At 58.6% G+C, this 115,343-nt stretch carries 95 protein-coding genes, 1 tRNA gene and 2 pseudogenes (1 of these 98 running past the window's edge); 54 read left to right on the top strand and 44 right to left on the bottom strand.

All coding sequences use genetic code 11. The annotated features are described in order from the left end of the window. Both H8F22_RS19300 and H8F22_RS19295 read left to right on the top strand, forming a co-directional pair. Nucleotides 1-318, top strand: the 3' portion of a protein-coding gene (locus H8F22_RS19300) for an antibiotic biosynthesis monooxygenase family protein (RefSeq protein WP_027922894.1). 36 nt of this gene lie to the left of the window's left edge; 318 of the gene's 354 nt are visible here — the last part of the coding sequence; its start codon lies beyond the left edge, outside the window; its stop codon occupies nt 316-318. 41 nt (nt 319-359) lie between these two features. Then, nucleotides 360-590 carry a hypothetical protein gene (locus H8F22_RS19295; RefSeq protein ID WP_194940562.1) on the top strand — a complete coding sequence of 77 codons (231 nt, stop codon included), beginning with the start codon at nt 360-362 and terminating at the stop codon, nt 588-590. Nucleotide 591: 1 nt separating this feature from the next. On the opposite strand, the gene H8F22_RS19290 is transcribed toward H8F22_RS19295, so the two are convergent. Further along, the gene (locus H8F22_RS19290) at nt 592-1,221 is read right to left on the bottom strand and encodes a flavin reductase family protein (protein ID WP_194940561.1); all 630 of its coding nucleotides are present in this window, start codon (nt 1,219-1,221) and stop codon (nt 592-594) included. 182 nt (nt 1,222-1,403) lie between these two features. Beyond that, nucleotides 1,404-1,571, bottom strand: coding sequence for a hypothetical protein (locus tag H8F22_RS19285; RefSeq protein ID WP_032833476.1), 168 nt, complete (start codon nt 1,569-1,571; stop codon nt 1,404-1,406). On the opposite strand from H8F22_RS19285, the pseudogene H8F22_RS19280 reads away from it, so the two are divergent. Further along, nucleotides 1,528-1,797, top strand: a pseudogene (locus H8F22_RS19280) (hypothetical protein); the annotation flags it as partial. The gene H8F22_RS19285 and the pseudogene H8F22_RS19280 sit on opposite strands and share 44 nt — an antisense overlap. Before the next feature lie 207 nt (nt 1,798-2,004). Here the strand turns inward: H8F22_RS19280 and H8F22_RS19275 are convergent. The 6 genes from H8F22_RS19275 to H8F22_RS19250 all read right to left on the bottom strand — a co-directional run bounded on the left by H8F22_RS19275 (nt 2,005) and on the right by H8F22_RS19250 (nt 15,725). Beyond that, nucleotides 2,005-3,324 carry an MFS transporter gene (locus H8F22_RS19275; RefSeq protein WP_194940560.1) on the bottom strand — a complete coding sequence of 440 codons (1,320 nt, stop codon included), beginning with the start codon at nt 3,322-3,324 and terminating at the stop codon, nt 2,005-2,007. A 215-nt stretch (nt 3,325-3,539) separates the two neighbouring features. After that, on the bottom strand, nt 3,540-4,874 hold the full coding sequence (locus H8F22_RS19270; protein WP_059182251.1) for a sigma-54-dependent transcriptional regulator: 1,335 nt from the start codon (nt 4,872-4,874) through the stop codon (nt 3,540-3,542). Next, the gene (locus H8F22_RS19265; protein ID WP_194940559.1) at nt 4,868-6,634 is read right to left on the bottom strand and encodes a sensor histidine kinase; all 1,767 of its coding nucleotides are present in this window, start codon (nt 6,632-6,634) and stop codon (nt 4,868-4,870) included. Before H8F22_RS19265 ends, H8F22_RS19270 begins: the two co-directional genes overlap by 7 nt. Before the next feature lie 113 nt (nt 6,635-6,747). Continuing rightward, nucleotides 6,748-9,471 carry an RHS repeat-associated core domain-containing protein gene (locus H8F22_RS19260; protein WP_194940558.1) on the bottom strand — a complete coding sequence of 908 codons (2,724 nt, stop codon included), beginning with the start codon at nt 9,469-9,471 and terminating at the stop codon, nt 6,748-6,750. Beyond that, nucleotides 9,468-13,961, bottom strand: coding sequence for a SpvB/TcaC N-terminal domain-containing protein (locus H8F22_RS19255; RefSeq protein WP_194940557.1), 4,494 nt, complete (start codon nt 13,959-13,961; stop codon nt 9,468-9,470). The genes H8F22_RS19260 and H8F22_RS19255 overlap by 4 nt, the downstream gene beginning before the upstream one ends. A 240-nt stretch (nt 13,962-14,201) precedes the next feature. Further along, the gene (locus tag H8F22_RS19250; protein WP_019581511.1) at nt 14,202-15,725 is read right to left on the bottom strand and encodes a fumarate hydratase; all 1,524 of its coding nucleotides are present in this window, start codon (nt 15,723-15,725) and stop codon (nt 14,202-14,204) included. Nucleotides 15,726-16,177: 452 nt separating this feature from the next. Here H8F22_RS19250 and H8F22_RS19245 point away from each other — a divergent pair, with 452 nt between their 5' ends. The 3 genes from H8F22_RS19245 to H8F22_RS19235 are packed head-to-tail and all read left to right on the top strand — an operon-like array spanning nt 16,178 to nt 18,992. Beyond that, on the top strand, nt 16,178-17,284 hold the full coding sequence (locus tag H8F22_RS19245; protein WP_194940556.1) for a GGDEF domain-containing protein: 1,107 nt from the start codon (nt 16,178-16,180) through the stop codon (nt 17,282-17,284). Continuing rightward, nucleotides 17,277-18,212 (top strand): iron-sulfur-binding ferredoxin reductase, encoded by a 936-nt coding sequence (locus tag H8F22_RS19240; protein WP_027922902.1) that lies wholly within the window; start codon nt 17,277-17,279, stop codon nt 18,210-18,212. The genes H8F22_RS19245 and H8F22_RS19240 overlap by 8 nt, the downstream gene beginning before the upstream one ends. 30 nt (nt 18,213-18,242) lie before the next feature. Further along, nucleotides 18,243-18,992, top strand: coding sequence for an enoyl-CoA hydratase-related protein (locus tag H8F22_RS19235; RefSeq protein ID WP_194940555.1), 750 nt, complete (start codon nt 18,243-18,245; stop codon nt 18,990-18,992). A 207-nt stretch (nt 18,993-19,199) separates the two neighbouring features. Here the strand turns inward: H8F22_RS19235 and pyk are convergent, their stop codons facing one another. Then, nucleotides 19,200-20,651: a pyruvate kinase gene (gene pyk, locus H8F22_RS19230; protein WP_027922904.1), complete on the bottom strand. Its 1,452-nt coding sequence runs from the start codon at nt 20,649-20,651 to the stop codon at nt 19,200-19,202. Nucleotides 20,652-20,809: 158 nt separating this feature from the next. Between pyk and H8F22_RS19225 the strand changes: the two genes are divergently transcribed. The 6 genes from H8F22_RS19225 (at nt 20,810) to H8F22_RS19200 (ending at nt 33,327) form a co-directional block, all read left to right on the top strand. Further along, entirely contained in the window at nt 20,810-21,184 is a 375-nt protein-coding gene (locus tag H8F22_RS19225; protein ID WP_027922905.1) for a tetratricopeptide repeat protein, read from the top strand. Nucleotides 21,185-21,420: 236 nt separating this feature from the next. Next, nucleotides 21,421-21,780, top strand: coding sequence for a PilZ domain-containing protein (locus H8F22_RS19220; protein WP_027922906.1), 360 nt, complete (start codon nt 21,421-21,423; stop codon nt 21,778-21,780). Nucleotides 21,781-22,270: 490 nt separating this feature from the next. Then, a complete protein-coding gene (locus tag H8F22_RS19215) occupies nt 22,271-22,621 on the top strand; it encodes a hypothetical protein (RefSeq protein WP_194940554.1) in 351 nt (116 codons plus the stop codon). Nucleotides 22,622-22,861: 240 nt separating this feature from the next. Next, nucleotides 22,862-28,021, top strand: coding sequence for a Tc toxin subunit A (locus H8F22_RS19210; protein WP_194940553.1), 5,160 nt, complete (start codon nt 22,862-22,864; stop codon nt 28,019-28,021). A 121-nt stretch (nt 28,022-28,142) separates the two neighbouring features. Further along, nucleotides 28,143-32,720, top strand: a complete 4,578-nt coding sequence (locus H8F22_RS19205) for a Tc toxin subunit A-related protein (protein ID WP_194940552.1) — start codon at nt 28,143-28,145, stop codon at nt 32,718-32,720. A 67-nt stretch (nt 32,721-32,787) separates the two neighbouring features. After that, nucleotides 32,788-33,327 carry a hypothetical protein gene (locus H8F22_RS19200; RefSeq protein WP_194940551.1) on the top strand — a complete coding sequence of 180 codons (540 nt, stop codon included), beginning with the start codon at nt 32,788-32,790 and terminating at the stop codon, nt 33,325-33,327. A 66-nt stretch (nt 33,328-33,393) separates the two neighbouring features. Here the strand turns inward: H8F22_RS19200 and H8F22_RS19195 are convergent, their stop codons facing one another. The 6 genes from H8F22_RS19195 to H8F22_RS19170 are packed head-to-tail and all read right to left on the bottom strand — an operon-like array spanning nt 33,394 to nt 40,110. Further along, nucleotides 33,394-34,725 (bottom strand): DUF58 domain-containing protein, encoded by a 1,332-nt coding sequence (locus tag H8F22_RS19195; protein WP_194940550.1) that lies wholly within the window; start codon nt 34,723-34,725, stop codon nt 33,394-33,396. Next, nucleotides 34,722-35,723, bottom strand: a complete 1,002-nt coding sequence (locus tag H8F22_RS19190; protein ID WP_027922910.1) for an AAA family ATPase — start codon at nt 35,721-35,723, stop codon at nt 34,722-34,724. The genes H8F22_RS19195 and H8F22_RS19190 overlap by 4 nt, the downstream gene beginning before the upstream one ends. Next, nucleotides 35,720-36,883: a DUF4350 domain-containing protein gene (locus H8F22_RS19185; protein WP_194940549.1), complete on the bottom strand. Its 1,164-nt coding sequence runs from the start codon at nt 36,881-36,883 to the stop codon at nt 35,720-35,722. The genes H8F22_RS19190 and H8F22_RS19185 overlap by 4 nt, the downstream gene beginning before the upstream one ends. Further along, nucleotides 36,880-38,424, bottom strand: a complete 1,545-nt coding sequence (locus H8F22_RS19180) for a DUF4129 domain-containing protein (RefSeq protein ID WP_027922912.1) — start codon at nt 38,422-38,424, stop codon at nt 36,880-36,882. The genes H8F22_RS19185 and H8F22_RS19180 overlap by 4 nt, the downstream gene beginning before the upstream one ends. Continuing rightward, nucleotides 38,411-39,388, bottom strand: a complete 978-nt coding sequence (locus tag H8F22_RS19175; protein WP_059182256.1) for a stage II sporulation protein M — start codon at nt 39,386-39,388, stop codon at nt 38,411-38,413. The genes H8F22_RS19180 and H8F22_RS19175 overlap by 14 nt, the downstream gene beginning before the upstream one ends. After that, nucleotides 39,385-40,110: an RDD family protein gene (locus H8F22_RS19170; protein ID WP_027922914.1), complete on the bottom strand. Its 726-nt coding sequence runs from the start codon at nt 40,108-40,110 to the stop codon at nt 39,385-39,387. The genes H8F22_RS19175 and H8F22_RS19170 overlap by 4 nt, the downstream gene beginning before the upstream one ends. A gap of 181 nt (nt 40,111-40,291) precedes the next feature. Between H8F22_RS19170 and sbcB the strand changes: the two genes are divergently transcribed. Continuing rightward, nucleotides 40,292-41,722: an exodeoxyribonuclease I gene (gene sbcB, locus H8F22_RS19165; RefSeq protein ID WP_194940548.1), complete on the top strand. Its 1,431-nt coding sequence runs from the start codon at nt 40,292-40,294 to the stop codon at nt 41,720-41,722. A gap of 99 nt (nt 41,723-41,821) precedes the next feature. On the opposite strand, the gene mvaT is transcribed toward sbcB, so the two are convergent. Next, complete coding sequence (mvaT, locus tag H8F22_RS19160; RefSeq protein WP_007945872.1) at nt 41,822-42,199, bottom strand: histone-like nucleoid-structuring protein MvaT; 378 nt, start codon at nt 42,197-42,199, stop codon at nt 41,822-41,824. Nucleotides 42,200-42,538: 339 nt separating this feature from the next. Between mvaT and purU the strand changes: the two genes are divergently transcribed. Together purU and H8F22_RS19150 are read left to right on the top strand one after the other, a co-directional pair. Next, nucleotides 42,539-43,387, top strand: a complete 849-nt coding sequence (gene purU, locus H8F22_RS19155) for a formyltetrahydrofolate deformylase (protein ID WP_027922916.1) — start codon at nt 42,539-42,541, stop codon at nt 43,385-43,387. 87 nt (nt 43,388-43,474) lie between these two features. After that, nucleotides 43,475-43,651, top strand: coding sequence for a hypothetical protein (locus H8F22_RS19150; RefSeq protein ID WP_172825932.1), 177 nt, complete (start codon nt 43,475-43,477; stop codon nt 43,649-43,651). Here the strand turns inward: H8F22_RS19150 and H8F22_RS19145 are convergent. The 5 genes and pseudogenes from H8F22_RS19145 to H8F22_RS33300 all read right to left on the bottom strand — a co-directional run. Continuing rightward, the gene (locus H8F22_RS19145; RefSeq protein ID WP_027922917.1) at nt 43,638-44,633 is read right to left on the bottom strand and encodes a lysylphosphatidylglycerol synthase transmembrane domain-containing protein; all 996 of its coding nucleotides are present in this window, start codon (nt 44,631-44,633) and stop codon (nt 43,638-43,640) included. The two genes, H8F22_RS19150 and H8F22_RS19145, sit on opposite strands and share 14 nt — an antisense overlap. Beyond that, nucleotides 44,630-45,406 carry a DUF2334 domain-containing protein gene (locus tag H8F22_RS19140; protein ID WP_027922918.1) on the bottom strand — a complete coding sequence of 259 codons (777 nt, stop codon included), beginning with the start codon at nt 45,404-45,406 and terminating at the stop codon, nt 44,630-44,632. Before H8F22_RS19140 ends, H8F22_RS19145 begins: the two co-directional genes overlap by 4 nt. Continuing rightward, nucleotides 45,399-46,511 carry a glycosyltransferase family 4 protein gene (locus H8F22_RS19135; protein ID WP_059182260.1) on the bottom strand — a complete coding sequence of 371 codons (1,113 nt, stop codon included), beginning with the start codon at nt 46,509-46,511 and terminating at the stop codon, nt 45,399-45,401. Before H8F22_RS19135 ends, H8F22_RS19140 begins: the two co-directional genes overlap by 8 nt. Nucleotides 46,512-46,710: 199 nt before the next feature. Continuing rightward, entirely contained in the window at nt 46,711-47,475 is a 765-nt protein-coding gene (locus H8F22_RS33305) for a methyl-accepting chemotaxis protein (RefSeq protein ID WP_430539927.1), read from the bottom strand. A gap of 93 nt (nt 47,476-47,568) precedes the next feature. Next, nucleotides 47,569-48,600 (bottom strand): annotated as a pseudogene (locus H8F22_RS33300) (HAMP domain-containing protein); the annotation flags it as partial. A 184-nt stretch (nt 48,601-48,784) separates the two neighbouring features. On the opposite strand from H8F22_RS33300, the gene H8F22_RS19125 reads away from it, so the two are divergent. Continuing rightward, entirely contained in the window at nt 48,785-50,272 is a 1,488-nt protein-coding gene (locus H8F22_RS19125) for a helicase HerA-like domain-containing protein (protein ID WP_194940547.1), read from the top strand. Nucleotides 50,273-50,378: 106 nt separating this feature from the next. Here H8F22_RS19125 and H8F22_RS19120 read toward each other — a convergent pair whose 3' ends face one another. After that, nucleotides 50,379-50,834 carry a DUF721 domain-containing protein gene (locus H8F22_RS19120; protein ID WP_027922922.1) on the bottom strand — a complete coding sequence of 152 codons (456 nt, stop codon included), beginning with the start codon at nt 50,832-50,834 and terminating at the stop codon, nt 50,379-50,381. 307 nt (nt 50,835-51,141) lie between these two features. Between H8F22_RS19120 and secA the strand changes: the two genes are divergently transcribed. Next, nucleotides 51,142-53,877, top strand: a complete 2,736-nt coding sequence (secA, locus tag H8F22_RS19115; RefSeq protein ID WP_027922923.1) for a preprotein translocase subunit SecA — start codon at nt 51,142-51,144, stop codon at nt 53,875-53,877. Here the strand turns inward: secA and H8F22_RS19110 are convergent. Further along, nucleotides 53,849-54,001, bottom strand: coding sequence for a hypothetical protein (locus tag H8F22_RS19110; RefSeq protein WP_155953712.1), 153 nt, complete (start codon nt 53,999-54,001; stop codon nt 53,849-53,851). The two genes, secA and H8F22_RS19110, sit on opposite strands and share 29 nt — an antisense overlap. Between H8F22_RS19110 and argJ the strand changes: the two genes are divergently transcribed. From argJ to H8F22_RS19095, 3 genes are all read left to right on the top strand, one after another. Next, the gene (argJ, locus tag H8F22_RS19105; protein WP_027922924.1) at nt 54,000-55,217 is read left to right on the top strand and encodes a bifunctional glutamate N-acetyltransferase/amino-acid acetyltransferase ArgJ; all 1,218 of its coding nucleotides are present in this window, start codon (nt 54,000-54,002) and stop codon (nt 55,215-55,217) included. The two genes, H8F22_RS19110 and argJ, sit on opposite strands and share 2 nt — an antisense overlap. Nucleotides 55,218-55,381: 164 nt before the next feature. Next, nucleotides 55,382-56,014, top strand: coding sequence for a glutathione S-transferase family protein (locus H8F22_RS19100; protein WP_027922925.1), 633 nt, complete (start codon nt 55,382-55,384; stop codon nt 56,012-56,014). Beyond that, entirely contained in the window at nt 56,011-56,961 is a 951-nt protein-coding gene (locus H8F22_RS19095) for a Nudix family hydrolase (RefSeq protein WP_027922926.1), read from the top strand. The genes H8F22_RS19100 and H8F22_RS19095 overlap by 4 nt, the downstream gene beginning before the upstream one ends. A 29-nt stretch (nt 56,962-56,990) precedes the next feature. On the opposite strand, the gene H8F22_RS19090 is transcribed toward H8F22_RS19095, so the two are convergent. From H8F22_RS19090 to H8F22_RS19080, 3 genes are read right to left on the bottom strand one after another with little or no spacing between them, the layout of a single operon-like run. Further along, the gene (locus H8F22_RS19090) at nt 56,991-57,572 is read right to left on the bottom strand and encodes a cob(I)yrinic acid a,c-diamide adenosyltransferase (RefSeq protein WP_027922927.1); all 582 of its coding nucleotides are present in this window, start codon (nt 57,570-57,572) and stop codon (nt 56,991-56,993) included. Between the two features lie 3 nt (nt 57,573-57,575). After that, nucleotides 57,576-59,612, bottom strand: a complete 2,037-nt coding sequence (locus H8F22_RS19085; protein ID WP_027922928.1) for an ATP-binding protein — start codon at nt 59,610-59,612, stop codon at nt 57,576-57,578. Between the two features lie 45 nt (nt 59,613-59,657). Continuing rightward, complete coding sequence (locus H8F22_RS19080) at nt 59,658-60,575, bottom strand: putative 2-dehydropantoate 2-reductase (RefSeq protein ID WP_027922929.1); 918 nt, start codon at nt 60,573-60,575, stop codon at nt 59,658-59,660. Nucleotides 60,576-60,715: 140 nt separating this feature from the next. On the opposite strand from H8F22_RS19080, the gene H8F22_RS19075 reads away from it, so the two are divergent. After that, nucleotides 60,716-61,201, top strand: a complete 486-nt coding sequence (locus H8F22_RS19075; protein ID WP_007906601.1) for a YajQ family cyclic di-GMP-binding protein — start codon at nt 60,716-60,718, stop codon at nt 61,199-61,201. 138 nt (nt 61,202-61,339) lie between these two features. Continuing rightward, nucleotides 61,340-62,182, top strand: a complete 843-nt coding sequence (locus H8F22_RS19070) for a mechanosensitive ion channel family protein (protein ID WP_027922930.1) — start codon at nt 61,340-61,342, stop codon at nt 62,180-62,182. Nucleotides 62,183-62,323: 141 nt separating this feature from the next. Here the strand turns inward: H8F22_RS19070 and H8F22_RS19065 are convergent, their stop codons facing one another. After that, a complete protein-coding gene (locus H8F22_RS19065; RefSeq protein ID WP_027922931.1) occupies nt 62,324-63,652 on the bottom strand; it encodes an OprD family porin in 1,329 nt (442 codons plus the stop codon). A gap of 875 nt (nt 63,653-64,527) precedes the next feature. Here H8F22_RS19065 and H8F22_RS19060 point away from each other — a divergent pair. Continuing rightward, a complete protein-coding gene (locus tag H8F22_RS19060; RefSeq protein ID WP_027922932.1) occupies nt 64,528-64,953 on the top strand; it encodes an HIT family protein in 426 nt (141 codons plus the stop codon). 3 nt (nt 64,954-64,956) lie between these two features. Continuing rightward, entirely contained in the window at nt 64,957-65,163 is a 207-nt protein-coding gene (locus tag H8F22_RS19055; RefSeq protein WP_010457497.1) for a SlyX family protein, read from the top strand. A 74-nt stretch (nt 65,164-65,237) separates the two neighbouring features. On the opposite strand, the gene H8F22_RS32975 is transcribed toward H8F22_RS19055, so the two are convergent. Next, nucleotides 65,238-65,840 (bottom strand): cold-shock protein, encoded by a 603-nt coding sequence (locus tag H8F22_RS32975; RefSeq protein WP_027922933.1) that lies wholly within the window; start codon nt 65,838-65,840, stop codon nt 65,238-65,240. A 541-nt stretch (nt 65,841-66,381) separates the two neighbouring features. Here H8F22_RS32975 and H8F22_RS19045 point away from each other — a divergent pair. The 18 genes from H8F22_RS19045 to nadA all read left to right on the top strand — a co-directional run bounded on the left by H8F22_RS19045 (nt 66,382) and on the right by nadA (nt 80,739). Then, the gene (locus H8F22_RS19045; RefSeq protein WP_027922934.1) at nt 66,382-66,705 is read left to right on the top strand and encodes a ribbon-helix-helix domain-containing protein; all 324 of its coding nucleotides are present in this window, start codon (nt 66,382-66,384) and stop codon (nt 66,703-66,705) included. Between the two features lie 138 nt (nt 66,706-66,843). Then, nucleotides 66,844-67,065, top strand: a complete 222-nt coding sequence (locus H8F22_RS19040) for an FmdB family zinc ribbon protein (RefSeq protein WP_194940631.1) — start codon at nt 66,844-66,846, stop codon at nt 67,063-67,065. Between the two features lie 119 nt (nt 67,066-67,184). Continuing rightward, nucleotides 67,185-68,960, top strand: a complete 1,776-nt coding sequence (gene aspS, locus H8F22_RS19035; protein ID WP_027922935.1) for an aspartate--tRNA ligase — start codon at nt 67,185-67,187, stop codon at nt 68,958-68,960. Between the two features lie 117 nt (nt 68,961-69,077). Next, nucleotides 69,078-69,824, top strand: a complete 747-nt coding sequence (locus H8F22_RS19030) for a YebC/PmpR family DNA-binding transcriptional regulator (protein ID WP_027922936.1) — start codon at nt 69,078-69,080, stop codon at nt 69,822-69,824. Nucleotides 69,825-69,908: 84 nt separating this feature from the next. After that, a complete protein-coding gene (ruvC, locus tag H8F22_RS19025; protein WP_007945844.1) occupies nt 69,909-70,433 on the top strand; it encodes a crossover junction endodeoxyribonuclease RuvC in 525 nt (174 codons plus the stop codon). 116 nt (nt 70,434-70,549) lie between these two features. Beyond that, nucleotides 70,550-71,167 (top strand): Holliday junction branch migration protein RuvA, encoded by a 618-nt coding sequence (ruvA, locus tag H8F22_RS19020; protein WP_027922937.1) that lies wholly within the window; start codon nt 70,550-70,552, stop codon nt 71,165-71,167. Further along, on the top strand, nt 71,168-72,229 hold the full coding sequence (gene ruvB, locus H8F22_RS19015) for a Holliday junction branch migration DNA helicase RuvB (RefSeq protein ID WP_027922938.1): 1,062 nt from the start codon (nt 71,168-71,170) through the stop codon (nt 72,227-72,229). 128 nt (nt 72,230-72,357) lie between these two features. Then, nucleotides 72,358-72,825: a tol-pal system-associated acyl-CoA thioesterase gene (ybgC, locus tag H8F22_RS19010; protein WP_027922939.1), complete on the top strand. Its 468-nt coding sequence runs from the start codon at nt 72,358-72,360 to the stop codon at nt 72,823-72,825. After that, nucleotides 72,815-73,510 carry a protein TolQ gene (gene tolQ / locus H8F22_RS19005; RefSeq protein WP_027922940.1) on the top strand — a complete coding sequence of 232 codons (696 nt, stop codon included), beginning with the start codon at nt 72,815-72,817 and terminating at the stop codon, nt 73,508-73,510. Before ybgC ends, tolQ begins: the two co-directional genes overlap by 11 nt. 23 nt (nt 73,511-73,533) lie before the next feature. Continuing rightward, entirely contained in the window at nt 73,534-73,986 is a 453-nt protein-coding gene (tolR, locus tag H8F22_RS19000) for a protein TolR (protein ID WP_161807482.1), read from the top strand. Next, nucleotides 73,986-75,065 (top strand): cell envelope integrity protein TolA, encoded by a 1,080-nt coding sequence (tolA, locus tag H8F22_RS18995; protein ID WP_027922941.1) that lies wholly within the window; start codon nt 73,986-73,988, stop codon nt 75,063-75,065. The genes tolR and tolA overlap by 1 nt, the downstream gene beginning before the upstream one ends. A 29-nt stretch (nt 75,066-75,094) precedes the next feature. Then, nucleotides 75,095-76,363: a Tol-Pal system beta propeller repeat protein TolB gene (gene tolB, locus H8F22_RS18990; RefSeq protein WP_218186576.1), complete on the top strand. Its 1,269-nt coding sequence runs from the start codon at nt 75,095-75,097 to the stop codon at nt 76,361-76,363. A gap of 52 nt (nt 76,364-76,415) precedes the next feature. Continuing rightward, nucleotides 76,416-76,913: a peptidoglycan-associated lipoprotein Pal gene (pal, locus tag H8F22_RS18985; RefSeq protein ID WP_003178634.1), complete on the top strand. Its 498-nt coding sequence runs from the start codon at nt 76,416-76,418 to the stop codon at nt 76,911-76,913. A 6-nt stretch (nt 76,914-76,919) separates the two neighbouring features. Beyond that, entirely contained in the window at nt 76,920-77,759 is an 840-nt protein-coding gene (gene ybgF, locus H8F22_RS18980; protein ID WP_027922943.1) for a tol-pal system protein YbgF, read from the top strand. A 167-nt stretch (nt 77,760-77,926) separates the two neighbouring features. Then, entirely contained in the window at nt 77,927-78,574 is a 648-nt protein-coding gene (queE, locus tag H8F22_RS18975; RefSeq protein ID WP_194940546.1) for a 7-carboxy-7-deazaguanine synthase QueE, read from the top strand. A gap of 1 nt (nt 78,575) precedes the next feature. After that, nucleotides 78,576-79,268: a 7-cyano-7-deazaguanine synthase QueC gene (queC, locus tag H8F22_RS18970; RefSeq protein WP_027922945.1), complete on the top strand. Its 693-nt coding sequence runs from the start codon at nt 78,576-78,578 to the stop codon at nt 79,266-79,268. Between the two features lie 63 nt (nt 79,269-79,331). Next, nucleotides 79,332-79,407 (top strand) — tRNA-Lys (locus tag H8F22_RS18965). A gap of 273 nt (nt 79,408-79,680) precedes the next feature. Continuing rightward, nucleotides 79,681-80,739 carry a quinolinate synthase NadA gene (gene nadA, locus H8F22_RS18960; protein ID WP_077748706.1) on the top strand — a complete coding sequence of 353 codons (1,059 nt, stop codon included), beginning with the start codon at nt 79,681-79,683 and terminating at the stop codon, nt 80,737-80,739. 70 nt (nt 80,740-80,809) lie between these two features. On the opposite strand, the gene H8F22_RS18955 is transcribed toward nadA, so the two are convergent. The 12 genes from H8F22_RS18955 to arcD (H8F22_RS18900) all read right to left on the bottom strand — a co-directional run bounded on the left by H8F22_RS18955 (nt 80,810) and on the right by arcD (H8F22_RS18900) (nt 95,319). Then, on the bottom strand, nt 80,810-81,298 hold the full coding sequence (locus H8F22_RS18955) for an RDD family protein (RefSeq protein WP_027922947.1): 489 nt from the start codon (nt 81,296-81,298) through the stop codon (nt 80,810-80,812). A gap of 94 nt (nt 81,299-81,392) precedes the next feature. Beyond that, nucleotides 81,393-81,605: a cold-shock protein gene (locus tag H8F22_RS18950; RefSeq protein ID WP_003175786.1), complete on the bottom strand. Its 213-nt coding sequence runs from the start codon at nt 81,603-81,605 to the stop codon at nt 81,393-81,395. A gap of 404 nt (nt 81,606-82,009) precedes the next feature. Continuing rightward, complete coding sequence (gene gcvT, locus H8F22_RS18945) at nt 82,010-83,134, bottom strand: glycine cleavage system aminomethyltransferase GcvT (RefSeq protein ID WP_059182265.1); 1,125 nt, start codon at nt 83,132-83,134, stop codon at nt 82,010-82,012. 37 nt (nt 83,135-83,171) lie between these two features. Continuing rightward, on the bottom strand, nt 83,172-84,548 hold the full coding sequence (locus H8F22_RS18940; RefSeq protein WP_027922949.1) for an L-serine ammonia-lyase: 1,377 nt from the start codon (nt 84,546-84,548) through the stop codon (nt 83,172-83,174). 128 nt (nt 84,549-84,676) lie between these two features. Beyond that, nucleotides 84,677-87,526, bottom strand: a complete 2,850-nt coding sequence (gene gcvP / locus H8F22_RS18935; RefSeq protein ID WP_194940545.1) for an aminomethyl-transferring glycine dehydrogenase — start codon at nt 87,524-87,526, stop codon at nt 84,677-84,679. Between the two features lie 11 nt (nt 87,527-87,537). Then, nucleotides 87,538-87,921 carry a glycine cleavage system protein GcvH gene (gcvH, locus tag H8F22_RS18930; protein WP_027922951.1) on the bottom strand — a complete coding sequence of 128 codons (384 nt, stop codon included), beginning with the start codon at nt 87,919-87,921 and terminating at the stop codon, nt 87,538-87,540. A gap of 363 nt (nt 87,922-88,284) precedes the next feature. After that, nucleotides 88,285-89,793: a sigma-54-dependent transcriptional regulator gene (locus tag H8F22_RS18925; protein WP_027922952.1), complete on the bottom strand. Its 1,509-nt coding sequence runs from the start codon at nt 89,791-89,793 to the stop codon at nt 88,285-88,287. Nucleotides 89,794-89,996: 203 nt separating this feature from the next. Then, nucleotides 89,997-90,359, bottom strand: coding sequence for a DUF5064 family protein (locus H8F22_RS18920; protein ID WP_027922953.1), 363 nt, complete (start codon nt 90,357-90,359; stop codon nt 89,997-89,999). Between the two features lie 12 nt (nt 90,360-90,371). Then, a complete protein-coding gene (arcC, locus tag H8F22_RS18915) occupies nt 90,372-91,301 on the bottom strand; it encodes a carbamate kinase (protein ID WP_027922954.1) in 930 nt (309 codons plus the stop codon). A gap of 206 nt (nt 91,302-91,507) precedes the next feature. Then, nucleotides 91,508-92,518 (bottom strand): ornithine carbamoyltransferase, encoded by a 1,011-nt coding sequence (locus H8F22_RS18910; RefSeq protein ID WP_027922955.1) that lies wholly within the window; start codon nt 92,516-92,518, stop codon nt 91,508-91,510. An 81-nt stretch (nt 92,519-92,599) separates the two neighbouring features. Then, a complete protein-coding gene (gene arcA / locus H8F22_RS18905) occupies nt 92,600-93,856 on the bottom strand; it encodes an arginine deiminase (RefSeq protein ID WP_027922956.1) in 1,257 nt (418 codons plus the stop codon). Between the two features lie 35 nt (nt 93,857-93,891). Continuing rightward, nucleotides 93,892-95,319, bottom strand: a complete 1,428-nt coding sequence (arcD, locus tag H8F22_RS18900) for an arginine-ornithine antiporter (protein WP_027922957.1) — start codon at nt 95,317-95,319, stop codon at nt 93,892-93,894. A 462-nt stretch (nt 95,320-95,781) separates the two neighbouring features. Between arcD (H8F22_RS18900) and arcD (H8F22_RS18895) the strand changes: the two genes are divergently transcribed. After that, entirely contained in the window at nt 95,782-97,209 is a 1,428-nt protein-coding gene (gene arcD, locus H8F22_RS18895; RefSeq protein WP_059182267.1) for an arginine-ornithine antiporter, read from the top strand. After that, nucleotides 97,206-98,069 carry a DNA-3-methyladenine glycosylase family protein gene (locus H8F22_RS18890; protein WP_194940544.1) on the top strand — a complete coding sequence of 288 codons (864 nt, stop codon included), beginning with the start codon at nt 97,206-97,208 and terminating at the stop codon, nt 98,067-98,069. The genes arcD (H8F22_RS18895) and H8F22_RS18890 overlap by 4 nt, the downstream gene beginning before the upstream one ends. Before the next feature lie 121 nt (nt 98,070-98,190). Here H8F22_RS18890 and H8F22_RS18885 read toward each other — a convergent pair whose 3' ends face one another. From H8F22_RS18885 to gap, 4 genes are all read right to left on the bottom strand, one after another. Continuing rightward, nucleotides 98,191-99,522: a CoA transferase gene (locus H8F22_RS18885; protein ID WP_027922960.1), complete on the bottom strand. Its 1,332-nt coding sequence runs from the start codon at nt 99,520-99,522 to the stop codon at nt 98,191-98,193. A gap of 111 nt (nt 99,523-99,633) precedes the next feature. Beyond that, the gene (locus tag H8F22_RS33295; protein WP_027922961.1) at nt 99,634-101,778 is read right to left on the bottom strand and encodes a methyl-accepting chemotaxis protein; all 2,145 of its coding nucleotides are present in this window, start codon (nt 101,776-101,778) and stop codon (nt 99,634-99,636) included. Between the two features lie 324 nt (nt 101,779-102,102). Next, on the bottom strand, nt 102,103-102,567 hold the full coding sequence (locus H8F22_RS18875; protein ID WP_027922962.1) for a methylglyoxal synthase: 465 nt from the start codon (nt 102,565-102,567) through the stop codon (nt 102,103-102,105). 17 nt (nt 102,568-102,584) lie between these two features. After that, nucleotides 102,585-103,586, bottom strand: a complete 1,002-nt coding sequence (gene gap / locus H8F22_RS18870; protein ID WP_027922963.1) for a type I glyceraldehyde-3-phosphate dehydrogenase — start codon at nt 103,584-103,586, stop codon at nt 102,585-102,587. A 219-nt stretch (nt 103,587-103,805) separates the two neighbouring features. On the opposite strand from gap, the gene edd reads away from it, so the two are divergent. The 10 genes from edd to H8F22_RS18820 all read left to right on the top strand — a co-directional run. Beyond that, complete coding sequence (gene edd / locus H8F22_RS18865) at nt 103,806-105,632, top strand: phosphogluconate dehydratase (RefSeq protein ID WP_027922964.1); 1,827 nt, start codon at nt 103,806-103,808, stop codon at nt 105,630-105,632. Further along, the gene (locus H8F22_RS18860; protein WP_027922965.1) at nt 105,629-106,579 is read left to right on the top strand and encodes a glucokinase; all 951 of its coding nucleotides are present in this window, start codon (nt 105,629-105,631) and stop codon (nt 106,577-106,579) included. Before edd ends, H8F22_RS18860 begins: the two co-directional genes overlap by 4 nt. A 175-nt stretch (nt 106,580-106,754) precedes the next feature. After that, entirely contained in the window at nt 106,755-107,486 is a 732-nt protein-coding gene (locus H8F22_RS18855) for a response regulator (RefSeq protein WP_027922966.1), read from the top strand. After that, nucleotides 107,476-108,945 (top strand): ATP-binding protein, encoded by a 1,470-nt coding sequence (locus tag H8F22_RS18850; RefSeq protein ID WP_027922967.1) that lies wholly within the window; start codon nt 107,476-107,478, stop codon nt 108,943-108,945. Before H8F22_RS18855 ends, H8F22_RS18850 begins: the two co-directional genes overlap by 11 nt. 152 nt (nt 108,946-109,097) lie before the next feature. After that, entirely contained in the window at nt 109,098-110,357 is a 1,260-nt protein-coding gene (locus tag H8F22_RS18845; protein WP_027922968.1) for a D-mannose isomerase, read from the top strand. Nucleotides 110,358-110,474: 117 nt separating this feature from the next. Further along, entirely contained in the window at nt 110,475-111,767 is a 1,293-nt protein-coding gene (locus H8F22_RS18840) for an ABC transporter substrate-binding protein (RefSeq protein ID WP_027922969.1), read from the top strand. A 149-nt stretch (nt 111,768-111,916) separates the two neighbouring features. Continuing rightward, nucleotides 111,917-112,825 carry a carbohydrate ABC transporter permease gene (locus tag H8F22_RS18835; RefSeq protein ID WP_027922970.1) on the top strand — a complete coding sequence of 303 codons (909 nt, stop codon included), beginning with the start codon at nt 111,917-111,919 and terminating at the stop codon, nt 112,823-112,825. Beyond that, a complete protein-coding gene (locus tag H8F22_RS18830) occupies nt 112,818-113,663 on the top strand; it encodes a carbohydrate ABC transporter permease (protein WP_027922971.1) in 846 nt (281 codons plus the stop codon). Before H8F22_RS18835 ends, H8F22_RS18830 begins: the two co-directional genes overlap by 8 nt. Before the next feature lie 2 nt (nt 113,664-113,665). Then, a complete protein-coding gene (locus H8F22_RS18825) occupies nt 113,666-114,826 on the top strand; it encodes an ABC transporter ATP-binding protein (protein WP_027922972.1) in 1,161 nt (386 codons plus the stop codon). Nucleotides 114,827-114,949: 123 nt separating this feature from the next. Then, nucleotides 114,950-115,343, top strand: a 394-nt coding sequence (locus tag H8F22_RS18820) for a carbohydrate porin (protein ID WP_194940543.1), incomplete at its 3' end; no start/stop codon positions are given.

Here is a 115,343-nt window from a genome sequence, read left to right as displayed (position 1 = left end):
GTCCGTGCCCACGCCGGGCGTTCGGTGGAACTCGGTGCGCGCCTGAGCGCCCTGATCGAGCCGACGCGCACTGCACCGGGTTGCCTGAGCTTTACCCTGCAACAGTCGCAATGCGATACCGAGTTGTGGCTGGTGTCCGGTTTCTGGATCAACCAGCAGGCCATGACCGCGTACTTCAGCACCCCGGCGATGGAAGTGTTTGCCGCACTGGTGCAGGACCTGGTGGTCAACAGCCTGGATTTCCACACCTTCAAGGAAGTGTCGGCGGCCCAGGCGTTGGGTCAGACCCAGTCGTGGGTACACAAAATGGCGGGTTGAGGGTTTAATGACCGCATTATCAACCAGCCAGGATCCGCGACATGGCACGTAAAGCCTTTGAACACTTCGAAGCCGTTTCCGCAGTAGTACCGGGTGAGGGTGGATACCACGCCGCCATCGCCGTCAAAGCCCTGGGTGGCGCAGGCGCACCGCGCTTTCACAAAGTCCTCGAAGACCAGACCTTCAAGACCGCCCATGAAGCCGATGAAGCCGCCGCCAAAGAGCTGACCCGCCTCAAGGACGTCAAGGAAAACACCGACCTGCTGTGGTGAGTTACCTGTTCGCCCCCGGGCGATACATCTTGAATAACGCCTCTGGCCCCAGCTGAAAATAATCCGCCGGCCCGCCGCCGCGCAGAATCGGTTCTGCCGCGGCGGTGTCGTAGACCCCCTCCTTCAACAGCCATTTGGCGATATGCACGGCGACCACTTCGCCGAGAATCAGCCAGCTCGGCACCACATTCCCGTCCGCGCGCTGCAACTGGATGATCTGCGTGACCTTGCACTCAAAGGACACCGGGCTTTCGGCGACCCGTGGCACCTGAATGATTGTCGAGGCGGCGGGCGTCAATCCGGACAACTCGAATTCATTCACTTCTGGCCCGACCATCGCACAGCTCTGGTTCATCTGCTCGGCCAATGGGCGAGTGGCGAGGTTCCAGGCGAATTCGCCGGTCTGTTCGATGTTATTCAGGCTGTCTTTGCGCCCGACACTGGAAAAACCAATGATCGGCGGAATGTAGTTGAACGCGTTGAAGAAACTGTACGGCGCCAGGTTCAAGCGGCCATTGGCATCCTGCGAGGAAATCCAGCCGATAGGGCGCGGGCCGACGATGGCGTTGAACGGATCGTGGGGCAGGCCGTGGCCGTTGGCGGGTTCGTAATAGTGGATGTCGTCGGGCATGGGGTTCATTCCAGGAGCTCTCGGGAGACCACCATGGTGCAAGGCCGAGCCGATAATTTCCAGCAATGAGATTCCAATGTAGGAGTGAGCCTGCTCGCGATGGCGGTGTGTCATTCAGCATTTATGTGACTGACACACCGCCATCGCGAGCAGGCTCTCTCCTACAGGGGGGGCTCTTGTGATCAGCCGATCGCTTCGGCGGTGCCGGTTTTGTCGAAGCTGTCAGAATGCGTACGTTCGATGGGGGCACTGGCGCCGTGCTCGTAGGACGCCGAGCCGGTTTTGACATAGCCATCGGCGGCGAACGTGTTGGCGACCAGTACGGCCGGCACCACGATGTCGGACTTCATGGACCGCACCCTCGGCCTGGGCTACGCCACCGGTTCGATGATCCTGATTGCGATCCTGATCGGGATTTTTGCGGCGTGGCGCTTGAGCGGTGATTCGCTGAACGTCACCAAGGTCCAGACCTTTCGCGGCGAGATGTTCTATTGGATGGCGATTCTGTTTTCCAACACCTTGGGCACGGCGCTGGGTGATTACCTGGCCGACGATTCGGGCCTGGGTGTTGGCGGGGATTCTGGTGGTGATGATTGCGGGGGCTTCGTTTGCTCAGAATAAATATGGGAAGCGGACGGCTGCTGAGTTGACTTGAGACCAAGGCGTCCCCATCGCGAGCAGGCTCACTCCTACATTTGACCGCATTCTCATGAAAAGAACCCGGTCAGTGTAGGAGTGAGCCTGCTCGCGAAGAGGCCAGTACAGCCACCCTCAATCCAGCGGTCAGTCAGTCTCGATCCGCGAATGCTTGCGGGTATCTTTCATGGTCACATACACCAGCAACGACACCGCAATACACGCCGTGACATACCAGTAATACCCGGTTTCCATGCCGATGCTCTTGAACCACAGCGCGATGTATTCAGCCGTACCGCCGAAGATCGACACGGTTAGGGCGTAAGGCAAGCCAACCCCCAGTGCACGGATTTCAGTCGGGAACAGTTCGGCCTTCACCACTGCGTTGATCGAGGTGTAGCCGCTGACGATGATCAGCGCCGCCATGATCAGGAAGAACGCGCCCCACCAGGTCTGAACGGTGTGCAGGGTGGTCAGGATCGGCACGGTGAACAGCGTCCCCAGAATGCCGAAGGCAATCAGGATCGGCCGACGACCGACTTTATCCGACAGCCCGCCGATGATCGGTTGCAGGCACATGAACAGGAACAGCGTCGCCGCCGAAATCGTGGTCGAGTCGGAGATGCTCATGCCGACCGTGTTCACCAGGTATTTCTGCATGTAGGTGGTGTAGGTGTAGAACGCCAGGGTACCGCCCATGGTCAGGCCGACCACGGTCATCAGTTCCTTGGGATGGCGCATCAAGGTGCGCATCGCGCTTTCCTTGGCCTTTTCTTTCTTGGTGAACGACTCGGTTTCTTCCATGCCACGACGCAGGTACAGCGCGACCACGGCACACAGTGCGCCGATGGCGAACGGGATGCGCCAGCCCCAGTCGTACAGTTGCTCGGTGGTCAAGGTCTGTTGCAGCACGATCAGCACCGCCAGGGCGATGAGCTGGCCGGAGATCAGGGTCACGTACTGGAAGCTGGAGTAGAAACCGCGACGATCCTTGGTCGCCATTTCGCTGAGGTACGTCGCCGAGGTGCCGTACTCGCCACCGACCGACAGGCCTTGCAGCAGACGGGCGAAAATCAGCAGGATCGGTGCGCCGATGCCAATGGTTTCATAACCCGGGCTCAGGGCGATCAGCAGCGAGCCGAAACACATCAGGTACACCGAAGCCATCAGCGCTTTCTTGCGCCCGGCCTTGTCGGCGTAGAGGCCCATCAGCCAGCCACCGATCGGGCGCATCAGGAACCCCACAGCGAAGATCGCGGCGGTGTTCAGCAGTTGGGCGGTGGTGTCGCCTTTCGGGAAAAAGGCCTTGGCGAAGTACAGGGAGAAGGCGGCGTAGACGTACCAGTCGTACCACTCGACCATGTTGCCGACGGAGCCGCTGAAAATCGATTTGATGCGACTGGCAGTGGTTCTTTCTTTAGCCGGCAGGGCAGCCGACCCAAGGGGCAGGGCGTTGGAGTTATCCATTGAAGGATCCTTCGTTTAATTGTTTTTGTGGAGCGCGTTGAAACGCAGCCTGTGGGGGCTATAGCAGGAGGTGTGCCAAGGGGGAGAGGGGCGGTTTAGAGGGGTTTTGCGGATTGGGTGAGCGGAAATCCGCTTATGTTGGATGGGGTATGAGCGGATTTTTGCTTAGCGGATATGGAATTGCTTTGCATGGGCCAGTCCAGGCCCCACAAATATCAGCTGTCAGTCAGGAACATCTCGCGCGTCAGTCCATGCCGCTGCATCTTTTCATTAAAGGTCCGGCGCGGCAGTTGCAGCTCTTCAAGCACTGCTTTCACATCGCCCTTATGCCGGGTCAATGCCGCGCGCAGGCAATGCGCTTCGAACGCTTCCTGCTGCGCCGCCAGCGACTGCCCCGGATCAATCCCCGCCGGTTCCGGCTCGCCCAGCCCCAGCACTTGCCGTTCGGCAACGTTCGCCAGTTCGCGCACATTGCCCGGCCAGTCGTGGCTCAGCAGATGACTCAACTGCGGCCCGGTCAACGGTGGAAAGGTCCGGCCCAAACGCTCGGCAGCCTGCTGTGCAAACGACTCGAACAACAACGGAATGTCTTCGCGCCGATCACGCAACGGCGGCAGCCGCAACTCGGCGACATTCAATCGATACGCCAAATCCTCACGAAAACGCCCGGCCCGTGCCTCATCCAGCAGGTCCGGTTTGGTCGCGGCAATGATCCGCAAATCCACGCGAATACTCTGATTCGACCCCAAGCGCTCAAGCTTCTGCTCCTGCAACACCCGCAGCAACTTCACCTGCTGGGCCAGCGGCATGCTTTCGATTTCGTCGAGAAACAGCGTGCCGCCATCGGCGTATTCAAGCTTGCCAATACGTTTACCCGTAGCACCAGTGAACGCGCCACTCTCGTGGCCAAACAATTCAGCTTCGAACAACTGCTCCGGAATCGCCGCGCAGTTGAGCGCCACAAACGGCTTGTCGGCTCGCGGCCCGAAGTCATGCAGGCAACGCGCGACCAGCTCTTTGCCGCTGCCGGTTTCACCGCGGATCAACACATTGACGGGTAACGCCGCCAGGTCCAGCACTTGCCGACGCAGCGTCTGCAAACCACGGGACACGCCGAGCAGGGTGGCGTCGAGTTTGGCGCGGTTGTCGGCCTGTTCGTGCAGGGCACGGTTCTCCAGAACCAGCCGACGCTTGTCCAACGCCCTGCGCAAACTGCTCAGTAGGGTTTCCGGGCTGAAGGGCTTCTCGAGAAAGTCATACGCGCCATCGCGCATCGCTTCGACCGCCATCGGCACATCGCCGTGGCCGGTCAACAGAATCACCGGCAAGTCCGCATCACGACGCTGGACTTCGGCCAACAACTCCAACCCGGTCATGCCGGGCATGCGCACATCGCTGAGGATCACCCCGGGAAAATGCGCGGGCAATTGCGCCAGGCATTCATCGGCGCGACTGAACAACTGCACCTCGAAACCCGACAGGCTCAGCCATTGTTCGACGGCGCTGCGAATGCTGCTTTCGTCGTCGACCACCATCACTGAATTCAGCATGCGGCAGGCGCCTCCAGATCGATGGGCAAGGTCAGGGTGAACACCGCGCCGTTGCCGTGATTATCGGCACTCAGGCGTCCGCCCGCTTCGTGAACGATGGCAAACGATACCGCCAGCCCAAGCCCCAGGCCATCGCCCACCGGTTTGGTGGTGAAGAATGGATCGAACACGTTCGGCAGGTGTTCTTCGGCGATGCCGCCACCATTGTCGCTGACCGTCAGGCGCCACAATTGTTCGTCGGCTTCGAGGCGGATTTCCAGGCGTTTGCAGGGCTTGTCGTGCATGGCGTCGAGGGCATTGCGCAGCAGGTTGATCAGCACCTGTTCCAGACGAATCGCATCACCCCGCACCCACGCCGGGCGCGTCAGGTGCAGCACCGTGCTGACTTGTTCATCGCGCAGTCGCGCATCGAGTAACTGCAACGATTGGTCGACCACCGCCGCCAGGTCCAGTCGTTCGCGCAGGCCGCTGGGGCTTTTGCGAGCGAAGGTTTTCAGGTGGCCGGTGAGGGCGGCCATGCGTGTGAGCATGTCGTCCACCGGTTTCAGCGCCTTGTAAGCGTCGTCGACCCGGCCGTGATCGAGCAGCAACCTCAGAGTAGCAAGCTGCATGCGTTGGGCGGTCAGTGGCTGATTGATTTCATGGGCGAGGGCGGCAGACATCTGGCCGAGCGCCGCCAGTTTGGCCGATTGCACCAGCCCGTCCTGAGCGGTGCGCAGGTCGCGGGTGCGTTCTTCCACCAGTTGCTCAAGCTCTTCGCGGCTGCGCTGGCGCATTTTCGCCAGGCGCCAGCGTTGATTGAGGAACAGCAACAGAAACACCAACGCCAGCCATAACCCGGCAGCGGCCAGCGCGGCATTGCGACTGTCTTCGAACGCGACTTGCGGGCGACGCAACAGGTGCAGCGTCCAGCCTTCGGTGGCCAGTGGCAGCGATTCCCACAGGTAATCCGCCGTCCCGTCAGGGCCGACCACCCGTGCCAGATCGCTGTTGTCGTCGAAGCGGCGCAGGGATTGAAACTCAAGCGGTGTCAGCGGTTGCTTGTCGTACTGGCGGGTCGCCTTGAGCGCGGCGTGATCGTTGTCGTCCAGCGGTTTCAACAAGCGATAACGCCAGCCCGGCTGGTTGGCGATGAAGATGATCCCGCGTGCGTCACTGACCAGCAGCGTGTCGCTGCCCTGGCGCCATTCGCGTTCCAGTTCCGGAAACTCGAGCTTCACCACCATGGCACCGAGAAACTCGCCGTTGTCGCCGGTGACTGCGCTGGACAGGAAATACCCCGGAATGCCACTGGTCACGCCCACCGCGTAAAAGCGCCCGGTGCCTTGGGTGCGGGTCTCGCTGAAGTAGGGGCGAAAGCCATAATTGTGGCCGACGTAACTGCTGGGCAAACGCCAATTGCTGGCGGCCACGGCGAGGCCGGTGCGGTCGAGCAGTTCGAGGGTCGAGGACTGGGCGGCGCCGTTGATTTTTTCCAGCTTGCGATTCAGTGCATCCTGTTGCTCTGGCGATACCGTGCCGTTGAGGGCGGCGCGCAACTCCGGGTCCAGCGCGAGCACGGCAGGCAGGGCGCGGTAGCGGTCGATCAGGGTGTGCAGGGAATTGGCGTACAGCGCCAATTGCTGATTGGCGCGCGCGGCGTCTTCAACTAAGGCCTGGCGTTCGGTGTGGCGCATGGCGAAACCGGCGGCCAACACGGCACCTGCAAGGATCAACAAAATATACAACGTCAAACGCAAGATACGGGAGTTCGGCAGCATGCAGGGGGCAAACAGGTAGAAAGTCGGGCGGGCACCATAGCATGGCGTACCCGCCTTAAGAAAAAAGGGACTCCAGAGGTTATGGAGCTCCGAATGACCTATTTCTTAAATATTTACATTCTGCGCGTATGCTTTACTGGATGCACTGGTTTCCGGCTTGTAGCCCCCCTATGGATGACGCCTGCGGAACTTTGCGATGAGATAGAGCTTCGGCGCGAGGAGTCGATGCTCTCGCTGAGGTTGGAAGGCCTGAGTTGGGTAATTTTTTCGAGCATTTCCATTGTGTTCCACGTAATGCCTGTCAAGCTTTCGACCTCCAGTACCTGATCGCGGAGTGAGGTTTGCGCTTTAGGGGTCACTTCGTCCAGCAAACTTTGCTCGGCAATCAGCCTTTTAATAGTGCTACTCATCTCACCGGCCTTTGCTTTTTTTTCAGCTTTTTCCTTGGCCCCTCTGAGCTCGTCAACATAGCCGCCGACTACCGGCCCAAGCACTGCTCCGACCGTCGCGCCGGCAACGGTCATTCCGGTGCTTATCAAGCCAAATTGACGGTTGGCTTCCTGTGTCACGTCTTTAGAAGGTAATGAGCCATCCCCCGTTGGGTCCCACGTGCCAGGAGGGGACCAACCCGGATTGAACACGGTCGCTTGTAAAATGAACTGGGTGGCAGCAGTGAAAATGGTTGCAACAATCGCTGCGTTTGCAGGACTCGAAGTCCCGACCGGAAGCAAGGCCAACCCGACTCTAGAGTTAACGGCCGCTAAAGCAAAGCGTTTGCCCTTTTCGCTCCATGACTCCTCAGGTTCAGGCGGCATTTGGCCGGGGGGATTGTTGGCGGGATCGTTTACTAATGGAGTAAGTCCAGAGAGTGTTGTCGTACTACCTGCAATCGACTGCGTGGGTGATGATGACAGGGGGGTCATCGGTATTGAAACTTGTTGAGATGCTGTTCTAACCCCACCTTGGTTATCAACAAAATTAATCGGGTTATTTCCCACCATCTGGTACAGATTCAATCCATCCACGGTCCCCAATGGATCCGGATTGATCCACCTCTGCAGCCATGGCGCGTAATACCGCACCCCGTAGTAATAAAATCCGCTGACATCCATCTCCTTACCCGAATACCGGAGGGTCTTGTAGCTGACCTCAAGTGCTGAATCCGCCATCAACCACGCCGTACCGCCGAAGGGGTAGTAACCTTCGTAGCTGACCAGTCGGGCGGTTTGATCAAGCTCCATGAGGCTAGAGCCCAAGTGATCGTCGAGGCTGTAGCGCAACTGATCTTGATCGATACCATCGGGTTTTTTGCTGACCCAATGCAGGCAACGAACACTGCTTCGCCCACCGGGTACTGCAATGACGTGTAGTTCTTCGCCGTTGTCGCGGGTGCGGATTTCCAGCCCCGGCAAGTAGATCACCTGGTGGAAGTGCGTGGTCGATGACGTATGGGTTTCGTGGCGTTTGAAAACGCGCGCGCCCTGGCTGTAGCGATACGTTTCCTCATCGTTGAGGTCGTTGTCACGGTGAACCAGCGTCGCCGATGCCAACTGATTGCGGTTGTTCCAGTACAGGGGCCGTCCCGGGCCAGAAGCCTGGAGGTTGCCATGGCGGTCAAACAAGCTGTCGAAATCAGGGGCGGGATTCCCTTCTTGAAGGGGCACGCCACGGTTGCTGTTCGGGTCGATGGACATCTGGTGGGTATAGCCGCCCACCGCACGCTCATGGATCAACTTGATCAGGTTACCACCGGGGTCGTAGGCGTAGGTTTGTTTGTAATTGAGATGATTTTTGGGATCACTCGGCAACAGTCGGCCAGGCAAGTCTGAGCCAGGGGTGGCGTCATGACCGGTGGCACTGGTCAGTAGGTACAGCGAGTTGTAGGTGAATTCGCGGCGGCCATCGATGCGCTGATTGGCGAAGTGCACCGGTTTGAAGGTCAGGTCGTCGATGCGCAGGACGTTACCGACCCGGTCGTAAACGTACTCAAAGTGCTGGAGCAGATCCTGCCCGGGCACGCCGGCGGTGGAGGTCGTAAGACGAGCATCGGCCTCGTCGTATAGCCAGCGGCTGAGTACGTTGTTGCCGGCACGTTGCTCAATGATCTGACCGGCCGCGTTATACCGGGCCGCTTCAAGTACAGCCTGCCAGGTGCCCGTGGGTTCAAGCAGCAGGTGAACCTGTTGCAGTTGACCGGCGATGTCGTATCGCATCCGTTGCTGATGCTGAAAGGCATCGGTCTGGGTCAGCAACGCGCCGTGCGGGTTGTAGGTCCGGCTGCTGGCGAAAGTACCGGCCTCGGTGACGGTTCGGCTGTCGCGCAACGGCTGGCCCTTGAGGCTGAAGCTGCTGAATTCGAGTGTGCCGCTGGGGTCGGTTTGTCGGATCATCTGGCCGCGAAGATTGTGGTTCGGGTCAGCCAGTGCAGAGGCGTAGGTGGCAGTATCAACGACGTCGTGTCCGCTCTCTTCAAGTGTGAGCATGCGCAATTGGTTGTCGTAAGTACTGCGCCAATGATTGCCGCGTCCATCCCAGCTCTGGAGGGTTTCACCGGCCAGCCCTTTCAGATTTGTGCGCCTGCCGGCGTCGACGCTGTCAACGTTTACCGGGTGCCCGGCAAGGTCGTAAATCGTCGACAGGTTGGGCCTGGGGGCGTTGGCCAGCCGCGCGTCCCGTTGTTCCACCGGCCGCCCGAGCGTATCAAAGCGTTGCCGGGTGATGTGGGTTTCCACGGGGCCGCCCGGTACAGAGCGCAAGTAGGCCATCTGGCGCACGGTCAGGCGCCGCCCATCAATGGCCTTCACCCACGGTGTTTTCCAGTCGACCGTGCTTCTCATCGCTTGCCTGCCTTGGACTCTTGCGAGTCCGGCGGGACAAAGGTGTCATTGTAATCCAGCTTGGCGGTGTACCAGGGGGTGATGATTTCCAGCGCAGTATCCGCCTTGGCGTTGATGATTTTGATCAGGCGACCCAGGACGTCGTAGTAACTTTTATCGTGATAGCCGAAATTCCTGAAAGAGTGGTCATGGATGTAGCCATAAGCATTAGCGAAATAGGGGCGATAGGTGCGTACCGCCAACCCCTTGTTGTTGTATTCCACGCGTTCGCTGATGCGCCAGCGTTGCTCGGCGTGCGCCTCCTTCGGCTGGCCGTTTTCGATCACCAATTCGCCGTTTTCCACCACATAGGCCTCGCCTGGCTCGACGCGTTGCTGGGTTTGCAAGGACCGTCCGAAACCGTCGACGTAGTTCAGGTTGACGTGGATTTGCGACGCCTGTTCGTCGTAGTAATCGCGATCGGCACTCAGCACCACGCTGTGCACCGGTACCCGAACGATGGATTGCAGCAAGTCCCACAATGCCTGTTCTGCCGGCGTCCGTGACGTGCGCCTGGCCAGGCGCCGTCGGGCACTGGCGCGAATGTGAAGGTCGGGCAGCACGTAGCCTTGCAGGATCCACTCAGTGAGCCAGTCGGGTGTCTGCCTCACGGTGTCAGGGAGCGTGCCCATCCAGCTGAACAGGTCCTTGCGAAAGGTACTGGCGGCATTTTGCAGCGCGTCCCTGGGAAATTCGATTGCCGTTGCGGGGCTGGAATCTTCGGGGCGGGTGTAGTCGGCAATGGGCAGGAAGCCGGCGGGCTCGCCGTTTTCCGTTCCGTAATAGGTGATGGTGTGCGGGCCGGACGGATCGTAAAGGGCTTCTTCAACGTTTTCATTGGCATCAATGATGCGCAGCGGTTGCAGTGAGTGATAGTCGTACTTGAAGAGGGTGATACAGCCATCCGGTTGTTCGACGCTGAGGGTGGCGAAAGCGTAATCGTCGCTGGTCGCTTTGGTTACGCCATGGCTCGGGGTTTCGTTGTATTGAGTCACCCTGTAGAAGCGTTCGAGGCCTGCATGCTGGGCAAAGTTGTATTGGCTGGACCAAAGATTTCTCTGCTGGTCTTCTTCCTCATCGGCCTCTTTGTCCGTCCCGAGAATCAGCAGCATAGGCAAATAACCAATCTTCGTCAGTTCAGCCCGGATGTCGATCGGAGGGCTCACGTCGCTGTAGACATCCAGCGCCGTCTTGTTCAATTGCGCCATTTCCAGCGGGCCTGCCAGCGCTTCGAAGCTGGCCGTGCCGTCCGGCATTACCGTGCGGTCTTGGGTTTCGAGGTAGCGTTGCACCGTTTGTGAGGTCAGCTCCCGCTGAGCTTCCCATTCGACTGATTTGAACGAGTCCATAAACTGTTCATAGTCAATGGCTTCGGGGTTCAGCCCCGTCGGTGCCTGGCCCTTGGGCAAGACCAGTGCATTGCCGCGTTGCTGATAGGGCAGGCCGAGCCTCCAGCCTTGCAGATCGACCAAATGAATAAACGCAGCGCGGGTTTCGGCCAGGTAGTAGGACTGTTGAGCCGGGTCATGGGCGTCGCTCCACCATTTCCGTTCATCCACATCGGAAAAGGGTGGCTCATCAAGCTCAGTCAGGCGCCGGGCATAACTGACCGTGATGCTGTGGGTCGTCAGCCCGAACGCATCCCGACCCAGGTTGACGACATGCTGGCACAGCGGGTCATTGATGAAGCGCTCATAGCGGTAGCTGATGCTTTCGAGCTGCGACACCATTAACACAGGGGCAGGATCGTGCTGACCGCGCTCACGCACTTCGCGCACGATGTAGCGGGACTGTTCGACCAGGAACGGGGTGGTCGGGTCATTTGCCGCGTAGGTTTCCACGCGCAGCACAGTGCCGGCGAGTGCGCGGGCGATTCCGTGCAGAGTGGCTTCATCGTCAGGCGTAATGAGTTCTTCACACTCGTCGTCCGGGTGATAACGACAAAACAACGTGTCGCCCAGCGGGTGCGCCTTATCGTCACCGTTGAAGTAACCCTCGTCAGGCATGTCGATCTGTTGGCCGGTATGAGACCAGGTGCAGACCAACGCCGGCGCGGTAAAGCTTTCGTCTTCGTCCGAGCCGATTTCGCTGTCGGTCTGGTGCAGCCGCCCGAAACCACGAAATTCGCGATCCCGGTCGTCGTAGTAACCCTGAAAGTAGCGGAAAAACTGATTCAGCCGATTGCCGGTGATTTCATCGAGCTGGCTTTGTTGGCTCACCACTTGAATGGGGAAGGGCAGGTGACAGGTGAAATGGGTCGTGGTTTTTTCGTCCAGCCATTCTTGCGCCGAACTGCGATACACCACCTCGGTACTGCACCCCATGTTGTTATTGCTGGCGATCATCAGATAGGGCTTGGTGCCAACGAAGTCATAGCGCCAGTGCCGGGGGGTCATGTGGGGAACGGTCAGGATCAGGCTGGCGCATCCCAGGCCTTGCAGGTCGGCGAGCGTCACTTGGCACAGGTTGTCGTAGCGCACGCCTTCGGGCCAGGAAACGCCAATGGGGGTCAGTTCAAAACCATTGCCGCCCCGGTTGAGATAAATGTCGAACCCGTCGGAATTCAGATAGATCAGCGCCGGGGCGCCCGAGCCGTTCAGATCGGCGATGCGCACACGCGCCGCGTCGAAGGTCGCGTAATCGAACGCCGGCCCTTCGATGACAAATCCAGTGCCGAATGTGCCGTTCCCAAGGTTCGGCCAGCATTTGATTTCGTCGTGGCGGATGCGGCACAACTCGGTGGTGTCGCTGCCCAGCAGGTTGCCCATAAACACCAGTTCGCTGCGTGAGTTGCTGATCAATGGCAGACGGTCATCATCCGGCGTGTGAGCGACGTCTTCGCCTTTGGCAAAACCTTCCTCGCGCCGGCTGGCGTACAGGCGCACGGAGTTGGGGCCGATCAGTGCCAGCGAGCTGAGGCCATCGCCCCGCACGTCACCCAACTGCGACAGGGCGTTGAAAAACTCCGGCGGGAACACTTTGAACGGAATAAACCCTGACCAGCTCCGATCCGGGTTCAAGGCATGGAAACCCGCCACGCCAGGTTGGGCGATGACCCAGTCCAGGCGACCGTCTCCGGTCAGGTCCATCAGGGCTTGATGGGTTTGCTTGCTGCGGTCGGCGATAGGGATGTCGTCGAGCGCAGTCCATGGGCCGTAGGTGATGCAATCGCCACCGGTGCGGTCACGCAAGGGTTCGCGGTAGTACCAGCATTGGTCGTAGCGACACAGGAAACCCGGCAGTCCCTCACCGAACAGGTCGACGCATTGATAGTGCTGGCCGTCCTCGATACCCGGCATGTGGTCGAACGGGAAAAACACGGCGGGCTGAGTATTGAGTTCAGCACCTGAATACTCGAACTCTATCGGCGGCATGCTTTCCACGGCGCCGCTGGCGGCGTACGTCTGGTAATGCGCCGCGGTGATTTGGCTGTAAGACCAGGGGCCCGTGTTGCCCGAATACTCCAGCAGCAAGCGACGGACCAACGCCGGCTCGTCACCCAGTTCCGCAAAGCGGTGAAACATCAGCACCTGCTGGCAAAGGCGGCGGGTGCCGACTTCAAAGCCTTGGCCATAAGTCGAAAACGGGTCCGGACGCTTTAGCCAGGGACTGAGTGTTTCACTGTCGTAGACCGGTTTTTCGGTCAGGGATCGGGTGCGCTCGCCATAATCGAATACCGCGATGAAGTGCCATGAAGGCGGCGCTGATGTGAGTACGTTCCAACCATACAAATGGCTGCTTGCCTCAAAGTTGCCATACAACACTCGATGCACATAGCGTTGAGCCCGGTAGTCTTGCGGGGCGGGCTCGTCGGCAGGGTCCTCCACCTTGTACTCGTAGCAGATGTGCTCGCCGCGGGTGTTCATGCTTTCCTGCAACAGCCAGGCAACCACCCGATCCGGTTGTTGCGGGTCTGCCTTGCGCGCGGTGTCGACCTTGCCAAACAGGTGCAGGCTGCCATCGGCCCCATGCACCAGCCAGAAACCCTGGGGGTTGACCTCGGAGCACCAGAATTCGATGACATCAAACGTGGTTTCGACTCGGGGTCGATATTGCACCACCCGATGGGCCCCGATGGACAAACCACGGTATTCAGATGCGTCCCGGGACTTGATCTTGCCGTCAGCGTCGCGTTCGGCGATCAACTTCTCGCCCGAGGCACTGAGGAACACATCATCATCGGTGTAGTGCGGCACGCCTTTGCTGGCCTGACGGGTAATGGCGCTGAGGTTCAAATGCCAACCGACACCGAACGGTCCGTTTCCTGATTGGCTGCTATAGCTCAGGGAAAGTTGCGGGTCCCAACCGCGTCCCGGCGAAAGCGCCAGCGGCAACTCGAATGAGGCGCCACCGGTGGGGCCAACCTTGCCCCAGCTTTTGCCGATGCTGGCAATCGACGCACTTTTTGCAATCGAGGGTTCAGTGATACTCAGGGACGCTTGCTCTTGCATGGGGCTGATCCTGTTTTGGCCGGGCGTTCGTCCGTGGCGATGGTGTCGCTGACTGAGTCAGACGCTAACAAGAGGGGAGCCGTACGTAACCTGTCAGATCTGACAGGGAGAGGGTTTTTTTCCAGATCGAATGGCTATAAAAAATACGGGTTCAATGCCATTGGTGTTATTCACAGGCAAAAAAAAACGGCCGGGTCGCCTTTTCAGGCAACCCGGCCGCTGTTTGGCCCGATGAAGCGCTTACTGCACTTCTACCGCCAGACTTTCACTGATCTTCTTCTGCCAGATCGCAGGACCGGTGATGTGTACCGACTCGCCTTTGCTATCAACCGCAACCGTCACCGGCATGTCTTTCACGTCGAACTCGTAGATGGCTTCCATCCCCAGTTCGGCGAAGGCAACAACGCGGGATTTCTTGATGGCTTGCGCCACCAGGTAAGCCGCGCCGCCGACTGCCATCAGGTAAACGGCTTTGTGGTCCTTGATCGCTTCGATAGCGGTAGGGCCGCGCTCGGATTTGCCGATCATGCCCAACAGACCGGTTTGCTCGAGGATCTGACGGGTGAACTTGTCCATCCGCGTGGCGGTGGTCGGACCGGCAGGGCCCACCACTTCTTCGCGCACCGGATCAACCGGGCCGACGTAGTAGATGAAGCGACCCTTGAGGTCCACCGGCAAGGTTTCACCCTTGTTCAACATCTCGACCATGCGCTTGTGCGCGGCGTCGCGACCGGTGAGCATCTTGCCGTTGAGCAGGACGGTTTCGCCCGGCTTCCAGCTCTGCACTTCTTCCGGGGTCAGGGTGTCGAGGTTGACGCGACGAGCCGACGGGCCGGCTTCCCAGACGATTTCCGGGTAGGCGTCCAGCGGTGGCGCTTCCAGCGAGGCCGGGCCGGAACCGTCGAGCACGAAGTGCGCGTGACGGGTGGCGGCGCAGTTCGGGATCATGCACACCGGCAGGGAAGCGGCGTGGGTCGGGTAATCCATGATCTTCACGTCGAGCACGGTGGTCAGGCCACCCAGGCCCTGGGCGCCGATGCCCAGTTGGTTGACCTTCTCGAACAGCTCCAGACGCATCTCTTCGATACGGTTCTGCGGACCACGCGCTTTCAGCTCGTGAATGTCGATGGATTCCATCAACACTTCCTTGGCCATCACCGCGGCTTTCTCGGCGGTGCCGCCGATGCCGATGCCGAGCATCCCCGGTGGGCACCAGCCGGCGCCCATGGTCGGAACGGTCTTCAATACCCAGTCGACGATCGAGTCGGATGGGTTGAGCATGGCCATTTTCGACTTGTTCTCGGAACCGCCGCCCTTGGCTGCCACGTCCACTTCCACGGTGTTACCCGGAACGATGGAGTAGTGGATAACGGCCGGGGTGTTGTCCTTGGTGTTTTTACGAGCGCCCGCCGGGTCGGCGAGGATCGAGGCACGCAGAACGTTTTCCGGCAGGTTGTAAGCCCGGCGCACGCCTTCGTTGATCATGTCGTCCAGGCCCATGGTGGCGCCATCCCAACGTACGTCCATGCCCACACGAACGAACACGGTGACGATGCCGGTGTCCTGGCAGATCGGGCGGTGGCCGGTGGCACACATGCGCGAGTTGATCAGGATTTGTGCGATGGAGTCGCGGGCGGCCGGCGATTCTTCACGCAGGTAGGCTTCGTGCATCGCCTGGATGAAGTCAACGGGGTGGTAATAGGAAATGAACTGCAGGGCGTCGGCAACGCTCTGAATCAGGTCGTCTTGCTTGATCACGGTCATGAGTCGCGCTCCTCTAAAAGACGGGAACATTCAATAGCTCTTCGAGCTAGCTTCCTTTGAGCTACAAGCGGCAAGCAAGAGCAGTGTGTGTACTGCTTTGAGCTTGCTGCCTGGAGCTTCCAACTTGAAGCTGGCTCGAAGAGTCAGGGCACGCCGGGGCTGCTGGCGCGACGCTAAAAAGGCGCGGCAGTATACCGCGCCTCGCGGGCGGGTACACGCGCCGGCAGTCAATCGTTGGTCGCATAATGCCCCGATCCCTGTAGCCGCAGGCTTCGCCAGCGGCTACAGGGATCGGGGCAAGGGTTGAATTTTAGGGAAAACGGGCCATGCTTTTGACGCCAGTTTTTTGCCCCGAAAATTGAATGGTCATTTGTCCGGCTCGCCACTAAAGTGGCAGACGGCCTGTAGAGTAGGACACTCAAACAGCCTCTTTTCGCATGGTGAGTCAACGATTGACCCATAACGCCATCCAACGGCTTTTACTCAAACGCTTTGCCCTCGCTGCCGGCACTTACGCCCTGGCTTTGATGTTGCTGTGGCTGGCATTTTTCACCGGCCACTACAACGAACCCGCAACCAGTGTTGCTGTCGGCACGGCCATGGTGATCATCAGCCAGGCGGCGTTGTTCGCGGTGTTTTACAGCGGCTGCAACCTGCGTTTTTCCGACCCCAGCCTGACCGAAGTGCAAGTGCTGATGGGGCTGGGCTGGCAAACCTGGCTGATCGCCAATCTGGATGAAGCACGCGGCGCGTTCCTGGTGTTCTATGTGCTGATTCTGCTGTTCGGGCTGTTCCATCTGTCGCGTCGAGCGTTGGTGCGGTGTGCGCTGTTGGTGTTTTTCAGTTTCAGCGCGATCACGCTGTGGGAGGGCTACCGCTTTCAATTGCCCGACCCGGCGCTGGCCGGGTTGCAAGTGTCTGTGCTGTTTATCGTGTTGATCTGGCTGGTGCTCTACGCCCGCTATGTCCAGGCGTCGCGTCAACGCATGCGGCAACGGCGCTTCGCGTTGCAAGCGCACCAGGACACCCTGCGCGGGATGATGCGCCAGCTCGAAGACCTGGTCGCCACCGACGAACTCACCGGGCTGTTCAACCGCCGCCATTTTCTGCGCCTGGCCTCCCGCGAACTCAATGCCATGGACGCCGGCGTGATGCATGGCCTTGCCTTGATCGACCTTGACCACTTCAAACGCATCAACGATGTGCACGGCCATGCGGCGGGCGATCAGGTCTTGCAAGCCTTTGCCGGTGTCGCGACCGCATGCCTGCGCGACGGCGACGTGTTGGCGCGTTATGGCGGCGAAGAATTTGTGGTGCTGGTGCCCGATTGCGATGCCGAACGCTTGACCGCGTGCTGTGAACGGTTGCGTATCGCCTTCACCGATGTCGAGTTGATCGGCCTCAATGTCGCCCATCTCAGCTTGTCGGCGGGCATGACGTTGCTGGAACTGGGCGACGATCTCGACGATGCCTTGCAGCGCGCGGACCAGGCGCTTTACCGCGCCAAGCGTGACGGGCGCAACCGGTGCGCGGCGGCCTGGGAGAACGTCGATGCCTGAGTTACGCGTCGGCGAGCGCCACTTTACGGTGGCGCCGGGCAGCAACCTGCTCGACGCCTTGAATCAAAACGGCGTGCCGGTGCCCTACAGTTGCCGCGCCGGCAGTTGCCATGCCTGCCTGGTGCAATGTGTGCAAGGGTTGCCGGGCGACAGCCGCCCGGATGCCTTGAGCGCCGAGCAGCGCCAACAAGGCTGGCGCCTGGCATGCCAATGCCAGGTAGTCGAAGACCTGCACGTGCACACCTTCGACCCGCAACAGGACGGTCGCCCGGCCGAGGTGGCCGCCGTGGATTGGTTGAGCGCCAGTGTGTTGCGTTTGCGTCTGACCCCCGAGCGTCCGCTGCGCTATAGCGCTGGGCAACATCTGGTGTTGTGGGCCGGCAACGTGGCGCGGCCTTATTCATTGGCCAGCCTGCCGGAAGAAGACCGCTTTCTGGAATTTCACCTGGATTGCCGTCAGCCGGGGGCATTCAGCGATGCGGCCCGTCAGCTGAAAATCGGTGACCCGATTCGCCTCGGCGAACTGCGCGGCGGGGCCTTGCATTACGATCCGGACTGGCACACTCGACCGCTGTGGCTATTGGCCGCCGGCACCGGTCTTGGCCCTTTGTTCGGAGTCTTGCGCGAAGCCTTGCGTCAGGATCATCAGGGCGCTATCCGCGTCATTCACCTTGCCCATGATGCCAATGAGCATTACCTGGCCAAACCCCTGCAAGCCATCGCCGAGGGCCGTGAAAACCTCAGTGTCGAACACTGGACGCCGGCCGAGTTGCCGCAGGCATTGGCGCAACTGCGGCTTGTCTCCCGGCAAACCCTGGCCTTAGTCTGCGGAGCCCCCGACAGTGTCGACGCCTTTTCCCGGCGCCTGTACCTCGCGGGTTTGCCGCGCAATCAACTGCTGGCCGATGTGTTCCTGCCTCGTGGTTGAGCGCTGATTTTTTCAGACGCGAGACCCACCATGACCGATGCCATCCAGATTGAACGCGAACGCGGTGTGCTGACGCTGCGCCTGAATCGCCCCGAAAAGAAAAACGCCCTGACGCGCGCCATGTACAGCCTCTTGGCCGAAGCACTGAAACAGGCCGACACCGACCCTGAAATCAACGCCGTGCTAATCGCCGGCAGCGCCGAGTGCTTCACCGCCGGCAACGACATCGCCGACTTCATCCAGCAACCGCCGGGCAACCTCGACAGCCCGGTGTTTCATTTCATGCTCAATTTGCTGGAATGCCGCAAACCGGTAATCGCTGCGGTGGCGGGTGCGGCGGTGGGGATTGGCACGACGATGCTGCTGCATTGCGATCTGGTGTATGTCAGTCGGGATGCTCGCCTGAGGATGCCGTTCGTCAATCTCGGGTTGTGTCCGGAATTCGGCTCCAGCCTGCTCCTGCCGCGTTTGATTGGGCATGCCAAAGCGGCGGAATTGTTGCTGCTGGGTGAAGGGTTCAGCGGTGTACAAGCGGCCGAGTGGGGAATTGCCACCGAGGCGTTGGGCAGTGGCGAAGCGGCGTTGGCCAAGGCGCGGGAGATGGCGTTGCGCTTTGAATCGTTGCCACCGGAAGCGGTGCGCATCAGCAAGCAATTGATGAAAGCGCCGGACCGGGAATTGCTGCGCAAGGTAATAGAAGAAGAGGGCGCGTTATTCACCCAGCGGCTGCGGTCGCCAGAAGCGTTGGCGGCGTTGACCGGGTTTATCAAGCGGCATTGAATCTTCGGTGACTGGGCCGGCCTCATCGCGGGCGAGCCCGGCTCCCACAGTGGTGGGTAGTGATCACAAACTGGAGTTCGACTCAAAACCTGTGGGAACCGGGCTTGCCCGCGATGAGGCCCGCCCAGACAACCCAGCTGTTTGACCAGAATGCAAAAAGCCCCGCCATTCACATGGCGGGGCTTTTGTTTTTCAGCGGCCGGTCACTCAGACCATCGGGTCGCCAACGTGCAGGATTTTCATCCCGTTGGTGCCGCCGATGGTGTGGTAGCTGTCGCCTTTGGTCAGGATGACCCAGTCGCCTTTCTCCACAACGCCGCGCTTGAGCAACTCGTCGATCGCGGCCTGGCTGACTTGCTCAGGCGGCAGCGATGCCGGGTCGAACGGTACGGTGTAGACACCACGGAACATGGCCGCGCGGGCCTGGGTTTCGCGGTGTGGGGAGAACGCGTAGATCGGCACCGAAGAGCGGATGCGCGACATGATCAACGGCGTGTAGCCACTTTCGGTCAGGGCGATGATCGCTTTCACGCCCGGGAAGTGGTTGGCGGTGTACATGGCCGCCAGCGCGATGCTCTGGTCGCAGCTTTCGAACACTTTGCCGATACGGTGGCTGGAAGTCTTGCTGGTCGGGTGCTTTTCAGCGCCGACGCAGATGCGCGCCATCGCCTGAACAGCTTCCAGCGGGTACAGACCGGCAGCACTTTCGGCCGAAAGCATCACGGCGTCGGTGTAGTCGAGCACGGCGTTGGCCACGTCGGACACTTCGGCGCGGGTCGGCATCGGGTTCTGGATCATCGACTCCATCATCTGGGTCGCCACGATCACAGCCTTGTTGTGGCGGCGTGCGTGCAGAATGATTTTCTTCTGAATGCCCACCAGCTCAGCGTCGCCGATTTCCACACCCAAATCACCACGGGCAACCATGACCGCATCGGACGCCTGGATCAGCGCGTCGAGGGTTTCGTCGTCAGCCACGGCTTCGGCGCGTTCGATCTTCGCCACCAGCCAGGCAGTACCGCCGGCCTCGTCGCGCAATTGACGGGCGTATTCCATGTCGGCGGCGTCACGCGGGAAGGACACGGCGAGGTAGTCGACTTCCATCTCGGCAGCGAGCTTGATGTCGGCCTTGTCTTTCTCGGTCAGGGCCGGTGCGGTCAAGCCACCGCCGCGACGGTTAATACCTTTATGGTCGGACAGCGGACCGCCGATCAGCACGGTGCAGTTCAGCTCGGTGGCGGTGGCGGTATCAACGCGCATTACCACGCGACCGTCGTCGAGCAGCAGCTCGTCGCCCACGCCGCAGTCTTTGACCAGGTCCGGGTAGTCGATGCCGACCACTTGCTGGTTGCCTTCGGTCAGAGGATGGCTGGTGGAGAAGGTGAATTGATCACCGATCTTCAGCTCGATCTTCTTGTTGGCGAATTTGGCGATACGGATTTTCGGGCCTTGCAGGTCACCCAGCAGGGCAACGAAGCGGCCGTGCTTGGCAGCGAGGTCACGCACCAGCTTCGCGCGAGCCTTGTGCTCGTCGGGGGTGCCGTGGGAGAAGTTCAGGCGGGCGACGTCCAGGCCAGCCAGAATCAGCTGTTCGAGAACTTCCGGCGAGTTACTGGCCGGGCCAAGGGTAGCGACGATTTTGGTACGACGGACGGACATTCAAAGACTCCTGAGTTCAAGCGCTGAGTGAGGCTACTATGCTCCGTGGGTGTAGTCATTGTTCGTATGCACTACTTTTTCGTTTGTTTATTGAAATGAACATTCCTGAAGATTTTCGCCAGCAGGCCGATACAGCGCTCAAGACAGGAGATCCCCCCATGCGATTTGCGCTCATTGCCGTCCTTGCCCTCAGTGTGACGGGTTGTGCCCGTTGGTCGATGAACCATCATTTAAACCTCGCGTACAGCGCCTACGATCGTGGCAATTGCGAGCAGGTCATGCTCGAACTGTCGAAAGTCGAGCGCTCCAGCCGTGCGCGGCCTTATGTGTGGCCAGAAGTGTCGATGATGCGCGGCCAGTGCCTGGAACGGCAGATGCTGTTCGTCGATGCGGCGCAGACTTACCAGTACATCATTGCCACCTACCCGCAAAGCGAATACGCCTACCGCGCCCGCGCTCGTCTGGAAACCCTGCAGAGTACGGGCCATTACCCACTGCGCAACGCTGCGAGCCCACGCCCGGCGACGTACTGATTGCCGTTTTCCCTGGCCGCTCGGCGGGGGTGAGCTATAGTCCAGGAGATCGGTTTTAGAGCCTTGCCTTTAAAGCCGAGGTCATACCTGTGATCGGCAGGAGTAAGCGTCAGCGGTTGCACGGACTGTCGCACCGGGAACGGGGAGAGCGTGTTCACTTCCATGGACGAAATGGAAGAGCCCGTTCCGAAGCATTAGTGCGGCCCTGCTTAAGGGCCTTGCTGGGCCATTTGCGCATGTTTACCGACCGCCGGATCGAGCGGCATCAGCTGCCGTATTTTTTGAGAGTGTTCAACAGCGTCACCGACAAACCCATCGGCTTTCTCGGCAACGTGTCTGCAGACGGGCTGATGCTCATCAGTCAGTTGCCCATGATGGTGGGTGTCGACTTTGACCTGCGTCTGAAAATCCCCGCCACCGACGGTTGCCAGCAGGTCATCGACCTCACGGCGTGTTGCCTGTGGTGCCATGAAGACGCAACCCCCCACCATTACGACGCCGGGTTCAGCCTGCAACGGGCACCGCCGGAGTATGGGCAATTGGTGGAGGCGCTGACGCAGTACTTCAGTTTTCAGCCGATGCCGGCGTCGGCGTGAGTTGAATCGTCATCGCGAGCAGGCTTGCTCCCACAATGGATCGGCGGCAAACACACGGTTTGTGATCACCCTATCAACTGTGGGAGCGAGCCTGCTCGCGATGGCGTCAGTACAGACAACCCAAAGCAACGACTCAGTGACTTCCCCGCCCGCAACACCCCCCACTCAATCAACTGACAAATCACCACGGCCACATCGCGTGTCTTGTCTTCGAGGCTGTTAAGCAGATGGAGCGGCAGGGAGTTGTAAGAACAAAAGTCTCACTAGAAAGTGGGTCTTACGGATCAGAGAGCAGTGCCGCAAGTCAATACAGCCAACTACCAGTGGTGATCATTGATAAATACCGACAGACGGTAACTAATTTCCGGGTTGTCGAGTAACCACCTGTTATTTCTGACAGTAGCCAGATGCTTTAGTAGGGAGGTTAAATAGCAATAACAATGGTGCGCTGCATTGTTATCGGAATACAGCATGCGAAAAGGAGAAGCCCATGGTAACCCGTCGCCTCACGCCACTTGAAGCATTCAATTCCGCGGATCCACTACCCAATCCGCCCCCAAATACCTTTCCTCGACCAGACGGGAGTTATCTCGCTCCGCTTAATTTTACAGGAAGATCTTCTTATTATGAGTTTGAGGAAAATGCAATCGTAGTTGGATTTGTCTATCCCGACGAGGACCGAGAACAGCGGAGCAGTAGCGCAGAGCGCGACTACAATTTTTCGTTACCAGCAAGTCCAGGTCCGACGGTGGTGCAGGTAGCTCACGGGTGGATGGCCAACGACGTCGCCTATGCAGATACATATAAATTCGATGTATATATTTTGACCCCCGAAACCTAGTTCCATCCCCGTAAATTTTTTCAGGTATCTGCAGATCAATTGAATCTTCAGGAATATCACTCCGCGGAATAGTCCCGTAAGTAACTCTATTGCGCGTCATTTCATCAATACCGTTCGTCGGAACTGTCAGTTCTAACAGGTACAAAACACGGCACACGCAGCGTAAAAATTAACTCATGACGACAACAGATTTGCCTTTCGCATTCCGTCCCTCTCAGCCTCGCTCGCAGGAGAAGTTCAATGAGTAATAGCCATTCCAACCCTGCCCTCGAGCAGCTTTTCAGGCTTGCTCTTGACACTGGCGAACCCTCGATAATGAGTCGCTGCCAAGGTTTCATTCAGGAAGGTGGGACGGTATTCGACCTTTTGGACATGGGGCCACAGGGCATTGTAAAAAAGTTCGATGTACATCTACAGGACGCCCATGGATTCCTGGAGCAGGCCACTGTCCTGGCGGTCCATGCTGCTCGCGAATTCAGTGAGCATCAGTTGGTTCTTCAAGGCCCACCCAATCCGCTCCACCATACGGGAATCAGGCCGCCAGGAGACTCGCCGACGTTCGATGATCTGTTCGAGACTGACTGGGAAAACTGCACGCCTGCGCAAAGTCCGGATGCACATAATGGCCCGTGCGCTTATCTGGTCAGGTTGTATGAGCTGGCCCGTGAATTGGAAGCTGCTGCGGGTGGCGCTCCAATTAGAATCAGCAGTCGCAGGCCGGATATCGGCACTATGCGACTCGACCCGACAAGCCTGTATCAGGTCAAACGGACGGTCTCGATCGTCAACGAAGTCATGGAATCAATCATTGAAGCCTCTGTTCCGCTTCAAGCTGATCATGTGGTTGATGATTTGATGCTGGAGTCGCGGTACCCGTTCCCCAGTATGCCGTTCGAGTGGTACTTCGTGCAGTGGAGTCAGGTACTCCAGCAATTCAATATATTGTTGGGTGAGGTGGTGCGGACCATTGATCCTTCAGCTCCGTATTTCAAACAGAAAGGTGCGCACGGGGCGTCTTCCGATGTGGCGCTTCGACAATCCAGTTGCGTGGGCCCTATGGGGCAGCTATTGCTGACAGAGAATTTCAAGTTTCCCCAGACTAACCCTGCCGGGAACGATGATGCAGTGCCTGGCACTGGAAAGCGGCGAGAAGTAACGCTGGGTACACCGTATGAGGATTTCATAAAAGAAAATTTCAACACGACCCCTTCAGCACTACTGGACTCAGTGCACTTTTGTCATCAAACGTCCATTGATGCCGAGGAGTTGACTGCCTTTTTTTCAATCGAAAACTACGCAACTAATCGATCAAGAAATCAGACAATCCTGACCAATCCATCCTTCGGGCCCGCACAATTTGGTTCTGTCTTCATCAATGATGGCCAGGATCCTGCTATGGGGTTGAGTCCTGCAGAAAAAGGTTCGACCCGCCAGTTGACCAATACCAGCGAAAATCGCCTGGAACGCATCAACCGAATGTTGCGTCTGGCACGTTGGCTGAAATTGTCCCACCAACAGTGCGATCAACTGGTGGTTGCCGCCAACAGGGCCGAGCAACGGCTGGACTTGCAAAGTAGCGCTGATCCGAAACCCAAGCCATTGCGGATTACCAACAATACGCTGCGAGCGATTGGACTGTTTCAGGAGTTCCATAAGGAGTTCAAATGTACGGCTAAAGAATTCGCAGCGATAATTGACGAAGTGTCCCTGTTTGGTACTGGAAAGGAACCCTCTCAGTTCGACCTTATTTTTAACGAAAAGGCTTACTTTGATGCTCCGTTGATAGTTGACGATGGTGCTTTTTTTATCGATGCGCAGACGCGTGCGGACAGGCGCACCGTCGATCAAATATGCAGTGCTTTGGGGCTGAACCAGGAAGCCTGGCGTTACTTGGCTCGAGTGGTTGCCAAAGGGCACAATTTGACCACGCAGTTAAAGCGCAGTCTGCCCATTCTTTCGTCGCTCTATCGCATCGTGAAGTTGGCTTCCTTGCTGCAAGTGACCCCCATTGAAATGGTCGCGTTGCTAGAAACTCTCAGTGATGGTGGTGCGGGCGGGGTACTTCAGAAAGTCACCGGAGAGGCGCGTATCTCGGTAAGTGGGATCACGGGAGATGGTGACATTTTAAGCGTGATACGAGCTGCAGCGGATTGTGTTCAATGGTGCCGGGCGAATGATCTGAGAGTGCTCTTCGTCGTTCAGATGGTGGCACCTCTAACACCACCGCAATTACCTACCGCAGCCGAAACAAATTTGCTTGAAACATTACACAAACGTTTGCAGCCGGTGTTGTTCACTGAAGCCAAGCTGCTGGAAGCCGGTGTCCCTCCTAGCCAGAATTTCGACTATGCGGGTTGGCTGGACTTACTGAAAGAGTTGGTCGACCCCCGCGGAATGGTGAGGGCTTCTGCAGCTAATGACGGGGAGGAATACGAGAGGCTTGCCCGCGCAGAAATCGAATTCGCGGTGAGTGAAGAAAAACTTCATCGAGATGAAGCCGAACGTGTGGTGTCGATCATTTTGGCAATATTGCTGCAAATCCAGGCTGCCCAAAGTGCCGTGGTACAGGAAACGCTGTCGGTCTATCTGGATTGTTCTCAGGACTTGACGCTGCCATTGCTCAAATGGGTGAGTGAGGGGGGCGTTCCACTCTTGCTCACGGAAGCTGCACGAGCCTTGAATGCCGTGACTTCAGGTGCCGACAAAGTCAGGATCGGTGACGAGGTATTGTCGTTGTTGGCGCATTTGGTGCGTCGCGCGGCAGTTGTAAAAAAACTGGACTTGAGCTCGGCGATGCTGGTCACGCTGACCACCCGTGATAACTGGAAATGGTTCGGCCTCCTACAAGCCAAAGATCTGACGCTGCACACGATGTACAAACTGACGTTGTATCGGCGCGCAGTGATTCATACCGAGCAACCTGCCGAACGATTGCTGGACTATTTAACGCTGGTCAACAGTTTGCCGAGCATTTTGACCGCCGAGGATCTGCGGTTGATTCGCGACTCTGCTGCGACTCAACTGGCCCATGTGTTGAGGTGGGGGGTAAGGGAAGTACTCGAATGTATCCTGTTTCTTCTACCGGCCAGACCAGTTGTTCAAAGTTTTGATGTTTTGGATACGTTGCTTCGTATTCGTGGTCTGGCTGCGCGCAGCGGCCTCGATGCGAAGGCCATCATCAAGCTGGGCGAGCTAACGCCTGACAGTGGCAAGACTGCCTATCGCGCTGCGGCAGAACACATGATGGAGTCCTTGTCCGAAACTTCGGTCAAGGGGGACGACCAGTCGTTTGGTGAGTTGGGGCAAAGCAATACTGCAGAGATCAACTGTATCGGTACTCCGCTTATTGCCAATGCCGGCGGGCAGGTTGCTTTGATCGAGTTGAAAGTGCGTGACTTGACCGACAAACCTTATGTAAATCTCACCGTGAGATGGAGCTGCGATCGGCCAGGTTTGCTCGATGAAGAATCCTTTACTGATCAAGACGGACGTGCCGTGGCGCGGTTCAAGGCTGGCAGCTGGATGGGAGTCGCGCATGTGAAAGCCGTCTATGGCTTGCAGCAGGTAGCGATTGCCGAAGTCGTGATCGATTGTGAGGAGCGATCACTAGGGTTTGATCTGGATAGCCTTCGCGTTGACACCAGAGACTATCTGGCGGGTGGCGTTGACTTCATCCCTGTCGAAGTGAAGTTGGTAGATGATCACTCTAATCCGGGTGTCGGTCGTACTGTGGAGTTTGGCGGTCTGGGCATCCTCGCCGATAAGTTGTCGGCGACAACGGATGACAAAGGGATTGCCAGGGTTCGCGTCACGAGTATGGAACCCATTGAGAACGCGACGTTGCTTGTTCGTTACAGCACGCTCAGCCCGAAACTGATACGTAATCTAACGTTCGTTGGTCAGCCTTCCATCAGATTGTTGGTGGCAGAAAGCATGGCCGTAAAAGGGATGGAGCTAATCCTGCGATGCCATGTGATTTTGTTGAGCGGAGCCGTCGCGCCCGACGTCGATGTAACGCTTGAGTACGGGGACCAGACTCTTGGTCCAGTCAAAACTGATGCAAACGGAGTTGTTCGGTTCACCGTGCCCGGGTTTGAGGTATCAGGCATGCAAACATTTACTGCCGCAGTCGGAGCAAGTGAACAAGCCTTGAAACTCTATGTGGCCGATGGCGCAGTAATACACGGCCAGGCGACAGATTATCTCTATCCGGTAGCCGGAAAAGAGTCTTCTACTTTGCTGTGGGTGAAAGTGCTTGAGAAGCCAGATAATCAGGCCCGTCCTGTGCCCAATTGTTCAATTGCATGGACGGTAGAACCGATCAATGCACCTGAAGCCAAGCGATGGACCTCTACCATTATTTTGACGGATGAGAATGGGCGCTCTGCCTATCCGTTTGAAGCCATGGAACCGGGAAAATATGAGGTCACCGCACAGCGCACGGACGAAGTTGGAAAAACCGTTTCGTTCGTGCTGGATGTAGTGCCCGCCATTGACTGGTGTTATGAGTGGGTTGATCTGAGCCTGCCTGACAAACCTTGCCTGGAAGCTCCTCTGTTGTTTGTCAGAGGTCATGAATACCGCCTTGATGTTCACTTGCCCAAAGACGTGGATCTTGAAAATGCCCGCGCGATGCTGAGTTGGACTGGCGATTTTTCCGCGAAGGCACTGGGCTTGAACTTCACGCCCCAGACAGGCGCATACGTACAGATCAAGTCCGATGACGTGATGCTCAGCTGGATGATCAAGTGTGCTGATGAACGAAACGGCAGTTTCAAACTGACGTTCTTCTGCAACCGCCTTAACCAGCGTCTGGAATTACCGGGACGCCTGGATGCTCCGCCTCCTGTCCTGACCTATCCACAAAATGGACACCAGAACGTTGAAGTCCAGCCACTGCTGACCGGCTCTGGTAGTGCCTACGCGGAAATAAGCGTATTTGAAGGGCGGAACAGTGGGACGCGTCTCGCTCAAACCAGTGTGAATGCCCAGGGTGGTTGGTCGGTGAGGCTGGCAGAACCGGTGCTTCTTGATTCTCATGTGTTCTCGGTAATGCAACGTCATTTCGATGGAAGTACAGCTTGGGCGCCGGACGCGCATGTCAGGGTGACGGACTTCATCGATAAACCGCACATCATCAGTCCGCTGATGAACGCTAGGGTAGGGCCTTCGTCCTGGGTTGATGGGGTGGGATTGCCAGGGGCGGAAATCCAATTGTTGAATAATGAGGATGGCGTTGAAATTGCCAAAGGCGTTGTCGCTAAAGATGGTCATTTCAGGGTGCAGTTTTCTCCGCCGCTCGCGAGTGGGACCTTAACGTTCAAAGCGGTATTGAGTGTGAATGATGTAACGTCGGAATACTTGGTCGACTATGTTGTAGAGGTGGTTGATCGAGGTTGATCAAGCTGCTGCGATATTGTGTGGCCTGGATTAGCGTAATTGATTAATGGTATTCAACTGAATGCTACGGTAGCGTTTTTTTTAAAATTCCGAAGAAAGTGTTTTCGAAAGGGATTATGAAATGAAAAAGTCCATTATTGGTGTGCTTGATGAGTATCGCAGCATAGCGCTGGCCGATTTTTATCGTGCAAAGGTCGCTCCAGAAAAACCTGAAACTTCAGAACTGTCTTCGCTGGAAGATCTGTTGCAGTACTTATTGCTGGATACTCAAGTCAGCTCGTTAGTGGACTCATCCCGAGTGGCTGAAGCCATCGCCGCGATGCAAATCTATATTGGTGCGATTTACTGCGGCATGGAACGCGGTCACCAAAGGGACTTTTCCAAGGAGGAGTTGGAAGCCTGGCATAAGCGTTATTGCAATATCAGTGATTGGGCGGGTTATTCAACTCTTGAGTATTATCCGGAGAACTATATAAGTCCGAAGATGCGCCTGAACAAAACAGCTTCCTTCAAGGCTCTGGAAGACGATCTTGCTCAAGCCAGTGTGAGTAATACGGCTGTGCACAGGGCCCTTTATGAGCACCTTAAAAGATTTGTGGAGACCTGCAATCTCGATCTGATATCTGCTTATATAGATGAAACCGAGGATGGCAGCGAACAGTTCAAGAACGCGGTGTATTATTTTTTAGGTCGTCGTCGGGAAGAACCCTGTGGTTATTATTGGCGTAAGGCAACTGTTGAGCTAAAACAGGAAAGCAAGTATCTGCATCCGGCATGCTGGAGTGAATGGCTGCCTATCGATCTACCGCTAGGCCCTGATGTATTGGCCATCCGGCCTGTTTTTTTTGCTGGACGGTTGATGGTCGTGTACGTCGAGGGCATCCGTGATCCGGATCTGCGCTTTGAGAACGGTACAGTCGCTCCGGGCCAGTGGCATCTGGAAATGAAACTGGCCCAGTTGGCGATCAATGGTCGTTGGTCACTGCCCATCAGTCTCGGAAAAAAGGACTTCTCGGTGGTACCCAAGGATTCCGCACGTCTGCTGGCGGTCACTTTTGGAGGGGCGCGCAAATACGTGGATGATGTATTAGCCGTTTGCTTTACGACAACGGATGTACCTAGCGAGTCGTCGAAGGGCGCCATGTGGAGGGCTAATGAAGAGAAGCCAGGATGGATGTTTGCGTCATTGAACTCAAGATTCGAGCCGCAAGATGCTCAGCAGGAAAGTCTCGAAGTATTGATCAATGGGCGATTTGCGAATCCCATGGCATTGCAACATCAGCTGCACATAGACGAGCGTTCCCTGGTACGCCAGTCGCTTGTTCCAGCGTCAGTAGCCCCAAGTGGTGACACGACACGGGAAGGATTGATCAATAAGTACATATCGACCAACATAAACTTTAACAGTCAATTGGATGTAGTAGGTGGGGAGGAGGTAATCACCAATGTTTTGCAGGTTCAGGGTGTGTGCGAAGTAGATAGGCCTGAGTATACGTTGAATAAAATTGTGTTTGTTGGTATTGCATATGTTTCATCGTTGAAGACCTATTTTGAGCTATCAAAAGTGGGTGCGAAAGGCATCAAGCTGACCTGCCATCATCAGGGCGGGGCCGGCTTCGATTTTTCCTTGTATTTAGAAAATGAAGAGGAAAAACCTGCCGATCTGTTGGCAAATATTACCCCGGCAGAGTTCGTCAGTTCAGCATTTGGTGTTCAGACGGTAAAAGATATTACGTTGACTAATGCTCAACTGGAAAGGTTGTGGCGACTGTCATCCAATAGTGTTCGTGCCGGGGCTGGATTTTTCGTTGCTCACGGTTCGTTCAACGCTACTGAGGTGTTTTTAAGTAATTCTGTCAATATGCTTGACGTGCAAAAGAAACCAGAAACAGTACAGATGGAGCTGAAGATCATTGATGGAGGGGTTGTTGCGACGGATACGTGGAAAGGCACTATTGAATTGAATGGTTGGGGGCAGTCTGATTGGATTAAATATGAATGGGTAGGCGATCCTGTCAACAAAAGCCTGGATCTAGTATGGGGTGAAAGCAGCGACGGAGAGTATGGCCGTAATTGTTATAAGCTGGAAGTGTTGCAAGTGCCTAATGCCAGTCCTGTGCCGTTGATCAGCAAGCAGGATTCCGGAGGGCAGTTTCTGGATCTGCGGCCATTGGGTACCGAGTTGCGATGGGTCCAGCTTAACTCTACCTTTGGTGATGAACTTGTCGCTAAAGCGGCGATTTCAATTGACGAAGTATTGTCCAGATCCACCCAGTTTACTCATGAACCCGCGCCTTGGGAGTCACCCGATCAGGCACCGAACCCATTGACCATTCCTATGGATTTCAACAGTGCCCATGGCATGTTTTATTGGGAGTTGTTTTTTCATCTGCCGTTTTTGATCGCCTATCGATTGGCAGAAGAACACAACTATCGAGAGTCACAAAACTGGTATCACTACATTTTCAATCCACAGCTGCGGATGAACCGTCCTGGCGCAATGGTTAACAATGAACGTTATTGGCTCTGTCGGCCTTTGCTGGAACCGGGTGATATCAGTTTTGTTGCCAAAGATCTGGTGGACCCCGATGCCATCGCCTTTGCAAAACGCATTCACTACCGTAAAGCGATTTTTATCGCTTATGTACGGTGCATCATTGCCCATGCCGATTCGCTTTACCGGCATTTGACCCGCGACAGTCTGGCGGCGGCAAAACTGCAGTACATCCGTGCTCTGTTTCTGATGGGGGATGCTCCCAAAGCGAAGGCTATGAGCCATTGGGAACCGACTAGTGTGGAGATGATTCTTGCCCGTCGCCAGGTCGGCACTCACAGCGCATTGGAAAACTTCAGTCGTACCCTGGACGTACAGGTGGCGAATTTGCCGGCCCGAGTTTCCGGGGTAGCTGATTTTTCGATTATCAGAAAAGATGTTTTCCGCCCCATAGCCAATGAAGATGTACTGGGTATCTGGAAATACATCGACAACTGCCTTAGCAATATGCGCAATAACTTGACGATCGATGGCAAACAATCGTCCCTCTCTCTATTTGCGGCACCGACAGATCCGAAGAGGCTGCTTCAAGCTCAGGCAGGTGGATCGTCCGGTGCATCCCGTAGTGCGGGGGGCTGGCGCAATATTCCGCACTATCGGTTCCGGGTCATGTTGAGCACGGCCCAAAACGCGGTGCAAACACTCATTGGTTTTGGCCGCGAAGTCCGACAATGCATGGAAGCGCGTGACCGAAGTTTGCTCGAGGAGCAGTTGCAAAAGCAGCAAATTGAGCTGGGAGTCTACGCCAGGGCGATCCAGGAGGAGTCGCTGAAACAACAAGAGGAATCGCTGAAGTCGTTACAAGAAAGCAAGAAAGTGATTGATGGGCGCATCGATCATTTTAGCCAGTTGCTGGAACAGGGCGTCTCTCCCGGGGAAATCGTTGCGCTTGAGGACCAGATGGAAGCCAGGACTGACATGAGCGATGCGAGCCAGGCTTACGTCGCAGAAGGCTTCGCTAACCATGTGCCGAATATGGTGATCGTGGGTGTAGCTGCTGGCAGTGGGGGCATCGTTCTCGGTGGCTCATTACGAGCAACGGGGTTATTGCTGGGAGCAGCGGCGGAAAAAGAACTGATTGCCGCGGACAGGTCAGCGACCAGCGCCAATTATGGGCGCAGAGCCGAAGAGTGGAGACTGGCGCTCAATCAAGGTGAACGTGAAATGCAAGTGTTGGATGTGCAAATCAAAGCACAGATGCATGCGGTCTATGCTGCGCGATCCAGCCTGGAACATGCGGAGAAAGCCAACGCTCATGCTCAGGATGTGTACTCATTCTATAAAACCCGTTCAACCAATGTCGAACTGTACCGCTGGCTATTGAGCCAGATGGCTGTGCTGTACTTCCAGGCATACGATGCGGTCGCCGGATTGTGCCTGAGTGCCGAAACCAGTTTTCAGTACGAAATGGGCGACTTCGATTCGCAGATCATTCGCCCCAATATGTGGATGGATAACTACTACGGTTTGTGCGCTGGCGAGTCCATGCTGTTTGACTTGATGTCGCTTGAGAAGGAATTTCTCAGTCGAAACGAGCGTCGCCTGGAATTGATCAAGACAATTTCTCTGCGTCAGCTGTTTGAAACGGGCGAGTTTGTTAAGCCGAAAAAAGACTGGGACAACGTACTGAAAGGGCTAAAAGAGACAGGTAAGCTTGACTTCGAGTTTACCCAGCAACTCTTTGATTGCGATTATCCAGGGCATTACTGTCGCCAGATTGTCAGCGTTTCAATATCCCTACCGGTGGTACTCGGCCCTTACAAGGATGTATGCGCAACACTGACGCAAACCGGCAGTACTACGGTACTCAAACCAGACATTGGGATACTCGATTACTTTTACGGTGAAAAGGATCAAATGCCGCCACCGCATGTTCTTTTGAATCTGCGTAGCCATCAACAAATAGGTGTCAGCCGCGGAGTTGAAGATGCCGGTTTGCATCAGATGATGTTTGGTGATGAGCGTTATTTGCCCTTTGAGGGGACCGGTGCCATATCCAGGTGGCAACTGCACTTTACTCGGCACGACACGCGGCAGAAGGCATTGATTGACAGCTTGACAGATATCATTCTCGAGGTTCGTTATCTGGCGAAGGCGGGTGGAAACGACTACACAAATGCTGTGTTGGATCTATTGCCTGGCTGAGCGGCACTATCAAGTTCGAAGCATTTTCGAATGCTTCAAGAGTAATTAACAAAGAAAGGTGAACATAATGAGCGCAGAAAAAATCCGTGGTCGCAATCTGGTAAAAAGTGGGAGGTTTCCTAGCGGCTGGGACACGAATTGGCAACGCGTTGGTAATGGCGGAGGGGAGGGGTGGTATGAAAGTATTTTGTACGGAAATTTTTTGATGTTGAACGGAAAAAGAGTCTACTCACAGTCTGTTTCAACGGCATCCTTTACCGAGTCGCAATTTGCACAAGTTAAATATCTGTTGGGCTTTCAATACGAAAACAAGGGTGATGGTCCAGGCTCAAAAGTTATTATGAAGTTTAGTAGCGGTGCCGAGGATTCGATTGATTTAAGTGGGAAGAAAAAAGAATTGGTGGATGATGAAAACTGGAATCCTTATCTAAGCCACACCCTCACTGTGCTTCAGTCTGATCAATCTGTTGAACTTCAGATTCATGGCGCCGACATTACAGGTGCAAGAGGATTGCGGACTACCGATTTTGATATTCAGATCGAGCTGCCTCCATTGGCGTTAGAGAGTATCAGCGTAGATAAAGTTGAGTATCGGCGACCGGATTGATGTGTCGATATGAGTGATATCGGCCCATTCGCCCAAGCGAAAATGTCATTACCGAATTGGCAGCAGTCAAGGAGCGCCACTGCGTTTCCAGGCCAGGTAATGTGTCACCAATTCTGGTCCCAGCTCTCTGGGGCGGACATCTTTTACCGGAACTCCATGGGCGACCAAGCGTTCATGGAGTTCTGCTCGTGAATTCAAATAGTCAACGGTTCCGCTGTAGTTCAGCGCTTCCGACAAGGTTTGCACCGTCATTTGTAGTGCGGTGTCGAGGACCTCTTCGCGCATGCTTGCTATCAATACGCGGTGCTGTTTGCTCAGCTGTTGAACAGCGCTTATCAATTCCTCATTGTCTTCATCCCGCAGGTTGGTGACCAATATCACCAATCCTCGGCGCTTCTGTCGAGCCATTAATTGGCTGACGCCAGCCTGATAATCAGAGGGGCGCTGGCTGCTGTCCAAATCGTAAACAGCATTGAGTAGCACGTTGAGCTGACTCGCACCTTTCAGCGGAGCGAGATAACGCGGTTGATCGCTGGCAAAGGTGCTCAGACCCACCGCATCACCTTGACGCAACGCCACATAACTCAACAACAGACATGCATTCAGCGCATGATCGAAATGCGCCAGCTCGCCGTCGTGACTGCGCATGTGCCTTCCGCAATCGAGCATGAACATGATCTGCTGATCGCGCTCGTCCTGATACTCCCGGGCAATCGGGGTGCGTTGCCGGGCGGTGGCTTTCCAGTCGATCTGGCGCAGGCTGTCGCCTTCGCGGAATTCCCGTAGCTGATGAAACTCCATACCCAGGCCACGTCGTTGCCGCTGGCGTACGCCGAGCTGGCTGAGCCAATTGTCCACCGCCAGCAGTTGGCCGCCGTAGAGGCGGGCGAAGTCGGGGTAGACGCGGGTGTGGTCGGTGACGCTCAGCAGACGTTTGCCGGACCACAAGCCCAAGGGACTGGGCAGGTTGATTTCGCAGTGATCGAAGCTGAAGTGGCCACGCTTGAGCGGGCGCAGGCGATAGCCGACCTGGCTGTGCTGGCCGGGCTGAAGTTCGACTGACAGGGGGAGGTTTTCGAAGCTCAGGCCGTCGGGGACGTGGTCGAAAATCTGGATCGTCAGTGGTTGGGGAAAGTTGTGCTCAACCTCCAGTCGAACTTCGCTCCAGCGACCGAGGGCCAGGCTGCCGGGCATTTGTCGTGTTATCCGGGGCGAGTGCAGGCGCGTGAGGCGGACAGCATCGAGTATTGCCAGGGCCAGTAGCGCCAGTAATAAACCCCATTGGATCGACAACAGGCTTGAGGGCAGCGCAATGTCCAGTGCGCGCAAGGTGCCCAGCACGATGCCGATGGCCAGCAGGATTGCGAGCCAGATCAGCAGCAGGCGCGAGGGTTTCACAGGCGCGGCGCCGGTACTTGGTCGAGCAATTGCCCGAGCACCTGATCGACGTCCAGCCCTTCGATATCCAGCTCCGGCGCGATGCGTACGCGATGACGCAATACCGCCAGCGCACAGCCCTTGATGTCGTCCGGAATCACAAATTCACCGCCACGCAGCAAGGCACGGGCCCGGGCGCAGCGCACCAGTGCAATGGACGCCCGAGGACCGGCGCCGAGGATCAGGCCGGGCCAGGTCCGGGTCGCGCGGGCTAGGCGTACGGCGTAGTCGAGCACCTGGTCGTCCAGCGGCAAGTCGCTGGCAATGCGCTGCAAGGCCGACACGTCTTTGGCTTGCATCAGGGTGCGCAGCGGTTGCACATCGAGCATGTCGGCGCGGGTCGAGCGGCTGACCTGGCGGACCATGTTCAGCTCTTGCTCGACGTCGGGGTAATCCATGCGCACCTTGAGCATGAAGCGATCAAGCTCGGCTTCGGGCAGGGGATAGGTGCCTTCCTGTTCGATGGGGTTTTGCGTGGCGAGCACCATGAACGGTTGCACGATGGGCAGGGCGCGGCCTTCCAGGGTGACCTGGCGTTCCTGCATGGCTTCGAGCAGCGCGGCCTGGGTTTTCGCCGGGGCGCGGTTGATCTCGTCGGCCAGCAGCAGGTTGGTGAACAACGGGCCTTTACGCAATTTGAACTGCTCGGTGTTCAAGTCGTAGACCGCGTGCCCGGTGACATCGCTGGGCATCAGGTCGGGGGTGAACTGGATGCGTGCAAACTCGCCGCCGAAGCACTTGGCGAGGGCGCGCACCAGCAAGGTCTTGCCCAGCCCCGGCACGCCTTCGAGCAGCACATGACCGCCGGCGATCAGCGCTGTCAGCACGTCGTCGATCACGGTGTCCTGGCCAATCACGGCTTTCTGCAATTCGCCGCGCACCGCCTGGGCCAGTTGACTGGCACGCTGGCGTTGCTGGGCGACGTGAGTCGGCGAGCCGGGCTCGATCTGTTCACTCATAGCGTGTTCCTCAAGGTTTGCAGGTGGGCGACCTGACGGCTGAAGTCAGCGCTGGACAGCCGCTGTTTCGGTCGCGGGCTCATGGCCTGGCTGATAGCGCGTGTGGGTTGGCCGGTCAGGCGTGCGAGCACCAGCCATTGCTCGGCGACGCCGAGTTGTTCGAAACCGGGATGACGGCGCCGCACACGGCGCAGGATGTCTTGTTGCAACGCTTGCAGCAGGTGCTGCTGACCCTGGCGACGCAACATGAAATCGGCGCTGGCGCGCAGGTGCTCCTGGAGTTGGCGACGGCCTTTCGTGGCGGGCTCCAGCAGCGGCCCCTGGCGTACGCCAACGTGCCAGAACCCGAGGGCGATCAGCGCAATCAAGGCCACCAATGCCTGTGGGAAATAACGCCACAGCAAGGTCAACAGGCTGTCGTGATCGGTGTTGAACAACAACGTCACGCGTGTGTCCGCCGTCAGATACCACAGCAGCCAGGCGTTGTCGTACTGGTCGATGGCGGGGGTTTTCCACAGGTCGGCGTCGGTGACCACGATGATCGAACCGAGCCCGTGGTTGAGCTGCATCATGTGCGTGGCCTTGCCGCTGTTGGCCCAGGATTGCGCGAGGTTCTTCGGGTCTTCGAGGTGGAATGCCGTGTCGAAGCTGGCGTAGGCCGGTGCTTCTTCATCTTCCAGATACAGCTTGGTCAGTTTGGGATAGGGATCGTCGAGGATGTCGGGCGGTGGCTCCTTGAGGTCTTTGCTCAAGGTCTGGTGCAACTGCACCCGGTCGAGCAGCAGATCGTTGCTCTGGCCGGTCTTTTCATCCCACAACGACTGGGCGACAAACAATAAGCGGCCGCCGGCCCGAGTCCAGTTCATCACCTGATCAATCTGGCGTGGGGTCATGTTGTAGCGGTCACCCAGCAATAGCAGGCTGTGCTGATGGGGATCGAGGGTGGGTAACACGTCAATTCCGTTGGCATGGCTGACGGTCAGGCCCTGCTTGCGCAAAAAGTGTTCAGCGGCGAGGTAAGGATTGGCCTGCGCTTCAGGCGATGGGCCGTGATCGATTTCCTCCTGAAAGGGCGTGGCTTTCAGGTACAGGTAAATACCCAGTGCGCCGACCAGCAGGGCGATGACCATGCCGACAAACAACCCTGAACGCCGGCTCAATGGGCGGCTCCCGGGCCGAACAACGTTCGCCAGCCGTCACACAGTTCCTGTTGTGAATGCGCGGGTGGAAGACGATGACCGTAAGCCATGTTTTGCCAATGACGAGTCAGGGTTTTACTAAAGGCCAGCAACGCCGGTTGTTGCAGTTGTTCGATGCGTTGGAGGACTTCGCCTTCGGTATCGGCGGTTTTCAGCGCGATGTGGTGGTCGTGCAGCAAGTGGCTGAGCAGGGCGCGATAGAGCAGACCAAGGGCTGCGCGTGGATCGGTTTGCCAGAGGCTTTCGGCGCTGGCGGCAATGTCGTCGGGCAGGGTTTCACGGTTGAGGTCCAGGCCAAAAGCCTGCTGCGGTATTGGACGGGCGATTTTTCTTTTCAATGAGGGGCGACGACTCACGAACGCCTGCAACCAGTCACGGTAACGCCAGATCAGCAGGCCGACGCCAGCCATCACCGCGCCCCACAGCAGCACTTCAATCAAGGTGGCGAGGACGCCGAACCGCTGGCTGTCGAGCAGTGCAAGCAACGCCTTCAGCCATTCGGGTGTCTTGCTGTCGTCCGTGGTTTTGGTATCGGGTTTTTCTTCGCCAAACCGATAGCGGGTCACCGTTTCCTTGTTTTTGAACGGTGGCTGTTCGAGGAGGGCTTTGATGCTGTCTTTTGACGCCTGGCTGGTCAGCGGTTGATTGAGCAGGCGTGGGCTGTCCGGTGTGATGATGGGCTCAGCGGCCCAGACGTGTTGTGTGCCCGGTATCCACAGGATTGCCGCCAGCAACAGGGTAAGGGCGGTTGTGCTGAGGCGTTGGCGCAAACGGCGGAACACCAGTTCGATGTCCCACGCTTCCAGCACCGTGCGGCGGTTCAGGTAAAGACTGAAGCCGCAGGCCACATAGATCGGCTCCCAGACCATCAGCACCAGCACGTAAAAAGCATTGATAAGGTGTTCCAGCCATCGCCAGTCCTGCACGGCGGCGGTGATCAAGGTCTGCCAGCTCCAGTCGAGTTCGATCTGCTGCGGCAGGAGCAGGTAGAACAGCACCATCAGGCCAATCCACAGCGCGCTCTCCAGGTGCACGCCGATAATGGTCAGCCATTGCGCGGCACCGGCATTGCGCTGCAGCAGTACCTGCAAGCGCTGTTCGCGCGCGTGACCGTGGAGGCCTTCGAGTTGCACCACCGGCATGACAAAACTACGGCTCAGGCTCAGGCGGCGCCAGGTCAGGCTGGCCAGCAGTTGCGGCTTGAGCAGGCGCGGCCATTCGCGCAGCGCCTGTTTGAGTGTCGGCGTTTCACCGAACAGGCTTTTGGACAGGATGTACAACGGCAAGCGATCGAACGCCGGTTTGAGCCACCAGAAGAGGAACACGGCAAGGGACGGCGAATCCCAGAAGATTGCACTGAGCAGGGCGAAGATCGGCAAGGTGACGATGGCCCAACTGGTCATCAGCAGGCGACGATGGCGCTGGCTCATCAGCACGCCCAGGTCCATGGCTTCCCAGGTGGTGCGCGGACGGATCACGACGGTGGCGTCACTCAGGCGCATGGCGAGTTCGTCCGGCAAACAGCAAATAAGTCGCGACCAACGCCCAGAGCGCGGCGCCGACCAGGTATTTGGTCATGGGCTCCGGTGCTGTCATCGACGACCAGTACGCTTCGATAAACGCCGCAATCAACAGAAACACCATCACGCCGCAGATCAGCAGTACGCTCTTGCGTGCCGCCAGTCGCAGCGCTTCGGCGCGGGGCAGGCGTCCCGGCGCGATCAATGCCCAGCCCAGTTTCAGGCCGGCGGCACCGGCCAGGGCAATGGCCGTCAGTTCAAAAGCACCGTGGCCGATCACGAACGACCAGAAGGTTTGCCCGTAGCCGACGTGCGTCAGGTGCCCGGCCACTGCGCCGATGATCAAGCCGTTGAACAGCAGGAAAAACGCGCTCCCCAGACCGAAGAACAAACCGCTGGCAAAGGTCTGAAAGGCGATGCCGATGTTGTGCATGATGTAGTAACCGAACATCACCCAGTCTTCACTGGCGGCGCGTTCCGCCGTGCGTCCCAAATGGCCGGCGACGGGGTCGTACATGCTTTGCATCTCGCTGACCTGCTCGGCCGGGATCAGGTTGTAGACCAGGTCCGGGAACAGATACACCAGCAGCGCGAAGCTGATCAGACTGCCAAAAAACATCAGGCCGGCGGCCAGTACGAACCGCCACTGTTCACGCACCAGGCGCGGGAAGTCGGCCAGGATAAAGCCCAGTAGGTTGGCGCCCAGTTGACTGCGGTGCCGATACAGCTGTTGATGCCCACGCAGCACGAGTTGCTGCAAGGAATCGATCAGGAAACTGCTGTAGCCGCGTTCCCGAGCCAGCGCCAGGTGTTGGCAAAGCTGCCGATAGTCCTTGGGGAAACCGGCGATTCGGGAGACGTCCTTGCCGCGCTCCAGTCGATCCAGTGTCAGGGAAAACTGTTCCCACTCGGCCCTGTGGTGGGTTTCGAAATGGCTTTGCTTCATGCGGGCCCCAACAAGCCGCGGGCGATGCCATTGAGTGCGACCACCGCGTGTGGCGCAGAGACCTGCAACGGTTGAGCCAGGATCGACGCCAGTTCATGTGTACGCGCCTTGGAGAGTTCACCCTGGCGTTCGGCGAAAGCGAGGATGGCGCGTTGTTCGGGCAGGGTCAGGGTGAAGGCCGGACGCAGGGGGGTGGCTTCGGGCAGTTGCGGTCGGGTGAGCGGTTGTTCGCGGTAGATCACCAGCGTGCCGGCGGCCAGGTCGCCGAGGCGTTTGAAGGTCGGGTGTTGCAGGCAGCTGATGGCCCCGAGGAAATAGCCGAATGGCAGCAGGTCGACAAATCGCAACAGGTTGCGCAGCAGCGAAGCGGACCAGCCGATCGGCGTGCCGTCGTCCTGCACCACGCGCAAGCCCATCCACTGTTTGCCCGGCGAGCGGCCCTGATTGAGCACTTCGAACAGCACCATGTACCACCAGCTCACCCCGAACAGCAGGATCGAGCCCAGCCCGGCGCCCAGCTTTCCGAGAAACGCCAAGACGATAAACAACAGGCCGAGGATCAGCCCGCGTATCCCTAAATCAATGGCGAACGCCAGCGCACGGACCATCAACCCGGCCGGGCGCAGTGGCAAGTCGATGCCTTCGGGCGTTTCGACTTGATACCGCGTATCCAGTGGCGGGGACAGCGTCGCTTTCCTTGGCAGTGCTGTGGTCTCGAGCATGGGCAACCTTATGTGGCCTGTTCGGGATTCAATGTCTACCCGATGCTAGCAGCCTCTCGGGGGAAAACGACATAACTATGTATTGCACGGTGAGTGGCCAGAGGTGATTGAATGACAGATTACTGGCCGGGGCGGGATGTGAACGCCTAGACTTTGCCGATCTTCAGTTCAGGAACAGCCCGTGACCTCGATCTTCTGGTACGACTATGAAACCACTGGCATCAACCCCCGTTGCGATCGTCCGCTGCAAGTGGCGGGGATTCGCACCGACTTCGATCTCAATGAAATAGACGAGCCGGTCAACCTTTACTGCCAGCCCAGTGAGGACATCCTGCCGCATCCGGCGGCGTGCGCCATCACCGGAATCACGCCCGCTCGACTCGCCGAACAGGGCTTGAGCGAAGCGGACTTCATGACCCGTGTGCATGCCCAGTTGGCAGCGCCGGGCACGTGCGGTGCGGGTTACAACACGCTGCGTTTCGACGACGAGATGACCCGTTACAGCCTGTATCGAAATTTTTTCGACCCCTATGCCCGCGAGTGGCAGGGCGGCAACAGCCGCTGGGACCTGATCGATGTGGTGCGTGCAGCGTATGCCTTGCGGCCCGACGGGCTCGTCTGGCCGACGGATGAAGAAGGGCGAGTAACGCTCAAGCTCGAACGTCTGACCGCCGCCAACAATATTGATCATGGCAATGCCCACGAGGCGCTGTCGGACGTTCGCGCCACCATTGCGCTGGCGCGGCTGATTCGTGAAAAACAGCCGAAGTTGTATGACTGGCTGTTCAAGTTGCGCAGTAAGCAAAAGGTGATGGACCAGATCCGCCTGTTGCAGCCGATGGTGCATATTTCCGGGCGGTTCTCGGCCGCGCGCAGTTACGTCGGCGTGGTGCTGCCCCTGGCCTGGCACCCACGCAACAAGAACGCCTTGATTGTCTGTGACCTGCATCTGGATCCTCAGGGCCTGCTGGATCTGGATGCCGAGACCTTGCGTCAGCGCCTGTATACCCGTCGCGATGAGCTGTTCGAAGGCGAACTGCCGGTGCCGCTTAAACTCATTCACATCAACAAGTGCCCGGTGGTCGCACCGTTGTCGGTACTTCGACCTGACGATCAGCGACGTCTGGGGCTGGACATGGCGCTTTATCAGGAACGGTCGCTGCGGCTAATCGACGCACAACTAGTGTGGCGAGATAAAGTGCAGGCGATTTATGCCCGCGAAGATTTCACGTCGAGCCAGGACCCCGAGCAACAGTTATACGATGGTTTTATCGGTGATCGGGACCGGCGTCTATGCGAGCAAGTCCGAACCGCGGACCCTGCCCAATTATCACAAGAGCAGTGGCCTTTCGATGACGAACGCTTGCCGGAATTATTGTTTCGATATCGCGCACGCAACTTCCCCGATACGTTGAATTCCGAGGAGCAAGCGCGTTGGCAATTATTCTGTCAGCAACGTCTGACAGTGCCCGAATGCGGGGCACCCAATACGCTGAATAGTTTTACAGAAGCCGCGGCCCAATTGCATGAAACTGCTACATCGTTTCAGCGAGAGGTGCTCTATGAATGGCAAAATTATGTCGAAGCATTACGCAAACGTTTGAATCTTTGAAAATGAAAATAGACATGCCTCAATGGCAGGCATAAAAAAACGCCAGCTTTCGCTGGCGTTATTTTTTGTCACGCTTTTATCTGTGACAAGCGCTATGGCTTAGCCCAGCAGGGTAGCCCAGCCTTCAACCACGTCGCCGCCCCACTTGGCTTTCCACTCTTTCAGAGTTTTGTGGTTGCCACCTTTGGTTTCGATGACTTCGCCATTGTGCGGGTTTTTGTATTGTTTAACTTTGCGAGCACGCTTGGTGCCAGTAGTTTTTACTGCACCGCCGCGTGGCGCTTTGGATTTGGACTCTGGATCCAACAGCGCGATGATGTCACGCAGGGACTTGGAGTATTCGCCCATCAGGGTGCGCAGTTTGCCTTCGAATTCCAGCTCGGTTTGCAGTTTGTCGTCTTGGGACAGGTTCTTCAAACGGGCTTGCAGCTCTTTGATAGCTTCTTCGGTGGCACGATATTCGTTGATCAAGGACATGAGGACTACCTTATGTTGGAGACTGGATGGCAGGGGGACAGTGCCGCAATAATAGTCAGGGTGTTTCATCAAGTAAACATTTAACCGGCGTTTTAATTAAATTAGTTGTCAGGAATAGGGCGCAGATTGGAAGAGCTGATTAAATAGTGTGATGCAGTCATCACAGATCTTCACAAATGGACTCTTGATATCGACTAAAAGATCACCACCGCGCGGGGAACGGGTGCCTTCCTGGCCGGCTCCACAGACCGTGTGCCAGGCAAGACGTCATCAATACTGCAGTTTTGTTGCGTAATCGCTAGAATGGCGGCCTTTGCGAAGTTCTGGAGTTTCCCCCTCATGCGCACTTTTCGGCTGGTGATTGCTTGCCCGGACCGCGTCGGCATCGTTGCTAAAGTCAGTAACTTTCTGGCGTCACATAACGGCTGGATCACCGAAGCGAGCCATCACTCGGACAACCTCAGTGGCTGGTTCTTCATGCGTCACGAAATTCGTGCCGATTCGCTGCCTTTCGGTATCGAAGCCTTCCGCGAAGCCTTTGCACCGATAGCTGAAGAGTTCTCGATGAATTGGCGCATCACCGATACCGCGCAGAAAAAACGCGTGGTATTGATGGCCAGCCGCGAATCCCACTGCCTGGCTGACTTGCTGCACCGCTGGCACAGTGATGAACTGGACTGCGAAATCTCCTGCGTGATTTCCAACCACGACGACTTGCGCAGCATGGTCGAGTGGCACGGCATTCCTTATTACCATGTGCCGGTCAATCCACAGGACAAAGAGCCGGCGTTCGCCGAAGTCTCGCGTCTGGTCAAACAGCACGATGCTGAAGTGGTAGTACTTGCCCGATACATGCAAATTCTGCCGCCGGCGTTGTGCAGCGAATACGCGCACAAGGTCATTAACATTCACCACAGCTTCCTACCTTCATTCGTTGGCGCCAAGCCGTATCATCAGGCCTCCCTGCGCGGTGTGAAGTTGATCGGCGCAACCTGCCACTACGTGACCGAAGAGCTGGATGCCGGCCCGATCATCGAGCAGGACGTGGTGCGTGTCAGCCACAGTGACAGCATTGAAGATATGGTGCGTTTCGGCCGTGACGTCGAGAAAATGGTGTTGGCACGCGGTCTGCGTTATCACCTGGAAGACAGAGTGTTGGTACACGGCAACAAGACAGTCGTGTTCTGATAACAGTGCTTTACAGTTGAAATTCGAAGGGCCTGGGCGTTCAATCGCTTCAGGCCCTTCGCCGTTTCTGCACTGAGGACATTGACCATGGTCGATCCACTGGACAAAGCCACTTCCAAGGCGCCCGCTACTTTGGGCGAAGGTTGTCTGAGTCGTTATGACCCTGATGACATGAGCCCGGAAGACGGTACGGAGTTCCCCGGTGCTGCCGAGTTGTGGGAACAGTTACAGCAAGCCCCTGAAGACAAGATCAAGCCTGCTTGAACTTCATCAACTTCCTCAATAGCGGCCGCCCCAGCATCAATAAAAACACGGGGCCACCCGCGATCAGGTAGAAGTAATAAGTCACCGCCCGCCAGATCAGAATCGCCGCTGCGGCGGTTGATTTCCCCACCATCGGCGCCAGCAAGGCGGCCGACGTCAACTCCGCCGCCCCGGCACCGCCCGGTAGCAAGCTGAATTGCCCTGCACTCAGTGAGAGCATCTGGATCAAGAAAGACCAGGCCCACTGCACATCCGCTCCCAGCCCGCGCAATGCCAGGTACAACACGCTGTAGCGCAACACCCAATGCACGCAGGTCAGCGCAAACACCGTGATCAATGTCTGCAAGGGCAACTTCAATGTGTCCGTGAATGCGGCGAGGAAGTGCAGGAGTTTTCGTGCCCAGCGCAGGCGCGTTGTGCTTTTTACATTCAGGCGAGCCAGTAACCGCCCGCTCAGGCGAATCAGCAGTCGATGGTAGCGCGCAACCATCACGCAGCAGATCAACCCACCGACCATCGAAATCACGCTGACGGTCAGTAGCCACTCCATGCGCTGGCTGAGGTGCTGGAACAGCGCATAAATCAGAATCCCGCTCAGCGCACAGAGAAAAAACAGCAGATCACTGAGTTGATCCATGGCGAACACCGCGCTGCCCCTGGCCGGTCGCACACCATGGCGTGCCAGCAACGCCATGATCGCCAGCGGTCCGCCGCTGCCGCCGGGTGTGGCGCAATAGGCAAACTCGGCGGCCATGACGACGCCGAGGCTTTTGAGCGGGCTGACCTTGTCGCGCTGATCGCCCAGCAACAGGCGCAGGCGCAGGGTGTTCACCCCCCAGCACAGCAGAATCATGCCGAACATGATCAGCAGCCAACTCACTGGAAAACTTTGCAGCCGCGCCCAGGTTTGGTTGCCGCCCAGCAGCAGCGGGATCAGCACCGCCGCCAGCAGGGCGACGAACAGCAGAATGCCCCGGCTCATGCGGCGCGGCCGAGCGGGGCGCGTTGCCGCGCCAGCCATTGCGATTTGGTCATCGGTACGCGCCCGCCATCGAGCAAACGCTTGAGGGTTTGCAACCAGTAATGCCGGGAGAACTCATGGCGCATGTCCACCGGGTGCAGGCCCAGCCGAATGACCGGCGCCTCGCGCCATTGTTGTTCGCGCTGATCGCTGAGCAGTTTCGACAGGCCCCGGCGCCAGGCACTGCGCGCACTCCAGACCAGGCCGGGTGCATCCATCGGTGTGAAATCCGGCAGTTGATATAGATGCTGCGAATCGCTGGTGTAGCGCAGTGGCAGTTGGCGCAAGGCCTCGCGCGTCCCTTCGCTCATCAGCCAGGCCGGGGCGACAAAACCTTCCAGCGGCCAGTTGTAACGATCAAAGACCTCAATGCCGGCGCGCAACCGGTCGAGCGCGGCGCGTTGCGACAGGGTGTAAAACTCGCCTTCATGGGTGTAGATCCGACGCATGAACCAGTCTCGCGGGGTGTCGGGCGGAGGGCCCTCATCGCAATGAAAGTAGCCGTGCAAGGCCAGTTCGTCACCTCGTGCAACACGATGGGTGAGCACACGTCGAAATTCCGGATGAGCCTCAAGGCCGTTGTGTTTGTGAAAATCCGGCACCACCAGCCAGGTCATCGGCACCTCGCCCAAGGCGTCGACGGCTTCAACGAACGGTTGATAGTCGGCCAAGGTGGGCGGCGCAACGTCATGCAGTACCAGTAAGACGCTGGGTGGACTCATCGGGTTAACCATGAGCCACCAGCGGCCATTGGCTGCCGAGAACGGCGTGATAGTGCCCCAGCAGGCTGTTGACCACCATGTCCCAGCTGTATTGGCGCTCGACATGACTGCGCGCTGATTTCCCCAGCGCCACGCTGCCCTGGCTGAACAACTCGCGAACGGCGTCGGCCATGGCTGTTGAATTGTTCGGCGTGCAAAGCAAACCGCAGTGCTCGGTCACAATTTCCGGAAAGGCACCGGCCGCCACGGCGACCACCGGAATACCGCTGGCCATGGCTTCGAGTATCACCAGCCCGAACGTTTCCTGGTCGCCGGCATGCAACAAGGCATCGGCGCTGGCCATCAAGCGCGCCAAGTGTGCGGCCGGGCAGAACCCATCGACCACCGTGACGTTGTCCGGCACCGTGGCCGGCATCGACGAACCCACCAGCAGCAGGTGAAAACGCGGCCCCAGACGTGCCATGCACTTGAGCAGCACCGGCAGGTTTTTTTCCTTGGAACCGCGCCCGGCGAAAATCAGCAGATGCGTATTTTCATCAATGCCCAGTTCGGCGCGCAGGCCAGGGTCCCGGGCATCGGGATTGAAGGTGTGCAAATCCACGCCCAGAGGTTGGACATAGACGTTTTTCACGCCCAGCCCGCTCAATTTGTCGGCCATGACCCGGCTCGGCGCCAGCACCCGGTCGAAGTTGCCATACAGCTTGCTGACATAGGCCTCGACATTGGTGGTAACCCAATTCCCCATCCGGTTGCTGACCAGCAGCGGCAAGTCCGAGTGATAAAAACCGATAACCGGGACATCCAGTTGGCGCCGCGCGTCGAGTGCGGCCCAGGCGGTGAGGTACGGGTCGCCCACTTCGATCAGATCGGGCTGTAAATCCTGCAGGACATTTCGCCAGGGAGCGAGGCGGAGGGGAAAACGATAACCCTTGCCAAAGGGCAGGGCGGGGGCGGGAACTGTGTAGACGCCATCCGTTTCACTCAGGTGTGCGCCTGGAATCAACAGACTGTGGCGAATGCCTGGCTTGATCACCAGGCGACGGTGCTTGGCATCCAGATACGTGCGCACGCCACCGCTGGCCGGGGCGTAGAACATGGTGATGTCCGCGATATGCACGATGAGCGGCCCTCCGGTCTGTTGTTCTCCCTTGATTGACCTTTATGAAGGATAGATGTTCGGCTGGGGTTTTGTGGTGGGGTGTTAGCGGGGCTTTTGTGGTGTTTGATAGACCGCTATCGCGAGCAGGCTCACTCCCACAGGTTCAGTGCAAAACCTTATAGGAGTGAGCCTGCTCGCGATGGGGCCCTAACTGACACTAGATACGGAAACTGCCGACCAGCTGCTTAAGCCGCGAAGCCTGCTGCTCAAGATCCGAGCACGCGCGCAACGTCGATTGCAGGTTCTCCACGCCTTCCTGGTTCAGCGTATTGATCTCGGTAATGTCGACGTTGATCGACTCCACCACCGCTGTCTGCTCTTCCGTCGCGGTGGCCACCGACTGGTTCATCCCGTCGATTTCGCCGATGCGCAACGTCACACTGTTCAACCGCTCGCCCGCCAGGTTGGCGATTTCAACGCTGTCCTGACTGTGGCGCTGGCTGTCGCTCATGGTGCTGACGGATTCGCGGGCGCCGACTTGCAGCTCCTCGATCATGGTCTGTACCTGTTGCGCCGATTCCTGCGTGCGGTGCGCCAGGTTGCGCACTTCATCTGCTACCACCGCGAAACCGCGGCCGGCTTCACCGGCACGGGCGGCTTCGATGGCCGCGTTGAGTGCCAGCAGGTTGGTTTGCTGGGAAATGCTGGTGATCACTTCGAGGATCTGGCCGATGTTCACGGTTTTGCTGTTCAGCGATTCGATGTTGGTGCTCGAGGCGCTGAGCATGCTCGACAGCTGATTCATCGCTTTGATGCTGCGGTCCACCACTTGCTGGCCGTCTTCGGCCAGGCTGCGGGCATCGCTGGCCTGACTCGACGCTTGCGCGGCGTTGCGGGCGATTTCCTGGGCGGCGGCCCCGAGCTGATTGATCGCGGCGGCGACGCTGCTGGTGCGCGAGGCCTGCTGATCGGAGTTGAACATCGACGAGTTCGAGGCGGCCACCACGCGCAGTGCCACTTCGTTGACTTGCCCGGTGGCCGAGGACACTTCGCGAATCGAGGTGTGAATACGTTCCACAAAACGGTTGAACGCGGTGCCGAGGATGCCGAATTCGTCGTTGTTCTGGATGGTCAGGCGTTTGGTCAGGTCGCCTTCACCGTCGGCGATGTCTTCCATGGCGCGGGTCATGACGTGCAGCGGCTGGATCAGGATGCGAATCAGCATGCCCAGCAGCGCGATGATGATCGCCACGGCAATAATGGTCGCGACCACGGCGGATGCACGGAACGAACTGAGCATCGAGAAGGCTTTGTCCTTGTCCACCGACAGGCCGATGTACCAGTTGACCGATGGCAGGCCTTTGATCGCGGTGAAGGTGACGATACGGGTCTTGCCGTCGACGTCGACCTCACTGAAGTCGCTGCTGATGCGCGGGGTATTTTTCGGGTACGCCTCGCCCAGGGACTTCATGACCAGTGCTTTGTCCGGGTGCACCAGGATTTTACCGTCGGCGCTGACCAGGAACGCATACCCCATGCCGTCAAAATCACGGGCGCTGAGGGTGTCGATCAGGGTTTGCAGGCTCAGGTCGCCGCCCACCACGCCGACGCTTTGCCCGGCCTTCTTCGAGGCGGTGGCGATGGAGATGATGGTCTGGCCAGTGGCCGCGTCGATGTACGGTTCGGTCAGGGTTGCGGTGCTGCTGCTTTCGGCACCTTTATACCAAGGGCGAACCCGTGGATCGAAGCCGGCCGGCATCTTGGCGTCGGGGCGAATGGTAAAGCTGCCAGTGGCATCGCCCAGGTAGGACGCCATGAAGGTCGACGTCAGGGCTTTCTGCTCAAGCAGGCTGGCGACATTGGACTGTTCTGGGTTGATGGCGATGTTTTGAGCGAGGTTATCGATCAGCAGGATACGACCGGCCAACCAGGTCTGGATGTTGTTGGCGGTGACGTCGCCCATCTCATTGAGGTAATTGTCCAGGTCTTCGCGGATGGCGTTGCGCTGTAAATAGTCGTTGTACAGGGTGAACGAGGCGAAGGCAGCAATAACAATGAGGGCGGCGGCAAGCAAAATTTTATGGCTGAAGCGCAGGTTTTTGTTCATGGCTTGGGGTTCCGCTAAGGTCTTATTGTTCAGGGCGTGCTTTTATAAAGGCACGCAAAACGGGCAGGGTGAAAAGCAGCTGATAGTTCTGTCCTGTCCTTAGGGAATACCGGCGCTGATTTCTGTGAAGTCTCGTTTTTTGTATCGGCCGCGCCGGATCAAAGATTAACCATTAGGTGACCAAATGCCTGACTCATCGCAACTCGTTCTCGGTGCCGACCTTGCCGGCCAGTCCATCGCCCAGGCCATGCGTCTGGCAAATCGTCACGGCCTGGTCGCCGGCGCTACCGGGACCGGTAAAACCGTCACCTTGCAGCGCATGGCCGAAGCCTTCAGCGACGCAGGCGTGGCGGTGTTTGCCGCCGATATCAAAGGCGATCTGTGTGGCCTCGGCGCCGCCGGCACCCCCCAAGGCAAGATCGCCGAGCGCATCGCCGGGATGCCGTGGCTGAACCACAAGCCCCAGGCGTATCCCGTGACGCTGTGGGACATTCATGGCCAGTCCGGTCATCCATTGCGCACCACCTTGAGTGAAATGGGCCCGTTGTTGCTCGGCAGTCTGCTGGAACTGACCGACAGCCAGCAGTCGGCGCTGTACGCGGCGTTCAAGGTGGCGGACCGCGAAGGGCTGTTGCTGCTCGACCTCAAGGACCTCAAGGCGCTGCTCAATCACCTGCGTGATAACCCCGAATTGCTCGGCGATGACGCCGCGTTGATGACCACCGGTTCCAGTCAAGCGCTGTTGCGGCGGCTGGCCACGCTGGAGCAACAAGGCGCCGAAGCGCTGTTCGGCGAACCGGCGCTGCAACTCGAAGACATTCTGCAACCAACTGCTGACGGTCGCGGGCGCATTCATTTGCTGGATGCCAGTCGTCTGGTTCACGAAGCCCCGAAGGTGTACGCGACATTCCTGCTGTGGCTGCTCGCCGAGCTGTTCGAGCAATTACCGGAGCGCGGTGATGCGGACAAACCGCTGCTGGCGTTGTTTTTCGACGAAGCCCATTTGCTGTTCGCCGGGACGCCCAAGGCGCTGCAGGATCGACTGGAACAAGTGGTGCGGCTGATTCGCTCGAAAGGCGTGGGCGTGTATTTCGTCACCCAATCGCCGGGTGACCTGCCGGATGACGTGCTGGCTCAGTTGGGGCTGCGCATCCAGCACGGTTTGCGTGCGTTCACCGCCAAGGAACAGAAGTCCCTGCGCGCCGTGGCCGAGGGCTTCCGGCCGAACCCGGCGTTCGATGCCTTGTCGGTGTTGACCGAGCTGGGGATCGGCGAGGCGCTGGTCGGGACGCTGGCCGATAAAGGCACGCCGGAGATGGTTCAGCGTGTGTTGATCGCGCCACCACAATCGCGGATCGGGCCGTTGAGCGAGGCCGAGCGTGCGGCACTGATCGCCGGTTCGCCGTTGCAGGGACGCTACGACAAGCCGATAGATCGGGAATCGGCCTATGAAGTGCTGATGGGGCGCAAGGGGTTGGCACCTGATCCCGAGGCCGCGCCGGCCAAACCTGCGCCCCAAGAGCCAAGTTTCACCGAACAGGCCGGGGAGTTTCTCGGCACGGCGGCCGGGCAGGCCCTGAAGTCGGCGATGCGACAGGCGGCTAATCAGTTGGGCCGACAATTGGTACGCGGGTTGATGGGGTCGTTGCTCGGCGGCAAAAAAAGCCGCTGAACCTTGTAGGAGCATGGCTTGCCCGCGATGAACGATAACGCGGTGTATCTGTTGCACTGCGGCGCGCCCATCGCAGGCAAGCCCAGCGCCTACAAAAATCGGCGTGTCAGGTCTTTGGTTTTGCGTGCGCCGCAAGGCGTTCCAGCGCAGCCCGCAGATTTGGATCGCTGATCCCGTCGGCCGTGGCCTGAATGGTCGCGCCCGCATCGGACGACAAACTGATGGTGTGCCCCGCCGCGCCTTGTTGCACGGTCGGTGGCTGCACCTTGAACAGAATCCGGGTCAGGCTGGCAAACTCGTCAAACATCTGTAACTGGCGTTGCAGACGCTTTTGCTGATAGCGCAGGCGCGTTGCCCAGTGTCCGTCGGTGACGATCAGCAACAAACTGCCTTCGCGCCACGAAGCAACATGGCAGTGTTCGCGAGCGGCGGGCTGCAGCTGGCTTTCGAGCAGGCGTTGTAAATGACCCAGGCGTTGAGCGTGGCCAAAAATAGCTTTCAGCGGCTTGGCTTCGCGAAGCAGAACGGCGGGTGCTCTGGCCGTAAGAGGGCGAAATGCCATGATCAGACACCTGAAGTAACAGAGCCGCTATGGTAGCAGAAAGCACCTCCTGCACCTGACCCATTGCTTTGCGCGCGCTTTACCCATTAAATCAACAAGTAACTTCTGCCGTGAACGGCTTGAAGTTCAGCAAAAAGCCCTTATTTTAAGTGAGCCCCGTTACAGCGCAGTGCATGCATCGTGGAATAACGCCACTTTCCTCACCATCGTTTCCGGGTAGAATGCTCGTTCGCATGCGGCCATGAGGGCTGCACGGGCGACTCACGGGGCCGCCCTCCATCCCTTTAGTGTGGAAGATCCTGCCGATATGTTTGCGCCTTTGTTAAAGAAACTTTTTGGAAGCAAGAACGAGCGTGAAGTCAAACGCATGCTCAAGACGGTGCAATTCGTCAATGCCTTCGAAGAGCAAATGGTGGCCCTTTCGGACGATCAATTGCGTGCCAAGACAGACGAGTTCAAGGCCCGCATCGCCAAAGGGGAATCCCTCGACAAGCTGTTGCCAGAAGCCTTTGCGGTCGCCCGCGAAGCCGGCAAGCGTGTCATGGGTATGCGCCACTTCGATGTCCAGCTGATCGGCGGCATGACCTTGCATGAAGGCATGATCGCGGAAATGCGTACCGGTGAAGGCAAGACCCTGGTGGCAACACTGGGCGTTTACCTCAACGCGCTGTCCGGCAAGGGCGTGCACGTTGTGACAGTGAACGACTACCTGGCCCGTCGTGACGCCAACTGGATGCGTCCGCTCTACGAATTCCTCGGCCTGACGGTCGGCGTGGTCACGCCGTTCCAGCCACCGGAAGAGAAACGTCTGGCTTACGCCGCTGACATTACCTACGGCACCAACAACGAATTCGGTTTCGATTACCTGCGCGACAACATGGCGTTCAGCATGGAAGAAAAATTCCAGCGCGAACTCAATTTTGCCGTGATCGACGAAGTCGACTCCATCCTCATCGACGAAGCCCGTACTCCACTGATCATTTCCGGTCAGGCCGAGGACAGCTCCAAGCTGTACATCGAGATCAACAAACTGATCCCGCGCCTGGAATTGCACGTCGAAGAAGTTGAAGGCGAAGTCACCAAGGCCGGCCACTACACCGTCGATGAGAAGACCCGTCAGGTTGAACTCAACGAAGCGGGCCATCAATTCGTAGAAGAATCGCTGACCTCCCTCGGCCTGCTGGCTGAAGGCGAGAGCCTGTACTCGGCCCACAACCTGGGCCTGCTGACCCACGTTTATGCCGGTCTGCGCGCGCACAAACTGTTCCACCGCAACGTCGAGTACATCGTGCAGGACGGTCAGGTTGTCCTGGTCGACGAACACACCGGTCGTACCATGCCGGGCCGTCGTTTGTCCGAAGGCCTGCACCAGGCCATCGAAGCCAAGGAAAACCTGAACATCCAGGCCGAAAGCCAGACCCTGGCATCGACCACGTTCCAGAACTACTTCCGCCTGTACAACAAGCTGTCCGGCATGACCGGTACGGCTGACACCGAGGCGTTCGAGTTCCATCAGATCTATGGCCTGCAGGTCATGGTCATTCCGCCGAACAAGCCGTTGGCCCGTAAGGACTACAACGACCTGGTGTTCCTGACGGCCGACGAGAAATACACGGCCATCGTGGCGGACATCAAGGAAAGCATGGCGGCGGGCCGTCCGGTGCTGGTGGGTACCGCGACCATCGAAACCTCCGAACACATGTCCCGCCTGCTGGTGGAACAAGGCATCGAACACAAGGTTCTGAACGCCAAGTTCCACGAAAAGGAAGCCGAGATCATTGCCCAGGCCGGTCGCCCAGGCGCACTGACCATCGCCACCAACATGGCCGGTCGTGGTACCGACATCCTGTTGGGCGGTAACTGGGAAGTGGAAGTGGCGTCCCTGGAAGATCCTACTCCGGAGCAGATTGCCCAGATCAAGGCCGACTGGCAGAAGCGTCACCAGCAAGTGCTCGAATCGGGCGGCTTGCAGGTCATTGCTTCCGAGCGTCACGAATCGCGCCGTATCGACAACCAGTTGCGTGGTCGTGCCGGTCGTCAGGGCGACGCCGGTTCCAGCCGCTTCTACCTGTCGCTGGAAGACAGTCTGATGCGCATCTTCGCCTCTGACCGAGTGAAGAACTTCATGAAGGCCCTGGGCATGCAGCCAGGCGAGGCGATCGAGCACCGTATGGTGACCAACGCCATCGAAAAGGCTCAGCGCAAGGTTGAAGGCCGTAACTTCGATATTCGTAAGCAACTGCTCGAGTTCGACGACGTCAACAACGAACAGCGTAAAGTGATTTATCACATGCGTAACACGTTGCTGGCCGCCGACAACATTGGCGAAACCATCGCTGATTTCCGTCAGGACGTGCTCAACTCTACCGTCAGCGCGCACATTCCACCGCAATCGCTGCCTGAGCAGTGGGACGTGGCCGGTCTGGAGGCTGCGTTGCAGAGCGACTTCGGTGTGGCGCTGCCGATCCAGCAATGGCTCGACGAAGACGATCACCTGTACGAAGAAACCCTGCGCGAGAAGCTGATGCAAGAGCTGATCGCGGCGTACAACGAGAAAGAAGACCAGGCGGGTGCCGAAGCGCTGCGCAGCTTCGAGAAACAAATCGTACTGCGCGTGCTCGACGACCTGTGGAAAGACCACCTGTCGACCATGGACCACCTGCGTCATGGCATCCACTTGCGTGGCTATGCCCAGAAGAACCCGAAGCAAGAGTACAAGCGCGAGTCGTTCACGCTGTTCTCCGAGCTGCTGGATTCGATCAAGCGCGACTCGATCCGTGTGCTGTCGCACGTTCAGGTTCGCCGCGAAGATCCGGAAGCCGAAGAGCAACGCCTGCGTCAGGAAGCCGAAGCACTGGCCGCACGCTTGCAGTTCCATCACGAAGAAGCACCGGGTCTCGAGCAAGTGGAACCGCTGGGGGAAGATATTGATGTCGCCCTCGCCGCAGCACCGGTTCGTAACGAGCAGAAGCTGGGCCGCAACGAACTGTGCTACTGCGGTTCGGGCAAGAAATTCAAGCATTGCCACGGGCAGATTCAGTAAAACCCGTTTCAAACGCTGAAATACCCGCGCCGCGACCGGCATCAGCCGTCGCGGCGTTTTGCCATTTAATACCGCCGTTCATCGCATGACGGTGATGACTACATTTTTTGAGGAGCGCATTCATGGCTGTTGGTCTTGGTCCTTTGCCAACGTTGCACCCGGTTGCCGGTTTTGAACTCGGTATCGCCTCGGCCGGCATCAAGCGCCCGGGGCGCAAGGATGTTGTGGTCATGCGCTGCGCCGAAGGTTCCACCGTCGCGGGCGTTTTCACCCTGAACGCCTTTTGCGCCGCCCCGGTGATCCTGGCCAAGCAACGCGTGCAAGGCCCGGTGCGTTACCTGTTGACCAACACCGGCAATGCCAACGCCGGCACTGGCGAACCTGGCCTGGCCGCCGCCGAGCGCACTTGCGCCAAACTGGCTGAGCTGACGGGCGTCGATGCCAGCCTGGTGCTGCCTTACTCCACCGGTGTGATTGGCGAGCCGCTGCCGGTCGAGAAAATCGAAGGCGCGCTGCAAGCAGCCCTTGACGACCTGTCGATCCACAACTGGGAAGCGGCCGCCACCGGCATCATGACCACCGACACCCTGCCCAAGGGGGCGAGCCGCCAGTTCCAGCATGACGGCGTGACCATCACCGTCACCGGCATCAGCAAAGGCGCGGGCATGATCCGTCCGAACATGGCGACCATGCTCGGCTACATCGCCACCGACGCCAAAGTCTCCCGCGATGTGCTGCAAAACCTGTTGTTGGACGGTGCCAACAAGTCGTTCAACCGCATCACCATCGACGGCGACACGTCGACCAACGACTGCTGCATGTTGATCGCCACCGGTCAGGCTGCACTGCCGGAAATCACCCGTGCCGAAGGCGAGTTGTTCGCCAAGTTGAAGCAGGCTGTATTCGAAGTGTGCATGGACGTGGCCCAGGCCATCGTTCGCGACGGCGAAGGCGCGACCAAGTTTGTCACCGTTGAAGTCAACGGCGGCGGCAATCACCAGGAATGCCTGGACGTCGGCTACACCGTGGCGCACTCGCCGCTGATCAAGACGGCGTTGTTCGCTTCCGACCCGAACTGGGGCCGCATCCTGGCTGCCGTTGGCCGTGCCGGCGTGCCGAACCTGGACGTGAGCAAGATCGACGTGTTCCTCGGCGACGTGTGCATTGCCAGCCGTGGTGCGCGTGCCGCGACTTACACTGAAGCCCAGGGCGCTGCAGTGATGCAGCAGGAAGAGATCACCATCCGTATCGAACTGGGTCGCGGCGATTGCAGCGAAACCATCTGGACCACCGACTTGTCCCACGAATACGTGAAGATCAACGCCGAGTACCGTACTTAAGATCGATTCACCCCCATCGCGGGCAAGCCCGCTCCCACAGGTTCAGTGGCGTACACAAAGGTTGTGTTCAACGCGTTCACTGTGGGGGCAGGCTTGCCCGCGATGACGGACGGCCAGACACCGAAGATTCCGGTCTGTACCCCTCATCAAAAAAGGTCCCGAACATGAGCCTCCACCTGATCATCGGCGACAAACTGCTTTCCTCCTGGTCCCTGCGCGGCGCACTGGCCCTCGAGCTGACCGGCGCGGCCTACACCGAAGAATTGATCAAACTGGGTCAACCCGACACCCGCGAACGCCTGCTCAAGCATTCGCCGACCGGCAAAGTCCCGCTGCTGAAAACCGAACACGGCACCATCGCCGATTCCCTGGCGATTGCCGAGTACCTGGCCGAGCAGTTCCCCAATGCCAGTCTCTGGCCAAAAGATACCGCCGCCCGAGCCCAGGCGCGTTCGGCTTGTGCGCAGATGCACGCGGGGTTCTTTGCCATGCGCGGCAACATGCCGTTCGACCTGAGCCGCAATGCGCCGCTGTCGCCGACGCCTGATGATGTTCAGGCCGATATCCAGCGCATGCTGGCGTTGTGGGCGGAATGCCGAACGGTGGCGACTGACATTGGTCCGTTCCTGTTCGGCGGCGCAACCCTGGCCGATGCGTTCTTCGCCCCGATTGCCGTACGCCTGCGCACCTATCAGGTGAAATTGCCGGCAGCGGACGAAGCCTATGTCGAAGCCATCTACCAATGGCCGGCGTTCAAGGCCTGGCAGAAGGCAGGTCTGGAGGAGGTCGGGCAGTGAAACGAGTTCATGTAGCCGCTGCCGTTATCCGTGATAACAGCGGCAAGATCCTTATCGCACGCCGTGCCGACACTCAGCACCAGGGCGGTTTGTGGGAGTTTCCCGGTGGCAAGGTCGAGGGCGACGAGTCCGTCGAAACCGCACTGAGTCGTGAGCTTCAGGAAGAGCTGGGCATTGTGGTCAGCGCCGCGCGACCGCTGATCAAAGTTCATCACGACTACCCGGACAAGCACGTGTTACTGGATGTCTGGGAGGTCTCGGCTTTTACCGGCGAACCCCACGGCGCCGAAGGTCAGCCGTTGGAATGGGTGTCACCACGCGACCTGCTGAACTACGAGTTCCCGGCGGCCAACCAGCCGATCGTCGCGGCTGCACGCTTGCCCGCGGAGTATCTGATTACCCCCGAAGATCTGGAAACCCCGGCCTTGCTGCGCGGCATTCAGAAAGCCATCGCCGGTGGGATCAAGTTGATCCAGCTACGGGCGCCCAACGGCTACGATCCAAAGTACCGCGACCTGGCGGTGGACGCAGCCGGGCTGTGTGCGGGCAAGGCGCAACTGATGATCAAGGGGCCGTTCGAATGGCTTGGTGATTTCCCGTCCGCCGGTTGGCACATCACCTCCGCCCAGTTGCGTAAATACGCAGCGGCCGGGCGACCACTGCCGGCGTCGCGCTGGTTGGCGGCGTCGTGTCATAACGCTGAAGAACTGGCGTTGGCCGAGCAAATGGGCGTGGACTTTGTGACCCTCTCGCCGGTGCAGAAGACCCAGACTCATCCGGATGCGCAGCCGTTGGGTTGGGATCAGGCTTCGGCGTTGATGACGGGCTTCAGCAAGCCAGTGTTCCTGTTGGGCGGTGTTGGCCCGGCAGAGCGGCAACAAGCCTGGGAAGCCGGGGCTCAGGGCGTGGCGGGGATTCGGGCGTTCTGGCCGGATTCTTTGGAGTAGCTGCCACCCCCATCGCGAGCAGGCGCCGGTTAAACCTGAGGTTTCACCGCCGCCTGCCACAAAATCTCCGCAACCCCCTGCCGCTTGGCAATCACCCGCGCCACCACAAACAACACATCCGACAACCGATTGATATACGCCAACCCAACCCCGGCCAACGGTTCAATCGCATTCAACTGCTGGCACCGCCGTTCCGCAGTGCGCGCCAGGCACCTGCACACATGCGCCTGAGCGATCAACGCTGAACCGCCGGGCAGTATGAAATTCTCCAGCGGTCCCAACTCTTCATTCCAGTGATCAATCGCCGCTTCCAGGCGTTCGATCTCCGCCGCGTCCAACGCCTGATACTCCGGCATCGCCAGCTCGCCACCCAAGTCGAACAAGCGGTGCTGGCAAGGCGCCAACACCTCGATCACCTCGTTCAACCCCGGATATGTGATGCGTTCTGCGGCCAACCCGGCCAACAGCACACCGACCTGGCTGTTCAGCGAGTCGACTTCGCCAATGGCCTCGATCCGCGGGTGATCCTTGGGCACCCGGCGACCATCGCCAAGCCCGGTTTCGCCTTTGTCGCCAGTGCGGGTGTAAATTTTCGACAAGCGAAAGCCCATGGGTTACCTCGATAGCTGATTGAGTTCTTGAGAGATGACTGGCGTGCCCGCCAAGGGCAGGCGCAAGGTGAAACAGGTGCCTTGGCCCGGCGTCGATTGCACTTCCATCTGGCCCTTGTGATTGTTGGTGATGATGAAATAGGAAACCGACAGGCCCAACCCCGTGCCCTGGCCGATTTCCTTGGTGGTGAAGAACGGCTCGAACGTGCGTTTGCGCACGTTTTCGCTCATGCCGATGCCGTTGTCCTCCACCTGGATTTCCGCCCAGGGCGGATTCAGTTTGGTGCGCAGAATGATCCGTCCCGGTTCGCGGTCATCTTCACGCTGGTGAATGGCCTGAGCCGCGTTTTTCAACAGGTTGAGCAGCACCTGCTCCAATTCGTTGGCCGTGCCGGGCACCGGGCCGAGGGCCGGATCGAACTGGCGAATGATTGCCTGGCCCTTGAAGTCGAAACCAATCGCCAGGTCGAAGTCGTTACCGGCGATTTCCACCGCTTGATCGATCAGCGCCGGCAGGTCGCACGGGGCCATTTGCCGGGTGCTGCGACGGCTGAAGCTGAGCATGTGCGTCACAATCTTCGCCGCCCGGGCGCCGGCTTGCTGAATGCCGTCGAGCAGTTGCGGGACTTCGCGCGCTTGCAGGTACCGGTTGACCGTTTCCAGCTCGATGCCAATGTGCTCGGCCTGCTCCAGGTTCTTCGGCAGGTCAGGTGACAGGCGTCGGCGAATGTTCTGCACGTTGTGCAGGATCGCGCCCAACGGGTTATTGATTTCGTGGGCCATGCCGGCGGCGAGGCCACCGACCGAGAGCATTTTCTCCGACTGCACCATCATTTCTTCCAGCGACAGGCGCTGAGTGATGTCATCGATCCGGATCACCACGCCGCGCCCGGCACCGCCCATCAGCGGGTAAAAGGTCAGGGCGTAATGCTTGGGCTCATCGTCCTTGAACCACGTTACCCGCTCGATCTTGGCCACGGTGTGCTGCTCGACGGTTTGCTTGAGCTGCGGCAGAAACGGCTTCAACGGTTCGAAGGCGAGGAAGATCGGCTGGTTCAGCGCTTCGTCCAGACGCGTGCCGGACAGGGCGCTGGCCTCCTGATTCCACTGGGTCACGTAGAGCTGTTCGTCGAGGGCGATCAGCGCCGACGGCATGGAGTCGATGATGCTGTTGAGGTAGTTCTGGAAACCGGTGAGCTTTTTCTCGATCTTGCTGCGCACCTGGACTTCGAGTTCCAGCTTGCGATTGGTATGGCGCGTTTCTTCGGCCAGGCCCTGGGCCTGGTCGTAAGCGGCCTGGGAGTCGTCCCGGGCACGTTTGAGTTGCTGCTCACGGGCTTCGATCCGCGAGAGCATGGTGTTGAACGCCTCGGCGAGGCTGCCGATTTCGTCGTGGTTGCCACGGGAGGCTCGCAGCGCGTAGTTCTCTTCGCGGGTCACCTGCCGGGACAGCTCTTCGAGCTCATGGATGGGGCGGGTAATCAGCCGTTTGATTTGCCGGGCAATCACCAGCCACAACAACACGCTGAAGATCAGAATGCCCAGGCTGGCAGTCAGGGTGCCGGTGTAGAACGCCATTGGCAGCTCACTGCTGGCCACCAGCAACAAATGACCAGGCTCAGTGCCGGGGCGGGGCAGGGTGATCAGTTGATTGCTGCGAAACTCGGTCGCTTGCCAAGCCTCTATGTGCTGATAGCGCCCCGGCAGGCTGAGTTTGTCGCCATGCTGCAACTGGGCCAGCCGTTCGCCCTTGCCGTCATAAATGGCGGCTGCACGCAGCGGCGAGTAACTGTTGAGTTCGTTGAGCAGGCGTTCGGCGTTTTGTGGCGTCTTCAGGGCGTCGGCCACCAGGCTCGGGTTCGACACCAGTCGGCCAATGGTCTGCAAGGCTTGGGGCGCCATGCTTTCCTGGGAGATGTAATACGCCGCGCTGATGAAGGTCAGGTTGGCAACCAGCAGGATGGTGATCAACAGCACCAGCAGGGCGGCCAGCAGCTTCTGGCCGACGGGAAGGTTTTCAAGGCGCTGGCGCAATGGCATCAGGTTCGTCGCTTAAATGGAACACGTGGCCAGCGTAGCCGCTGCTCAGTCGCTGGGCAATCCAAGGCTGTGCAGATGGCCGATCAGCCGCTGCTGTAATTGATGCAGGTGGGGCAGGTTCAGTTGATGACGCTCGGCCACTTTGCACACATGGCCCAGCAGGTAGGTGATTTCGGTGCGGCGCTGATTCGCGACGTCCTGGTACATCGAGGAGTAGTTGGCCGCCGTGGCCTGGATGACGCGCTCGACTTCCTGTTGCAGGTTTTCTGCCGCAGCGGGCTGACCACACCGTTCCAGCAACTCGGTCAATTCACCGCAGAGGGTCGCGACTTCGCACTGATGCGCCTGCAACCCGCCATTACGGCAGTTATGAAGGACTGTCAGGGGGTTGATCGCACAGTTAAGCGCCAGTTTTCGCCACAGCCGCGTGAGGATGTCGGTGCTCCATTCATGGGGGATTCCGGCAGCCACCAAGTCATCCAGCCAGATCGGCGCAACCGGATGGCCTGCATCCCCCAGCCAGGTGTAACCGTGGCCCGCGAACACCACACGCCAGTCGCCATCGCGAAACGCGCCTTCGGTACTCGATGCACTCACGCAACGGGCTTGCGGCACCTGCGCCGCCACGGCGTCCTGACTGCCGAGGCCGTTCTGCAGCAGGATCAGCTCGGCGTCGGGTGTCAGGCGTGGCGCCAGTTGTGCGACGGCTTTCTCGGCGTCGTAAGCCTTGCAGGCCACCAACAGGCGGCTGATCGGTTCGCGGCTGTCCGGTGTTTCGCCGGGGATATCATAGGTATTGGCTACGCCGTGCTCGACCAGCGTCAAACCGCCTGCGGCTTGATATGCCTGCAAGCGCTGCGCATCCCGAACGATCAGCCTGACCGGCAAATCGGCCCGCGCCAGACGTGTGGCCCACAACGTGCCGAGGCTGCCGGCGCCCAATACATGCCAAGTAGTCGACATCAGCTTTTTGCTCGGTTTGAGGCAGGCATGTGAGGCTCGCAGTATCGGTTGGAAAAGACCCGTTATAATGAGCCCGATTTTAACCGCAAGCCAAGCGCGCGCCATTGCAATCGAGCGCGCCTTTTTATTGGAGAGATTACATGCCGTCGTTCGACGTGGTATCCGAACTGGACAAACACGAAGTCACCAACGCGGTCGAAAACGCCGTCAAGGAACTCGATCGCCGTTATGACCTGAAGGGCAAGGGCACCTTCGAGTTCAAGGAAAAGGACCTGACCGTCAACCTGACCGCCGAGGCCGACTTCCAGCTCGAAGCGATGATCGAGATCCTCAAGCTGGCCCTGGTCAAGCGCAAAATCGACGTGCAGTGCCTTGAAGTCAAGGACGCCTACGCATCGGGCAAGCTGATGAAGCAGGAAGCGGTCCTCAAGGAAGGTATCGACAAGGAACTGGCGAAGAAAATCGTCGCTCACGTCAAAGACGCCAAGCTCAAGGTTCAGGCCGCTATTCAGGGCGAGCAAGTGCGCATTACCGGCAAGAAACGTGACGATTTGCAGGAAGCCATCGCGGCCTTGCGCGCCAAAACGTTCGATATGCCGCTGCAGTTCAACAACTTCCGCGACTGACCTTCAACTTGGGAACCTCTCGGCGTTTTCGGCGTCCGAGGCCCAACCAACGGCAGAAATGATTAAGTCCCCTGGGTTTGGTCGTTCTGCCGTTTATTTTTTTCGCGTGCCGGATAGCCGGAAATCAGGAGAAATTAGATGGATTTGAATACTGAAGTGGACAACCTGGTCAAGGCATCCCAAGCCTGGATTCCAATGATCATGGAGTACGGCAGCCGCGTGTTGCTGGCAGTGATCACCCTGGCCATCGGTTGGTGGCTGATCAACAAAGTGACGCAAAAGCTCGGTGGCCTGCTGGCCCTGCGTAACGCCGACCTGGCGCTGCAAGGTTTTATCAGCAGCCTGGCGAACATCATTCTCAAGGTTTTGCTGATTGTCAGCGTAGCGTCGATGATCGGTGTGGAAACCACCTCGTTCGTCGCGGCGATCGGTGCGGCGGGTCTGGCCATTGGTCTGGCCTTGCAAGGCAGTCTGGCCAACTTCGCCGGCGGTGTGTTGATTCTGTTGTTCCGCCCGTTTCGAATCGGTGACTGGATTGAAGCCCAAGGGGTTGCCGGTACTGTCGACAGTATTCAGATCTTCCACACCGTACTGCGCACCGGTGACAACAAAACCATCATCGTGCCTAACGGCAACTTGTCGAACGGCATCATTACCAATACCAACCGTCAACCCACCCGCAAAGTAGTGTTCGACGTAGGGGTGGATTACGAAGCGGACTTGCAGAAGGCTCGTGAAGTACTGCTGGAGTTGGCCAAAGATCCGCGTGTGTTGGCAGATCCGGCACCTCAGGCAGTGGTGTCTACTTTGGGTGACAGTTCGATCACTCTTTCGCTTCGGGTCTGGGTAAAGACGGCGGATTACTGGGAGGTGATGTTCATGTTCAACGAACAGTCCCGTGATCGCTTGAAAAATGCCGGTATTGATATTCCGTTTCCACAGCGGGTTATTCGCGTGGTTCAGGAATCTGCGGTGCAGTGATTGTTTTTTGATCATGTCTGACTCTTTGGTCAGGCATGTTTCTCACGGATTTGATCGTTTTAACGCTTAATTGATAGCCAACGAAAAAGGCCCATCCGAAGATGGGCCTTTTTTTGATTACCGCAAACTAACGTTCTGCAATTACAGAATGTTGAGTGGGTAGTCGGTGATCAGGCGGAACTCAGAGATATCGCCTTCGCCTTCGTCTGCGTTGGCGGTGTGCCATGCTTGACGGATGCGGAACGACAGATCTTTAGCCGGACCGGATTGAATAACGTATTTGGCTTCTACGTTGACTTCGTGGTGTTTGCCGTCTGCACCGTACAGACCAGCGTAAGCGCTGCCTGCTGGAGTGTTGGTGCCGTCGATGTCCCAACCTTTCACGTAACGGGTCATGAAGCTCAGACCAGGTACGCCGTATTCGGCCATTTTCAGGTCGTAACGGGCTTGTACCGACTTCTCGCCAGGGGCGTTGAAGTCAGAGTACTGGATGGAGTTGGCGAGGAAGATCGAGTCGCCACCGCGGTTGTTTTTACCCACACCGACGTAGTCGAACGGGGTATCGCCGTTCACTTTCTGGAAGCCCAGGGTCAGGGTGTGCGCTTTCAGGAACGAGAAAGCAGCCGCCAGGGAGTAGGCGTTGTTGCTGATTTCGCCTGCTTTAGCGTTACCGGTGTCCTTGGTGTTGTAGTAGTTGGCGTCGAAGTTCAACGACTCATCGCCACCCAGCGGGAGGGTATAGTTCGCGTTCGCGTAGTACTGGTTCCAGACGTCTTCGAGCTTGGCACCGTAGAGCGAGAAGCTCAGGTTGTCGTTGATGCCGTATTTGCCACCGAAGTAGTCGATGGAGTTGGCTTTCACGCCAGCGTAAGTAGCCCACAGGTCGCCGTCACGGGCGTTGCTGTCCTGGCTGGTTGCCGAAGTGAAGTGGCCGCCTTCGAGGTCAAGGTCTTTGACTTCGCTGCTCTGCAGTTGGATGCCGGTAGCAGTTTGGTGAAGGATACGGGAACCACCAACAGCGAACACTGGAGCAGTGCTTGGCTGCATGTCGCCGATTTTCAGCTCGGTCTTGGAGATGCGGAACTTGGCAGCAGCGCCGGCTTTGCCTTGGCTGTTGTTGACTTCGCCATCGCCGTCCACGGACATGTTGCCCGAACCTGCGTATTTGTCGGAACCGTCCAGCTTGATGGCCAGTTGGCCCCAAGCTTCAACGCCAACGCCGATCAGGCCTTGGGTGTAGCCAGAGCTGAAGTTGCCCTGAATGCCCTGGGTCCAGTCTTTGTCGTCGGTAGCGCCGTCTTTCTTGTTACGGTTGTAGTAGTAGTTACGAACCAGAATGTCGGCCTTCGCGTCTTCAACAAAACCTTTGGCTTCTGCCTGGTCGCTTACGAAAGGTGCGGCTACTGCCAACTGAGTACTGGCTGCTGCTGCAACTGCCAGTGCGATCATGCTCCACTTCATCACGCGCATCGTGATTTGCTCCTTTGGTTTTAGAAGAGTACTGCCGTCCCACCTGTTTTATTATCTGGGCGGCTCTTTCTTTTTGTGTCGGCGCAAACTTATATCACGCCGACCATGTTGGCGATACTTGCGTATCTAACCTTTCAGCTTCTTTACGACCCTGTCGCAAACAGCTTGGTAGATGTCGCAAATTTACAGCCTCAATGCAAGAGGACCGGCAACTTTAACGTTGTTTTCCGGGGCTTGAACATCGGTAAAAAGAGTCCTTGGTGAAACGTCTGAATCTCCATCGGGCAACCCTGCCGCTGTTTTTATTTGCCTTGAGGCCCCCACTTCCAGCAGAGACATCCAAGGCGATGTGGGTGTGAATGCAACAAGCGTGCACAAAACAGAATTTTGTTGCTGTTTTTTTCTGCCTGCTTGTCTATACCTGTAAAAACCTCATAAAACCGGGCGTTTCAAGCACGTTTTGTTCGGGCTTGACGCCAGGTTTGCATCGTGTTCCAGCCTCCGGCTCGGTGCCGTGACAACCAAAAACGTTACCGGTTCACCCCAAAAGTGAGTAGATGGCGGATGCTGACCGACTCAGCGTAGACGAGCTGTGCGCTTTTGGTGCAAAAAATTTGAATCACTGTGCTGAATTCATCCAGTGTTGTTATTTGTCTGAATCGAACACATCGTTGTTAATCAGTCATTTCGGCGGTTTTGGCCGGAGCGTTGGTCCTGTAATGGTGCGTTCTGGCAAAAAATGTCTCATGGCGGGGCGCGTGTCTGGCCGTGAAGAGAGACCCGTTCGCAGGTATGCTGCCGTCCTGTCGCTTGGCGCGCCGTCCCTCGGGAGGGGCGCTAAGCTGAAAAATGAGAACCAGGCGGGAGTGCGCACAGTGTTCGCTTTAGATCCACGGCTTCAACAAGACACGCTACCGATCGGGGATTTCCCGCTCTGCCGGTTGCTGTTGTCCAATGACTCGAATTACCCCTGGTTCATCCTGGTGCCTCGTCGCGACGATATCAGCGAGATATTTCAGTTGGGTGTCGCCGAGCAGCAACAGCTCTGGCAGGAGACAACCGCGCTGGCGGAAACGCTCAAGGATGCGTTCGACGCTGACAAGCTGAATATTGCGGCGCTGGGTAATGTCGTCAGCCAGTTGCACATGCATGTGATCGTGCGCAAACGCGAAGACGCCGCCTGGCCTGCGCCGGTCTGGGGCAAGGTGCCGGCCAAACCCTATGATGCAGGCCAGATCGCTGCGATTCGCGAGCGGCTGCGTTTGGTGTTAGCCGAAGACTTTACGTTTCTGGAGGGTTGAATCATGAGCCTGGAAGATCGCGTTACCGATCTGGAGAGTCAGTTGGCGTTTCAGGATGACACCATCCAGTCATTGAGTGATGTGCTGGCGACGCAGCAGCGAGCCGTTGAACGCCTGCAGCTGCAAATGGCAGCACTGCTCAAGCGCCAGGAAGAAATGGCCGGGCAGTTCGAAACCTTCGAAGAAGAAGCACCGCCGCCGCATTACTGACTTTTTTGATAAAGAAGCAGCCAATAAAAAACCGCGAACAGCCTGGCTGTTCGCGGTTTTTTTTAGCCTTTGAATCAGCGACGCGGCAGTGCGGCGATCACATCTTCGGCTTGCAGGCCTTTGTCACGGTTCATCACAGAGAATTCCACGCGCTGGCCTTCGACCAGAACGCGGTGACCCTCGCCACGAATAGCGCGGAAATGCACGAAAATATCATCGCCGGAATCGCGGGAAATAAAGCCGAAGCCTTTGGAGGTGTTGAACCACTTGACGGTGCCGGTATCGCGGTTGCTCATGTCATAGCTTGGCGAGGCGGCGGCTGGTGACGATTTGTAGAAGCTGACGCCCAGGTGCAGTAACACGGCGGCCATGGCTGCGACCAGGCTGAACAGGACGGCAGGTTGACCGGCGATGACGGGCATCGGCGCGAGCAATGTCAGGATTTGCAGGAGGACGGCCAGTACCAGCAGAACGCTGACCAGGTTTTGCAGTTGGTGACGAGGGCCTTTGTTCCAGTAAGGGATAACAGGAGCAAGGGTGAGGTTCAGCAGGCCGAAAAAGGCCAGGTACAGTGCATCGGGTTGTTGCAGGTAAGGGACCGCTTCAGCTCGCAGGCTGGGGATGAAGGACAGCAGCAGGGCCGCTGCGCCCGTTAGCAGGTGGACGATTTTCAACATTTTGATTAACTCACGTTAAGACGGATCACGAGGAAGAGCTGATGGAATACGGTTCGCTTCGGAACAATAAGAGGCGTTGGGCACGTATTCGGTATCAGCCTATGCGCAGCCCCCGAAAAATAGGCGGTCGCGACACACTGTCTATTTAACAGCAAAGCCTGCAGCTACTCAAATCAGGCAGTCCGGCGGTGCCTGGGAGGTTGATTTGTCGCAGGTCGGTGCGTCATTCGGGGCGGTGGGGTGTTGGCAGGTTTGTTGTGCGCGGCTTTCTTCTATTAAGGACGAGGTCGCCGTGCCCGCCGCCGACCCTTTGCCGTTTTGCTTCTTAGAGTCTCTTTTGCGCGTGGTAAATCGCGCTTGATCATGTAGGAAAATGGCCGGCCTAGGACGGGCTCCATGATCCCCTGTCAACTGTTGGCTTATCCTACGTCGATGGTCATAAAGTCATCTGGATATCCCTTTGCGCCTGCGCTTTTATAAGGCAACACAACAGATGTAGCTCTTGATAGAAGGCAAGGAATGACAAAGGAGTGTCAGCGATATGGTTTACGAAGACAGGCCAGGCGAGGGGAGGGAGATCAGGGTTGATCCGTTCGTCAGTGAATTTGATATGGGATTGGCCCGGCCTTTATCCCGCTCTGTGCGTTTGAATGGTTTTGCGACCTGCTTGCGGCTTGAGCAGGTCTATTGGGATATTTTGGGCGATATGGCCAGGGTCAATTGCTGTTCGGTCAGTGCGCTGTTGTCCCATGTGGACCGCGAAGTGCATTTGCGTCACGGCGGGGTCAAGAACTTCACCGGGCTGGTGCGGGTTGTCTGCGTCGTGCGCAGCTTGAAGGAAGGGGGCTGCGTTGCGACACCTTAGTCGCAGAGCGGCGTAATGGACTGAGTGTCAGTCTGTGCAGTCTTACGGCTGCACAGGCTGCATTTAATGGATATAATCCCGCTCTTTGCCGCAAAACCCAGCGTGCGCGGTAGCAATCTGATCGCCGAGACAACCCCCATGCCGATGTACGACTATCAATGTGCTTCCTGTGGTCATCAGTTGGAAGCCATTCAAAAGATCAGCGTAGCACCGCTGGTCGACTGCCCTGCCTGCCAGGCGCCAGAGCTGAAAAAGATGCTGTCCATGCCAGGTTTCCGCCTCAGCGGCACCGGCTGGTACGAAACCGATTTCAAGACCGGCTCGAAGAAGAACCTGGCCGGCGGCGACAAAGCTGACTAGGGTCTAGGGCCTGAGTTGAACGACACGTGAGAGCGCTTGCACCATCAGGCACCTTTAACAAGGGCAGGATGGGCAGGACTCCAACCGAATTTCGAATTACGAGAAGTGAAACCACTACCATGATGCGCAGCCATTATTGCGGCCAACTGAACGAAAGCCTGGAAGGCCAGGAAATTACTCTTTGCGGTTGGGTTCACCGTCGCCGTGACCACGGTGGGGTGATTTTCCTCGATATCCGTGATCGTGACGGTCTGGCCCAGGTGGTGTTCGACCCGGACCGCGCTGAATCCTTCGCTGCCGCCGATCGCGTGCGCAGCGAGTACGTCGTGAAGATCACCGGCAAGGTTCGCCTGCGTCCGGCCGGTGCTACCAACGCCAACATGGCGTCGGGCATGATCGAAGTCCTCGGCTACGAACTGGAAGTGCTGAACGAGTCGGAAACCCCGCCGTTCCCGCTGAACGAGTTCTCCGATGTCGGCGAAGAAACCCGTCTGCGCTATCGCTTCCTTGACCTGCGTCGTCCGGAAATGGCCGAGAAGCTGCGTCTGCGTTCGCGCATGACCACCAGCATCCGTCGTTTCCTGGACGAGAACGGCTTCCTTGACGTCGAGACGCCGATCCTGACCCGCGCGACCCCTGAAGGTGCTCGCGACTACCTGGTGCCGAGCCGTACTCACGCCGGTTCGTTCTTCGCCTTGCCGCAATCGCCACAGCTGTTCAAGCAACTGCTGATGGTGGCTGGCTTCGACCGTTACTACCAGATCGCCAAGTGCTTCCGCGACGAAGACTTGCGGGCTGATCGCCAGCCGGAATTCACCCAGATCGACATCGAGACCAGCTTCCTCGATGAAAACGAGATCATGGGCATCACCGAAAAAATGATCCGCAACCTGTTCAAGGAAGTGCTGGACCTGGAATTCGGCGACTTCCCGCACATGACCTTCGCAGAAGCCATGCGTCGTTACGGTTCCGACAAGCCGGACCTGCGTAACCCGCTGGAACTGGTTGACGTTGAAGATCAACTGAAAGAAGTCGACTTCAAGGTGTTCAGCGGCCCGGCCAACGACCCGAAATGCCGCATTGCCGCGTTGCGCGTTCCTGGCGCTGCGAGCATGCCGCGCAAGCAGATCGACGACTACACCAAGTTCGTCGGTATCTACGGTGCCAAGGGCCTGGCGTACATCAAGGTCAACGAGCGCGCCAAAGGCGTTGAAGGTCTGCAATCGCCGATCGTCAAGAACATCCCTGAAGCCAACCTCAATGTGATCCTCGATCGCGTTGGCGCGGTTGACGGCGACATCGTGTTCTTCGGTGCCGACAAAGCCAAGATCGTCAGCGAAGCCCTGGGCGCGCTGCGGATCAAGGTCGGTAACGATTTGAACCTGCTGACCTGCAAGTGGGCACCCATGTGGGTCGTCGATTTCCCGATGTTCGAAGAGAACGACGACGGCAGCTTCACCGCCTTGCACCACCCGTTCACCGCGCCGAAGTGCACTCCGGAAGAACTGGAAGCCAACCCGGCGACCGCTCTGTCCCGTGCCTACGACATGGTGCTGAACGGCACCGAGTTGGGTGGCGGTTCGATCCGTATCCACCGCAAGGAAATGCAGCAGACCGTATTCCGCCTGCTGGGCATCAACGAAGCGGAACAGGAAGAGAAGTTCGGCTTCCTGCTCGACGCCCTGAAGTACGGCGCGCCGCCACACGGTGGCCTGGCCTTCGGTCTGGACCGTCTGGTGATGCTGATGACTGGCGCCCAGTCGATCCGTGAAGTAATTGCCTTCCCGAAAACCCAGAGCGCGGCGGACGTCATGACTCAGGCACCGGGTCAGGTGGATGCCAAGGCATTGCGCGAACTGCACATTCGTCTGCGCGAAACGCCAAAGGCTGAGTAAGGCTGACCGCAAAGGCGCATCCTTTTGGGTGCGCCTTTTCTTTAAGTCGAGATTTTTTGGTTGCTGGCCGACACTGAGTGTGGCGGGCAATGTTTCAAAGAGAATTCGGAGCGAGTTATGGCGGGTCATTCCAAGTGGGCGAACATCAAGCACCGCAAAGAACGTCAGGATGCCAAGAAGGGCAAGATTTTCACCAAGTGGATTCGTGAACTGACCGTTGCTGCCCGACAGGGTGGCGGTGATCCGGGCTCCAACCCGCGCCTGCGTCTGGCGCTGGACAAGGCCCTTGGCGCGAACATGAGTCGCGACATCATTGACCGCGCCGTTGCGCGCGGTGCCGGCGCTGCCGACACCGACGACATGGTCGAGCTGAGTTACGAAGGCTACGGCCCGGGTGGCGTGGCGGTGATGGTCGAGTGCATGACCGATAACCGTAATCGCACCGCAGCGGCAGTCCGCCACGCGTTCAGCAAATGTGGCGGCAACCTCGGCACCGACGGTTCCGTGGCTTATCTGTTCGAGCGTAAAGGGCAGATTTCCTTCGCGCCAGGCGTTGATGAAGACGCGCTGATCGAAGCGGCGATGGAAGCCGACGCCGATGACGTGGTCACCCACGAAGACGGTTCCATTGATGTGTTCACCTCGTTCGCCGGGTTCTATTCCGTGCGCAATGCGCTGGAAGCGGCCGGGTTCAAAGGCGACGACGCTGAAATCGTCATGTTGCCGACCACCAGCGCCGAACTGGACCTGGAAGGCGCCGAGAAGGTGCTCAAGCTGATCGACATGCTTGAAGACCTGGATGATGTGCAGAACGTCTATTCCAACGCGGACATCCCGGAATCGGTAGCCGCGCAACTCGGTTAAGGGTGACTAAGATCAAAGGTGGGAGTCAGCTCCCACTGTTGGTGTTTGCTGTATTGAAGTGCTCTTACCTAACCCGCAGGCGTTATGACTTTAATTCTAGGTATCGACCCCGGTTCGCGTATTACCGGTTATGGCGTGGTGCGCGATACCGGGCGTGGCTGTGTGTATGTGGCCTCGGGCTGCATTCGTACCGGCTCGGGAGAATTGCATGAGCGTCTGCAAATCGTTTATCGCGGCGTGCGTGAAATCATCCAGACATACGGCCCGGTCACCATGGGCATCGAAAAAGTCTTCATGGCGCGCAATGCCGACTCTGCACTGAAGCTGGGTCAGGCGCGCGGCGCGGCCATCGTTGCCGGTGCCGAAGAAAGCCTGGAAATCGCCGAGTACACCGCGACCCAGGTCAAACAGGCAGTGACCGGCACCGGTGCGGCGAACAAAGAACAGGTGCAAATGATGGTCATGCACATGCTGAAATTGACCAGCAAACCGCAAATCGATGCTTCTGACGCCCTGGCCATCGCCATTTGCCATGCGCACACCCGTTCCAGTCTGCTGCCCCATGGCCTGGGGACGGCACGCAGTCGTGGCGGGCGCCTGCGTCTCTGATAGCATCAGCAATCATTTTTTATGGAATGAGGGTCTTCGTGTCTGTGTTGTCGACGCGAACCCTTGCTCTGTCGGTCGCCAGGCATTGATCTGGCCAACGCTCAAGGATCTGTAACGTGATTGGACGCTTGCGCGGCACACTGGCTGAAAAACAGCCACCGCACCTGATTCTGGATGTAAACGGTCTGGGGTATGAGCTGGAAGTGCCCATGACCACGCTGTATCGCTTGCCGTCGGTCGGTGAACCGCTGACCTTGCACACCCACTTGGTCGTACGCGAAGACGCGCAGTTACTCTATGGCTTCTTCGGCAAGCGTGAGCGAGACTTTTTTCGCGAGCTGATCCGTCTCAATGGTGTAGGGCCGAAATTGGCGCTGGCCTTGATGTCCAGTCTGGAAGTCGATGAGTTGGTCCGTTGCGTACAGTCCCAGGACACCTCGGCGCTGACCAAGGTGCCGGGCGTGGGCAAGAAGACGGCTGAACGTTTGCTGGTGGAACTCAAGGACCGCTTCAAGGCGTGGGAAACCGTACCTGCGATGTTCGCGCTGGTTCCCAACCAGCCGGGCGGGCCAGATGCGCCGGCGCCGATCGCCACCGCTGAAAACGATGCGGTCAGTGCGCTGATTTCCTTGGGCTACAAGCCGCAGGAGGCCAGCAAGGCTATTTCCGCGATCAAGGAGAAAGGCTTGAGCAGTGAAGACCTGATTCGTCGTGCCCTGAAGGGAATGATTTAAGTGATTGAAGCTGATCGTCTGATAGCCGCCACGCCAGGTCCCCGTGACCGCGAGGAAGTCCAGGACCGGGCGATTCGTCCTGTCAGTCTGGCCGAATACATCGGCCAGCCGACCGTTCGCGAGCAAATGGAGTTGTTCATCCAGGCCGCCCGTGGGCGCAACGAGTCGCTGGATCACACGCTGATCTTCGGTCCGCCGGGCCTGGGTAAAACCACTCTGGCGAACATCATCGCCCAGGAAATGGGCGTGTCGATCAAGAGCACATCGGGTCCTGTTCTGGAACGTCCGGGCGACCTGGCAGCGCTGTTGACCAACCTTGAACCCCACGACGTGCTGTTCATCGACGAAATCCATCGCCTGTCGCCGATTGTCGAAGAAGTGCTGTACCCGGCCATGGAAGATTTCCAGCTCGACATCATGATCGGCGAAGGGCCGGCCGCGCGTTCGATCAAGCTTGATTTGCCACCCTTTACCCTCGTCGGTGCAACGACCCGTGCGGGCATGTTGACCAACCCCTTGCGCGACCGCTTCGGTATCGTCCAGCGCCTGGAGTTCTACAGCACCGCGGACCTGGCGACGATTGTCAGCCGTTCGGCGAGCATCCTTGGTTTGCCGCTGGACCCGGAAGGTGCCTTCGAAATCGCCCGACGTGCCCGCGGTACGCCGCGGATCGCCAACCGGTTGTTGCGACGGGTGCGCGATTTCGCCGAGGTGCGCGCCAAGGGCCATATCACCAAGCCGATTGCCGACCTCGCGTTGAACCTGCTGGATGTCGACGAACGTGGTTTCGACCACCAGGACCGACGTCTGCTGTTGACCATGATCGAGAAGTTCGACGGCGGGCCGGTCGGAGTGGACAGCCTGGCCGCGGCCATCAGTGAAGAACGCCACACCATTGAAGACGTGCTGGAGCCGTACCTGATCCAGCAGGGCTACATCATGCGCACCCCGCGGGGGCGAGTGGTGACCCGGCATGCGTATTTGCACTTCGGTTTAAATATTCCGTCACGATTGGGCGAAATGCCCGTGGTAGACGAGTTCCTTGACGCCGTGGATGATTAATAATTTTTGCGCGCTGATATATTCGGCTTTTGTGCGGTCCGAGGACCGTGCTTTTTCGAAAAAGCCCGCAGATCAATGAAAAACAGTTGCCTGGCCGGATTGGCAACCTGAGGAGTAAGCACTAGAGTATGCGCGCGCAAAACGGGCTTGAGCCGTTCACACATCGTTGTCGCGTTTATTACGAGGACACCGATGCGGGCGGCATCGTGTATTACGTCAATTACCTCAAGTTTATGGAACGGGCTCGAACCGAGCGGCTCCGGGATCTGGGCTTTGCCCAATCGGCGCTGGCAGGGGAGGACCTGTTGTTTGTCGTGCATTCCAGCGAAGCGCGTTACCACGCGCCGGCGCGACTGGACGACGAGCTTCTGGTAAGCGCTGAAGTAATCGAATTGAACCGGGTCAGCCTGCGTTTCAAGCAGCAGGTCAGGCGGGCAACGGATAATGTGCTGCTCTGCGAAGGGCAGTTTTTGGTGGCCTGTGTGCGCACTAACAGTTTGAAACCCCGGGCCATTCCCGAAGCTCTACGTGCGGCCTTTGCCGACGTGAGCGGCGCGGGTACACACTCAAAGCAGGAGATAAAGCGTGGAAGCTAACGTCGTCGACCATTCCTCCATGTGGAGCCTGGTCAGCAATGCCAGTATCGTGGTGCAACTGGTAATGCTGATCCTGGTAGCCGCATCGGTGACCTCATGGATCATGATTTTTCAGCGCAGCAATTTGATTCGCGCCGGTCGACGTGCCCTGGAGAGCTTCGAAGAGCGCTTCTGGTCCGGTATCGACCTGTCCAAACTCTACCGTCAGGCCGGCAGCAACCCTGACCCGGATTCGGGCGTCGAGCAGATTTTTCGTGCCGGTTTCAAGGAATTCTCCCGTCTGCGCCAGCAGCCAGGCGTTGACCCGGAAGCGGTCATGGAAGGCGTGGCCCGTGCCATGCGCGTCGCCATTTCCCGCGAAGAAGAGAAGCTCGAGCAGAGCCTGCCATTCCTGGCCACCGTCGGCTCCGTGAGCCCGTACATCGGTCTGTTCGGTACGGTCTGGGGCATCATGAACTCCTTCCGTGGCCTGGCCTCGGCCCAGCAAGCGACCCTGGCCACTGTGGCTCCCGGTATCGCCGAAGCGCTGATCGCCACCGCGATCGGTCTGTTCGCTGCCATCCCGGCCGTTATTGCTTACAACCGCTTCTCTGCTCGCAGCGAAACCTTGCTGAGCCGTTACTACACCTTCGCCGATGAATTCCAGGCGATCCTGCACCGCAAAGTGCACACCAGCGAAGAATAAGCAGGTAATTTCCAATGGCTTTAATCGCTCGAGCTCGCAAAAAGCGCAAGCCGGTTGCCGAGATGAACGTAGTGCCTTACATCGACGTGATGCTGGTACTGCTGGTCATCTTCATGGTGACCGCGCCGATGCTCAATCAGGGCGTGAAAGTTGATCTGCCCAAGGTTTCCAGCGAAGCCTTGCCGCAGGACAACAACACCCAGGTCCTGACCATTTCGATCAAGGCTGACAAGACCTACTACTGGAACCTTGGCAGTGAAGTCGACACCGAAAAGCAGCAGGACAAGGCCATGACCTTGCCGCAGATGACTGACGCGGTGACCAAGATCATTCGTGCCGGCACTGAAGGTGGCAAGCGTACTCAGGTGTTCATCCGTGGCGACAAGACCGTTGATTACGGTTCGGTCATGGGCGCCATGGGCGGGTTGCAGAAGGCCGGAGTCGGTAACGTTGGCTTGATTACCGAGGCGCCCTGATGCAGCAACAACGAGAGCCAACAGCCTCGGAAAGCTACTTCTGGCCTAGTGTCTGGGCGATTGGCTTGCACGTGCTGGTGTTCGGCATGCTGTTTGTCAGTTTTGCCATGACGCCTGAGTTGCCGCCGGCCAAGCCGATTGTCCAGGCGACCCTGTACCAGCTGAAATCGAAAAGTCGGGCGACCACCCAGACCAATCAGAAGATTGCGGGTGAAGCGCAGAAATCTGCTGCGCGTCAAACCGAAGTCGAACAGATGGAACAGAAAAAGGTCGAGCAGGAAGCGGTGAAGGCTGCGGAACAAAAGAAAGAAGAAGCGGCTCAAAAGGCCGAGGAAGCCAAGAAGGCCGACGAGTCGAAGAAAGCGGATGAGGCGAAAAAGGCTGATGAAGCCAAGAAAGCCGATGAAGCGAAGAAGACCGCCGAAGCCAAAAAGGCAGAAGAGAAACAATTGGCTGATATAGCCAAGAAGAAAGCCGAAGAAGAAGCCAAGAAAGCAGCTGAAGAAGAGGCCAAGAAAGAGGCCGCTGAAGAAGCCAAGAAGAAAATCGTCGAAGACGCGAAGAAGAAAGCCGCCGAAGACGCCAAGAAGAAAGCTGAAGCTGAAGAGGCGAAGAAGAAAGTCGCCGAAGACGCGAAGAAGAAAGCTGCTGCCGATGCTGCGAAGAAGAAGTCGCAGGATGCGGCACGTAAATCGGTTGAAGACAAAAAAGCGCAGGCCTTGGCTGATTTGCTGTCCGACAAGCCGGAGCGTCAACAGGCGTTGGCGGATGAGCAGGGTGATGAGACCGCGGGCAACTTCGATGATCTGATTCGTTCGCGCGCTTCTGAAGGTTGGGCGCAGCCACCGTCGGCCCGCAAGGGCATGAAAGTGATTCTGCAAATCAACATGCTGCCTGACGGAACGATCTCCGGCGTATCGGTTGCTCATTCCAGTGGTGATGTGCCGTTCGACAGTTCAGCAGTAGCGGCAGTAAAAAATATTGGTCGTTTGACCGAAATGCAGGGTCTGAAGCCAGCTGATTTCGCACCCTATCGTTCATTCAAGATGACATTCACACCTGAGGATCTAGCCTTGTGAGAAACCTTCTTCGAGGACTGCTTGTAGTCATGTTCTGCTTCGCAGGACTGGCCACGGCAGATGAAAAAAATATCCTGGTCAGCAGTGGCAGCTCCCAGGCCACTCCAATTGCCGTCGTGCCATTCGGTTTCCAGGGCGGCAGCGTGCTGCCGGACGACATGGCTGAAATCATCGGTAACGACCTGCGCAACTCGGGTTACTACGCGCCGATTCCAAAGCAGAACATGATCAGCCAGCCGAGCCAGGCCAGCGAAATCATTTACCGTGACTGGAAAGCGGTTGGCGCCCAATACATCATGGTCGGCAGTATCGTGCCAGCAGGCGGTCGCCTGCAGGTTCAGTACGCTCTGTTCAACGTCGCCACCGAGCAGCAAGTGCTGACCGGCAGCGTGTCGGGCAGCGTTGATCAACTGCGCGACATGGCGCACTACATCTCCGACCAGTCGTTCGAAAAACTCACCGGTATCAAAGGTGCGTTCTCGACGCGTCTGTTGTACGTGACCGCCGAGCGTTTCTCCGAGAAGAACACGCGCTACACACTGCAACGTTCGGACTATGACGGTGCCCGTGCCGTGACCCTGCTGCAATCGCGCGAGCCTATCCTGTCGCCGCGTTTTGCACCGGATGGCAAGCGCATCGCTTATGTGTCGTTCGAGCAGAAGCGTCCGCGCATCTTCATGCAGAACATCGACACCGGTCGCCGCGAGCAGATCACCAACTTCGAAGGCCTGAATGGCGCGCCAGCCTGGTCGCCGGATGGCAATCGCCTGGCATTCGTCCTGTCCAAGGATGGCAACCCGGACATCTATGTGATGAACCTGGGTTCGCGTCAGATCTCCCGCGTCACCAATGGTCCCGGCATCAACACCGAACCGTTCTGGGGTAAGGATGGTTCGACCATCTACTTCACCTCCGACCGTGGCGGCAAGCCGCAGATCTATAAAACCAGTGTCAGTGGTGGCGGTGCGGAACGTGTGACCTTCATCGGTAACTACAACGCCAACCCTAAACTGTCGGCTGATGAAAAGACCCTGGTGATGATTCACCGCCAGGACGGCTTCACCAATTTCAAGGTGGCAGCCCAGGATTTGCAGCGAGGTAGTGTAAAGATCCTCACTGATAGCACTCTGGACGAGTCGCCTACTGTTGCGCCCAACGGCACCATGGTAATCTACGCCACCCGCCAGCAGGGCCGGGGAGTCTTGATGCTCGTGTCCATTAATGGACGCGTAAGGCTCCCGCTTCCTACCGCTCAAGGCGAAGTTCGAGAACCTTCCTGGTCCCCTTACCTGAACTGACGCGGCGCTACACGTTTTACTTAACACACTGGGGTTCATTAGGAGTTTCACGATGGAAATGCTGAAGTTTGGTAAATTTGCTGCGCTGGCTCTGGCCATGGCTGTAGCTGTAGGTTGCTCGTCCAAAGGCGGCGACAACGCCGGTGAAGGCGCTGTTGATCCAAACGCTGGTTACGGCGCAAACACTGGTGCCGTTGACGGTTCCCTGAGCGAAGAAGCTGCTCTGCGCGCAATCACCACCTTCTACTTCGAATACGACAGCTCGGACCTGAAGCCAGAAGCCATGCGCGCTCTGGACGTTCACGCCAAAGACCTGAAAGCAAACGGCGCTCGCGTTGTTCTGGAAGGCAACACCGACGAACGTGGTACTCGTGAGTACAACATGGCACTGGGCGAGCGTCGTGCGAAAGCCGTTCAACGCTACCTGGTACTGCAAGGCGTTTCCCCAGCTCAGCTGGAACTGGTTTCCTACGGCGAAGAGCGTCCAGTTGCTACCGGCAACGACGAGCAGTCCTGGGCTCAAAACCGTCGCGTCGAACTGCGTAAGTAATTCGTCATGCGAACGTGCCGTCGTGCTGTAACTGTCTTGGCTCTCAGTCTCGCACCGCTTGCGGTGTGGGCTGCGGTTCCTGTGGTCGATAACAACTCCGGTTCTAACAGCGGGAGTAGTTATCCGCCTGCGGGTTACGGTACGAACGGCGCCTATGCCGGGGGAGGGGTTTCAACCCCTGTCTCGGCACAGGGTCAGCTGTTCAACCAACTGCAACAAATGCAGGACCAGATCTCGCGCCAACAGGGTGTGATCGAAGAACTGCAAAATGATGTAGCGCGCATGAAGCAAGAGAACCTGGAGCGATATCAGGATCTTGATCGGCGCATAGGAACCGGCGTTGCACCTGCCGCGACTCCTGAAAATTCTTCCACTGGTGGCGATTTGAATGCCCCTAGTGCAGCAGCTGCTGGCGCAAGTGCAGGAGCGGCTGCCGCTCAAGCACCTGCCGCGGGTGGCGAACCGGCGGATCCGGCGAAGGAAAAGCTGTATTACGATGCAGCCTTCGACCTGATCAAAGCCAAGGATTTCGACAAGGCCAGCCAGGCTTTTGCCGCTTTCCTGCGCAAATACCCGAACAGCCAATACGCGGGCAATGCCCAGTACTGGTTGGGCGAAGTGAACCTGGCCAAAGGCGATCTGCAAGGTGCAGGTCAGGCGTTTGCCAAGGTTTCACAGCTGTACCCAAAGCACGCCAAAGTGCCTGATTCGTTGTACAAGCTGGCTGATGTAGAGCGCCGCCTCGGTCACACCGACAAGGTCAAAGGCATTCTGCAGCAGGTTGTGTCGCAATATCCGGGCACCTCCGCCGCTCAGTTGGCTCAGCGTGATCTGCAAAAAATGTAAGGGCTGCTTGACCCGTTTCGAAGAAACCCGCGCTTGTCGCGGGTTTTTTCGTTAGAATTCACGCCCTTTTTATGAAACACGCTTTTTGGGATCTGCGCGGTGACGGGGTTCCTTGAAGTGCCTGACGGAGGCGGACAGCCTGTTTAGCTGTTATGCCCGTGGCGACTATGCAAGACACATTGAGAATTACCGAAGTTTTTTACTCGTTGCAGGGTGAAACGCGAACTGCCGGGCTGCCCACAGTATTTGTGCGCCTGACCGGTTGCCCTTTGCGTTGCCAATACTGCGACAGCGCCTACGCGTTCACTGGCGGCACCCTTCGCCCGCTCGACGACATCCTCGAGCAAGTGGCCGGTTTCCGCCCGCGTTATGTGTGTGTTACCGGTGGCGAGCCACTGGCACAACCTAACGCCATCCCATTGCTCAAGCAGTTGTGCGACGCCGGTTACGAAGTGTCACTGGAAACCAGTGGTGCGCTTGATATCTCGGCGGTAGATTCCCGGGTCAGTCGCGTTGTCGACCTGAAAACCCCGGGTTCGAAAGAAGCACATCGCAACCGCTACGAAAATATCGAGCTGCTCACGCCTAACGATCAGGTGAAGTTCGTCATCTGCTCGCGGGAAGACTACGACTGGGCCGTGTCCAAGCTGATCCAGTACGGTCTTGACCAGCGTGCCGGCGAAGTCCTGTTCTCGCCAAGCCACCACGACCTGAATGCTCGGGACCTGGCGGATTGGGTGGTGGCGGACAACCTGCCAGTGCGTTTGCAATTGCAGCTGCATAAATATCTTTGGAATGACGAGCCGGGGCGCTGAAATGACGGAACAACTGAACACCGCTGAAAAACGAGCAGTCATCCTGCTGTCCGGCGGGCTGGACTCGGCAACTGTCGTGGCCATGGCCCGCGCCGAAGGCTACAGCTGCTACACCATGAGCTTTGATTACGGTCAGCGCTCCCAGGCAGAGTTGCACGCCGCTGCACGCGTTGCCCGTGACCTGGGCGTGGTCGAGCACAAGGTGATCGGCCTCAACCTGAACGGTATGGGCGGCTCGGCGCTGACCGACAGCAGCATCGACATTCCGGAGGCGCTGGGGGAGGGCATTCCAGTGACTTACGTGCCAGCGCGCAACACGGTATTCCTGTCGCTGGCCTTGGGCTGGGCTGAAGTGCTCGGTGCGCGTGACATCTTCATTGGCGTGAATGCGGTGGATTACTCCGGTTACCCGGACTGCCGTCCCGAGTTCATCGAGTCCTTCGAGCGCATGGCCAATCTGGCGACCAAAGCCGGGGTAGAGGGCAATGGCTTCCGTATCCAGGCGCCCCTGCAGAACCTGAGCAAGGCGCAAATTGTCGAGGCGGGCGTGAAGCTGGGCGTCAATTACGGGCTGACGGTTTCCTGCTATCAGGCTGACGATGACGGCCGTGCATGCGGCAAATGCGACAGCTGCCGACTGCGTGCAGAAGGCTTTGCGGCGGCCGGAATCAGCGACCCAACACCTTATTTTTGATTTATTTCAAATTAGGTGTTGAATAGTCCTTAAAAATCAGTATTATACGCGCCACCACACAGCGGGTCGTTAGCTCAGTTGGTAGAGCAGTTGGCTTTTAACCAATTGGTCGTAGGTTCGAATCCCACACGACCCACCATTTTTGTAGCAGTTTTAAAAGTCTGGAAGGCCCACGCAAGTGAGGATTTCCGGATTTTTTTTTGCCCGCGATTTGAGCTCGCCCAGGCCCTGGGCTGCATCGCATGACGCAGGTCAGAATCATCTTTTGCATCCACGGGATATTCTGTAGCCTTGCGCAACTTCAACGCTGTCCGTGCCTGATGAATACTCACTCTCCCGGCGGTACCCTGATGGGTCCGGAGCCGGGTGTATACTCGACTTTCGCGCGAAAGCGCCTGCAGGTCTTGCGAACATGACGCAGATTTCCGAACGCCTTCTGGTTCAAGCTCACCTCGACGCCAAGCAGCCCAAGCCGCTGACCGTCGAGGAGGAAGCTTTTTACCGTGCCGCCATCGCTGCCGAGCTCAAGGCTCAGGACGCGGTGCTGGTTGCTCACTTCTATTGCGATCCGGTGATTCAGGCCCTGGCCGAAGAAACCGGTGGTTGCGTCTCCGACTCACTGGAGATGGCCCGCTTCGGCAGTGCTCACCCGGCCAAGACCGTGCTGGTCGCCGGAGTGAAGTTCATGGGCGAAACCGCCAAAATTCTCAACCCTGAAAAACGCATTCTGATGCCGACCCTGGAAGCGACCTGCTCGCTGGACCTGGGTTGCCCGGTGGACGAGTTTTCGGCGTTCTGTGATCAGCACCCGGAACGCACGGTGGTGGTGTATGCCAACACCTCGGCGGCGGTCAAGGCGCGGGCGGACTGGGTGGTGACATCCAGCTGTGCGCTGGAAATCGTCGAAAGCCTGATGGATAACGGCGAGACCATTATCTGGGGCCCGGACAAGCACCTGGGCACCTACATTCAGCGCCAGACCGGTGCGGACATGCTGCTCTGGGACGGTGCCTGCATCGTTCACGAAGAGTTCAAGTCCAAGCAGCTTGAAGACATGAAAGCGCTGTACCCGGATGCCGCGATTCTGGTGCACCCGGAATCGCCGACCTCGGTGATCGAGCTGGCGGATGCCGTCGGTTCCACCAGTCAGTTGATTGCGGCGGCGCAGAGTCTGCCGAACAAGACCCTGATCGTCGCCACCGATCGCGGCATCTTCTACAAGATGCAGCAGCTGTGCCCGGACAAGGTCTTCATCGAAGCGCCAACGGCCGGTAATGGCGCAGCGTGCCGCAGTTGCGCGCACTGCCCGTGGATGGCGATGAACACCCTTGAGCGCACGCTGAAGTGCTTGAAGGAAGGGACTAACGAGATCTTTGTGGATCCGGCGTTGATTCCGCAGGCGATTCGGCCGTTGAAGCGCATGCTGGACTTTACTCAGGCTGCGCGGATGAAGCTCGCCGGTAACGCCTGAACTCTTTGAGCCAGTCCTAAAAAACCTGTGGGAGCAAGCTTGCTCCCACAGTGGTTTCTGTATAGCTGAATTACTTGGTTTTCTTCGGGATGCGCACAAGCTGTGTGTTGGAGTACATGTCATGCCAGCTGCGTTTCTGCTTATCAAATAATGGCCAGATAAACCCCAGGCCCACGCACAGCCAAGAAGCAATCGACACCACAAAGCGCAACAACGCCTGCCACAGGCTGATGGACGAGCCATCGGCATTCTGCACACGGATGCACCACACCTGCATGCCGAGGGTCTGGCCCGACCAGGTCCAGAACTTGGCGAAGAAACCGAACAGCACAAACAGCAGCACCGTCGAGAGTAATGGATCCCCGTCCAGCGCGCCGGCTTCAGTCAGGGTGCGCATTTTCTCTTCGCCGAGGATCGCCATCTGGATCATCTTGTAGACGCCGCTGGTGACGATCAGCAGGGCGGTACACAACAGGAAGTCATAGAACATCGCTGCCAGGCGACGACCCAGGGTGGCGGCGGGAAAGTCGCCCTGGGGATTGAGCAGGTGTTTCGACATGGCAGCCTCTGGGCGGAAAAAAAGCCATTTTACGGATTTACGCGCACAAAAAAGCCCCTGATGTCAGCATCAGGGGCTTTTTCGTAACAGAAGATTAGGCTTCTGCTTGTACTTCGTCAGCCTGCATGCCTTTCTGGCCTTGCACAGCAACGAAAGTCACTTTCTGGCCTTCTTTCAGGCTCTTGAAGCCGTTGCCCTGGATGGCGCGGAAATGCACGAACAGATCCGGACCGCTTTCAGGAGTGATAAAACCAAAACCTTTCTCGTCGTTAAACCACTTGACGGTACCGCTCTGACGTTGGGACATTTCTTATTTCCTTTGACGCAAAAATTAATGACAGTCTCCTTCTCATGAAAGAGTACTGGGGCTGGTTGCAGGAGAGTAAGAAGACGTCGAACGGGATGTAGCTAACTTGTAGGCTACTGCCCAGGTCACGATTCCAAGCGACCCATGCAAACACAGTGAATAAACTCTACGCCAACTACGGGAGAAAAAACAAGCCCCGTCAGAGGCCCGGTTTTACTCAGGTTGAGGGTACTAGTCGATCCACTAGTGCCGTCTTATTCTTTGCCGCTGTTCAATTGTTTTCGATCGTTATAAGCAACGTTCATAAACGAAGGCTGGCTATAAAGATATGCACTATTTTATGGCGGTTGCGTTACACATTAGTGCACTGTCAACGCAACCGCGTTACTTATAGAAACAATCAATCAGCCGCGATAGTAGCGTTGTGCAACAAATGGCATTTTGCTTACAAGCAAAGGCACCTTTTTCCCACGGACGATCGCCCATACGGGTGTGTCGATAGCGATATAAGCGCTGTCGAGGTAACCCATGGCCAAAGGAGCACCCAAGGTCGGACCGAAGCCGCCGCTGCAAACGGCGCCGATGATCTCGCCGGCCTCGTTGACGATTTCTGCGCCTTCACGCACGGGTGTGCGTTCCTGAGGCAGCAGGCCGACGCGCTTGCGGCTGACGCCACCTTGCTGTTGTGCGAACACGGTTTCAGCGCCAGGGAAGCCGCCGGCCCGCGCGCCATCGGCACGACGAGGCTTTGAGATGGCCCACAGCAGGCTCGCTTCGATCGGGGTGGTCTCGGTGTTCATGTCGTGGCCGTAGAGGCACAGACCGGCTTCCAGGCGCAGCGAGTCGCGAGCGCCAAGGCCGATGGCCGCCACTTCAGGTTCAGCCAACAGGGCGCGAGCCAGGGCTTCGGCGTTGGCGGCCGGTACCGAGATTTCGAAACCGTCCTCACCGGTGTAGCCCGAACGGCTGACAAAGCAGTCCACGCCCAGCAGTTTCACGCGGGTGAACTGCATGAAGGTCATCTTCGCCACTTCCGGCGCCAGGCGTGCGAGCACGGTGACGGCGGCCGGGCCTTGCAGCGCCAGCAGGGCGCGTTCTTCGAACAGCGGCTCGATGGTGCACTGCTCGCCGATGTGCTTGCGCAGGTGCGCCAGGTCTTGATCCTTGCAGGCTGCGTTGACCACCAGGAACAGTTCGTCGTTACCGAGGTTGGCGACCATCAGGTCGTCGAGGATGCCACCGGTTTCGTTGGTGAACATGGCGTAGCGCTGCATGCCCACCGGCAGGTCGATAATGTCCACCGGCACCAGGGTTTCCAGGGCCTTGGCGGCATTGGCGCCGGTCAGGCGGATCTGGCCCATGTGCGACACATCAAACAGCCCGGCCTGATCACGGGTGTGCTGGTGTTCTTTCATCACGCCGAGCGGGTATTGCACCGGCATGTCATAGCCGGCGAACGGCACCATGCGTGCGCCGAGTTCGATGTGCAGTGCGTGCAGCGGGGTTTTCAGCAATTGTTCGGTGGACATATTCAGCTCCTGAAAAAGTGTGCAGTGCGCGTGAGCATCAGCACTCGATAATGTTGACCGCCAAACCGCCGCGGGCGGTTTCCTTGTATTTGCTTTTCATGTCGGCGCCGGTCTGGCGCATGGTGCGGATGACCTTGTCGAGGGAGACGAAGTGCTGACCGTCGCCGCGCAGGGCCATGCGTACCGCGTTGATCGCCTTGACCGAACCCATGGCGTTGCGCTCGATGCAAGGCACTTGCACCAGCCCGCCAATCGGGTCGCAGGTCAGGCCGAGGTTATGTTCCATGCCGATTTCGGCGGCGTTTTCCACTTGCTGCACGGTCCCGCCAAGGACCTCGCACAAGGCGCCGGCCGCCATCGAACAGGCCACGCCGACCTCGCCCTGGCAGCCGACTTCGGCGCCGGAGATCGAGGCGTTTTCTTTATAGAGAATGCCGATGGCCGCCGCCGTCAGCAGGAAGCGTACGACGCCGTCTTCGTTGGCACCGGGAATGAAGCGCATGTAGTAATGCAAAACCGCCGGAACGATCCCGGCCGCACCGTTGGTGGGCGCGGTGACGACGCGTCCGCCATTGGCGTTTTCTTCGTTGACCGCCAGGGCGTACAGGTTGACCCAGTCCAGCACTGACAGCGGATCGCGCAGTGACGATTCCGGGTTTTTGCACAATTGCCGGTGCAGTGCCGCCGCGCGACGCTTGACCTTCAACCCGCCGGGCAGAATGCCTTCGTTGCGGCAACCGGCGTCGACACAGTCCTGCATGACTTGCCAGATCTTCAGCAGGCCGGCGCGGGTTTCCGCTTCCGGGCGCCAGGCGCTTTCGTTGGTCAGCATCACCTGGCTGATGGACAGGCCGTAGGTGGTGCAATGACTGAGCAAGTCCTTGGCACTTTTGAACGGGAAGGTCAGCGGCGTGGCGTCTTCGACGATGCGGTCGGCGCCGGCGGCATCTTCATCGACCACAAAACCACCCCCGACCGAGTAGTACTCGCGGCTGCGGATCTGCAGGCCGGCGGCGTCGAAGGCGCGAAAGATCATGCCGTTGGGGTGATAGGGCAAGGGTTTGCGAATCATTGCCAGGTGTTCTTTCTCGTTGAACGCAATGCTGTGTTCACCGAGCAGGTTCAAGCGACCGTTGCCGCGGATTTCTTGCAGACGGGCGGCCACGGTTTCGGTATTCACGGTGTCCGGGTGTTCACCTTCGAGGCCGAGCAACACAGCCTTGTCGCTGCCGTGGCCCTTGCCGGTGGCGCCGAGCGAGCCGTACAGCTCGACTTTGACGCAGGTGGTGGCGGCCAACAGCCCTTCGCGGCGCAACCCTTCGGCGAAACGCGCAGCTGCGCGCATCGGGCCGACGGTGTGGGAACTGGAGGGGCCGATGCCAATCTTGAACAGGTCGAACACGCTTAACGACATGGTTGTTCTCCGGTTTCTTGTTATAGGCGCGCGCAAGCGCGAGCACTCAGCGGCAAGCAACAAGCTGCAAGTTAAAGCCGATCGGCTCTTCCTTGCAGCCCGAGGCTGGCCGCTAGACGCTGATTTTCTTAAGCGTAGCTTTCGATCGACGGGCAGGCGCACACCAGGTTGCGATCGCCAAACACATTGTCGACGCGACCGACCGGTGGCCAGTATTTGCCTTCGATCAGGGAGGCCACGGGGTACACCGCTTGTTCACGGCTGTACGGATGCGTCCACTCGCCAACGATCTCTGCCGCGGTGTGCGGAGCGTTCTTCAGCGGGTTGTCTTCCTTGTCCAGCGTGCCGTTTTCCACCGCGCGGATTTCTTCGCGGATGCGGATCATGGCATCGCAGAAACGGTCCAGTTCTTCCTTGGATTCGCTTTCGGTCGGCTCGATCATCAGCGTGCCGGCGACCGGGAACGACATGGTCGGGGCGTGGAAGCCGAAGTCGATCAGGCGCTTGGCGACGTCATCAACGCTGATACCGCTGCTGTCTTTCAGCGGACGCAGGTCGAGGATGCATTCGTGCGCCACCAGGCCGTTGCTGCCGGTGTACAGAACCGGGTAATGCTCTTCGAGGCGACGGGAGATGTAGTTGGCATTGAGGATCGCCAGCTGCGAAGCGCGTTTCAGGCCGGCGCCGCCCATCATCCGAATGTACATCCAGGTGATCGGCAGAATACTCGCGCTGCCGAACGGTGCTGCGCAGACCGCGCCTTCCTTGCGTGCCATCTGGGCGTGGCCCGGCAGGAACGGAGTCAGGTGCGATTTCACACCGATCGGGCCGACGCCCGGGCCGCCGCCGCCGTGGGGGATGCAGAAGGTTTTGTGCAGGTTCAGGTGCGACACGTCGCCGCCGAACTTGCCCGGTGCGCAGAGGCCGACCATCGCGTTCATGTTGGCGCCGTCGATGTACACCTGGCCGCCGTTGTCATGAATGATGCCGCAGATTTCGCGGATGCCTTCTTCGAACACGCCGTGGGTCGACGGGTAAGTGATCATCAGCGCCGCAAGGTGTTCGCGGTGCTCGATGGCTTTGGCGCGCAGGTCTTCGATGTCGACGTTGCCGCGTGCATCGCAAGCGGTCACGACCACACGCATGCCAGCCATGTTGGCGGTGGCCGGGTTGGTGCCGTGGGCGGACGACGGGATCAGGCAGATGTCGCGACGATCTTCGCCACGGCTCTGGTGATAGGCGCGGATGGCCAGCAGACCGGCGTATTCACCTTGCGAACCGGCGTTCGGTTGCAGCGAGATCGAGTCGTAACCGGTCGCGGCGCACAGCATCGCTTCCAGTTCGTCGGTCAGTTGCTGGTAGCCGGCGCTTTGCTCGGCCGGGGCGAACGGGTGCAGGGCACCGAATTCAGCCCAGGTCACCGGGATCATTTCGCTGGCAGCGTTGAGTTTCATGGTGCAAGAACCCAGCGGGATCATGGTGCGGTCCAGCGCCAGGTCCTTGTCGGCGAGCTTGCGCAGGTAGCGCATCAGCTCGGTTTCCGAGTGATAACGGTTAAACACCGGGTGGCTGAGGATCGGCGATTGACGCACCAGCGCAGCTGGAAGGGTGCTTTGTACCGAGGCGGCCAGCGCAGCGAAGTCCGGCAGGGTCTTGCCGTCGGCGAACAGAGCCCACAGGGTTTCGATGTCAGCCTGGGTGGTGGTTTCGTCCACCGACAGGCCCAGACGCTGAGCGTCGATGACGCGCAGGTTGATCTGCCGGGCGTGAGCCTTGTCGTGCAGCGCGGCGGTTTGCGCGCCGGTGGCCAGGGTCAGGGTGTCGAAGAAGCTGGCTTGTTCGACGGTCAGGCCCAGTGCGTTCAAGCCTTTGGCCAGAATGGCAGTCAGGTGATGCACGCGGTTGGCGATCTGGGTCAGGCCTTTCGGACCGTGGTACACGGCGTACATGCTGGCGATGTTGGCTAGCAGCACTTGAGCGGTGCAGATGTTGCTCGTGGCTTTCTCGCGACGGATGTGTTGCTCGCGGGTTTGCATGGCCAGGCGCAGGGCCGGCTTGCCAAAACGATCCACGGAGACACCGACCAGACGGCCCGGCATGTCGCGCTTGAACGCGTCTTTAGTGGAGAAGTACGCCGCGTGCGGGCCACCGAAGCCCAGCGGAACACCGAAACGCTGGGCGCTACCGATGGCCACGTCGGCACCGAATTCGCCTGGCGGGGTCAGCACGGTCAGGGCCAGCAGGTCAGCGGCCACAGCCACCAGTGCGTTGGCGGCGTGGAAGCGTTCGGTCAGTTCGCGGTAATCAAACACGTCACCGTTGCTGGCCGGGTATTGCAGAAGAGCGCCGAAGAACGGCGTCACGTCGGTCAGTTCGAGTTCGTCGCCGACCACCACATCAATGCCCAACGGCTCGGCACGGGTGCGCAGTACGTCGAGGGTTTGCGGGTGGCAATGCACGGAAGCGAAGAAGGCGTGGCTGCCCTTGTTCTTGCTCAGGCGTTTGCAGAAGGTCATGGCTTCGGCAGCGGCGGTGGCTTCGTCGAGCAAGGAGGCGTTGGCAATCGGCAGGCCGGTCAGGTCGCTGATCAGGGTCTGGAAGTTCAACAGCGCTTCGAGTCGGCCCTGGGAAATTTCTGGCTGGTACGGGGTGTAGGCGGTGTACCAGGCCGGATTTTCCAGCAGGTTGCGCAGGATCGGCGATGGCGTGTGGGTGCCGTAGTAGCCCTGGCCAATGTAGGTCTTGAACAGTTGGTTCTTGCCGGCGATGGCTTTGATCGAAGCGAGGGCTTCAGCTTCGCTCAAACCGTCTTCCAGGCCCAGCACGCTGGTGCCTTTGATGCTGTCCGGGATAACGCTGGCGCTCAGGGCTTCCAACGAGTCGAAGCCGAGGCTGTTGAGCATGGCTTGCTCGTCGCCGGCACGCGGGCCGATGTGACGGGCGATGAATTCGTTGGCGGTGGTCAGGTTTACGGTCATGTCGGTGCTCCTCAGGCTTCGGCTTGGGCTTTGATCAGGCGGTCGTAGGCGTCCTGGTCCAGCAGTTGGGCGACGGCAGAGGCGTCGCTTGGCTGGAAGCGGAAGAACCAGCCTTCGCCCAGCGGATCTTCGTTGACCAGTTCAGGGCTGCTGTCGAGTGCCGGGTTGACTTCCAGCACCTCGCCGTCGAGCGGCATGTAGACGCCGCTGGCGGCTTTTACCGATTCCACGGTGGCGGCTTCAGCGCCTTTGTCGTAGGACTGCAGCTCAGGCAGTTGTACGAAAACCACGTCGCCCAAGGCGTTCTGTGCGAAAGCGGTGATGCCGACAGTAACGGTGCCGTCAGCTTCGGTGCGCAGCCATTCGTGATCTTCAGTAAAACGCAAATCGCTCATGAGAACTCCTAAGGGGGCCAGACTCGTCTGGTGGACGCTATTGAATGCTTGGGCAAAAAAGCCCTGTTATGCCGGACTACATAGCAAGAACACGGCCAATGTTGGTTTTGTCTTTATTAATCAGTGGTTTGTGGCGTTTTGCGAGTCGACGGAATTCGCCCGCTGTAGCGAAATCGATACGGACAAGGTCAGGGAAGAAAGCCGAGGTGGATCAAAGCCTTGCACAGCCGTGATCAGGGAGGGGTGTAGCGATATCGTTCCGCTGTAGCGCTTTCAGTACAGATGGAGGTCGTTTTTGGAGAGATGTTCTGGGGCCACCCACAGGGTTTTGTGGTGTTTGTGGGTTGTGGTTCAACCTCAGGCTCAGGGCTTGTTGGGTATGCCGTACTTGCGCAACCGATGGGCAATCGCCGTGTGGGACGTCTGCAGGCGGCTGGCCAGTTGGCGAGTCGAGGGGTAGCTGACGTAGAGTTTTTCCAGCAGGGTTTTCTCGAACTCTTCCATCGCCTGCTCCAGGCTGTCGACATCGCTGTCGCTCTGGCGCGCCACCGAGGTGCCGGCGATGTCGAGGTCGCCGATGTCGACCAGCGTGCTTTCGCAAATTGCCGCGGCGCGGAAAATCACGTTCTGCAATTGCCGCACGTTGCCCGGCCAGCGATTGCCCAGCAGTGCCGGGTAGGTGCCCGGCGCCAGGCGACAGACCGGGCGCTGGATCTGCGCACAGGCTTGCTGCATGAAGTAGCGGGCGAGCAGCAGAATGTCCTGGCCGCGTTCGCGCAGCGGCGGGACTTCAACGTTGAGTACGTTGAGGCGGTAAAACAGGTCTTCGCGGAAGGTGCCTTCGCTGACCATTTTTTCCAGATCGCGGTGGGTGGCGCTGAGGATCCGCACATTGACCTTCACCTCACGATCACCGCCGACCCGACGGAAACTGCCGTCATTGAGAAACCGCAGTAGTTTCGCCTGCAAGTACGGCGACATCTCCCCGATTTCATCGAGAAACACCGTGCCCTGGTTGGCCAGTTCCATCAGCCCCGGTTTGCCGCCCCGTTGCGCGCCGGTAAAGGCACCGGGGGCGTAGCCGAACAGTTCGCTTTCGGCGAGGTTCTCCGGCAATGCTGCGCAGTTCAACGCAAGAAAGGGCGAACTGTGCCGCGCGCTGATGGCGTGGCAGGCCCGGGCCACCAGTTCCTTACCGGTGCCGGTTTCACCCTGAATCAGCAGTGGTGCATCGAGCGCCGCCACCCGTTGCGCGCGCGCCTTGAGGGTGCGGATCACCGGCGACTCGCCGAGCAGCGCATCGAATCCTTCGGCGTGATCATGGTGCAGCGCCGAGAGGCGTTCGCCGATGCGGTTGGGTTGATACAGCGTCAGCAGGGCACCCGCGTCGGTGATCGGCGTGGCGTCCAGCAACAAGGTCTGGCCGTTGACCGTGATTTCCCGCAGCGGCAAACGAAAGCCCTGTTCCAGCAACGCGTCGAGCAGCGCCGGGTCGGCGAACAAGTCGGCGATGCTTTCACCCGCCGGTTCACGCCCGTACAGCGCGATCAATGCCGGGTTGGCCAGCAACACTTTGCCGGCACTGTCGAGAGCCAGTACCGGGTCGGTCATGGCCGCGAGCAATGCGTCGAGTTGCAGGTGTCGACGCTGGCCGGGAAGGATGTCGACCACCGTCACCGCTTGCACGCCACGCACGCTGAACAGCGCATCGCGCAGCTCTTCGAGGACTTCCGGGCTCAGGGTCGGGGCATCGATGTAAACGTTGGGCGGGACCATTTCCACCGCATCCAGATTGAGATTGCGCCCACCGAGCAGGGCCAGGACTTCCTGGGTGATACCGACGCGGTCGATGAAACTGACGTGGATACGCATGGGGCGGTATTTGGTTCTGGAGTGCGGAGGGGCGCAAGTATGCCTTGGGGCGGGCGAATGGTGAAATCCTGCGCGGGATTTCAGGCCCACACCGAACCTTTGTAGGAGTGTGCCTGCTCGCGATAGCGGTGTATCAGTCGACATCCATGGTGAATGTCAGTCCGCTATCGCGAGCAGGCTCACTCCTACAGGGGGAGTGTGGGTTACTCGAAGTTCTCGAGGTTCACCGGGTCGCCGGACTTCATGTCCAGTTGCACCCGGATGTCTTCAAACATCAGATCGTAATGCTTGTGAACCGAACCAATCTGGCTGTGTGTCTTTGGAATGCCGTACTTCTCGGCGATAACCGTCACGTTGTTGGCAAAGTTGTAGGCCTCCTCCTTGCGCAGGAAGAAGGGCTCGTCCACTTTCTTGCCCTGAATGTCGCCATGCATCCTGAACTGGATGCCTTTTTCCCCTTTGGGGTTCTTGCTGACTTCATAGTCGAGGAAAATGTTGTAGCTGACATCATCCGGGGTCAGCGCGTGACGCTCGATGTGCAAGTGACCTGGTTCAAACTTTGCCATAGACGTCTCTCCTTACAAGTAAGTAATGCCAGGTTTCGCCGTGCTGATACGCGTACCTGCCTTGCCCTGGACGATCGCTTCAATGTCCGAGAGTGAACCGATTACCGCGGTTTTTCCAGTGTGACGGGCGAACTCGCAAGCCGCTTGAACCTTGGGTCCCATGGAGCCTGCGGCGAAGCCGAGTTTTTCCATTTCATCCGGGTGAGCCTGGCCGATGGCTTTCTGGGTCGGCTTGCCATAGTCGATAAACGCGGCGTTGACGTCGGTGGCGATCACCAGCAGATCGGCCTCGAGTTGTTCGGCCAGCAGCGCCGAGCACAGGTCTTTATCGATCACCGCTTCGACGCCTTCCAGTTTGCCGGGCGCGGTATACATGGTCGGGATGCCGCCACCGCCGGCGCAGATCACGATGCTGCCTTTTTCCAGCAGCCATTTGATCGGGCGGATTTCGAAAATGCGTTTCGGTTTCGGGCTGGCCACCACGCGACGGTACTTGTCGCCGTCCGGGGCAATCGCCCAGCCTTTCTCGGCGGCGAGTTTCTCCGCTTCAGCCTTGGTATAGACCGGGCCGATGGGTTTGCTGGGCTTCTGGAACGCCGGGTCGTTGGCGTCGACTTCGACCTGGGTGAGCAGGGTGGCGAAAGGCACTTCGAAATCCAGCAGGTTGCCCAGTTCCTGTTCAATGATGTAGCCGATCATGCCTTCGGTTTCGGCACCGAGCACGTCCAGCGGGTAAGGGGACACCGAGGTGTAGGCCGCGGCTTGCAGCGACAACAGGCCGACCTGCGGGCCATTACCGTGAGCGATCACCAGTTGGTTGCCGGCATGGACCTTGGCGATTTGTTCAGTGGCGATCCGGATGTTGGCGCGCTGGTTGTCCGCGGTCATGGGTTCACCACGGCGGAGCAGGGCGTTACCGCCCAGAGCTACGACGATACGCATAATGCAGTCCTTCCAGAAAACAGTGAGGTCTCGTAAGACGAATGCGGTCATTGTGGAAGCCTGGCTTGCCAGCGATGCAGACGCCTCGGTGAATCAGTCACAACGAGGTGATGCCATCATCGGAACGCCGCCCTGGGCAAGCCCGGCTCCCACAAAAGCCGGCGCCCACATTGACTGAGTCCAGTCAGTGGGAGCCGGGTGCGCCGTTAAAGGTCAGCCAGGGTCGACACCAGAATCGCCTTGATCGTGTGCATGCGGTTTTCCGCTTGCTCGAAGGCAATGCAGGCCGGCGACTCGAACACGTCATCAGTCACTTCGATGCCGTTCTTCAGGTTCGGGTACTGCTCGGCAATCTGTTTGCCGACTTTGGTATCACTGTTGTGGAAGGCCGGCAGGCAGTGCATGAACTTGGTGCGTGGGTTGCCGGTGGCTTTCATCAGTTCGGCGTTGACCTGATACGGCAGCAGTTGCTGGATACGTTCAGCCCAGGCTTCGACCGGTTCACCCATCGAGACCCACACGTCGGTGTGAATGAAGTCCACGCCCTTGACCGCGACTTTCGTGTCTTCGGTCAGGGTGATGCGCGCGCCGCTTTCTTCGGCATATTTGTGGCAACGCTCAACCAGATCGTCCAGCGGCCACAGGGCTTTTGGCGCGCAGATGCGCACGTCCATGCCCAGCTTGGCGCCGATCAGCAGCAGCGAGTTACCCATGTTGTTGCGGGCGTCGCCCAGGTAGACGTAGCTGATGTCGTGGATCGGCTTGTCGGCGTGTTCGCGCATGGTCAGCACGTCGGCGATCATTTGCGTTGGGTGGTATTCATCGGTCAGGCCGTTGAACACGGGCACACCGGCAAACTTGGCCAGTTCTTCAACGATTTCCTGCTTGAAGCCACGGTACTCGATAGCGTCGTACATGCGCCCCAGCACGCGGGCGGTGTCTTTCATGCTTTCTTTATGGCCGATCTGCGAAGAGTTCGGGTCGATGTAGGTGACGTTGGCACCCTGGTCATAAGCGGCGACTTCGAAGGCGCAACGGGTGCGGGTCGAGGTTTTTTCGAAGATCAGCGCGATGTTGTTGCCTTTGAGGTGCTGTTGCTCGGTGCCGGTGTACTTGGCGCGTTTGAGGTCGCGGGACAGGTCGAGCAGATAACGCAATTCACGAGGGGTGTGGTGTTCCAGGCTCAGCAAATTACGGTTGTGAATGTTAAAAGCCATGATGGATCTCCTTAGATGTCGGTTATCCCCCTGGCCGTGCTTGCCTTCGGGTAGAGGGCAGCAGCGGCCAGGGCTCAAAGATTAATAGTCGATAGGGTCGCGAATGATCGGGCAGGTCATGCAGTGGCCGCCCCCACGTCCACGCCCCAGTTCGCCGGCGCTGATGGTGATGACCTCGATACCCGCCTTGCGCAGCAAGGTGTTGGTGTAGGTGTTACGGTCATAACCGATGACCACGCCCGGCTCCACGGCCACCACGTTGTTACCGTCATCCCACTGTTCGCGTTCGGCGGCGAAGCTGTTGCCGCCGGTTTCGACGACCCGCAACGCTTTCAGGTTGAGTGCCTTGGCCACGGTGTCGAGGAACGTGCCGTCTTCGCGTCGGATGTCGATGCCGCCCGGTTTCTTTTCGTCCGGACGCAGGGTGAAGGCGACGATCTGGTTCACGACTTCGGGAAAAATAGTGACCAGGTCGCGGTCACAGAAGCTGAACACGGTGTCCAGGTGCATCGCGGCGCGGGATTTTGGCAGGCCGGCGACGATGACTTTTTCCACGGCTTTGTGTTTGAACAGGTTCAGCGCCAATTGACCGATGGCCTGGCGCGACGAACGCTCGCCCATACCGATCAGCACTACGCCGTTGCCGATCGGCATCACGTCGCCGCCCTCAAGGGTGGAGCTGCCGTGATCCTGGTCCGGGTCGCCGTACCAGATCTCGAATTCGGCGTTGGTGAACTGCGGGTGGAATTTATAGATGGCGGTGGTCAGCAGGGTTTCCTGACGGCGTGCCGGCCAGTACATCGGGTTCAGGGTCACGCCACCGTAGATCCAGCACGTGGTGTCGCGGGTGAACTGAGTGTTGGGCAGTGGCGGCAGAATGAAGCTGGAATGGCCGAGGAAGTCGCGGAACATCTGGATGGTTTTGCCACCGAAGCTGTCCGGCAGGTCATCGGCGGAGACACCGCCAATCAGGAACTCGGCGATATGACGTGGCTCCAGGCTGAGCAGCCAGGATTTCACTTCATTGATCAGGCCCAAACCCACCGAATCGGCGGTGACCTTGCGCTCCAGAATCCATTCCAGCGCTTCGGGGATGGCGACGATGTCGGTCAACAGGTTGTGCATTTCCACAACGTCGATCCCGCGTTCGCGCATCTTGGTGACGAAGTCGAAGTGGTCACGCTTGGCTTGGGCGACCCACAGCACATCATCAAACAGCAGCTCGTCACAGTTATTCGGGGTGAGCCGCTGGTGGGCCAGGCCGGGGGAGCAAACCATGACTTTGCGCAGTTTGCCGGCTTCGGAATGCACGCCGTACTTAACTTTTTCCGTGGTCATTACAGTGATCCTCCAGATGACAAATTATTCAGGTGTTACAGAGTCAGGAAGCCGGAATACAGTCCATAGGCCGCCACTACGGCACCTATGATCACGGCTGCAAAAATCAGCTTCTCGACGTTGGTGAAAACAGGTTTGCCCAGTTCTCGCTTGGCCTTGGCGAACAGGATCACGCCGGGCGCATAGAGCAGGGCGGACAGCAGCAGGTATTTGGTGCCGCCGGCGTAGACCAGCCAGACGGCGTAGATCACCGCGATGCTGGCGATGAACAGGTCCTTGGAACGATCGGCCTTGTCGATTTCGTAGCTCTCACCGCGTACCGCCAGCAACAGTGCGTAAGCCGCCGACCACAGGTAGGGCACCAGGATCATCGAAGTGGCGAGGTAGATCAGCGACAGGTAAGTACTGGCCGAAAACAGGGTGATGACCAGGAACAGCTGCACCATTGCGTTGGTCAGCCACAGGGCGTTGACCGGCACGTGGTTGGCGTTTTCCTTGCGCAGGAACTCCGGCATGGTGTGGTCCTTGGCGGCGGCGAACATGATCTCCGCACACAGCAGTACCCACGACAGCAAGGCCCCCAGCAGCGAGATGACCAGACCGACGCTGATCAGCACCGCGCCCCAATGACCGACCACATGCTCCAGCACGGCCGCCATCGACGGGTTCTGCAGCTTGGCCAGTTCCGGTTGGGTCATGATCCCCAGGGACAATACGTTCACCAGCACCAGGAACAGCAGCACGGTGATGAAACCGATGACGGTGGCTTTACCGACGTCGGTGCGTTTTTCTGCGCGGGCCGAGAAAATGCTCGCGCCCTCGATGCCGATGAACACCCAGACGGTGACCAGCATCATTTTGCGCACCTGGTTCATCACGCTGCCCAGGTCCGGGTTTTTCAAACCCCAGATGTCGGCGGTGAAGATGTCCAGTTTGAAGGCGAAAATCGCGATCAGCACAAACAGCAGCAGCGGCACGATTTTGGCGACCGTGGTCACCAGGTTGATGAACGCCGCTTCCTTGATCCCGCGCAACACGAGGAAATGCACACCCCAGAGCAGGACCGATGCACCGATGATGGCTGCGACCGTATTACCCTCGCCAAAAATGGGGAAGAAGTAGCCGAGGGTGCTGAACAGCAGAACGAAGTAGCCGACGTTGCCCAGCCAGGCACTGATCCAGTACCCCCAGGCGGAAGAGAAACCCATGTAGTCGCCGAAACCGGCCTTGGCGTAGGCGTACACCCCGCCATCCAGATCAGGCTTGCGGTTGGCCAGGGTCTGAAAGACGAAGGCCAGCGTGAGCATGCCGACAGCGGTAATGGCCCAGCCGATCAGGACCGCGCCAACGTCCGCACTGGCGGCCATGTTTTGTGGCAAGGAAAAGATCCCGCCCCCAATCATTGAGCCAACAACCAGTGCAACCAATGCGCCGAGTTTCAGTTTTCCGGGGGATTCAGACATCGCATGACTCCAGTGCAGGAGAAGAGAGACAACAGAGTAGTTCTGTTAGCTGTTCAAACATCTGACTTAGATCAGTGCATTGGCACATTCCATTGTTAAATAAAGACTTTTGGATGTTGCTCTGGCCACACACGGATTGCCGCAGAAGCCTATTCCAGACGGCTCGCTCAGAGCTATCCGAAATAAGAGAGCTTGGCTGGCGATCTTTAAATTAGTTCGTTTTGGCGTTTCCGCAACTATTTGGCAGTCGTTTCCAGTGTGGATTTGATTTATTGGGATTCATCGACAAATTCGCTCTTTGCCAAGACGCCTATAGAGTGATCGGCTATAAATAACCGTGTCCGAAATGGCTTTATCTAATAAACGTTATTACGCTGTATCTATTTAGTTAAGCCAACCCCTTGAAGGTTTCAAAACCATGACAGCCCTTGGCCGACTGTGGACAAAAATGGAGATGCTGGAATGTCACAACCCACGCAAAAGCTACGCCTGAGCGCACTGATCGCCCTGGTGGTGGGGTCGATGATTGGCGGCGGGATTTTCTCGTTGCCGCAGAACATGGCAGCGCGGGCCGACGCGGGGGCGGTGCTGATCGGATGGGCCATTACTGCTGTCGGCATGCTGACCCTGGCGTTCGTCTTCCAGACCCTGGCCAATCGCAAACCCGAACTGGACTCCGGGGTGTACGCCTACGCCAAGGCCGGCTTCGGTGACTACATGGGGTTCTCGTCGGCGTGGGGGTACTGGATCAGTGCCTGGCTGGGCAACGTCGGTTATTTCGTGCTGCTGTTCAGCACCCTCGGTTATTTCTTTCCGGTCTTTGGCCAGGGCAATACGCCGACTGCTATTGGCTGCGCCTCGGTGCTGCTGTGGGCCGTGCATTTTCTGGTGATGCGCGGGATCAAGGAGGCGGCGTTCATCAACCAGGTGACCACTGTGGCCAAGATCGTGCCGCTGATCATGTTCATCGTCATTGCCGCCGTCGCTTTCAAGGCTGACGTCTTTACCCGCGACATCTGGGGCCGAAGCAACCCGAGTTTCGGCGGAGTGATGGACCAGGTGCGCAACATGATGCTGGTGACGGTGTTCGTGTTTATCGGCATTGAAGGTGCCAGTGTGTATTCGGCGCGTGCGGAGAAACGCTCGGACGTGGGCCGGGCGACGGTCATCGGCTTTCTCGGGGTGCTGGCATTGCTGGTGTTGGTGAACGTGTTGTCGCTGGGGATCATGAGCCAGCCGCAACTGGCCAACTTGCAAAACCCGTCACTGGCAGCGGTGCTGGAACATATCGTCGGGCCTTGGGGCGCGTTGCTGATCAGTATCGGCCTGGCGATTTCGCTGTTGGGGGCGTTGCTGTCATGGGCGCTGCTGTGTGCCGAGATCCTGTTCGCCACGGCGAAGGACAAGACCATGCCGGCTTTCCTGAAGAAGGAAAACGCCAACCATGTGCCGGTCAACGCCCTGTGGCTGACCAACGTGATGATCCAGCTCTTCCTGCTGATCACGCTGTTTTCCGCCGGCACTTACACCAGCCTGATCTACCTCGCGTCCTCGATGATTCTGGTGCCGTACCTGTGGTCGGCGGCGTACGCGGTATTGTTGAGCGGACGCGGCGAAACCTACGAACACGCCAGTGCCGAGCGCACCAAAGACCTGATGATCGGTGGGGTCGCGCTGGGGTATGCGGTGTGGTTGCTGTATGCCGGCGGGGTCAAATACCTGCTGCTGTCGGCGCTGCTGTATGCGCCGGGGGTGATTCTGTTTGCCAAGGCCAAGCACGAGCAGGGCGAGCCGTTGTTCACTCATGTAGAGAAGGGCATTTTTACTGGTGTCCTGATTGGTGCCGGGTTGGCCGCATATGGGTTGTACAGCGGTTTACTGTCGTTATGAGGTTGCTGCTGGCGTATCAACCGCCGTATGACTGGGCGGCGATGTTGCAGTTCTTGTCGGCGCGGGCGGTGGCCGGTATGGAAATCGTGACCGATGGGGTGTACTCGCGCAGCATCGGGTTTAACGGTGTTCACGGTACGTTTTCGATCAGGCCGGCGGGCGGTGATGCGCTTGAGCTGACGCTGGATTTTGCGCAGGAGTCGGCGGTGCCCGAGATCGTGGCGCGCGTGCGACGGATGTTTGATCTGGACGCGGATTTGCCGTCGATTCATCGGCAGTTGAAGCGGGACCCGTTGATGGCGCGCTTGATGGCCGAGCGTCCGGGCTTGCGGGTGCCGGGGGCCTGGGATGGGCTGGAGCTGGCGATTCGGGCCGTGCTGGGGCAGCAGATTACCGTGGGCGCGGCGATTCGGTTGGCGGGTAAATTGGTCGCGCAGTATGGTGCGCCCTTTTCCTCGCCGCTGGCGGGTTTGAGCCATGTTTTTCCTGAGCCTGTCGTGTTGGCGCAGGCGGATCTGGCGAGGTTGGGCATGCCGAAAAGCCGAGGGCGGACCTTGTCCGGCGTGGCTCAGGCGCTGCTGGATGATTCGCTGTTGTTTGCGCCGGGGCGGGAGGGCGGTGTGGCGCGGTTGTTGGCGTTACACGGGATTGGTGACTGGACGGCGCAGTACATTGCCTTGCGTCAGTTGCGTGAGGAGGATGCGTTTCCGTCCGGGGATGTGGGGTTGATCAAGGCGTTGGCGGCACTCGAGCAAAGGCCGGTGACGGCGCGCGAATTGCTGTTGCGCGCCGAGGCGTGGCGACCTTGTCGAGGGTATGCGGCGCAGTTGCTTTGGACATCGCTGAGCCGGATGGATTGAGCTGATCCGGGATTTGTATTGATTCTGCTGGCCTCATCGCGAGCAAGCTCGCTCCCACAGTGGATTTGTGTTGTTCACAAAACCTGTGGGAGCGAGCTTGCTCGCGATGGGGCCCTTGCAATCACCCCCACTGCGCGCGATGGGAACCCAATTCAGTTGCCGGCAGTGCCCACTGCAACGGAGTACCGATTATTCTCAGCGGCACATGCAGCCGATGCGCCGGTCCCCAAGGTGTCTGCTCAACCACCAGCCCCTGGTCGTTGTCATCCTCCGCTCGTAATGCCTCGGCCGTTCCCGGGCCATTTTCAATCAGCAACTTTGCTGTACGCGCCAACGAAAGCCGCGCCGAACCCCCGCGCCCCAACAACCTGATTGCTGCCGCCGCCATCAAATACCCGGTCGCGTGGTCGAGTGCCTGCACTGGCAACGGCGTCGGTTTGTCCGCGTTTTTCCAGTGCATCCCGGCCTCGGCAATCCCGCTGCTCATCTGCACCAAACTGTCGAAACCACGGCGGTTCTGCCACGGTCCGCTCCAGCCGTACGCATTGAGGCTGACATCGATCAGCCCCGGTGCCAGCCTCCGGCGTTCAGCAGCCCCGTAACCCATGCGTTCCAGCGCATCGGCGCGGTAGCCGTGCAGGAGGATGTCAGCCTCTTTGAGCAGCGTTTCGAACACCGCGCGATCATCGTTGTTGTGCAGGTCCAGGCGCGCGCAGCGTTTGCCCAGGGTGATTTCCGGCACCACGCCGGGTTCGTTCCAGGTCGGTGGGTCGATGCGCAAAACATCCGCCCCGAGGCCGGCGAGAAAACGGCTGGCGACCGGACCGGCCAGCACGCGGGTCAGGTCCAGCACCTTGAGCCCGGCCAGCGGCTGAGCCACGGAACCTTGCCACGGTTTCGCCGGTTGCCCTTGGTCGCCGCTGAACTGAATCAACGGCTCGGTGTTCACGGCCATACCTTGTGGGTGTTGCTGCCATTGCGCCCAAGTGCGCATCTCGGCGGCGCATCCTCCGGCGTCGACCACGGCCTGTTCCAGACCACTGCTGGCCCATTGCGCCACGTTGCTCGCCATCGCCGCGCGGTCGGCGCAGGTGCCGAGCACGCTTTCAGCCGCGGCGCGGTGATGGGGCGCGTTGGTGTGCAGGCGGATCCAGCCGTCCTTCGTCGCGTAGTCACCGGCAATCGGGTCCCACAGCGGCGGAACGCTCCAGCCGATGGGGCGGATCGAGGTGGCGAACCAGAACGACGCGAGGCGGCGGTCGACTTCAACCCCGGGCAAGCGACCGGTGTGCTGCTGCAGCAATTCGCTGACCGCCTGCCCGGCTGCGGCAATGCTGGCGCAGGCAAGGTCGGTCACGGCAAACGCCGAGGGCAGGGCGCCGCTCGACGTGAAGGGAATTGGGGTGTGGGGCAAGCCGAGTGCGGTTTGAATGGACGTGAGTAGATCAGTCATCGAAGGCCCTCCGGAACGAGAGCCCGATCATAGTTCAAAAAACTGGCTGGCCGGATGAAACGATGATGTCAGCTTCAACACTGCCCCCCCTTGTAGGCGCGAGGTGAAGCCTTAAACCCGGAACTGGTCCATCAGTTTCATCTGGTGGGTGGTCAGCGAGTTGAGCTGGCTGCTGATCTGCGCCGATTCGGTGGCCTGGCCGGTCAGGGTTTCGGTGACGGTACGGATCGCCGAGACGTTGCGGTTGACCTCTTCGGCCACGGCGCTTTGCTGTTCGGCGGCGCTGGCGATTTGCAGGTTCATGTCGCTGATCACCGTCACCGCGTCACTGATTTTGCCCAGGGCCTGCACCGCTTGCTGGATCTGCCCGGCGTTGTTGTGCGCCTGGGTCTGGCTCGAATGCATGGTGGCGACCACGCCGCGTGTGCCGCTCTGGATGCGTTCGATCACCTGGCGAATTTCTTCCACCGAGTCCTGGGTGCGTTTGGCCAGGTTGCGTACTTCATCGGCCACCACCGCAAAGCCGCGCCCACTCTCGCCGGCACGCGCCGCTTCAATCGCAGCGTTGAGCGCCAGCAGGTTAGTCTGCTCGGCAATGCTGCGGATCACTTCCAGTACCGAACCGATCTGCTCGCTGTTCACCGCCAGCGCTTCGACTTCCGTCACGGCTTTGCTGACTTCGTCGGCCAGTTGATTAATGTCGCGGGTGCTGCGCTCGATGATCTGCATGCCATCGCGTGCCGACTGGTCGGCCCCTTTGGCGGCGTTGGCTGCGTTCGAGGCACTGTTGGCAACGTCGTGGGCGGTAGCGCTCATTTCGTTGGACGCGGTGGCGACCTGGTCGATTTCGCGGAACTGCACCTGCATGCCTTCGCTGGTCTGACGGGCGATTTCCGAAGACTGGTCGGCAGTGCCGCGGGCGTCGGTGATGCTTTGCTTGATCTGCGCGATGGTCGGTTGCAGCTTGTCGAGGAAGCGGTTGAACCAGCTGACCAGTTCGCCCAATTCGTCTTTCTTGCTGTAGTGCAAACGCTGGGTCAGGTCGCCGTCGCCGCTGGCAATCGCCTTGAGCATCTGGGCCACGCTGTTGATCGGCCGGGTAACGCCCGAGGCGGTGAGCCAGGTCAGCAGCAAACCTACCAGGCCGGCAATCACGGCGACCAGCACTGTTTTAATCGTGCCGCTTTGCTGGGCGTCATCGAGCACCGCTTGCAGTTTTACCGAGTCGGCCAGCAACACTTGTTTAGGCAGGTCGATCACCACAGCCCAGGCCTTCGCATCGGCAATCGGGCTGACCGGGTACACCGCGCGAATCAGGTCGCCTTGCTGCACAATCTTCGGCGCACCACCGCTGAGCAATTGCAGGATGTCCTTGCCGTCCGCGCCCAGGGTTTCGCCGATAGGCTTGCCGACTTTACCGGCGTCGACACTGTTAGCCGCCAGCACGCCGGTGCCGGAGACGATCAGCATGTGCCCGGCGCTGTTGAACAGTTCACGCTGGGAGTCGACCGCCGCCGCTTGCAGCGCATCGAGGGCAATGTCGATACCGACCACGCCAATGGACTTGCCATCCACCAGCAGCGGCACGGAAATGGTGGTCATCAACACTTCTGTTTTGTTAGCGCCGATGGTGTCGGCGTAGGGGTCGAGCAGGCAGGTACGCTTGCTGTCGCGCGGGCAGGTGTACCAGACGTTGTAGGGCGTGCCGCTGAGGTTCAGGGTGGTTTTGGTCATGTCTTCTTCGACCATGACGGTGTTGAGCACTTCACCCCCTGCGCGGCTCCAGTACGTGGCGAAACGCCCGGCTTCGTTGGACTGGCGGACCGCATCATTGACGAACTCGCTGTCCTTGCCATCCAGCCCGTTAGGCTCGAACGCCAGCCAGACGCCCAATACTTTTGCGTTGCGCTCGAACGCGGTCTTGATGCTCTGGTTCAACTCTTCACGCAACGCACCCGCCTCCAGCGAGCGCTTGGCGGCCATGTTGCGCATGTCCTTGATCTGGTCCGCCAGGGCGGTCACCACCGTCAGGGTTTCGCCGAAGGTCTTCTGCACTCGCACGGCCTGTTCCGCCGCCTTGGCTTGCAGCAGGTTCTGCACACTGTCGGTGAGCATCTTGCTGCTGGAGGCGTTGACCAGATCATCGTTCTGATTGGTCTGGTAAATGTTCATGCCGACGATCAGAGCGACCACGCCGAGCAGACACAGACCGGACAGCAAAACGATTTTCAGACGGATAGAGAGAGAGTCGAACATAGGGCGAACTCACAAATGGATGAGGTGTTGGCAAGGAGTCGAGATCGACTCGGTACGCCAAATCCATTTAGCGCCATTCAATGCACATCGGCGCCGTGTGACGATTGCATGAACGGATGCCGACGAACGGTAGCAGGTGAACGTTTGCGCAGGAAAAAGCCCTGAAATGGCCGGGAATTCAAGACATTCTCGGCAGTGATTCCGGGCGCGCGGCAGGGGGAGGCAGGGGGGCTGCTGAAACAAGCGCCCGCAGGTGGGGCGCTTTTAAGTCAGGCGGGCATCCAGGATGCAGACTCAAGATTGTTCCGCAAACAGGTTGAAGCTTCAGGCGCGGCCAAGCAGATATTTCGAGTAATCGGGTATTCGATGTTCGTGTGCCTGATCCATCATGGGGCTACTGAGCAGGTAATCGGCGCTGCATTCGTTGCAGGCCACCGGGATGTTCCAGACCGCCGCGACGCGCAATAACGCCTTGATGTCCGGGTCATGAGGCTGTGGTTCGAACGGGTCCCAGAAGAACACCAGCATGTCGACCCGCTGCTCGGCGATTTGCGCCCCGAGTTGCTGGTCGCCGCCCAACGGACCGCTGATCATGCTCTCCACTGGCAAATCCAGGCGTTGTTGCAACAACAACCCCGTGGTGCCGGTGGCGATCAATTCATGCTGTGCGAGTCTGTCTTTCTGCCGCTCGGCCCAGTCCAGTAAAAACACCTTGCAGTGGTCGTGGGCGACCAAGGCAACACGCTTGCGCGCCGCCATGGTCTTTTGCATAAAGCTGATACCGATCATCGGTTGCTGCTCCACGATCATTCTGCGTTGCACAACGCCAGGCAGTTATCGAGCATGCGGTTGGAGAAGCCCCATTCGTTGTCGTACCAGGCCAGCACCTTTAGTAGCTTGCCGCTGGACTTGGTGTGGTTGGCGTCGAAGATCGACGACAGCGGGTTATGGTTGAAGTCACTGGAAACCAGCGGCAGGGTGTTGTAACCGAGAATTTTCGAATGCTGGCTGGCTTCTTTCAGCAGCGCATTCACTTCTTCGGCCGACGCTTCGCGTTTCAGCTGCACGGTCAGGTCCACCAGCGACACGTTGATCACGGGAACGCGCACGGCCATGCCAGTCAGTTTGCCCGCCAGTTCCGGCAGCACCAGGCCAACGGCTTCAGCTGCACCGGTCTTGCTCGGGATCATGTTCTGCGTGGCGGAGCGGGCGCGGTACGGGTCGGTGTGGTAGACGTCGGTCAGGTTCTGGTCGTTGGTGTAGGCGTGGATCGTGGTCATCAGACCGCTTTCGATCCCCAGTTCGCGGTGCAGCACCTGAGCCACCGGTGCCAGGCAGTTGGTGGTGCACGATGCGTTGGAAATGATTTGGTGGTGCTGGCGCAGGATGTCGTGGTTGACCCCATACACCACGGTGGCGTCGGCGCCCTTGGCCGGTGCCGAGATGATGACTTTGCGTGCGCCGGCCGTAATATGCGCGGCGGCTTTGGCGCGGTCGGTGAACAGACCGGTGCATTCAAATACCACATCAATTTTTTCCGCAGCCCAAGGCAGTTCGGCCGGGTTGCGAATGGCGCTGACCGCAATACGGTCGCCATTGACTGTCAGGCTCTCCTGGTCGTGCTGGACATCGGCGTCGAACGTGCCGTGAACAGTGTCGTACTTGAGCAGATGAGCGTTGATCGCGCTGTCTCCCAAATCGTTGATGGCCACGATCTGCAGATCCTGGCGATAGCCTTGGGTATACAGTGCGCGCAGGACGTTGCGGCCGATCCGGCCAAAACCATTGATTGCGATTCGAAGAGTCATTTACAGCGCCGCCGTCGTTTTGTTGTTGGAATTACAAGATTATTCGCATAAAAATAGAAAACAAGCCTTTTTAATGGCAATATTTTGTTTAATCTACAACGAGTGACCTGAATCAACTGGTCCGACCGATCAAGAAAACCGTCTGTCATCCCAATCACAACGGTCCTTGTTCAGCATAGACAATCAGGTCGCCCTATCCGTTAGCCTGGAGTTCTACACATGCATCCCCGCGTCCTTGAGGTCACTGAACGGCTTATCGCCCGTAGCCGCGCCACGCGTGAGGCCTACCTTGCACTGATTCGCGGTGCGGCCAGCGACGGTCCGATGCGCGGTAAGCTGCAATGCGCCAACTTCGCCCACGGCGTGGCGGGTTGCGGCACCGAAGACAAGAACAGCTTGCGGATGATGAACTCCGCCAACATCGCCATCGTTTCGTCATATAACGACATGCTCTCGGCGCATCAGCCGTACGAAGTCTTTCCGGAGCAGATCAAACGAGCGCTGCGCGAGATCGGTTCGGTCGGCCAGTTCGCCGGCGGCACTCCGGCCATGTGTGATGGCGTGACCCAGGGCGAACCCGGCATGGAGCTGAGCCTGCCGAGCCGCGAAGTGATCGCGATGTCCACCGCTGTGGCGTTGTCCCACAACATGTTCGACGGCGCGCTGATGCTCGGCATCTGCGACAAGATCGTGCCGGGCCTGATGATGGGCGCGTTGCGTTTCGGCCATCTGCCGACGATTTTTGTGCCGGGCGGGCCGATGGTCTCGGGCATTTCCAACAAGCAGAAAGCCGATGTGCGTCAGCGCTATGCCGAAGGCAAGGCCAGTCGCGAAGAGCTGCTGGAGTCGGAAATGAACTCCTACCACAGCCCTGGCACCTGCACGTTCTACGGCACCGCCAACACTAACCAATTGCTGATGGAAGTGATGGGGCTGCACTTGCCGGGCGCGTCCTTCGTCAACCCGAACACGCCGTTGCGCGATGCCCTGACCCGCGAAGCGGCGCATCAGGTCACGCGCCTGACCAAGCAGAACGGCGACTTCATGCCGATCGGCGAAATCGTCGACGAGCGTTCGCTGGTCAACTCCATCGTGGCACTGCACGCCACTGGTGGCTCGACCAACCACACCTTGCACATGCCGGCCATCGCCATGGCGGCGGGCATCCAGTTGACCTGGCAGGACATGGCCGACCTCTCCGAAGTCGTGCCGACCCTGAGCCACGTCTACCCGAACGGCAAAGCCGACATCAACCACTTCCAGGCGGCGGGCGGCATGTCGTTCCTGATCCGCGAACTGCTGGACGCCGGGTTGTTGCACGAAAACGTCAACACCGTGCTGGGTCATGGCCTGCGCCGTTACACCATGGAACCGTTCCTCGATAACGGCGAACTGGTCTGGCGCGAAGGCGTGACCGACAGCCTCGACGAAAGCATCCTGCGCCCGGTCGCTCGCGCGTTCTCGCCAGAGGGTGGTTTGCGCGTGATGGAAGGCAACCTCGGTCGCGGCGTGATGAAAGTCTCGGCCGTGGCGCTGGAAAACCAGATCGTCGAAGCACCGGCCATGGTGTTCCAGGATCAGCAGGATCTGGCAGACGCCTTCAAGGCCGGTCTGCTGGAGAAGGATTTTGTTGCCGTGATGCGCTTCCAGGGCCCGCGTTCCAATGGCATGCCGGAACTGCACAAGATGACGCCGTTCCTTGGCGTGCTGCAGGATCGCGGTTTCAAAGTGGCATTGGTCACGGACGGACGCATGTCCGGCGCCTCGGGGAAAATCCCGGCGGCGATCCACGTCAGCCCCGAAGCGTATGTCGGTGGTGCTTTGGCGCGGGTGCAAGAGGGCGATATCATTCGCGTCGATGGCGTCAAAGGCACCCTGGAGCTTAAGGTGGACGCCGACGAATTCGCGGCGCGCGAACCTGCCAAAGGCCTGTTGGGCAACAACATTGGCAGCGGACGCGAGCTGTTTGGTTTCATGCGCATGGCCTTCAGCTCCGCAGAGCAGGGCGCCAGCGCCTTTACTTCTGCCCTGGAGACGCTTAATTGAAACTGGCTTTGGTCGGTGACATCGGTGGGACCAACGCTCGTTTCGCGTTGTGGAAAAACCAGCAGCTGGAGTCGGTCCAGGTGCTGGCGACGGCCGACCACGCCAGCCCGGAAGAGGCGATTGCCCTCTACTTGAGCGGGCTCGGTCTGGCGTTGGGTTCGATCGGCGCGGTGTGCCTGTCGGTGGCAGGTCCCGTGAGTGGCGATGAATTCAGGTTCACCAACAATCACTGGCGCCTGAGCCGCAAGGGTTTCTGCAAGACCTTGCAGGTCGAGCAACTGTTGCTGGTCAACGACTTCTCGGCGATGGCGCTGGGCATGACCCGTTTGCAGCCGGGCGAGTTTCGCGTGGTCTGCGAAGGCACCCCGGAACCGTTGCGGCCAGCGGTCGTGATTGGGCCGGGCACCGGCCTTGGCGTCGGCACCTTGCTGGATTTTGGTGAAGGGCGTTTTGCCGCGTTGCCGGGGGAGGGCGGTCATGTTGATTTGCCGCTGAGCAGCCCGCGGGAAACTCAATTGTGGCAACACATCTTCAATGAGATTGGCCATGTCAGTGCTGAAACGGCGTTGAGCGGCGGCGGCTTGCCTCGGGTTTACCGGGCGATTTGTGCAGTCGACGGCCACACGCCGGTGCTCGAAACACCGGAAGCAATCACCGCTGCCGGGCTCGCGGGCGACCCGATTGCCCTCGAAGTGCTGGAGCAGTTCTGCTGCTGGCTCGGCCGCGTGGCCGGCAACAACGTGCTGACCACTGGCGCGCGCGGTGGCGTGTATATCGTTGGTGGTGTTATCCCACGGTTTGCCGATTTCTTCCTTGAGAGCGGTTTCGCCCGGTGCTTCGCCGACAAGGGTTGCATGAGCGATTACTTCAAGGGCATTCCGGTGTGGTTGGTGACAGCGCCGTATTCCGGCCTGATGGGCGCGGGCGTGGCGCTGGAACAGGCTTGAAACCGCGTCGTCTTCATCGCGGGCAAGCCACGCTCCCACAGGATTTCCTACATCTGAATATGTGTGCGTAACCTTGTGGGAGCGGGCTTGCCCGCGATGAGGCCAGATCAGGCAACAAATTTCCAAGGTTCATCAGGCATAATCCGCCCAATTCAAACAACAAGGACGCCGCCCCGTGAGCTCAGTCAACAAGTCGATTTTGTTGGTCGATGACGATCAAGAGATACGCGAGTTGCTGGATACCTACCTGACTCGCGCCGGTTTCCAGGTCCGCACCACGCCCGATGGCGCCGGTTTTCGCCAGGCTCTGAACGAGGCCCCGAGCGATCTGGTGATCCTCGACGTGATGCTTCCGGACGAAGACGGCTTCAGCCTCTGCCGCTGGGTTCGCCAGCACCCGCGTCAGGCGCAGGTGCCGATCATCATGCTCACCGCCAGCTCCGACGAAGCTGACCGCGTCATCGGCCTGGAGCTCGGCGCCGACGATTACCTCGGCAAACCGTTCAGCCCACGAGAATTGCAGGCGCGCATCAAAGCCCTGTTGCGCCGTGCGCAATTTGGCCAGGAGCGTAATGGCGCAGAAGTGCTGGCGTTCGACGACTGGCGCCTGGACATGGTCAGCCATCGGCTGTTCCACACCGATGGCGAAGAAGTGATTCTGTCCGGCGCCGACTTCGCGCTGCTGAAACTGTTCCTCGATCACCCGCAGGAAATCCTCGACCGTGACACCATCGGCAACGCCACCCGCGGGCGCGATCTGATGCCGCTGGACCGCATCGTCGACATGGCGGTCAGCCGCTTGCGTCAACGCCTGCGTGACACCGAAAAGCCGCCACGTCTGATCCGCACCGTGCGCGGCAGCGGCTACCAACTGGCAGCCAATGTGGTTGCCAGCAATGGCCACTGAGTTTCTGCGCAAGCTCGCCGCCCGCGTGCCGGTGCCCCGTTCGCTGCTCGGGCGGATGTTGCTGCTGACGTTGTTGGCGGTGCTGTTTGCGCAGACGTTGTCGAGCGTGATCTGGGTCTCGCAATTGCGTGCCACGCAGCTTGAAGGCCTGGTCACTGCTGCCCGCAGCCTGGCGCATTCGATGACGGCCAGCGTCAGTTACTTCCGCTCATTGCCCGTCGCTTTCAGGCCGTTGGTACTGGATCAGTTGCGCAGCATGGGCGGCACCCGTTTCGTGGTGACGCTCAACGACAAACCCCTGGGCATGGAAGTGCTGCCGATCACCCCGCGCAAGGAGGCCGTACTCAAAGCGGTGGACCAGGTGCTGCGCGAATCCCTGGGCCATGACACGGATATCTCGGTGACTTTCGTCAGTCCTGAAGACCTGCGGATCTTCAACAGCGGGCTGAAACTCGATGAGTTGCCGCGCTCCTGGGCGCATTACGCATTGACCCTCGAACCGGTCAATCCACCCGTGCTGGTCACGCAAATCCAGATGGCGCCGGGAGAATGGCTGTACATCGCGTCATTGCTGCCCGAGCCCTACACCAGTCTTGAAGAGCAAGGCCTGCCGGCGCAACAGGTCTGGTTCATCGTCCTCACCAGCAGCTTCTTGCTGTTGTTCATTGGCTTGCTGGTGCACTGGCAAAGCCGTCCGCTCAAGCGCCTGGCACGGGCCGCGCGCGATATGTCGCTGGGGGCTGATGTGCAACCGGTGGCCGAGGGTGGCGGCAGTGAAGTGGTCGAAGTGGGGCGCGCGTTCAACGCCATGCGCGAACGGATCAGCCGTTACCTGACGGAGCGTAGTCAGTTGTTCAGTGCGATTTCCCACGACCTGCGCACGCCCATTACCCGTTTGCGCCTGCGCGTGGAATTGCTGGAAGACGAGAAGCTGCAAGCCAAGTTCGGGCGTGATCTGGATGAGTTGGAGTTGCTGGTCAAAGGCGCGTTGCAATGCGTGAAAGACACCGACATTCACGAAAACATCGAGCCGGTGGACCTCAACCACGTGCTCGATTGCCTGGTGGAACCGTACCTGGCACCTAACGGCAATGGCCGCGTGACCCAGCAGGGCCGGGCGTTGGCGGCGTATCCGGGCAAACCGTTGGCGCTCAAGCGCTGCATTGGCAACCTGATCGACAACGCCCTGAAATACGGACAGAACGCGCATTTGCACATCGATGACGACGAGAGCGCGTTCATCCTTCACGTCGATGACGAAGGGCCGGGCGTGCCGGAGCAACGGCTGGAGCAGGTGTTTGAACCGCACTTCCGCCTGGCCGGGCAGCAGCAGGGATATGGGCTGGGGTTGGGGATTGCGCGCAATATTGCGCACAGTCATGGTGGCGAGGTCAGTCTGCAAAACCTGCGTGAGGGTGGGTTGCGGGTGACGTTGCAGTTGCCTCGTAGTGTTGATTAGTAATGCCGCGTCATCGTTCTTCGCGAGCAGATTTTCAACACATCATTTAGCTAATGTCACAAACCAGTGACATAACTCGCCCCTTTCGTTACAAGCCCGTCCCCGCCCGTTGTTTAGACTGCCCTCAGTCAAAACAACAAAAAAGGCACCCCATGGACACCTTCCAACCGGCCTTCAGCAGTTGGCTGAACGCGCCTGCCCACCAGCAATGGCTCGCCGCCGAAGGCCTGCGCCTGCTGGCGTTCGCCAAGGCTTCAAAGCTTCCTGACGGCTTCGGCAATCTCGATGAAAAAGGCCATCTCCCGGCCAACGCCCGCGCTGAAACCATGAACACCGCGCGCATGACGCACAGCTTCGCCATGGCCCATATTCAAGGCTTGCCGGGGTTTGCCGAGTTGGTGGATCACGGTGTCCAGGCCCTCAGCGGCCCGTTGCGCGATGCCGAACATGGCGGTTGGTTTGCCGTCGCTCATGCGCTGGATGACAACACCGGCAAGGCGGCTTATCTGCATGCCTTCGTGGCCCTGGCCGCCAGTTCGGCCGTGGTCGCGCAACGTCCCGGCGCACACGCCTTGCTCGATGACGCGATCAACATCATCGACACGCATTTCTGGAGCGAGGAGGAGGGCGCCCTGCGCGAATCCTTCAATCGTGACTGGAGCGAAGAAGAAGCGTACCGCGGCGCCAACAGCAACATGCACGCCACCGAAGCGTTCCTCGCGCTGGCCGATGTCACCGAAGAAAGCCGTTGGCTATGTCGCGCACAGCGCATCGTCGAGCGGGTGATCCACGGTCACGCCGCCGCTAATGATTATCTGGTGGTCGAACATTTCGACCGCGACTGGCAGCCGCTACGCGAATACAACCACGACAACCCGGCCGACGGTTTTCGCCCCTACGGCACCACACCGGGCCACGGTTTTGAATGGGCACGCCTGCTACTGCACCTCGAAGCAGCGCGGGTTCAGGCCGGCATGCTGACGCCGGGGTGGCTGGCTACTGACGCGCAAAAACTTTTCGACCACAACTGCCGTCATGGCTGGGATATCGACGGGCTGCCCGGGATTGTCTACACCCTCGATTGGGGCAACCGCGCAGTGGTTCGTCACCGTCTGCACTGGACCCATTGCGAAGCCAGCGCTGCCGCCAGCGCGTTGCTCAAACGCACGGGCGATGAGCAATACGAACGCTGGTACCGGCTGTTCTGGGAATTTTGTGACACTCATTTCATCGACCATTGCGACGGCAGCTGGCATCACGAACTGGATCCGCAGAATCGCCCAAGTGCCGATATCTGGGCGGGTAAACCTGATCTGTATCACGCCTGGCAAGCCGTACTGATTCCACGACTGCCCCTGGCGCCCAGCATGGCCACGGCTCTGACGAGGTTGTCCCAGAGCGCTCCTGTGTAACCATGTGGTGACATTCAAGCGTCCCTTCGTTACCTGCGAGGGGATAACTCCTGTTTAAAATCCTATGCAGCGCAAGCACCAGACTTGCATGCATAACAACAAGAAAGGTACTTCTAGATGAATGCGATTTCTCGCCTCGCTACTGTCATTTCTCTCGCCTCCCTGTCTGCGCTCCCTCTCAGTGTGCTTGCCGCCGAATCCAAAGGTTCCGTGGAAGTGGTTCACTGGTGGACGTCGGGTGGTGAAAAAGCAGCGGTCGATGTGCTCAAGGCCCAAGTCGAAAAAGACGGCTTCACTTGGAAGGACGGCGCTGTTGCCGGTGGTGGCGGTGCTACCGCCATGACCGTGCTCAAGAGCCGCGCCGTTGCCGGCAACCCGCCAGGTGTGGCGCAGATCAAAGGTCCGGACATCCAGGAATGGGCGTCTACCGGTCTGCTCGACACCGACGTCTTGAAAGACGTTGCCAAATCGGAGAAGTGGGACAGCCTGCTCGACAAGAAAGTCTCCGATACCGTGAAGTACGAGGGTAACTACGTGGCCGTGCCGGTGAACATTCACCGCGTCAACTGGCTGTGGATCAACCCGGAAGTCTTCAAGAAAGCCGGCATCACCAAAAACCCGACCACCCTCGAAGAATTCTACGCCGCCGGCGACAAGCTCAAGGCTGCGGGCTTCATTGCGCTCGCCCACGGCGGCCAGCCTTGGCAGGACAGCACCGTGTTCGAAGCCGTGGTGCTTTCGGTCATGGGTGTCGATGGCTACAAGAAAGCCTTGGTCGATCTCGACAACGCTGCGCTGACCGGTCCTGAAATGGTCAAGGCGCTGACCGAGCTGAAGAAAGTCGCGACCTACATGGACGTCGATGGCAAAGGCCAGGACTGGAACCTGGAAGCGGCCAAAGTCATCAACGGCAAGGCCGGCATGCAGATCATGGGTGACTGGGCCAAGTCCGAATGGACCGCCGCCAAGAAAGTCGCCGGCAAGGACTACGAGTGCGTAGCGTTCCCGGGCACCGACAAGGCCTTCACCTACAACATCGACTCCCTGGCCGTGTTCAAGCAGAAAGACGCGGGTACTGCGGCCGGTCAGCAGGACATCGCCAAGATCGTCCTGGGTGAGAACTTCCAGAAAGTCTTCAGCATCAACAAGGGCTCGATCCCGGTTCGCAACGACATGCTGAGCGACATGGGCAAGTACGGTTTCGACTCCTGCGCCCAGACCGCTGCCAAGGACTTCCTGGCAGACGCCAAGTCTGGCGGCCTGCAGCCGAGCATGGCGCACAACATGGCGACCACGCTGGCCGTACAGGGTGCGTTCTTTGATGTGGTGACCAACTACATCAACGACCCGAAAGCCGACCCAGCCGATGCCGCCAAGAAACTCGGCGCCGCGGTCAAGTCTGCCAAGTAATGCCTGGCCCCTGTAGGCGCGAGCCTGCTCGCGATTGCGGTGTATCAGTTGATACATCCACTGACTGACACTCAGCGATCGCGAGCAGGTTCACTCCTACAAGGGGGCAGCATTTCCAACGTAAATTTTCTCTCGTACTGGATTTCCCCATGAGTTCTGTTGCTGTGTTCAGCAAGGCCTCGCCGTTCGATGCATTGCAACGCTGGCTACCTAAACTGGTGCTGGCGCCGAGCATGTTCATCGTTCTGGTGGGCTTTTATGGCTACATCCTGTGGACGTTCGTTCTGTCGTTCACCAGTTCGACCTTTTTGCCGACTTACAAATGGGCAGGCCTGGCTCAATACCAGCGGCTGTTCGACAACGATCGTTGGTGGGTGGCGAGCAAGAACCTGGCGCTTTTCGGCGGCATGTTCATCGGCATCACCCTGGTGATCGGTGTGCTGCTGGCCGTGTTTCTTGATCAGCGCATTCGTCGCGAAGGTTTCATTCGTACCATTTACCTGTACCCGATGGCGCTCTCGATGATCGTCACCGGTACCGCCTGGAAATGGCTGCTCAACCCGGGCATGGGCCTGGACAAATTGCTGCGTGACTGGGGCTGGGAAGGCTTCCGCCTGGACTGGCTGATCGACCCGGACCGCGTGGTGTATTGCCTGGTCATTGCTGCGGTCTGGCAAGCCTCGGGCTTCATCATGGCGATGTTCCTCGCCGGCCTGCGTGGCGTTGATCAATCGATCATCCGTGCCGCCCAGATCGATGGCGCGAGCATGCCGCGCATTTACCTGAAAGTGGTGTTGCCAAGCTTGCGTCCGGTGTTCTTCAGCGCCGTGATGATCCTGGCCCACATCGCGATCAAGAGTTTCGACCTGGTGGCAGCGATGACGGCTGGCGGCCCGGGTTACTCCTCCGATTTGCCGGCGATGTTCATGTACTCCTTCACCTTCAGTCGCGGCCAGATGGGCATGGGCTCGGCCAGTGCGATTCTGATGCTCGGTGCGATTCTCGCAATCATCGTGCCTTACCTGTACTCCGAGCTGAGGACCAAGCGTCATGACTAGTTTCGCTGCCAAACCTTCCATCAGCCTGAGTCGCATCGCGATTTACGGCGTGCTGATCCTCGCCGTATTTCTGTACCTGATACCGCTGGTGGTCATGCTGTTGACCAGCTTCAAGACACCGGAAGACATCAATACCGGCAACCTGCTGAGCTGGCCGACCGTGGTCAGCGGCATTGGCTGGGTCAAGGCCTGGGGCACCGTCGACGGGTATTTCTGGAACTCGATCAAGATCACCGTCCCGGCGGTGTTGATCTCCACCGCCATCGGTGCACTGAACGGCTATGTGCTGTCGATGTGGCGCTTTCGCGGCTCGCAATTGTTCTTCGGCCTGCTGTTGTTCGGTTGCTTCCTGCCGTTCCAGACCGTCCTGCTGCCAGCCTCGTTCACCCTCGGCAAGATGGGCCTGGCCAGCACCACCACGGGCCTGGTGTTCGTCCATGTTGTCTACGGCCTGGCGTTCACCACGCTGTTTTTCCGTAACTACTACGTCAGCGTTCCCGATGCGCTGGTGAAGGCGGCGCGGCTCGATGGCGCGGGTTTCTTCACGATCTTCCGCCTGATCATCCTGCCGATGTCCACCCCGATCATCATGGTCTGCCTGATCTGGCAGTTCACTCAGATCTGGAACGACTTCCTGTTTGGTGTGGTGTTCTCCAGCGGTGACTCGCAACCCATCACGGTCGCGCTGAACAACCTGGTCAACACCAGTACCGGGGCCAAGGAATATAACGTTGATATGGCGGCGGCGATGATCGCCGGGCTGCCGACCCTGCTGGTCTATGTGGTCGCAGGCAAGTATTTCGTGCGCGGGCTGACGGCCGGCGCAGTCAAGGGGTAATCATGGCTACGCTCGAACTTCGCAATGTAAACAAGACCTATGGCCCCGGCTTGCCGGACACCCTCAAGGACATTCATTTGTCGATCAAGGACGGTGAGTTCCTGATCCTGGTCGGACCTTCGGGTTGCGGCAAATCGACTCTGATGAATTGCATCGCCGGCCTGGAAACCATCACCGGCGGTGCGATCATGATCGATGACCAGGACGTCAGCGGCATGAGCCCGAAAGACCGCGACATCGCCATGGTGTTCCAGTCCTACGCGCTGTACCCGACCATGAGCGTGCGCGAGAACATCGCCTTCGGCTTGAAGATTCGCAAAATGCCCGCCGCCGATATCGAAACGGAAGTGGCGCGGGTGTCCAAGCTGTTGCAGATCGAACACTTGCTCAACCGCAAGCCCGGCCAGCTCTCCGGTGGTCAGCAACAGCGCGTGGCCATGGGCCGTGCCCTGGCGCGTCGGCCGAAGATTTACCTGTTCGACGAACCGCTGTCCAACCTCGACGCCAAGCTGCGGGTCGAGATGCGCACCGAAATGAAACTGATGCATCAGCGCCTGAAAACCACCACGGTCTACGTGACCCACGACCAGATCGAAGCGATGACCCTGGGCGACAAAGTGGCGGTCATGAAGGACGGAATCATTCAGCAGTTCGGCACGCCGAAAGACATCTACAACAACCCGGCCAACCTGTTTGTGGCGAGCTTCATCGGTTCACCGCCGATGAACTTCATCCCCCTGCGCTTGCAGCGCAAGGACGGTCGTCTCTACGCGCTGCTCGACAGCGGCCAGGCCCGTTGTGAATTGCCGCTGGGCATGCAGGACGCCGGTCTCGAAGACCGCGAAGTGATCCTCGGCATGCGCCCTGAGCAGATCGTGCTGGCGAACGGCGAGCCGAACGGTTTGCCGACCATCCGCGCGGAAGTCCAGGTCACCGAACCGACCGGTCCCGACACCCTGGTGTTCGTCAATCTGAATGAAACCAAAGTCTGCTGCCGTCTGGCACCCGATGTTGCACCGGCCCCGGGCGAAACCCTGACCCTGCAATTCGATCCGTCGAAAGTGTTGCTGTTCGATGCCAAGACCGGGGAGCGGTTGGGTGTGGCTGGCGAACCAAAAGCCGAGGCGCACAGCGCCAACGTGGCCCAATTCAAAGGCCGCTGAAGAACAAAATGTGGGGGCGCGCTCGCTCCCACAGGGGGATATGCGGTGAGCGGCCTGTCGCTCTTCGCGCCTGATGTAACCGCGTTAGAACACAGTTAATAACAATAAAACGAGGATGTAGGGATGAAGAAGAACAACAACGCTCAGCTTATCTGCCAGTTGTCAGCAGTTGCAGCCATGATGCTGGCCGGTAGTGTGCACGCGGCTGACGCGTTCAGCGCTGACTCCGAATGGATGACCGGTGATTGGGGTGGCGAGCGGACCAAGCTGATCGAGCAAGGCATCGACATCAAGATGGATTACGTCGGTGAAGTCGGCGGCAACCTCCACGGTGGCTACAACAACGACAAAACCGCGCGTTACGCGGACCAGTTCGGCCTGGGGGCGGCGCTGGACCTGGAAAAACTGTTTGGTTGGGATAACACCCAGGCCAAGATCCAGCTCACCAACCGTAACGGAGAGAACATCTCCAACGACCGCGTAGGCGATCCGCGTGCCGGCACCTTGAGTTCCTCGC

Origin of the sequence: Pseudomonas mucoides, from assembly GCF_015461845.1 — a bacterium.
In the GTDB taxonomy this organism is placed as follows: Bacteria; Pseudomonadota; Gammaproteobacteria; order Pseudomonadales; family Pseudomonadaceae; genus Aquipseudomonas; species Aquipseudomonas mucoides.
Note: the sequence above shows the minus strand (reverse complement) of the source record. Positions and strands in the feature narration are given on the sequence as shown.

What these genes read in the sequence shown, in the direction of transcription:
- H8F22_RS19215 (WP_194940554.1), top strand. Translation starts at nt 22,271, where the DNA reads ATGGTAACCCGTCGCCTCACGCCACTTGAAGCATTCAATTCCGCGGAT.
- H8F22_RS19270 (WP_059182251.1), bottom strand. Translation starts at nt 4,874, where the DNA reads ATGCTGAATTCAGTGATGGTGGTCGACGACGAAAGCAGCATTCGCAGC.
- H8F22_RS18890 (WP_194940544.1), top strand. Translation starts at nt 97,206, where the DNA reads ATGAGGTTGCTGCTGGCGTATCAACCGCCGTATGACTGGGCGGCGATG.
- gcvT (WP_059182265.1), bottom strand. Translation starts at nt 83,134, where the DNA reads ATGTCCACCGAACAATTGCTGAAAACCCCGCTGCACGCACTGCACATC.
- H8F22_RS18825 (WP_027922972.1), top strand. Translation starts at nt 113,666, where the DNA reads ATGGCTACGCTCGAACTTCGCAATGTAAACAAGACCTATGGCCCCGGC.
- H8F22_RS18950 (WP_003175786.1), bottom strand. Translation starts at nt 81,605, where the DNA reads ATGTCCCAACGTCAGAGCGGTACCGTCAAGTGGTTTAACGACGAGAAA.
- nadA (WP_077748706.1), top strand. Translation starts at nt 79,681, where the DNA reads ATGACGCAGATTTCCGAACGCCTTCTGGTTCAAGCTCACCTCGACGCC.
- arcA (WP_027922956.1), bottom strand. Translation starts at nt 93,856, where the DNA reads ATGACCACGGAAAAAGTTAAGTACGGCGTGCATTCCGAAGCCGGCAAA.
- H8F22_RS18875 (WP_027922962.1), bottom strand. Translation starts at nt 102,567, where the DNA reads ATGATCGGTATCAGCTTTATGCAAAAGACCATGGCGGCGCGCAAGCGT.
- H8F22_RS18920 (WP_027922953.1), bottom strand. Translation starts at nt 90,359, where the DNA reads ATGGCAAAGTTTGAACCAGGTCACTTGCACATCGAGCGTCACGCGCTG.
- H8F22_RS19040 (WP_194940631.1), top strand. Translation starts at nt 66,844, where the DNA reads ATGCCGATGTACGACTATCAATGTGCTTCCTGTGGTCATCAGTTGGAA.
- H8F22_RS19110 (WP_155953712.1), bottom strand. Translation starts at nt 54,001, where the DNA reads ATGAATGCGCTCCTCAAAAAATGTAGTCATCACCGTCATGCGATGAAC.
- H8F22_RS19190 (WP_027922910.1), bottom strand. Translation starts at nt 35,723, where the DNA reads ATGAGTGAACAGATCGAGCCCGGCTCGCCGACTCACGTCGCCCAGCAA.
- arcD (WP_027922957.1), bottom strand. Translation starts at nt 95,319, where the DNA reads ATGTCTGAATCCCCCGGAAAACTGAAACTCGGCGCATTGGTTGCACTG.
- H8F22_RS33295 (WP_027922961.1), bottom strand. Translation starts at nt 101,778, where the DNA reads ATGTTCGACTCTCTCTCTATCCGTCTGAAAATCGTTTTGCTGTCCGGT.
- H8F22_RS19285 (WP_032833476.1), bottom strand. Translation starts at nt 1,571, where the DNA reads ATGAAGTCCGACATCGTGGTGCCGGCCGTACTGGTCGCCAACACGTTC.
- H8F22_RS19080 (WP_027922929.1), bottom strand. Translation starts at nt 60,575, where the DNA reads ATGTCGACTACTTGGCATGTATTGGGCGCCGGCAGCCTCGGCACGTTG.
- tolB (WP_218186576.1), top strand. Translation starts at nt 75,095, where the DNA reads ATGTTCTGCTTCGCAGGACTGGCCACGGCAGATGAAAAAAATATCCTG.
- H8F22_RS18910 (WP_027922955.1), bottom strand. Translation starts at nt 92,518, where the DNA reads ATGGCTTTTAACATTCACAACCGTAATTTGCTGAGCCTGGAACACCAC.
- H8F22_RS19290 (WP_194940561.1), bottom strand. Translation starts at nt 1,221, where the DNA reads ATGCCCGACGACATCCACTATTACGAACCCGCCAACGGCCACGGCCTG.
- H8F22_RS19295 (WP_194940562.1), top strand. Translation starts at nt 360, where the DNA reads ATGGCACGTAAAGCCTTTGAACACTTCGAAGCCGTTTCCGCAGTAGTA.
- purU (WP_027922916.1), top strand. Translation starts at nt 42,539, where the DNA reads ATGCGCACTTTTCGGCTGGTGATTGCTTGCCCGGACCGCGTCGGCATC.
- H8F22_RS19210 (WP_194940553.1), top strand. Translation starts at nt 22,862, where the DNA reads ATGAGTAATAGCCATTCCAACCCTGCCCTCGAGCAGCTTTTCAGGCTT.
- H8F22_RS19125 (WP_194940547.1), top strand. Translation starts at nt 48,785, where the DNA reads ATGCCTGACTCATCGCAACTCGTTCTCGGTGCCGACCTTGCCGGCCAG.
- H8F22_RS19065 (WP_027922931.1), bottom strand. Translation starts at nt 63,652, where the DNA reads ATGCGCGTGATGAAGTGGAGCATGATCGCACTGGCAGTTGCAGCAGCA.
- H8F22_RS18845 (WP_027922968.1), top strand. Translation starts at nt 109,098, where the DNA reads ATGGACACCTTCCAACCGGCCTTCAGCAGTTGGCTGAACGCGCCTGCC.
- tolA (WP_027922941.1), top strand. Translation starts at nt 73,986, where the DNA reads ATGCAGCAACAACGAGAGCCAACAGCCTCGGAAAGCTACTTCTGGCCT.
- ybgF (WP_027922943.1), top strand. Translation starts at nt 76,920, where the DNA reads ATGCGAACGTGCCGTCGTGCTGTAACTGTCTTGGCTCTCAGTCTCGCA.
- gcvP (WP_194940545.1), bottom strand. Translation starts at nt 87,526, where the DNA reads ATGACCGTAAACCTGACCACCGCCAACGAATTCATCGCCCGTCACATC.
- H8F22_RS19055 (WP_010457497.1), top strand. Translation starts at nt 64,957, where the DNA reads ATGAGCCTGGAAGATCGCGTTACCGATCTGGAGAGTCAGTTGGCGTTT.
- H8F22_RS19085 (WP_027922928.1), bottom strand. Translation starts at nt 59,612, where the DNA reads ATGCCATTGCGCCAGCGCCTTGAAAACCTTCCCGTCGGCCAGAAGCTG.
- queE (WP_194940546.1), top strand. Translation starts at nt 77,927, where the DNA reads ATGCAAGACACATTGAGAATTACCGAAGTTTTTTACTCGTTGCAGGGT.
- H8F22_RS18925 (WP_027922952.1), bottom strand. Translation starts at nt 89,793, where the DNA reads ATGCGTATCCACGTCAGTTTCATCGACCGCGTCGGTATCACCCAGGAA.
- H8F22_RS19200 (WP_194940551.1), top strand. Translation starts at nt 32,788, where the DNA reads ATGAGCGCAGAAAAAATCCGTGGTCGCAATCTGGTAAAAAGTGGGAGG.
- H8F22_RS19140 (WP_027922918.1), bottom strand. Translation starts at nt 45,406, where the DNA reads ATGGTTAACCCGATGAGTCCACCCAGCGTCTTACTGGTACTGCATGAC.
- gcvH (WP_027922951.1), bottom strand. Translation starts at nt 87,921, where the DNA reads ATGAGCGATTTGCGTTTTACTGAAGATCACGAATGGCTGCGCACCGAA.
- H8F22_RS18830 (WP_027922971.1), top strand. Translation starts at nt 112,818, where the DNA reads ATGACTAGTTTCGCTGCCAAACCTTCCATCAGCCTGAGTCGCATCGCG.
- arcD (WP_059182267.1), top strand. Translation starts at nt 95,782, where the DNA reads ATGTCACAACCCACGCAAAAGCTACGCCTGAGCGCACTGATCGCCCTG.
- pal (WP_003178634.1), top strand. Translation starts at nt 76,416, where the DNA reads ATGGAAATGCTGAAGTTTGGTAAATTTGCTGCGCTGGCTCTGGCCATG.
- H8F22_RS19145 (WP_027922917.1), bottom strand. Translation starts at nt 44,633, where the DNA reads ATGAGCCGGGGCATTCTGCTGTTCGTCGCCCTGCTGGCGGCGGTGCTG.
- H8F22_RS18850 (WP_027922967.1), top strand. Translation starts at nt 107,476, where the DNA reads ATGGCCACTGAGTTTCTGCGCAAGCTCGCCGCCCGCGTGCCGGTGCCC.
- aspS (WP_027922935.1), top strand. Translation starts at nt 67,185, where the DNA reads ATGATGCGCAGCCATTATTGCGGCCAACTGAACGAAAGCCTGGAAGGC.
- ruvC (WP_007945844.1), top strand. Translation starts at nt 69,909, where the DNA reads ATGACTTTAATTCTAGGTATCGACCCCGGTTCGCGTATTACCGGTTAT.
- H8F22_RS19150 (WP_172825932.1), top strand. Translation starts at nt 43,475, where the DNA reads ATGGTCGATCCACTGGACAAAGCCACTTCCAAGGCGCCCGCTACTTTG.
- H8F22_RS18835 (WP_027922970.1), top strand. Translation starts at nt 111,917, where the DNA reads ATGAGTTCTGTTGCTGTGTTCAGCAAGGCCTCGCCGTTCGATGCATTG.
- H8F22_RS19075 (WP_007906601.1), top strand. Translation starts at nt 60,716, where the DNA reads ATGCCGTCGTTCGACGTGGTATCCGAACTGGACAAACACGAAGTCACC.
- H8F22_RS19100 (WP_027922925.1), top strand. Translation starts at nt 55,382, where the DNA reads ATGAGCCTCCACCTGATCATCGGCGACAAACTGCTTTCCTCCTGGTCC.
- H8F22_RS19045 (WP_027922934.1), top strand. Translation starts at nt 66,382, where the DNA reads ATGGTTTACGAAGACAGGCCAGGCGAGGGGAGGGAGATCAGGGTTGAT.
- H8F22_RS19120 (WP_027922922.1), bottom strand. Translation starts at nt 50,834, where the DNA reads ATGGCATTTCGCCCTCTTACGGCCAGAGCACCCGCCGTTCTGCTTCGC.
- H8F22_RS19250 (WP_019581511.1), bottom strand. Translation starts at nt 15,725, where the DNA reads ATGACCGTGATCAAGCAAGACGACCTGATTCAGAGCGTTGCCGACGCC.
- H8F22_RS19265 (WP_194940559.1), bottom strand. Translation starts at nt 6,634, where the DNA reads ATGCTGCCGAACTCCCGTATCTTGCGTTTGACGTTGTATATTTTGTTG.
- H8F22_RS19070 (WP_027922930.1), top strand. Translation starts at nt 61,340, where the DNA reads ATGGATTTGAATACTGAAGTGGACAACCTGGTCAAGGCATCCCAAGCC.
- H8F22_RS32975 (WP_027922933.1), bottom strand. Translation starts at nt 65,840, where the DNA reads ATGTTGAAAATCGTCCACCTGCTAACGGGCGCAGCGGCCCTGCTGCTG.
- H8F22_RS18840 (WP_027922969.1), top strand. Translation starts at nt 110,475, where the DNA reads ATGAATGCGATTTCTCGCCTCGCTACTGTCATTTCTCTCGCCTCCCTG.
- mvaT (WP_007945872.1), bottom strand. Translation starts at nt 42,199, where the DNA reads ATGTCCTTGATCAACGAATATCGTGCCACCGAAGAAGCTATCAAAGAG.
- gap (WP_027922963.1), bottom strand. Translation starts at nt 103,586, where the DNA reads ATGACTCTTCGAATCGCAATCAATGGTTTTGGCCGGATCGGCCGCAAC.
- queC (WP_027922945.1), top strand. Translation starts at nt 78,576, where the DNA reads ATGACGGAACAACTGAACACCGCTGAAAAACGAGCAGTCATCCTGCTG.
- H8F22_RS19240 (WP_027922902.1), top strand. Translation starts at nt 17,277, where the DNA reads ATGCCTGAGTTACGCGTCGGCGAGCGCCACTTTACGGTGGCGCCGGGC.
- argJ (WP_027922924.1), top strand. Translation starts at nt 54,000, where the DNA reads ATGGCTGTTGGTCTTGGTCCTTTGCCAACGTTGCACCCGGTTGCCGGT.
- H8F22_RS19235 (WP_194940555.1), top strand. Translation starts at nt 18,243, where the DNA reads ATGACCGATGCCATCCAGATTGAACGCGAACGCGGTGTGCTGACGCTG.
- arcC (WP_027922954.1), bottom strand. Translation starts at nt 91,301, where the DNA reads ATGCGTATCGTCGTAGCTCTGGGCGGTAACGCCCTGCTCCGCCGTGGT.
- H8F22_RS19275 (WP_194940560.1), bottom strand. Translation starts at nt 3,324, where the DNA reads ATGGATAACTCCAACGCCCTGCCCCTTGGGTCGGCTGCCCTGCCGGCT.
- H8F22_RS19030 (WP_027922936.1), top strand. Translation starts at nt 69,078, where the DNA reads ATGGCGGGTCATTCCAAGTGGGCGAACATCAAGCACCGCAAAGAACGT.
- secA (WP_027922923.1), top strand. Translation starts at nt 51,142, where the DNA reads ATGTTTGCGCCTTTGTTAAAGAAACTTTTTGGAAGCAAGAACGAGCGT.
- H8F22_RS19225 (WP_027922905.1), top strand. Translation starts at nt 20,810, where the DNA reads ATGCGATTTGCGCTCATTGCCGTCCTTGCCCTCAGTGTGACGGGTTGT.
- H8F22_RS18940 (WP_027922949.1), bottom strand. Translation starts at nt 84,548, where the DNA reads ATGTCGTTAAGCGTGTTCGACCTGTTCAAGATTGGCATCGGCCCCTCC.
- H8F22_RS33305 (WP_430539927.1), bottom strand. Translation starts at nt 47,475, where the DNA reads ATGTTCAACTCCGATCAGCAGGCCTCGCGCACCAGCAGCGTCGCCGCC.
- H8F22_RS18885 (WP_027922960.1), bottom strand. Translation starts at nt 99,522, where the DNA reads ATGACTGATCTACTCACGTCCATTCAAACCGCACTCGGCTTGCCCCAC.
- H8F22_RS19180 (WP_027922912.1), bottom strand. Translation starts at nt 38,424, where the DNA reads ATGCGCCTGAGTGACGCCACCGTCGTGATCCGTCCGCGCACCACCTGG.
- H8F22_RS19260 (WP_194940558.1), bottom strand. Translation starts at nt 9,471, where the DNA reads ATGAGAAGCACGGTCGACTGGAAAACACCGTGGGTGAAGGCCATTGAT.
- H8F22_RS19175 (WP_059182256.1), bottom strand. Translation starts at nt 39,388, where the DNA reads ATGAAGCAAAGCCATTTCGAAACCCACCACAGGGCCGAGTGGGAACAG.
- H8F22_RS19170 (WP_027922914.1), bottom strand. Translation starts at nt 40,110, where the DNA reads ATGCTCGAGACCACAGCACTGCCAAGGAAAGCGACGCTGTCCCCGCCA.
- pyk (WP_027922904.1), bottom strand. Translation starts at nt 20,651, where the DNA reads ATGTCCGTCCGTCGTACCAAAATCGTCGCTACCCTTGGCCCGGCCAGT.
- H8F22_RS19255 (WP_194940557.1), bottom strand. Translation starts at nt 13,961, where the DNA reads ATGCAAGAGCAAGCGTCCCTGAGTATCACTGAACCCTCGATTGCAAAA.
- edd (WP_027922964.1), top strand. Translation starts at nt 103,806, where the DNA reads ATGCATCCCCGCGTCCTTGAGGTCACTGAACGGCTTATCGCCCGTAGC.
- ybgC (WP_027922939.1), top strand. Translation starts at nt 72,358, where the DNA reads ATGCGCGCGCAAAACGGGCTTGAGCCGTTCACACATCGTTGTCGCGTT.
- H8F22_RS18955 (WP_027922947.1), bottom strand. Translation starts at nt 81,298, where the DNA reads ATGTCGAAACACCTGCTCAATCCCCAGGGCGACTTTCCCGCCGCCACC.
- H8F22_RS19205 (WP_194940552.1), top strand. Translation starts at nt 28,143, where the DNA reads ATGAAAAAGTCCATTATTGGTGTGCTTGATGAGTATCGCAGCATAGCG.
- H8F22_RS19220 (WP_027922906.1), top strand. Translation starts at nt 21,421, where the DNA reads ATGTTTACCGACCGCCGGATCGAGCGGCATCAGCTGCCGTATTTTTTG.
- H8F22_RS19090 (WP_027922927.1), bottom strand. Translation starts at nt 57,572, where the DNA reads ATGGGCTTTCGCTTGTCGAAAATTTACACCCGCACTGGCGACAAAGGC.